This is a genomic window from Alteribacter populi, assembly GCF_002352765.1.
In the GTDB taxonomy this organism is placed as follows: Bacteria; Bacillota; Bacilli; order Bacillales; family Salisediminibacteriaceae; genus Alteribacter; species Alteribacter populi.
In genome coordinates, this window is the sequence record NZ_KZ293963.1 from 1 (window position 1) to 115,343 (window position 115,343).

Genomic DNA, 115,343 nt, shown 5'->3' on the forward strand with positions numbered 1-115,343 from the left:
ATGAAGGGTTCCTCCTTTGTGATTGCTGGTTTGTTTTTGCACCTTGCATCATATCGGAGGATCCTTTTTTTATCAATAGGGGTAAAACCTATCCGACAGGAATGCTCCTGCAGGAAAAGCAACAATGGTCTTCTTGCGACGAGGAACCGCAGGAGCAGCAGAAGACCCCGCAGTGAGCACGCCTTTCGCGAATGAGGAGGCTGATGCGTTGCCTGCGGAAAGCGAAGCCATGGAAGCGGCACCCTTTGTATTTGAGTTCTAGATTTATTCAGCAATCCCTAAATAGACCGAAATGATATAATAACCATAAAAGTGGGAGGAGGGGTCATTGTTCGACAGACAAAACGTCCATTCGTATTAGCTGCTGTGATGCTTGGCATGTTTATGGCTGCTGTTGAAGCGACCATTGTCTCAACGGCAATGCCAAGTATTGTCGCTGACTTAGGTGGTTTTTCATTATTTAGTTGGATTTTTTCTACATATTTATTAATGCAAGTCGTCACTATTCCGATTTATGGTAAGCTTTCAGATATGTTTGGACGAAAGCTTGTGTTCACATTTGGAGTGAGTGTCTTCTTAATAGGCTCGATTATGTGTGGCTTTGCCCCTTCAATTGAGTGGCTGATTGCTAGTCGGGTCATTCAAGGATTAGGAGCAGGTGCTGTGCAACCCATTGCTACGACGATCGTAGGAGACATGTATACAAAGGAAGAACGGGCCAAAATTCAAGGGTATTTGGCAAGCGTGTGGGGCATTTCCGCAGTTCTTGGGCCGGTACTCGGTGGTTTAATCTTGCAGTTTGCTCACTGGCAATGGGTGTTTTGGATTAACATTCCGGTTGGCATTCTAGCAGTTGCCGGGGTGTTCGTATTTTTAAAAGAAGATGTTGAAAAACAATCGAAGCCTATTGACTATGGGGGCACAGCCATTTTACTTCTTGGGGTCACGTCCCTTATGCTCGTATTTATTCAGGGAGGGACGGTTTGGCCGTGGACATCGACACCCATTCTTAGCTTACTTTTTTTATTTGCAGCTAGTTTAATGCTGTTTATTTGGCAAGAACGACGAGCTGAGGATCCTGTGATGTCTTTAACGATATGGAAGGATAAACTTATTGCTACAGCGAATCTTGCTTCATTAACATTAGGAGCTGTCCTCATCGGTGTCTCGAGTTACCTTCCAACATATGTTCAAATTGTATTGGGAGAATCTGCGATGGTCGCTGGATTCACCTTAACAATGATGAGTGTAGGCTGGCCGATTTCTTCCACATTAGCAGGAAGGTGGCTCGTTCCACTAGGTTCTCGAAAAACCGCGATGATTGGGGCTGCTAGTTTAATGATCGGGGCCAGTATGTTCGTAGCCTTATCTTACCTACAACACCCTGTTTGGGCAGGTGTTGCGAGTTTCTTTATCGGAGGCGGAATGGGATTTACAACAACGACATTTATCGTTTCGATACAAAGTCAGGTTTCGTGGCGGTTAAGGGGTGTCGCGACAGCCTCAAATATGTTTATGCGCTTATTAGGAAGCGCTCTTGGTGTAGCCTTCCTCGGTGGTGTTTTGAACAACCGATTAGCTACTTATATGGAGGAAGTAGGAACCGCTGTTGATTTACCGCAAACGTTAGATGTAGCCAATTTGCTTTTGGATCCTGTACAGCGGAACCGTTTTACATCAGAGGAGGTTGACGTGTTGTCAGGAGGGATTGCCTTTGCCCTTAATAGTGTATATATCGGTGTATTTGCGATGGCATTACTAAGTATTTTTCTGATAGTGTCATTGCCAAAGAGTGAAACAAATGAATCAAATTAAGGAAGCAAGTAAAGGACATGTTTCAAAATACGGGCAGTTAATCCCCAGATGACTCGACCATTATATTCATAAAAATGTTCGTGAACAACACCGGTACGCCAGTTATACTCTTCTCCGTTGGGGATTAAATGATAGGGAAAGGCGTCTTCAGGCTGTACTTCTAAATAAATATTATACGTTTTAGGTTCCATATTTTTTAAAACCTTTATAGGAACTGTGAAAACTTCCTGAACTTCATCAGGGTTTAAGTTAAATGTAGCATTAGCTGCGATTTCTCCGATAAATGGGTATAGAGTGAAGCGGTAGGGTGTGATCATATAGTCTAACGGACCGTAACAAGTCACTTCGGAATGCGAAACGCCTATTTCTTCGATGAGCTCTCTTATAGCTGCAGCTTTGGGTGAAGCATCTTCTTGGTCGACTTTCCCGCCAGGAAAGCAGATTTCTCCAGGCTGTTTAATATTTTCACCACGTACTTGAAAAAGAAGATGAGGTTCGTTTTGTTTGTAGATGATTGGTACAAAAATGGCAAAAGATCGATAGTGTTCGCGGTCTAGCAGGCCAGCTTCACGATTAAGAAAAAAATCGTATACAGAGTGGTTTGTTGGTTTCATTGAATAGTCCCCTTTTTTAACATCGCTCAATTTACGTTTAGTGTACCAGATAAAAGGCAAAACAGAGAAGGACGAAAGCACTCAGTTAGAATAATCAATATTGTTATCTGTTAAAAGTATGATTATAATAATTATACGCGAAATGAGGAAGGGGATGGAAAGTATGAAACTCTTAGTAAAGAAGCCAATCTTTGCAGAGTCAGCTAGTGTCCTTGTAAATACGGCCTCAAAGTATCCAGCCACAATCTTGCTTAAGAAAGACCACTGGGTTGTTGATGCAAAAAGTTTGTTAGGAGTTCTAGCTTTATCACTACAGCCGGAGCAAGAAGTTGAAGTGACTTTTGAAGGGGAAACGGAAGAAAATTTCATTGAAGAAATCGTTCAAACAGATTTATTCACGAAAGCATAAACAACTCAAAGGAGCATCACAATAGCGTGATGCTCCTTTGAGTTTTCGTTATTTCAAATAAGAATCAAACCAAGCTTGCAGCTCCTCTAATCTTGCAAAACGTAGTTTAGGCGGACCGCTTCTGGATAGCTCATGGTTTGCATTCGGAAAGCGGACAAACCTCGTTTCTTTCTTTTGATGTTTAAGTGCAATGTATAATTGTTCTGCTTGTTCTACAGGGCATCTGAAATCCTTTTCCCCGTGTAAAATTAACAGAGGTGTCTCAATGTTCTTGACGTACTTCAATGGCGAGTGCTCCCACATTTTATTCGGATCACTCAAAAGGTCTGCCCCAATCTCCCAGTCGGTAAAGAAGTAGCCAATATCACTCACACCGTAGAAGCTGATCCAGTTTGAAATGGAACGAAGGGTAGCCGCAGCCTTAAAGCGATCGGTATGGGAGACGATCCAGTTCGTCATGAAGCCGCCGTAGCTTCCTCCTGTAACCCCAAGGCGCTCAGCATCAATGTAGTCAAATTGTTCAACCGCTTGATCGGTTGCACTCATCAAATCTTCATAGTCTTTCCCGCCGTAATCTCCTCGGCAAGCGTCGACAAAAGTTTGTCCGTACCCATGGCCACCTCTCGGGTTTGTATAAAGGACGACATAGCCATTGGCAGCTAGTAGTTGCAGCTCATGGAAAAACGTGTTTGCGTACATCGCGTGAGGCCCGCCGTGAATTTCAAGGATTGTCGGATACTTTTTCCCCTGTTCAAATCCATATGGTTTTAAAATCCACCCATGGATGTTCCCGCCATCAGCGGCTTTAAAATTTACTTCTTCAGGCTCTTGAATGTGAACCTCTTTAGAAAAACGTTCGTTCACATGAGTAACCTGCTTTTGTTCGCCAGATGTCAGATCTACTAGTACCACGTCACCGGGGTTAGTAGGAGTACTGATCGCTATAAGAGCTTGTTGTTTATCTGGTGAAAAATGGTATCCGTAGATTTGATGCTGGCCTGTGACGATTTCTTCGACTTTATGATCAAGGCTGACACGGTATAAGTTTGTATTACCGTAGACACTTGCAGTGACATAAATATTTTGATTGTCGTGATCCCACACAGGTCCCGGAATTGGATGACCGGAACGAACATCACCAATCGCGGAGTCACTAAGGTGCACATCCCAGTTTTCTGTCAAACAAGTAGCTTCCTTTGAATCAATATCAATGGTCCAAAGCTTCAAATGTGTGGCTCCGGAAAACTCTTTCCGGTGTCCGTAACAGGCTAATTTTGTACCATCATCGTTAAAAACGGGATAAGCGTATATGCCATTACCCTCTGTGAGACAAGTTTCTTCTTTTGTAACTACATTTACTACATAAACATCTGAAATAAGGTGATAATCTTGATCTTCCTTTTTATTGGAAACAAAACTTACGGAATGACTGTCAGGGGACCATTCACCAGGCTCATGATGAAACTCACCAGATGTGATTTGCGTGATCTCTTCACTTTCGATGTCATAAAAGGCTAGTTGTTTGTATTTATCATCTAAAAAACCAGTAGCGTCAGATTTATATTTTAGCCTCGTAACGACCAATGGCTCATCCTTTTTTTCATCTGACGTTTTCTCGTCGTCTTCTTTGCTGTGAATATTTTCGTCTTTGGCTAATGAGGTCGTAAACAAAAGCTTTTTACTATCCGGTGACCAGACAGGTTGACTAGCTCCATTTTTTAGCGTAGTAATTTGTTTTGCTTCTCCACCTGAAGTAGAGAACAGAAAGAGCTGAGACTTTTCTTTACGATTTGAAACGAAAACAAGCCATTTTCCATTTGGTGAAAAGCGGGGAGAACTGACTCTTTCATGTCCAAAGGTCCATTGTACAGCCTCTGTATCTTGAATCCCTTGCACATACAAATGAGAAACGTATTCATCCTCGTCGTTTATCGTTTGTTTTATGTAGGAGAACGATTCTCCATTTGGTGCAAACTGAGGTTCATTTAAAACATTGATTTCTTTGAGATCTTTTACTTTGATTGGACGTTTAGTTGTCATAATGGACTCCTTTCAAATCTATCTTTCTAAAGTATAAAGTACGATATAGGAATATTCAAACGATTTAAAATAAAGCGTTTTCATAAAAATATTGATTTTAATTATTAGTCGTGATAGATTTTAAACAACGTAAGCGTTTACGTTTGCAAAGGAGACCGATTTATGAAGCCAACAATAAAAGATGTCGCGAATGCCGCGAATGTTTCAATTGCGACTGTGTCGAGGATATTAAATAAACAAGCAGGTTATTCCCAAACTACTAAAGAGCATGTCATGGGAGTCATTGCTGAATTAGGTTACCATCCTAATGCGATTGCCCGAGGGCTTGTAAGCAAAAAGACAAAAACGCTCGGTGTTTTACTGCCGAATGTCTCAAATATGTTCTCTTCAGAAGTATTGGATGGCATTGAGCAAGCTGCCCATGAAAACGAATATAGTGTGATCATCTGTAATACAGACCGTAATGGCAGGCGCACATTAGATTATTTGAAAGTACTCGGGGAGAAAAAAGTAGACGGGTTAATTTTTATAAGTGAAGCATTAACATCTGAATATTATCAAGCCATTCAACATCTAAATATTCCATTTGTTCTCGTTTCTAGTATGTCTTATAAATATCAAGTACCTTACATTAAAGTCGATGATAAGCATGCTTCCTATCAAGCTGTTACATATTTAATTGAAAAGGGGCATAAAGATATTGCTTTAATTAGCGGGGATATTGATGATGTACTAGCTGGTATTCCGAGGGTAGAGGGTTATTGTCAGGCCTTACGGGATCATAGAATCGAAGTAAGGCAGGAGCTAATCACTTATGGGGACTTTGGCTTTGAGTCAGGTAAGGAGTGCATGACTAGACTGATACAAACAGATCAACCATTTTCAGCCGTATTCTCAACAAGTGAAGAAATGGCATTAGGTGCAATGTCTGTAGCTCATCAAAATAAGATAAATATCCCAGAAGACATTTCATTTGTTGGATATGATAATACACGATACGCAGAAATGAGTATTCCCCCACTGACTACAGTTGCCCAACCTTTAAAACAAATGGGGAACAAGGCAGTAGAGATGATTCTTACAATGCTGGAAACTGGCAAAAAAGCTCAAAGCAACATTATGCCTCATTCAATTGTAGAAAGAGAGTCAGTAAAATCACGGACTAAATGAAAAAATACCAAGATAAACAAGGTATTTTTTTCTTTCAGCTTTTAAGTAAACGTTTACTCAAATACTTGACAGTTATTATATTCATTACGACTAAAACTATTTAACTATAATAGGTTAAACGTTTACTATATGTAGGAGGTGCGAGTGACTGCCAAAATAAAAATAAAGTTTCATCTAATATTTTTCCATTATGCAATACTAATATTTCAAATTTTGGGAGGGGATTGTAATGAGAAAAAAGTTATCAACAGCGATTGCTACTACCGTTTTAGTTGGTGTACTTACGGGTTGCGGAGGATCGGATGACGGGAAAATAGAATTTTTTCAAAATAAGTCTGAAGCTGTAGACACTTTTGACGCTCTTATTGAAAAGTTTCATGAAGAAAATCCGGATCTTGAATTTCAAATCGAACAAAACCATGTTCCAGAAGCAGATACAGCGCTTCGTTCAAGATTAACTCAAGATGATGTTCCAGACATTATGGGAATTAACGGTGACGCTACTTATGGGGACCTTGCAGATTCAGGAACTCTTCACGATTTCTCTGAAGATGATTTAATAACTAATGTTCAAGACTCTTACGTGGACATGATTAATCAGTTGGCCGGAAAAGACACTCCAAATGGTGTGCCATATGCTACAAACGCTAATACGGTTTTATATAACAAGGACAAGTTTGCTGAGATGAATTTAGAAATCCCTCGTACATGGGATGAATTCCTCGATGTTGTAGAGACCATTGAAGAACATGATGAAACACCTTTCTTCCATACTTATGGAGATGCTTGGACAGCAATGGTTGCCTTTAATGCATTAGCAGCTAATATCGAAGGAGACGATTTTGCAGAGGAGAGGCTAGCAGAAGACACAACGTTTGCGGAACGTCACCCGGAAGTCGCTGAAAAAATGATAGAGCTTCGCGATATGGCTGATAATGATGTCTTTGGCACTGATTATGACCGAGGAAATGCAGCTTTTGCCGAGGGTGGTTCTGTTATGTATATTCAAGGTAACTGGGCAATTGGTCAGATTACAGAAGCCAACCCTGATATCAATGTTGGAGCCTTTGCGCTTCCTGCTACAAATGACGTTGATCAAAACCGTTTAGTATCAGGTGTCGACACTGTACTAACGATTTCAGGTAGTTCAGAACACAAAGAAGAAGCGCTAATGTTTATTGAATTTTTACTTGAGGAAGAAAACGCACAATACTACATTGACGCTGAAAAGCAGTTTTCAGCTGTAGAAGGTGTTCTTCAAGAAGATCCAACTGTTGAAGACTTGAGTGTTCACTTTGAAGAAGGTTCGATTACAAGTTTCCCTGATCACTACTATCCGTCTGGAATGCAAATTGAAAACCTAGTACAAGAATTCTTAATTAATGGTGACGTAGATGAATTCTTACAGGTGCTTGATGAAGAATGGGATAAAGTGACGTCAAGATAATAATGTACGGGCTTGCCTGTGAATTGCAGGCAGCCCTCCATTATTACTTTTGCAGCTAAAGGAGAGAAGAAAATGAGTAAGAAAATCAATCCTTATGTACTCATGGTATTACCCGCTTTTATTATCTTTTTTTCATTTCACACATATCCCATGCTGCAAGGTGTTTTTTATAGCTTTACAAACTGGCGCGGGTATGGCGATTGGGATTTTGTCGGCTTTAGTAATTATATAAGCGTATTTCAAGACGGAAGAGCGCGTGACGCTTACTTTTTCACTTTTCAATTCGCAATTATTTCAACGATTCTTGTAAATATCATAAGTTTAATTATTGCATTAGGCCTGAATGCAAAAATTAAATTTATGAAGACATTACGCGCGGTATATTTTATGCCAAATATTTTAAGTATTTTAATTGTTGGTTTTATCTTTAACTATATCTTTGCTATTTTTGTACCATTGATTGCTGAAAGCCTAGGATTAACGACGTTGGCAACAAACATTTTAGGAAATCCTGATCTTGCTTGGATTGGGATTGTCATCGTTGCTGTCTGGCAGGCGGCCGCTTTTAATACAATCTTATATTTGGCAGGGTTAGCAACGATTTCACAGGATTTATATGAAGCATCTAGTTTAGATGGGGCGAACAAATGGCAGGAATTCTGGAAGATTACCTTCCCGTTAATAGCACCTTTCTTTACGATTAATATGGTTTTGGCGATGAAAAACTTCCTGATGGTATTTGACCACATTATGGCATTAACTGGTGGGGGACCTGGACGAGCGACCGAATCTATATCCTTATTAATCTACCGTGGAGGTTTCCAAGGAGGCGAGTTTGCATATCAATCGGCCAATGCTGTGATTTATTTTATTATCATTGTGACGATTTCCGTGATACAAATTCGCTACTTACAGAAACGAGAGGTTGATATGTAATGAGAAATAATAAACACAATTGGACGATCACTCTATTATTAATATTAGGATCCGTTGTTATCCTATTTCCATTATATTTAACAGTCGTCAATGCCTTTAAAACGCCTCAGGAAACAGCGGAATCTATTTTGGCTTTACCTTCCAGCTTTCGGTTCGATAACTTTATACAAGCAATTGAAATGACCAACTTCTTTAATGCTTTTGGGAATAGCTTCTATATTACAGTGCTGACAGTTGTATTTACGCTACTGACAAATTCAATGGTCGCTTATGCCATTGCCCGAAATCTTCATAAACGTTCCTTTAAAATCTTATTTTATTATTTTGTAAGTGCAATGTTCGTGCCGTTTCCAATCATTATGCTTCCTTTAGTAAAGCAGATGAGTGGTCTTGGTTTAATGAATCCAACAGGGCTTGTCATGCTTTATATTGTTTATGGTTTAGCGTTTAATGTCTTTCTCTACGTTGGTTATATTAAGTCTATTCCAAAAGAGCTTGAGGAGGCAGCAATTGTTGATGGGTGTAGTAGGTGGGGTGTTTTCTGGCGTATTATTTTCCCGCTGCTTGCACCAATGAATGCAACAGTCGGAATTTTAACAGCACTATGGGCTTGGAATGACTTCTTACTACCGCTTGTAATATTAAGTGACCGAAGTGATATGACACTACCTCTAGTACAGTTTGTGTTCCAGTCTCAGTTTTCAACCAACTACAACTTAGCTTTTGCTTCATACTTGATGGCGTTATTGCCGATGATCATTGTTTATGTCATTGCACAACGCTGGATTATCAGTGGTGTGACGAAAGGTGCTATCAAGTAAAAATAAAAGATGAAACGAACTAGATAAGTAACGATATTGGAGGAATTTTCAAATGAGTAAGCAATGGTGGAAAGAAAGTATTGTCTATCAAATATATCCTCGTAGCTTTAATGATAGTAACGGAGACGGGATTGGTGACTTAAAAGGGATTACTGAAAAATTAGACTACTTAAAGGAATTAGGTATCGATGTGATCTGGCTTTCTCCTGTCTACGATTCGCCAAACGATGATAACGGCTACGATATTCGAGATTATCAAGGTATTATGAACGAATTTGGAACGATGGATGATTGGGAAGAACTTTTAGCTGAAACGCATAAACAAGGAATGCGTTTGATTATGGATCTTGTCGTAAATCACTCGTCAGACGAGCACCAGTGGTTCGTTGAATCGCGCAAATCAAAGGATAATCCATACCGCAACTACTATATTTGGCGATCTGGAAGAGCAGACGGGTCTGAGCCAAACAATTGGGAATCGGCTTTTAGTGGATCTGCCTGGCAGTATGATGAACAAACAGGTGAATACTTTCTGCATCTTTTCTCAAAAAAACAGCCAGATTTAAATTGGGAAAACCCTACTTTACGAGAAGAAGTGTACAAAATGATGCGCTGGTGGCTTGATAAAGGTATCGACGGTTTTCGGATGGATGTTGTTAACTTTATTTCGAAAGTACCAGATCTTCCAGATGGCGAGGTTGAGAAAGGAAAACAATATGCACCTGGTGGAAAGTATTTTGCAAATGGACCACGGATTCATGAATTTTTACATGAAATGAATCAACAAGCCATTAAAGGCTATGATGCGATGACGGTTGGGGAAATGCCAGGTGTAAGACCGGAGATTGCTCAGAAATATACAGATGAAGAACGTGAAGAAGTGAATATGGTGTTCCAATTTGAACACGTGGATCTCGATTCAGGGCCAGGAGGCAAATGGGATCTTCGTCCTTTAAAGCTTCAAGATTTAAAAGACAACCTGACAAAATGGCAAAAAGCCTTGGAGTATAAAGGTTGGAACAGTTTATATATGAACAATCACGACCAGCCACGGATGGTCTCTCGTTTTGGTGATGATAGTAAGTACCGCGTAGAATCAGCGAAAATGCTCGCGACACTTCTTCATATGATGAAAGGTACGCCTTACATTTACCAAGGTGAAGAAATCGGCATGACGAATGTGCGCTTTGACTCAATCGATGACTATGAAGATATTGAAACACTAAACATGTACAAAGAAAAGCGTGAACAAGGCGTTCCGCACGAAGAGGTTATGCAAGGAATTTACGTTAAAGGTAGAGACAATGCTCGTACGCCTGTTCAATGGAATGATGAAGCACACGGCGGTTTTACGACAGGAACCCCATGGCTTCAAGTAAATCCTAATTACACGGAAATCAATGCTGAACAAGCGGTTCAAGATCCGAACTCTATTTTCCATTACTATAAAAAACTCATTGATTTACGTCATAACCACGATGTCATTGTGTACGGTAATTATGATTTGTTAGCTGAAAACGACGAGGAGATTTTTGCTTATCAAAGAGTACTTGAAAACGAGACCCTTCTTGTCATTTGTAACTTCTATGAAAATGAAACAAGGTTTGAATTTCCTGATCGTTATCAAGGGAAAAAGGCAGACATTCTGATCGGAAACTACAAAACCGGCGAAAAAACTGTCGAGCTTAGTGAAAGCTTCGACCTAAAGCCATACGAAGCGATTGTTTATAAAATAAAAGAATAGGACATCACAGTTGAATAAATTTCATAATTCTGCGCCCAGGCAGCTCAACGGTTCTAAGACATGAAAAAAGGAGTACCTCCCCAAATGTCGAATTAAGTAAGTGACCATACAAACGAAATGAAATGGGAGGAAACCCCTCATGTCTAAAGTACGACAAGAGAGTCTTTTTAGCCCCCTACGGAGCTACATAAAGTTACTCTAATTTTAACACCAAGAAAATTGGAGACCGTAGCCAAGCTGAATCGTGTTTAAAAGGTCTCTTAATAAAAAAAGATCTTCTGCGTAGTAGGCCGGAATCTGTGAGACTCCCTCAGGAAAAGTTGATATGGCGGGGGTCCGCCCGGATTTTGAGGCCCTAAAAAATTTTTTTGTACTCGCCTCCGACTGCCAAGGTCCACATAATTCTTGTAAATACATTTACTGTATTTAGAGATTACGCGTTGCGTTGGGAATGTGGGATACATTTCCATATATAGGTGTAATTCACACGAGAAAAACTCTGCTACAATCAGGTGACTTACCCTCCCATGTCTCCTGGCATCAAGTGCCTACATTCCTTCGTTGGGTCTTGCCTGACGCAGATCTCGGACTCTTACTCCTGCATGGACTGCCCTTTACTGGGCGTCTAAAGTCTCCGTCTTGCCGAATCTCTGTGCCTGTGTTGTCAAAGGTACATTAAAGCACTGTGAAGCCTTACGCTGCCTTGTTCTGAGGATAGTTGGAAGAGTCTATCAACATTCTCTCAGGGTCAAACATTGCCTGTTTCTTGCTAAGTCCATGGAACACCTGAAGCAGCTTTCTGCATAGCACAACCATTGCTTCTTTCTTGGTCAGTGGATTTTGTTCCCGTGAGTGATAATGCATGTACAGTTGACGAAAGCTTGCATTGTTCTGAATGAGCGGAAGGATCGCTTTATAAAGTAAGGCTCGTAGTCGTTTTCTTCCGCGTTTAGAGATCTTCTTTGTGCCTTTATGCTGACCTGAACTGTTCTCACGCAACGTAAGTCCCGCTAGCTTAATGAGTTGGCGTGGATGCCTGTAATTGCGCATAGAGCCTGTTTCAGCCAATAACTCGCTTACAGTGTTCTCGCTGATTCCCGGAATGGAGACGAGGTACTGAAACTCTTCTAATGACTGGGCCTGCTCAACCATCTGGGAAGTCACCTCTTCAAGTTGTGATTCCAATAGTTCCAGCTGTTGAACAAGGCTGCGAATCTCCAGCCGTGACATTTCCTGACTGCGTGTTACGCCAATAGAGTGACGAGCCACTTCAATCAGGGTCACCATTTTGGGTTTCCCAGCATACTTGGCGCCAGCTTTCTTCTGTTGCCTGACCATCTCTTCGACAGACAAATGTGGAACATCCTGGGGAAGAGGTGTCAGCTTTAAAACGGCAAGAGCTTGTTGGCCCAATTCACTGAAGACTTGATTGAATTCCGGAAAGTAAAGATCCTTCCATCGCTGTATCCTGTTTTTTACGGAAGAGATATCTTTTCGTAATCGTTCCCGGATTGCGGATCCATGCCTCATGTGATGTTCAGCGGTTGTCATCTTCCGCGGTATACTAAAATAGCCGTTAGGAAGAAGTTTCGCTATAACGCGTGCATCTTTAGCGTCGTTCTTCGTTTGAGAATTATCGTCCATTTCCTTGGATTGTTTTACATGCATTGGATTGACGATGACAAAAGGGAATTCGAAAGCCTCCAGCATAGCCGCAAGGTTCATCCAGTAGTGGCCGGTTGCTTCAAAACCGATGAGCACATTTGATTTGTTGTGTGTCTCCATCAGTTGTCTAACAGCCTGCTCAAAATGGATGAAACCATCTTTTGACTGGTGGATGCGCCATACTTTCGTTAATTCGCGTCCGCGCAAATCGACGGCACAGGCATAGTGATTCTTTTTTGCAATATCGATTCCAATAACTAGAGTGTTTTCGTTGACTTGATTAATTCGTTCATTTCTACTACGATTCATGAAGGGTTCCTCCTTTGTGATTGCTGGTTTGTTTTTGCACCTTGCATCATATCGGAGGATCCTTTTTTTATCAATAGGGGTAAAACCTATCCGACAGGAATGCTCCTGCGGAAAAACGGACCAGTCGAGACCCCGCAGGGCGCTTTTCCCGAGGAGGCTTGGCGGTTCGTCCGCGGAAAGCGAGCAGATGCAGGCCAACGGAGCTACATAAAGCTACTCGTAATTAACACCAAGCAAGTTGGAGAACGTAGCCAAGCTGAATTGTGTTTAAAAGGTCTCTTAATAAAAAAGATCTTCTGCGTAGTTGACCGGAATCTGCGAGACTCCTGCGGAAAAACGGACCAGCCGAGACCCCGCAGGGCGCATTTCCCGAGGAGGCTTGGCGGTTCGTCCGCGGAAAGCGAGCAGATGGAGGCCAACGGAGCTACATAAAGTCATCCCTTAATTTAACACCAAGCAAGTTGGATACCGTAGCCAAGTTGAATTGTGTTTAAAAGGTCTCTAAATAAAAAAAGATCTTCTGCGTAGTAGGCCGGAATCTGCGAGACTCCCGCGGAAAAACGGACCAGCCAAGACCCCACAGGGCGCATTTCCCGAGGAGGCTTGGCGGTTCGTCCGCGGAAAGCGAGCAGATGCAGGCCAACGGAGCTACATAAAGATACGCTTTTTACAATAAGTAGTATCATGATTTCTTTATTGTTTATTACAATCTTAACGAGGGAAAACAGTACTTAACTCATTTAGAAAGGATGATAACATGATCTTTTCTTATAAAAGGATGCTCAAGCCATTTACCGTGTTTGGACAAGATGGAGAGCTTGGTACTGTAGACGACCTATACTTTGATGATGAAAAGTGGACGGGTCGTTATGTAGTGGTGAACTCCAATCGCTGGTTACCTGGGAAAAAGCTCTTTGTTTCACCCGCATCGATTTCAGAGTTTACGCTAGAAAATGAGAGTTTGTACGCCAACATTAATAAAGAGGAAGCAAAAAAAGTCCTTCCCCAGAAGAGGAGCCAGTTACAAGGAAGTTCGAAAGCCAGTTTTCACAGTATTACGGACTCAATCCTTACTGGATGGGGCCGGGATTATGGGGATCGGGTATGATTGCAAGGGACCTTGCGCAAGAAAAAATAGATGGTTCGGTGGTTGATTATCAGGAAGAGGAAAGCCATGCGATGAGTGTAAACGTTGTGATCGGATATGAAATTGCTACGCGTGACGAAAGCTTCGGAAAAGTAAAGGACGTTCTTGTTGAAGAAGACTCTTTTAAAATTCGCTATTTCATCGTTGATACAAATCACTGGCTTCCTGGTGGAAAAGAGGTTCTTATCTCAACGGATTGGATAGATGACGTTAATTGGCACCAGTCAATTTTAAGTGTGAATCTGACAAAGGATCAGGTGGAAAACGCTCCAGAACTTATTGATGATGAGCCAATCAACCGTGAGATGGAAGAAAGAGTGTTTAAGCATTACGGAAAACCTAAATATTGGGACTAATTCATGATACGGTTGGATTCTTACATCCAGCCGTATTTTTTTGCGAGAAAAAATATAGAGCGATAGTACCTTACGCCCCCGGTAGTATGCGCCTGTAGCAAAATTTGGGCGACAGTCTTAACTTCTCCAAAAACAACAATCTTTTAGAAAAGAGCCTTAAAATAAAACAAAAGGGTAGACAGACATGCTTCGTTACAATTATAATAATGTTAACACTCAAAAAGTTTCCTTAGGTAAACTTTTATAGATTGAGGTAAAATAATAACATGCGGGAAAATTAGTTTTAATAGTGCACCTTTTCAAATGCACCTACATATAGTGTTTTTGTGAAAATGAAGGGAGAGGGAAAGATGTTTAAAAAGAAAATAACCGCGTCATTAATCCTTTTTTTAAGCTTTATCTTAACGGCCTGCGGAACAGAGAATTCAGAAGGAGAAAGCAATGAAGACAATGGTGCTCAAGGTGACGGATTATCCATTACGACAAGCTTCTCTGTCCTTGGAGACATGATTGGCGAAGTCATCGGTGACAGAGGAGAGGTCAATTACATCGTGCCAATCGGCGAAGAGCCTCACGAATATGAACCTGTTCCGAGTAATTTTAAAGAGGTAAGCGATTCGGATGTGTTTTACGTCAATGGTCTTGATCTGGAAGAGTGGCTTGAACGTATCGTTTCTAACGCAACAGAAACTGAAATCGTTGAACTCTCCACGGGTGTAGACATCATTAATCTAGAAGACAGCGAAGACGCCGACCCACACGGATGGTTAAGCCCGAGAAATGGGATTATTTATGTTGAGAATCTGGTGGAAGACCTAATCGAACGAGACCCTGAAGGTGAGGACGTTTACCGTGAAAATGCAGAAGCGTACATTGAGGAGTTAGAAGCATTAGATAAATGGATTGAAGAAGCAGTTACTGATATTCCGGATGAAAAGCGTGTGATCGTTGTCAGTGAAAATGCCTTTAAATACTTCGGTGCCGATTATGGCTTTGAAACAGAAGGGATTTGGGAAATGAACTCTCACGAAGAAGGAACGACACAACAAATGAACCGTGTTATTGATATCGTCCAGGAAAGAAAAGTCCCAGCTGTCTTTGTTGAAAGTACAGTAGACAAACGATACATGGAAACCGTTTCTGACAACTCTGGAGTGCCAATTGCAGGTGAAGTATATACAGACGCGATCGGTGATGAAGGATCAGGCGCCAACTCTTACATTGATATGATTCGACATAATGCAGAACTGTTTGTGGAAGGGTTAAAGGAATAGTTAGGTATCGTGTTATTTTAATACGCACCAAAAATTGCAGTTATATCTTATCCGAATAAAAAGCCAGAGAAAGTAAAGATGCCTGGCTCTTTTATAAAAACGCCCTCATAGTGATTGGCGGGTTTCATTTATTAAAAGTTAATAAATGAAAAAACTCTACGTTTCTGTGTCGAGCTCAAGGCGCCTTAAACTTAAATAAAGCAGATGAGTAATATAGTAGACTCATCTGCTTTATTTCATTACGACGATTTTATTTCCCTTTTTTTTTCGCTTTTATCTACGACAGATGTTCCGACCAAGTCACCAGTGACGTTACAAGCTGTTGCTGCCATTCCTAGTAAGGCATCCACTGAAGCGACTAACGCGACGACTTCAATTGGAAGACCTGCCTGCGTCAAAACAACAGACAATGTGATCAACCCAGCACCGGGTACACCAGCTGTTCCGACAGAAGCGAGTGTCCCTGCTAGAATGATGCCGATAATCGTTGCCAATCCTAAATCTTCTCCAATAATGTTAGCAGCAAAAATAACCGAAGCTCCGACACGAATGGCGGCCCCGTCCATGTTCATTGTTGCTCCTAATGGAAGTGAAAAGCCGTACAGTTTTTCCCGTAAGTTTAACCGCTTAGCAACACCCATTGTCACCGGAAGAGTTCCCATTGAACTTTGTGTAGTGAAAGCCGTAGCAGTTGCATCTCTTGCCTCTTTAAAGAAACGCAGAGGGGATTGGCCAATCAACTTAATAAGCAACGCATATACAAGGAATTGAATCAAAATACTCACATAGACTGTTCCTACAAGAGAACCTAGCGATGTCAGTGTGTTCCATCCTTGTTGTCCGATCGTTGAAGCAACAATAGCAAAAATACCGATTGGTGCATACTGCAAAATCCACCCCATAATCTTAAACGAAACTTCAGATCCAGCACGAGATAATTCAACAAGGTGATCTCCCCACTTTTCGTGCTGCTCATTCCCAGAGCGACGCATAATAGAAATAGCAAGACCAATTACAATCGCAATAAATATCATACTGAGGATGTCTAGTTCTAATAAGGCTTCTACGATGTTAGACGGGAAAATGTCGACGATGACATCCATGAAACCAGGAGCTTCGGGTACGTTTACCTCCGCATTTCCTGGTAAACTTAACCCTTCACCAGGTCGAATGAGTAATGCTATAATCAGCCCGACCGTTAATGCAAAGGCAGAGGTTACAAAATAATAACCAATCATTTTTCCACCCATGCGGCCAAGCCCTTCTGCCGGACCTTGGTTGATCCCGACAATTAATGTAAGCATTAACAGCGGAATGATCAAAGCCATTAATAAATTTAAGAGAATATCGCCTAAGGGTGCAATAACCGCAGCATTTTCACCAAAAGTAAAACCAACGATAACACCGAGAATTAAAGCAATCGAGATTTTCCAAATGAGAGGCGTTTCTAGATATTTTCCCGATAATAATTTCAAATGATTCACTCCTTTTACTGTTCAATCCTTTAATCCGAGTATTGCAATATGAATTATACTGTTACTAGTATAGGGGAATTCTTTGTTTAGTCAAGGATTGTGCTTTTAATCTATTATTACTTTAAAATGCTTGAAAAAGGCGTATTGTGAAGCTGCTATATCTTAAGGAATTTATAAACATAAAGGTGTTCAAAAAGCCAGTGAACATAGCTGTCTCCCGGCATTTAGCTGATCACGCGTTTTCTCCACTCTTTTTTCCTCTATTTTGAACACTAGATTATTGAATAATATATTTCAGCAATACGTTTTTACCCAGGTGAAAAGGCCTGTATTGTATCTTTTAATAATTTCATCATTATTCTTATAAATTAATAGAAAAGTGTATTAGCTATATTTTTTTGGTTATATGTAATCGATCATTCTCCATAAGAGGGTGTTCAAAAACTCGGCTAAAATATCTGTTGAATGTTCTTCGCTATTAGGAGCTTCAACCTTCTCGACCACTCGACTCTACTATGTACCCTTCTTGAATACGCATTAAATACTTCTTATAAACCAAGTCCTTCCCATAAATATACTATAGTAATAAAAATTTAAGAATTACAGTATTTGATTGTTGTTTAAAACCAATGACTATTTACTTAATTTGTGTTTTAACATGTAGAAAAATCAGAATATTATGATACATTTATTACGAGAATAGAAATAATTACATAGAGAGGTGATAAAATTTTCTCTTATCACTTGGTGATAAGGAGGAGATGTAAATATCTTATGGTCGAAAAGATGGGGAAGGATTTCATAACAATGTATACGTATATGTTATGACCAATAATTTGAGACTATTTTAACAAAAAATGGAGGTTAATCTATGAAACTCAGAAAAAAATTGATGATTTTATTCCTGTGCTTTTTCGTTTCACTTTCATCTACAACAGCTTTAGCAGGCCCTCCAGGATTATCTGATTTTCCAGATCCAATTGACGAAGAGTCATGGGTCCTTCCGAGAGATATGACTTGGGACGATTACCGGTCTGTTCCTGGTATCGATTGGAATGATGCCGACCATATCGAGGCTGAACTAGATATTAAGGGTGCCATTATTCTCGTGGATTTTCCTGATCAAGAGTTTATCTTAAGCCAGCCGGAGGGATCAGACCCGGCAGGCAATCCGGTAGGGATCGGTGACATTCCCCGGGATGAACTTCCACAGTGGTGGCTGGATTACTTAAACGCGCCGTCAGAGCTGAACAATTACCGGACAATTGATGAGTTTTGGAGAGAGAACTCCTTCGGAAAATGGTCAGTTGATCTTGATGCGTACGGCGTTTATGAAATGGAACATAATATGTTTCAATACGGTATGGGAGAATGGGGCCAACAAGCGGACATGCCACCAGGATACGAAACATACAACGTGATGACAGATGCTTTAGCTGCAGCTGAAGCAGACATAGAGGCGTCTGGTGTTGACTACGACTTCACGTTTATTGTCCATGCCGGTTACAATGAATCTGATGTTTGGCAGCAGTTTGGTGAAATGATGTTTGAAAGCCCTGAAGATGTAACCGATGAATTCGGGCCCCCAGAGGAATACAGAGATATAGTAGACAACTGGGCGAATACTCGTTATGTACCTTGGACATCCTGGCTAGCTGCGTCAAGTCTTTGGGCGAGAGCGAACATTAGTCAAGGGATTTCGATCCAAGGAGAAAGTAGTGGAATGGCTGTTTTCGCCCATGAATTCGGCCATATTATGGAACTGCTCGATAACTACAACAATCCATATGCAAATCCTGTTTCCAGAACATACTCGGGACCTTGGGAATTGATGAGCCGTGGTGCATTCAACGGACCAGGCGGCAACCATACTCGTTGGACAATTCCATCCTATGAAGGTGCATCTACACCTTCTCACCATATGTTACGTAATAAAATTAAGCAAGGTTATCTGTCGGAAGACCAATATATTAATGTAGACCGAGAAGAACTCGAAGAAACTGGACCGGTGTTTGCAGATGTATTAACCCGGGCCGTCCCGTCTGGAGAAGAATTTGGACGTGAAGGTATTTATGGAATTAATGTTGAAATGGTGGATCACACTCCACGAAATAGTTTAGAGGATGACTGGCGCGCGGATATGCAACGAGGAGAAGAATGGTATAACAACTATACGCTAGAGGTAGTTGACCGCGTCGGCTTTGACTCTTTCCAAATGGATGCCGGGGTATTACTTGCTAAAACAAGAAATTCTGAGGCGTGGCCAAACATCTGGGTTATTGATTCTCACCCCGAAGACATTAGTGAAGTAGACTTCGTTCGACCAGATGGTACAGAAGAAATGCTTTCACTAGGTGACTATCAGCAATTAGCTGACGCCCTATTTAAAGCAGGTACAGCAGAAGGGGTTGTCAATGAATACGTGGACGAGCATAACCGCCTCCACTTTTATATTCTTGATAAATTAGTTGCCGAAGACGAAGCACTTTCCTACCGAGTTGCCGTTCGTCACATGGATGGTGCCGGACCGTATGAGCGAGGCGTCGATGTTGACAATAGCTCTGTGGAGCACGCTGCACCAGGCAGAATAGCTGAATACAACTTTAGTGTTACAAATACAGGAGAAGAAACAGACATTTTCCGACTTGATGCTTCCACTGAATCTGAATGGGAATACATGCTACCGAACAATATTGTGGAAGTAGAAGCTGGTGAAACCGTGGATGTCCCAGTTTACGTTGAGATTCCTGAAGCAGGAAGAGGTCAAAATCCTATTCCGAACGACCTAACCTTTACTGCAACATCGGAAACGGACTCCGAGCAAACAGCTACAACGGTTCGTCGAGTCGGTCCTGGAAATGGGAATGGTAGATAAAATAATTTTCGCTATTCGGAGAGCGGACCTGTCGGTTCGTTCTCCTTCCTTTACTATAGATGATACTTAGATTAGGAGTGTTGATAAATTGAAAAGACAAGTCTTGTTTGTTTTAATCATCATTGGTGTACTAGGATTGACAGCTTGTAGTTCCAGCAATGTTAATTCGGAAGCAGTAGATTCTGAAATAGTCGTAGAAACAATGGCAGGCAGTATAACAAAAGAAGATTTTTACGAAGAATTAAAGGGACGGTACGGAAAAGCTGTACTACAGGAAATGGTGACGATCGAAGTTTTACAGGATAAATATGACGTAAGCGAAGAAGCCATAGATCATGAAGTGCAAATCCTTAAAGACGAATTAGGTGATCAATTTGAAATGTGGCTGCAGCACCAGAATCTTGGAGACGAAGAATCATTTCGTAAAAGAGTATACCTTAGTCTTTTACAAGAAGAAGCAAAGGCCGATGGGTTAAATATAAGTGAAGAAGAAATGAAACAAAAGTACGACCAATTAAGAACCGAAATTAGCGCACAACACATATTAGTGGAAGAGGAAGAAACAGCCTTAGAAGTAAAACAGAAACTTGATGATGGTACTGATTTTGCTGAACTGGCAAAAGGCTACTCAATAGATAGTTCGAATGCGGAGGATGGTGGTGAACTAGGTTATTTCTCCGTTGGGACGATGGTGCCTGAATTTGAAAGTGCTGCATATGATTTGGAAGTAGGAGAAACTAGTGAACCCGTTGCTACCCAATTTGGTTATCATATTATAAAATTATTAGACAAGCAAGAAACAAATGTGGACATTGAGCCATTTGAGAATATGAAAGGAGAAATTCGTCAAACCCTCATAGACGAAAGAATTGAAGTGAATGAAGCACAAGAAAAAATCGCGAAATTAATTGAAGATGCAAATATTGATATAAAGATCGAAGAGTTTGAAGAATTGTTTAATGTAGATACGATAAATTAGCAGTAGTATAAGGGATACCACAACACTATTAGTTGAAAGTTTTTCTTAGGCTCTAGTCTGTGACTAGGGCTTTTTTGAAAGTTATAAGAGGACAGCTACCTTCACGCCACTCGTCTCAAAAAACAAATAGAAACTACCTTTTAGAAAACATCTAACTAAAAAGAACAAATACTGCGACACTGGAACATTCGAGGCAGATTGTAAGAAATAAGATGATTTTTACATTTGTAGTCAAGAATTTCGATGTACAGACACAGACATTCTCTCTTGGGCATATAAGTAAGAACAAGATGCCCATAAGGAGGTTAATCGATGTCCGGATTTTTAGCAGCCATCACATACCTCATCAAAGAACTGTTCGTCTTTGTTTCTTTTGTAAAAAACAATGCCTTCCCGCAACCATTAAAAGAAGAAGAAGAACGGAAATACTTAAATCTCATGAAAGAAGGAGACGCAGACGCGCGAAACCGGCTTATTGAACACAACCTGCGCCTAGTGGCTCACATTGTTAAAAAGTTTGAAAATACCCGTGAAGACACCGAAGACTTGATCTCCATCGGAACCATTGGGCTTATTAAAGCCATCGAAAGCTACTCAGCTGGAAAGGGAACAAAATTGGCTACGTACGCAGCACGGTGTATTGAAAATGAAGTTCTAATGTCAAAAGAGCGCATGGGACAATTCCCTCACTACATAGGTTAGTGCGAGGAGGGAAAAGTCCGTGAACATACGCATCATAGAAGGGGATCTTTCGAAAAAAGCTCGTTCAAATGTTTACCACTATTTGAAAGAACTTTACAGGAAGGAGCAACCAGAACATCATGACAATCGGAATTTACGCTCGAGTATCGACGGAGGAACAGGTGAGAAGCGGGTACAGCCTGGAGCAACAGCTGAGGGCCTGCAGGGAGAAAGCACAGACTAGTGAGGTAATAGAATACGTGGATCGGGGGCTCTCAGGAGAGTTCCTCGATCGTCCTGCGTTAAACAAGCTCCGCCAGGATTTACGGGAAGGGATTTTAAGCAAAGTTGTTTGTCTGGATCCTGACCGGCTTTCCAGAAAGCTCATGAATCAGCTTATAGTATCCGAAGAAATTGAAAAGAAAGTGGAACTGGTATTTGTTAACGGTGAATACCAAAGGACTCCAGAAGGGATGCTTTTTTATCAGCTTCGAGGGGCTATAGCGGAATTTGAAAAGAAAAAAATTACGGAACGTATGAGTCGTGGACGTATCCAGAAGGCTAGACAAGGAAAAGTAATACGTGATTATCAAATCTACGGTTATGACTACGACAAGGAAAAAGAGCAGCTAGTTATTAATAGTTATGAAGCGAGTGTTGTTCGTACGATCTTTGAACTGTTTACATCTCCTAAAAGTGATGTTCAAGGAATTAATGGGATAGCTAGATACTTAACTAATCAGGGGATTCCAACTAAGAGGAATGCGAAGCAGTGGCATAGGCAGGTTGTCAGGCAAATTTTAATGAATAAAGCATATGTAGGGGAATTTTTCCAGAATCGCTGGAATACCGAGGGAATGCTTGCTAATAAGTATGGATCTAGTGACAAAGTAAAAATGACAGCAAGACCTCAAGAGGATTGGATTCAGGTTCCCTGCCCTAAAATAATTGAAATAGAACAGTATGAACATACTCAAGCAATATTAAAAGAATCTAGAAGACGCTGGAGAGGGACCAGCAAGCACGAATACTTATTAAGCGGCCTGGTTAGATGCGAAGAATGCGGAAATACCATGACAGGCAGAAGAGCAAAAAACTGGGGATCCTATCATAGAGAATACACGGATGTGAAAAATACAGCAGGAGCTAAAAATAAAGGCTGTGGAAATAGGGTTAATTGTGAAAAGTTGGATGATGAAGTGTGGAATGAGTTAATTAGATGGTTAAATAATCCAGAGGAACTAATAGAATCACTAAATGATTTTAAAGACAGTCAACATTCTTATGAAAAGATGGTTCTAGAACGAATAGGGATAGAATTAAATAGAATTAAAACTGGACGAAACAGGTTGATAAATTTATTAACAAGTGATGAATTTTTTCAAGAAGTTGATGTACGTGACAAATTAAAAGAGTTGAAAGAAAAAGAAGTTAACTTATTAAAAGATAAAAAAGAAATAGAAACAAAGTTAAAAGAAGAACAAGGAAAAGGCATAATTAATACGAAACTCTTAGAAAAAGCAACCACTTATTATTTATCACATGGTACTGATAGATTAAATATTGTAAATAAGAGGGATATTATTAGAAGTATAGTTAAAGAAATAAGAGTAGATTGCAATTACAATGTTGAAATAATAACATTGTAATATTTTCAGTACAATAAATCTTAGAAGTTTTAAAGAAAGTGCTTAATACAATAAAGCAAACCAGCTACAAAGAACTTGTAGCTGGTTTTACTTATTAAATTGGTCTTTGAGAAATTAATGATGGTTAGCTGAAAACAACTAATAACCTGAACTTTGCACTAATGAATTAGTAAAGAATTCTCTTGCGATTGTTTTTTCATCTGCATTCCATCTCATAAATGGTTCAGGATGCTCTTTAATAAAATCTAAGAAGAAATTATACAATCCATTTTCTTCAAAATTAATGTGGGCTGCGTTTATTTGATCTTGAATTTCTTTAAGCTTTTCCTTCGTTTCTTTAAATAATAATGTTGAAGAGGCAAAATCGTGGACAAAGTAAAAGTCTTTACTAAGTAAAAAATCCTTTAGACTATTATGTTTAATAAATTCTTCAATTTCATTAAGTTTCTTTAATAAAATTTTATTTATTTGTTTTTTTAAATTTTTGTATTTATATTTTCTGTTATTTGAGCTCATGTAATAAGAGATCGTCGCTAGTGTGAAATAATCAGAGCTTTCATCTAAAATACTTATTAAAATATCTTCTGGAAGATTTTTTGGGAACATTTTCATGCAGATAACCAGGTTAAGGATTTTGTATAGAAGATTACTATCTTTTGTACTTTAAGTATCAGACTAACTTTTAAACAAAAACAACCTTTTGTCTCTCTTATTATCGATCAGCTACAGCTGATGCCGTTAGTGAACGTGATAACATTTAAACACTACTCAGCAAAATATGGCTTAGATTTACATTTCGGGATAACCAAATTAAAAACAGGCCGTCATGGGCCTGTTTTTGTTTATGTCGCTTTTTCATCTGTGGTTTCCCTTGGCCTGTCATCTTTAAGCGCTTAATGACCATTATAAAGCTCGACCCAACCCATTAGAACGTTTCTGGTTAAGATCCTATATTTCCTTGTAACTTCACTTTCTGAAAATCTTGAAGATAGATGTTGGAGTGAGTTAGTTTAATAATTTAACAATTTAAATAAATTGATTGTTATTTATAAATATTTGTTTCAAAATATACCACCTCTTTGCTAAGATAACGATATGATGAGTTAATAAGGGTAGAGGGGGTGTACTCTTTGAATTATTTGGTATTTATTGTTGGCCAGGTAATTTTGCCAATTTTTGTGTTAATTGGTGTTGGGTTTATATTCCAGCGAAAGGTTTACTCGGATGTCAGGGTGTTAACGAAATTGAACGTGTATGTCTTTGTCCCAGCGTTTATTTTTGTAACAATATATTCAACAGCGTTTTCTTCAGAAATCGTTATCTCAATTGTAGTATTCTTTTTGAGTTATGCAGTTGCAATTTTCCTTTTTGTAAGACTATTCTCGAAAGCGCTTTCTATACCAGCAGGAAAAAAAACAGCTATAACTAATGGAGCACTTTTTTACAACGCAGGTAACTATGGGATCCCAGTCAATGACTTAGTGTTTAAAGGGGACGGAATGGCAATGTCAATTCAGGTAGTGTTTGTTGCACTCCAGAATATGCTGATGTTCACCTATGGAATTGTTACATTAAAGTCAGCTGAAAACAATATAAAAGAGGCACTATATGGTTTTTTGAAAATGCCGATTCTGTATGCACTAATTTTGGGCGCTTTATTTAATATATATTCTTTTAGCTTGCCAGATGTAATATTAGTTCCCTCCACCTACATTGCAAATGGGATGGTAACAATTGCGCTCTTGACTTTAGGGGCACAAGTTGGTTCACTCGCCCGGACTAGTTGGAATCTCATTCTCTTGATGAGTGTGGCTATTCGGCTGCTCGTTGGACCGATGTTGGCGTTGATTATCATATTTGTCTTTGGCTTTGATGGCGTGATAGCTAAAGTAATGCTTATTGCTGCTTCCATGCCTACGTCTGTCAATAGTGCAGTCCTGGCACAAGAATATCAAAGTGAGGCAGCATTTTCGTCAGAGACTGTATTATACACAACTGTTTTTAGTTCCCTTACGGTAACAGGAACAATTTATCTCGCAAACTACTTGTTTTCTTAATATATCAGAAGGAGGTAAATAGAAGTATGGCAATAAACGTGTTAGTAGTTGCCCCATATCGAGGGTTAGCAATTCTTACAAAAGAAATTAAAAAGGAGCTTGTTCCTTTTAAGGTTACAGTACATCAGGCCGATTTAAAGGAAAGCTTGGCTATTATTGATGAATATGAACGAAAAGGAGTTAACTTTGATTATATTGTAAGTAGAGGTGGTACCGCTAAGTTGCTTAGAAAGTATGTTGATTCACCAGTAATTGAAATAAATATCTCAGGGTATGATATTTTAAGGATCTTAGCCTTACTAAAAAGTTATAATACAAAAATCGGCATGGTAGGCTTCGAGAGTATAATTAATAGCTTTGAAACTGTTGCATCTGTAATCCAGGTAGAAATGAGCTATCACACAATCGAAAAGGAAGAGGAGGTGGAGCGGACGCTAGTACGCCTCTCAGAAGAAGGAATACGTATTGTAGTAGGAGACGCTGTCACCGTCCGGCTTGCAAACAGCATGGGGATGCAGGGGGTATTAATAACTTCAGGAAGGGAATCTGTTCTCGAAGCATTTGAAAAGATTGAAAGTATGAATAAGGAAATTATGATGTTTCGATCGAAAAATATTCTGTTTGAGCACCTTTTAAACCGCGTAAAGGCAGGGGTTTGCCTTATAGAGGAAGATGGAACGCTAGTCTTTAATAATAGTATGTTTAGTAAGATGAGTAAGCTTACAATGAAGCAAGGGAGTAATACGTATCAACAAGTTCCGTATTTAAAAACAGTTGTTGAAGAATTGGAGTCGAATAGCCCTTTGCACTTTCAGTTAGGAATAACACAATTTGATGAAGTTCTTTCTCTGGATACGGGAAGGATCAGTACAGAAAATAGCCATCCACTTATTTATGTCGAGGTGGGTAAAGAGCGGAAGTTCAACGATAATGGTATCGTTTGTACGTATTCACGTGGACTAATGGATTCAACTCCATATTACTTGTTAGAAGATGAAGTGTTTAGGAAAGGTCGTGACGTTGCAACCTCCCTCCTTAAAGAGAAGAAGCCGATTTTGTTAATTGGGGAGGAAGGAACTGGAAAACGAATGTTTGTACATTATTTATTTCATGGTTTTGAGGATATGGAAAAGGATGGTACTATTCTGGAAGTGGAATTATCTCGCCCATCAATAGCCACATTTAATCGTCTTATAGAACTAATAAAAAAAGAGTCGGCTCATTCGTTTATCCATTTAAAAGGGATTCAAACAATCACAAATAGTCAGCAGAAAAAACTAAAAACAGTTATGAAGGAATTAAAGGCCCAACTATTCATTTCATTTCCTGGCGACTCAAGCTACAAGTTAAAGAATGATAATTTTATCGATCCAAGCCTTGCGAGTGCTTTAACATCACCGCAGATTATTTTTGATCCGTTAAGGGATCGCCCGGTTTCTTTAGAGAAGGCGATTAATACCTTTATTTTGTATTATAATGAAAAATATGGAAAACAAATTGTGGGTGTTAAAGAGCAGGCATTAAAAAAGCTGTGTCATCATCCGTGGGAGAGAAATTTTATTGAGCTAAGAGAAACGGTTAAAGAATTGGTTCATCGGACAGAAGGGCAATTTATCGAAGAAGTTGATGGGTGTCTTCAGTGTAAAACACTTGATAACGCATCAATCCATTTAAATCAGCCATTAGCTCAAATAGAAATTGATATTATTAAAATGGTGTTAGAACAAGAGAATGGAAATCAAACAAGAACGGCAAATCGATTGGGTATTACTCGTTCTACACTTTGGCGAAAACTTAACCAAGTTTAGAGCTTATACCGAGGGTGTTCCAAAGTGGGACACCCTTTAAATTATATACAGGTGCTTAGGTTTGTTGAGTAAAAAAGCTTAGTTATAATAAAAGTAAAAACAGTATGTTTAATAATTAAACACAAATTTTTAAATATAAATTATTTTCTAAAAAATAGTTGTAAATTGAATCTATCCTCCCTATAATTACAATCAACAAAGAAAATGTAAACGCTTAAGGGGTGACACTATGCTAAGTGGAATTGTACCAGCATTATTAACTCCACTAACTGAAAAGCACGAAATTAACGAAAATGTTACTCGCCAACTCGTTCGACGACTCATCGACAGGGGAGTGCACGGATTATTTACTCTTGGTACCAACGGAGAGTTTTTTACTCTACAACAAGATGAAAAGGTCAGGTTAGCCTCAATTATTGTAGAAGAAGTAAACGGGCAAATTCCAGTTGCAGTAGGAACGGGAGGAAATAGCACAAAGGAGGTTGTTGAGCTTTCTAAACGGATGGAGGATGTAGGTGCGGATGTACTTTCAATTATTACACCATATTTTGATCCACCCTCGCAGAATGAGCTCATTGCTCACTTTGAAAACATTGCTAATGCAACAACACTGCCAATTATTTTGTATAACATGCCTTCCCGTACAGGAGTATCGCTCTCACCAGATACGGTTGAACAATTGTCCAAGGTACCAACCATAAAAGGGATTAAAGATAGTAGCGGAAATTTTGATAACATCCTCCAATATATCGAAAGGACAGATGAAGATTTTACTGTTTTATCTGGAACAGATTCGTTAATTTATTGGACTCTGCTTGCGGGGGGAGACGGTGCAGTTGCTGCAACTGCAAACATATTCCCTGATATAGCATTATCGATTTATAACAATTGGAAGAACGGAGATTATGTAAAGGCCCAGGAGGCGCAGGAGGCGTTGCGTGATATAAGAGCGCTTTCAGCAAAAGCCACAGTCCCTGCTGCTTATAAAAAAATGTTAGAATACCGTGGCATTCCGGCAGGACCACCAAGAGCACCTGTTATGGAGGCTGACGAATTATTGACAAGGGAGATCGAAGAATTGTTAAAACAATACGAGAAGAGAGGTTGGGGAGTATGAGTGCATTGTATCATTTTCAGACAGCGGACTATTTAGTAGCGGGAGACAAATCGCTAGATAGTGTTCTGGACATGTTAAAAAACAGAACAGAGAATCTTTCTTCTGTTCTAATTGTGACCCAAGAAGGGCTCATTAAGCTAGGATTAATTGACTCTGTCTACGCACAGTTCGAGAGGGAGGAAATCCGTACAACAACGATTTCGTCTATAACACCTGAACCTACAGTAGAAAGTATTCAAACATTGGCAAATGAGTATGCATCCGAAAAATTTGATTATATTGTTGCAGTAGGTGGGGGAAGTGTTCTTGATGCAGCTAAGCTCCTATCGGTACTTCATACAAACGAAGTTACCGTCCAAGAACTTTTAAATGGAGAACAAGTAAAAAAGGAAGGTATACCAACCGCAATGGTTCCTACAACTGCAGGAACAGGATCCGAAGTAACTCCAAATGCAATTGTAACAATTCCGGAGCAGGAGCTTAAAGTTGGTATAGTGAGCAGATTTTTCTTACCATCTCTTGTCATAATAGACCCTTCGCTGACAACCGGGCTGCCCAAGCCATATACAGCTGCTACGGGAATGGACGCCTTTACTCATGCCTTTGAGTCGTACATTTCAAATAAAGCTAATATGTTTAGTGACGTGTTTGCGTTAGAATCAATTCGATTAATAAGTGAGAGTATTGTTGAATCGTATGAGAATGGAACTTCCATTGAAGCACGGGAAAAAATGCTCATGGGCTCTATGTATGGAGGTATGGCTCTAACTAGTGCAGGTACAGCAGCGGTACATGCCTTGGCATACCCTCTTGGAGGAAAGTTTAATATACCTCATGGTGTAGCTAATTCAATGTTGTTGCCTCATGTAACTTCCTTTAATCTTGATTCAATGAAGGAGAGACTGCCGGCAGTAGCAAAAGCAATGTCGATTTATCGGGAGGGAGACACTCTTGACCAGACAGCGGATAAAGTAATCGCACAAATTGAGGAATGGATACATCTCTTAAATATTCCCCAGGATTTGAAGGAATTTGGTGTGTCGCGTGAGGATATTAGACATTTAGCGGAAGCTGCGAGCAAGGTTACAAGGCTTTTAAATAATAATCCTAAACAATTATCTGTAGAAGAAATCGAATCTTTATATAAAAAATTACTTTGAGGCAGGTTGGTCAACATGAATTTCACAATCATAGCAGATGACTTAACAGGAGCCTGTGATACAGGGTTCCAACTCGTGCCATACGCAATGCAACCCTCTGTTATGATGGAGCCTATATCCACCATATCCGCTCAGGAAAATGTTGTTATTAACACTGATACACGTTTATTAGATTCGGAAATTGCGTATCAACAATTATCGGACTTTCTGAGATCTAGTAAGTTAATGGAGCGCAACACTCTCATTTACAAAAAAATAGATTCTACAATGCGTGGAAACATAGGGACCGAAATTGATGCAATTTATGATTATATCATTCCTGATTTCGTATTTATCGTCCCTGGGCACCCGGCAAATGGTCGGCAAATCATTAACGGTTACCATATGCTTAATCGGAGGATTTTACAGGATACTGAACTATCGGAAGATCCAACTCATCCAATTAGAACCTCGAATATAAAAGAGCTAATATCATCCCAATCTCAACAGACTATCCATCATTTTTATGCAGAAGACCTGGATATTGGAGACGCCGAGTTTATTGCGAAACTGAAGGAGTTAAAAAGAGATAGAATCGCCTATGTAACCTTTGACTGTGTTTGTGAGAATGATTTAGAAAAAATCGCAAGACTGATCAAGAAACAGCCTTATACTTATTTTTGCGTAGGGTCTGCGGGCTTACTCGGTCATCTGCCTAAAGAATTTGGATATAACAAGCAGCCACAGCTTCCAAAGCTTAAAAAAACAAACATACCAAAGCTTTTTGTCATTGGAAGTATGAGTCAGCTAGGTCGCAGGCAACTTGATAAACTTGTTCAAGAAGCCGGCGTGAAAGCAATCGAAATTGACTTTTTTTCGAAGGAACAGGCTGAGGAAGACTGGATTGTATCGGAAGTTTCAGAGGGGCTTGCAAAAGAAAAACATATTGTTCTATATTCATCTGCGGATCGGCAAAAAAGTAAAACGTTTAGTGAAGAACATGGGAGAACGATGGCGGAGGTAGGAGAACTTATTGCAGAAAATTTAGGCACACATACACATCGTATTTTGAACAAATTCTCTATTGAAACATTGTTTCTCACAGGTGGGGAAACCGCACAAAAAGTATTGAAGAAAATTGGCATCAATCGGTTACTCCTCCTGGATGAACTGGAGAAAGGTGTCCCTGTTTGCGGTATAGAGTCTAATGAAGATATGAGGGTTGTTACAAAGGCGGGAAACTTTGGGTCAGAGGAAATAATGGTGAAAGTTCTTAACAACTTATAGGCAGGTGGGGTGACATTTGAATGTAAAAGGGACGATAGACGGTCTTTTAACTCATCAAACAGCGTTTATTACTGGAGCCTCTCGAGGGATTGGAGAACAAACCGCCTACACATTGGCTGGTGCAGGAGCTTCCGTTGTATTAAGCGGAAGGGATGAAGAGCGTTTACTGGCAGTAAAGGAATTAATTAACGAAGAATTTGGAGTCAGGGCGATAGTAGTGACAGGAGATGCTTCAGATCCAGCTACTGCTAAAGGTGTGGTCCAGGCGGCGATAAAATCCTTCGGACGGATTGATATTCTAGTAAATAATGCTGGTATGAACAGCCGTAGCTTAACGCACGAGACATCTTTAGAGGATTGGAAGCAGGTAGTGGATGTGAATTTGAATGGAGTGTTTTCCTTTTGCAAAGAGGTTCTTCCTTACATGGTTGCACAAGAAAAAGGCAAGATCGTAAACGTAAGCTCCAAAGCATCAAAAACACCGCACAAAAACGCTGCTCCATCGTATGGAGCAGCGAAAGCGGGAGTAAATTATTTAACAATGCATTTGGCAGCTGAATATGCAAAATACAATATTTATGTAAATGCCGTTTGTCCAGGGCCTGTAGAAACAGATATGACTAAGCAATGGAGTGAGGGATACCGAGAGAATGTTTTGGCTGGTATGCCATTAAAGAGAATCGGAACACCACAAGAAATTGCAAGTACCATCTTATTTTTCTCATCGTCATTATCAGACTATGTAACTGGAGAAACACTTAATGTCAACGGCGGGACATATATGAATTAACTAAATGAAGTGTAGAGAGGTGGCCAATAATGACTGTAACACAGGTATCATCGACAAAAATACCAACCCCGTTTTCTCATAATCACGCATCAAATTTAATTCAGTTAAACAATGGAGATTTATTGTGTTGCTGGTTTGGTGGAAGCAGGGAGGGAAAAGCAGATATTTCCATCTTATGTTCAAGATTACCAAAAGGTAAGCAGGAGTGGGAGGATCCTATTGTATTTAAAGGGGATTCTACACGTTCCGAACAAAATCCAATTCTTTTTGTTTCACCCAAAAACGAGCTATGGCTAATTTATACAGCACAAAATGACATTCATCAAGATTCTGCTATAGTTTACGTTCGTAAGTCAACTGATAACGGGGCAACTTGGAGTGAACCCTCTGTTTTATTTGATACTCCAGGATCATTTGTACGAAACCCTCCACTGGTTCTAAATGATGGAGCTCTCATTCTGCCTGCATACTATAGCAAGAAGTCATCAAATGGCTTTTTAGGGGACGATTATAGTGTAGTTAAGGTAAGTGAAGATAATGGCGAAACTTGGTTAGAGTATGAGGTTCCAGAAAGCAAAGGACTTGTGCATATGTCGATTGTAAGCGGTAACAACGAGCTTGTTGCATTTTTCCGAAGCAGAAAAGCGGATGCAGTATATAAATCAACATCATCTAATCAAGGAAAAACATGGACCAATCCCGAAAGAATCGACTTACCGAACAACAACGCCTCGATTCAAGCAGTTTCATCAGGGGATGGGAATATATTCCTCATTTACAACCATGTAAATGCAGAGATTGCACCTCCAAAGGAGAATAGACCGCCCTGGTTTGAAAAAGAGGATATGGATAGTTTGAACCTTGATGAGGCGATGCTTAAAAGTGCAATATGGGGGGTGGTAAGAAGCCCGCTTAAAATTGCAAAATCTACAGATGGTGGAACTTCCTGGGAGGAAATAGCGCTTGTGGCGGACGAGAATTCCGTTTCATCCAATATTGATTACCCGGAATTTTCTTATCCATCAATTCTTGAGAGTGAGGATAAGCTTTTGCATACAACCTTTACTTTTTTACGCCAACACATTCAACATACAGTTTGGAAGCTAAAGTAATCCAAAAGAAAAAGGAGGAATTATGATGAGTAAGAAGCTATATTCTATAGCAACAACTATAGGTTTGGCAGGGGTGTTAGTCGCTTGTAATGGTAACGAGGATGCAGGAGCGGATGTTGATAACAATTCAAATGCAAATGATAATGAAGGACAAGTTGAATTGGTGGCTGCTACAATTAATCCATCTGAAACTCTAATAGGAGAAGCCTTTATAGCGTTTGCGGAAGCTGTGGAGGAAGAGAGTAACGGAGAAATATCCGTCACAGCTCATACAGGAGGGCAAGTAGGAGATGCCTCTAGTATCTATCAATCTGTTATCTCTGGAGACATCGATATTATTTACTCAGATACAGGATGGTTTTCTGAGCATGAGCCAGCTTTTGATATATTGGCAAGTAATTATCTGTTCCGAGATCAGGAGCATTTTAATGACATCGTTAATGAGAGTGATAGATTAGACTATTTTGAAGGCCTAATTCGTGATAATCCAGGTTTGGAAACTGTAATGTACATCGGAGGATTGGAGAGAAATATTTTGAGCACCTTCCCAATTGAATCTATAGAAGATTTAAATGGAAAAAGTATGAGAAGTGGCGGCTCTGCAGTGGAGATGGAATGGTGGCAGCTATTGGGAGCAAGCCCTCAAAATATTGACTTCAGTGAGGTATACTCTGCACTCCAAACAGGAGTCGTAGAAGGGACGCAAAATAGTTTAGATTCTATGATTGAGAATCGGTTCGCTGAAGTTGGCGATTATGTCGCAAGAACACAACATATTTTAACGTTGGGTTTCGTTGTCATGAATGGAGAGAAATTTGATAGTTTATCAGACGAGCATAAAGAGGCTATCGCAGCAGCTTCAGAGCGTATACAACCTGAGTATACAGAGCTTGCGTTTGAAGAAGCAGAACAATATGCAGAGACATTAGAGACAGAATTTGGTGTCACGTTTACAGAACCAGACAAAGAAGAATTTATCAGAATATCTAGAGATCAAATGATGGAAACAGCAGAGGAACTTGGAATTGAAGATATTGTCGTAGATATTTTTGATTAAGTAAGAAGTCTCCTGAAAACATATTATATACAGTTTGTAGAGTGGGGGATGTATCCCTCTTATGTTCCGGGTTGATTATAACACTGTTATTTTAAACGATGAATGGATGAGAGAATCATGCTAATAAAACGGTTGAATAAAAGCTTGGTAACAATAGCGGAGATTACTAGTGTAATTGCGATTCTTTTATTGTCTATTGCTCTCTTTGTTGGAGTACTGGCAAGGTATATATTTTTTGCTTCAATACCCGAGATAGAGGCTATACGAAAATTCTGTATTATGTGGCTAGTTTTTATGGGCTCTGCTCTGGCAATCAAGGATAAACAACATTTAGAGATTGATATTTTCACAGAGTATTTAAGTCAACGGTTAGCAAAGATCAAAGAGATTATCGTCTATATACTGACATTAGCAGCAGTAGTCATTTTATTGTTTATTGGCATTGCGGCATTCGAGGCAGGCATGAACAGGACAGAACTAGTTCCAATTCGGTTTTTACCATTTCGACCATCGTTAACTTACTATTACTCCGCCTTTCTAGTAGGAACAATTTTTATGCTTTATTTTCATGTATTTAATGTTAAACAGTTATTTAATAAAGGCACATTCGAGGTGAACAACAAATGATTCTACTCACAATTGTATCAATCTTCCTTATCTGCTTATTTCTCGGTGTGCCTGTCGTTTTTAGTATTATCATTGCCTCTTCTATTCCATTATTATTAGAGCCATTAGTAAGTTTAACACAGGCTAGCTCGATTATGATTCAATCTTTCTCGAGTTTTACTTTACTTGCCATTCCACTATTTATATTATGTGGAGCTCTAATGAACTTAACTGGTGTAACGGACGACTTGATTTACATTTCAAAAGCACTTGTTGGGAAAGTTAAAGGAAGTCTTGCCCATATGAATATTACAACAAGTATATTTTTTGGTGCAATATCCGGTTCTTCAGTAGCAGATGTTGCGTCAATGGGTAGGCTCCTTATTCCCGCTATGGTTAAAGCGGGGTACAGCAGGGAGTTTGCAGCTACGGTTACAGCGGCTTCCTCTACGATAGGCTCGATTATCCCTCCTAGTATTCTGCTGATCGTATATGGAGCGTTAGCTCAAACATCAGTGGCTGCACTCTTTATGGCAGGGATTATTCCAGGCATCCTCATTGGACTGACTCAAATGGTGTACGCATATTTTTATGCGGCAAAAAATAAAGTAGGCGAAATTGATAACAAACTAATAGGTTTAGAGGAAGGGGAGGAATTATCTAAAACTGTTGCTCTTCAGAAAAGTATTTTTCCTATCAGCTTGTTTATGGTTGTTATCGGAGGAATTATGGGTGGGATTTTTACTGCGACTGAAGCAGCAGCTATTGCAGTTATATACGTTCTCTTTGTTGCATTTTTTATTAAAAAACAGCGTAATTGGAAGAAATATTATGATGTTACAAAGCGTGCAACTATAGATTCAGCGACCATCTATATTTTGATTGCAGCAGCAGCTTTGCTTTCCTGGGTACTTTCTTACTACCAGGCAATGGATCCTGTAATTCAAGTATTGTTGGAAAATGACTTTTCTCCTACCGTATTTTTGCTTATATTGACTCTGTTATATGTTATTTTAGGTACATTTATGGAACCTAACTCGGCTATGCTGATTTTTGTTCCGCTCTTGCTTCCAGTTATGAATGCCCTGGGAGTAGACCCTGTCGTCGCGGGGATAGTAACAGTTATGGCTATTCGTTTGGGTACAGTGACACCACCTTATGGATTGTCCAGTTTATTGGCTTCCAAGATTGCAGGAACTAATGTAATAAAGATGATGAAGCATATTTTAATTTTTGTCTTTATCTATCTTATCTCCATTTTGGTAATTATTTTCTTCCCAGGTATTGTAACGTTTTTACCCAACTTATTAATGAATTAATTTGTTTTTGAAAGAAAAGGAGACATAAATCATGAAAAAGCCTGTTATTGCAATTACAATGGGAGATCCTTCTGGGATAGGGCCTGAAATCATTGTAAAGAGTCTGTCAGATCCAAAATTATACGAAATGTGCCACCCAATCGTTGTTGGAGACAAGCAGGTACTAGAAAAAGCGAAACATGTGACGAACTCCGAAGTCGATATTCGAGTAATAGATTCAATTAATGAAACAACTGTTGAACATGGAACGCTCTCTATTTTGGATTTGAATAATGTCCCCGATTCGGTTGAATGGGGGAAGGTAACTGCTGAAGCGGGGAGAGCAGCGTTTGACTATCTAAAGGCAGCAATCGAACTTGCAAATAACAACGAAATACAAGGGATTTGTACTGCACCCTTAAACAAAGAAGCCCTGCATAAGGCTGGTCATATCTATCCAGGCCATACAGAAATATTAGCAAAGCTCACCGATACGACTAATTATGCGATGATGCTGACAGCTCCAGGGTTAAGAGTGATCCATGTTACAACACATGTTGGTCTAATTGATGCAATTGAAAAAATAAATCCTGCACGGCAGGAGACAGTGATCGGTCTGGCTCATGATACTTTAAAGAGGGCTGGTATTGAGAATCCGCGTATTGGGGTGTGTGGAATCAACCCTCATGCGGGAGAAAATGGACTATTCGGATCTGGAGAAGAGGAAGAAAAGATAATTCCAGCCATAGAAAAAGCAAAACAGGCAGGCATTAACGTGGAGGGGCCTTTACCCGCAGATACCTTGTTTTTCCGGGCTCGCCGCGGGGATTTTGATATAGTTGTTGCCCAATATCACGATCAAGGTCACGGACCAATTAAAGTATTAGGGATAGAAGATGGGGTAAACATTACTGTAGGGCTTCCAATAATTCGTACCAGTGTAGACCACGGCACAGCTTTTGATATTGCAGGAAAAAATATAGCTAAAGAAGATTCTCTTAAGTCGGCCCTTTATTCAGCAGTGAACTATACAACATTAGTGTAAAGTGAATTTGCTTTTTTAGGAAGTGCAATGAATTATATCCAAGATAAAGATATACATCTTTAAGAGGTTTTAGTAAAATATCTGGACTAGACAGGATTTTGATCTCGGCCTTTCACACTGGTTATTATAGGAATAAGGCAAAACTTTGGAAAAAATGAAGTACTTATAACGCTGATAGAAAAGACAATTTGCCGGAGGGCGGATTGTCTTTTTTACGGATGTGCCCGGAATGTCTGGCAGCTAGGTGGAGAAAGTCCACTACGTGGTTGGCATTGGGAACAGGTAGTGAATGGATAACCCATTTTAATTAGGGAGTTAGGTGATTGATTAAACCTGCATCATTAAGTAATATTAGGATGAACAAGCTTTTTCACGCCCCACCTTTGACTTTAGAATAGAAATCCTCATGCACCTGCGCGCACTAAAAAAAGTGAAAAAAGATGTATCGCTTCACGATCCGATTGGAACTGATAAAGAAGGTAACGAAATTACCCTTATTGACGTGTTGCAAGCAGAAACAGTTGACGTAGTGGATGCTATCCAGCTTAATATGGAAAAGAAACAAATTTATCAGTTCATCCATGTATTAGATGGAAGGGAAAAAGAAGTGATTGTTGGCCGCTTTGGTCTTGATTTAAAGAAGGAAAAAACACAGCGTGAAATTGCAAAAGAGCTTGGGATATCGAGAAGCTATGTCTCGCGCATTGAAAAACGAGCGCTCATGAAGCTGTTTCATGAGTTTTACCGTCACCAGAAGAATGCGATGAAGCAGGATCCGGAAAATAGTGGGTAAAATAAAACATTTGCCACTCAGACTAATGTCTGGGTGGCATTTTTATAATGCATTTCAAGCCGATTTGAACGTTTGATATTTGAACTATTGGATTAATAATAATTCATTGTAGGGTAATTGGAAACAGGAAAAGCATTTCTAAGTAACGGCACCCGATATTTGAGCCAGCTCGTTATACTATTCCATTAACAATGTATACTGGGAAAAGTGAAAAATTGTTTTGTAATCTCATGCTTTCCATTATTTCTGATGAAACTGTAAATTGTTGATACAACATTTAATAATCTAGCTTTTCCTTGATCCTAACTCACCATTTGATAAAGTAACTAAAATAGTATTTTTTTGTGCGACGATTAGTATTTTACTCCCATTGTAACTTTGATTTTTTTTTATAACCTCTGTCATTATACGTTTATTTAAAAAACTCTAACTTCTAGATTTGGCTATTTTTTATCTGGGAATGTAGATGTTCTTTCCTGTCTACGGGTGGATGAGTCGGAGAGCGGGAATCTTCCGTCATGCATGATCCTGACTATTCGAGGAACGATATACACAAATATAATTTTATGATAGATAGGGAAGGTGGATGACGTTGAAAAAGATCCTAATCTTAGCTCTTGTAATTGCCATAACCGCCTGTTCTCCCGAGGGAGAGGTGCAACCCTTTAAAGAGCAAGTGGACAGTTCTTTTACAGATAAAAAGGTAGTCATGATCATTCTGGATTCCATGATGGGGTCCTCCTTGGACAAGAGTTTGGAAGAAGGAGATGTTCCTGCTCTCCAGTTCCTCATTGACCACGGCCATTATGATCAACAAGTTGTCTCTCCTTTTCCCAGTATGTCGGTGACGATTAAAAGTACATTGCTCACAGGGAAAATGGCAGACGAGCACCGGATTCCGGGTTTATCCTGGTATGACCCGCAGGAAGATCGGATTGTTAATTATGGATCTACCTTTAAAATGTGGATGAAAAACGGCTTCTCCCAAGGGGTTTATGATACGTTATTTCAATTGAACAATGAACATTTGAGCCCCGATGTGCGTACGATTTTTGAAGATTTAGATGAACAAGGGCTTACATCCGGGTCGGTGAATGCACTGGTTTATCGTGGAAATCAAGATCATCAACTGTCCTTACCCGAGTTGACAGATGAACTAACCGATCTACCAGAAACAATTAAGACCAAAGGGCCTAATGTATTGGCTTTTGGGCGGTTGGCCAAGCCAGCAATCATTCAAGATGCCAACTTTACCGATGGTGTGTTTAACCGCTTAGGGTTGCAAGACCAATATTCCATGGAAGTGACACAAAAATTAATTGAACAAGACCATCAACCGGATTTTCTAATGGTTTTTTTACCGGAAAATGATAAAGAAACTCATGATCATAGCCCTCATTACCGGAAAGGGTTGGAACAGGCGGACCAATATATCCAGGGAATTCTCAGTGCCTACGACAGTTGGGAAGCGGCTTTGGAGGAAAATATCTTTATTGTATTGGGAGATCATGGACAGGATAAGTTGGTCGAAGGTGAGGATCATTTAGCCATCGACTTAAACGAATTGTATGCGGACTTTGCCATTCCGGACTTGGCCGAACCGGTTAGCCATGGAGAGGTTGCCTTTGGGGTCAGCCAGCGAATGGCCTATATATACGATGTTCATGAGGCCGACATACTTTCGGTTTTGGCTGAACGAGCCATGCAAGACGAGCGTATCGACCTGGCGGCATGGCGTGAGGACGATTGGGTACATGTGGTTAGCCCCGATCACGAGGGATATGTACGATTTCAATCCGATGTCGACGGAGAATGGACCGATCGATATGACCAAACTTGGTCGATCGAGGGAAACAAGGACATTTTAACGCTTGATCCCGATTCAGATCAGCAACATATTTCGTATGTGGATTATCCGGATGTCCTCCATCAATTGGAGACGGCAATACAAAGCCATGATGTTGATAACCTCATTCTAGAAGCCAAACCGGGACATTCCTTTAAAGCGGAAAGCATTGCGATTCACCCGGACGGGGGAGAACATGGTGGGTTGCACAAAAACGACACCCTTGTAGCCATGGTCATTGCCGGAACGGACCAAAAACCGATGAATAGCAGAATAGTGGATTTGAAAGAATATGTGCTGCGATTACTAACTACTTCGCCGGAACCAATCAACAAAGGGGGAGGAGTAAAGGACCAATCCCAAGGGCAGAAAGGCCGGTCTCAGAACCAGTCCAAGTCTCAAGCTCAGTCGCAGGCATCTCCTAGACTACATCCTACAGTAGCAAAAAACGCTAAACAAATGGCGACATCAATGGATGGGGTGACGGGAGCGGAGGCAGTGGCGATTGACCAGGATCTATTTGTTACCTTGGAAGCGGAGCATTGGCACCGATTTCGTTTAAAATCCTTGCGTCAACAAACGTTTGACAGCTTAAGCGGACGGTTTCCCAATTATACGATACGCGTTTCAACGGATTGGAAAATTCACCGGGAATTAACACACCTGTCGGATGACATTCAACAACAGAAAGTAAAACCGCAGCAGGTTCAAAAACGGGTACAAAAGCTCGATAAGGACATGAAGGGGTAATAATGAAAAAGAATACCATACAAAAGAGCAAGAACATGCGTATCCAACGATTACAATGTTCTGAGCGAAGTTCAATTAATGTGCTGAATGATATGGAAAAAGGCAGCGGATTCCAGAGGGGTATGCAAATGAATAATGAGTATCAAAACTTCCTAAAACAAATATTAAGTATTGAGAAAAGAACAAAGAGAGGGTATTTAAAATTAACGAGTAATTTAACTTAACGGAAGTCCGTTGGGGAAACAACAACAACAATAACTTTAAAGCTTGAGGGTAGTCTATATCCTCAAGCTTTTTTCTGTACTAATTGCTATGTGATGTCCATATGCCAGTTATGGTATTAATTGGTTTGTTTCTTAGGTTTTCTTTACAAAAGTGGAACTACTTACATTAATAGTGTTCGCTTATTTTTTGCGCACTCTCCACTAATAGTCTTAGAAAACTTCAAACTGTGTTGTGATGAAGAGACCTTAACAAGGATTACTCTTTTACTTAAGGAGGTTTTAACATGATAAAAGGATTATACGAAGCACATTTACCGGTGAGTGATTTAGAGGAGGCTATTGCATTTTATATAGGATTGGGATTGGAGTTTGACCACAAGGTTGAAGATCGTTTGGCTTTTATATGGATTGAAAGAGGTTAGAGCTGGCTCGGTCTTTGGAAAACGAAAGAAGGATTGGTGGGGACTACAAAAGCTGATATACCATTATATTACAATCGCTTAATCAATTTAGACATAAATAACCAATTGACATGTTAAAATGAATGGAGGAATGATAATATAATGCCATATATATGTTTAGAAAAATAGAATACATGAAGCTAGGAACTGAAGAGGTGATTAAAATGGGTTATAGAAAAGCACTTCAAGATTACATCGATGCTACAAATACACATAATTTTAACAATGTTAAAAGTGTGATCGAGCCAGGTGCTGTGTATTGGTTTACAGATAAAACATGCACATCACTAGCAGAAATAAAACACTACTTTGAAACTGCTTGGGATACTATTCATGAGGAAGTTTATACTGCTAGTGATGTGAGATGGGTGACAATTGATGATCATTCTGCGACTTGTACATACACTTATAAATATGAGGGGTTTTATAAAGGAGAATTTGTTACAGGAAGCGGCAGAGCAACTAATGTTTTCAAAACAAATGAAAATGGAGAATGGAAATTGATTCATGAGCATTTGAGTAACAATTCAGTAAAAAAATAGTTTACTAGGAAATGCGAACACACAAAAAATAATTGGAGGAAAGGATAGCTTTGAGAAATAAGAATCGCTTTTTTATTATCTTTGGGATTGTTATAATGGTTAGTATTTTTACAACTATTTTCCTTCTTAGTGAGAATGTAGCTGTAAATACTAGCAAAAACACAAAAGACGGGAACGTTCAGCTCTCGATTGGATCTTTAAAAGGGGAATACGATGTTAAAACGTTAACACTCGACCAAGAACCTGAAGGGAAAGTAGCCATCCCTTATGAAGCAACCGTTGAAGAAGGTACTCTTGTATTAACTGTTGACGATTCAGATGGCATTGTCTGGGAGAAGGAAGTATCTCCATCAACAGTAGGGAGTATTGAATTCGAAGGAAGTAAAGGAACTTATGATATTAGTATTTATACAGAAGAAGCTAAGAACGTAAAATTAAATCTTTCACCAGAGGTGAGCCGGAGAGCAACAGAAAGGGACTGGTCTTCGATTAGCTTATTTGATTGGGAAGAAAAACAAATCAGGTTAACGAAGGACGAATTTCATCAATACATAAATTGGTTCACTGAAAATGATATTTACGATATTGACCACATTCGGATGATAGATCATGAAGTGGTAGAAGCGACATTGAAAGATTTAGGAGAGTATGCAGATTTCGAGGACTCTGCTGCAAGAATAGCGGATTCCCACATCCGTGAAGCTTACAAAGCGTCTACTTATTATCAAAATCAGACAGAGCCAACTATGCGTTTTCTAAATTCAGAGGACGAATTAATTGTTGAGTATGATCAATCATCAGAACAGAGAAGAGTAGAAAGGGAAAAAGAAGAGGAAGAAAAACGCGATGATCTAGGGACATTTACGATGAGGGATCCTATTACAGTGGGGAACGATGTTATAACTATTACAGGAGGAACAACCGTTACTCGAAGATTAAATGATGAAGTGTATTCACCGAATATTGTTGTAAGGCTTGGCATATTATTTGAAAATACGGGAACGAATGGTACCTATGCTTCGACTCGACTTTTTTCTGTAAAAGACTCATGGGGAAATGAGTTGGATCTTTATCCTTTTGATGATCGTCTTAGTGAAACCGTGGAGGCAGGAGAAGAAACACATGGACCTCTTTATTTTGTAGCTACTGGAAAGGGTCCTTATGAAATCACATATACAACATCAAATTACAAAGCTGTGTGGATTATAAGTGACGAAGAATTAGAAATCTGGTCAATTCAATAAAAAGTGGTTAAGGACTTCCGACTATCCGAAGTCCTTAATCATTTTACGCTCCCTTTTATCATTAAATCGGTATTCTTTTAATTTGCATTTTATATAGGGAATGAGCTATATGCGACTTCAAGTGGGAATGAAAAAAGCGTATCTTTTTGCAGCTTCGTCGGCCTGCATCTGCTCGCTTTCCGTGGACGAACCGCCAATCCTCCTTGGGAAAAGCGCCCTGCGGGGTCTCGGCTGGCCCGTTTTTCCTCAGGAGTCTCGCTGATTACGGCCAACTGCGCAGAAGGTCTTTTTTTTAGAGATCTTTTAAACACAATTCAGCTTGGCTACGGTCTCAAACTCGTTTTATTGCGAATGAATCGTTCCCTTGCTAGTTTCTGGCTTTTGTCGTAGTTTTTGTGTTGTTGCTTGGTGTTAAAATTAGAGTAACTGTATGTAGCTACGTAGGGGCCTAAAAAGGCTCTCTTGTCGTACAATAGACATAGGAGTCTTCCCTCCTTCGAATTTGTTTGGTCACTTACTAATTTCGGCATTTGGGGAGGTACTCCTTTTTTTTATGCCTTGAAACCCTTGGTCCATAGGGGCCGATACTTATGAAATTCATTCATGTATGTAATTTTTCATTTTTTTTTGAATAGGTTCAATATTAACATGGGAATTTTTAGCATATATATAAACTGGGATATGAATACAAAAAAAAGGGTGGCATGCATGAGAGGGAGAAAAAAGAGGATTGTATCTCAAAAAAATGCTGACAGACCCTCAATTGATGAACAGATAGACATTTTAAAGGAAGGCCTGCCAAAGCCGGCCGCTCCTAAAAGAATCCTAATATTAGGTGCAGGGATGGCAGGGCTTGTCGCGGCGTATTTACTAAAACAAGCAGGTCATACTGTAGTCATTATTGAAGGGAATAATAGGGTCGGTGGACGTATATATACGATTCGTGATCGATTTACGAAAGGGAATTATTTTGATGCAGGAGCCATGCGTATTCCAAACTACCACCTTTTAACTTTGGAACTTGCTCAGAAGTTTGGCTTGTCATTAAATCCATTTATTAGTAGTACGGACAATGACTTGATTTATGTAAACGGCCAACTTGTTAGAAGATATCAATATGAAAATAACCCAAGTCTTTTAAGGTATCCCTTAGCCGGATATGAAATCGGAAAAACAGAGATCGAACTGCTTGAGTCTGCCCTACAACCGTTTATCGACCTGTACGAAAATGCTTCAATAGAAGAGCAGGAGCGGCTTGTTGAACAATTTGATAGGTATTCTATGGGTACATTTCTTAGAGAAAATCCACTAGGTCGTCCATTATCCGCTGAAGCGATTCATATGATCCAAGTTTTGTTAGGTATTGAAGGATTTCCTGAAGGTTCGTTTATTGATACTTATCTAAACATCATTAGTACCATTTTTGAAGAAGATGTGGAATTCCTTGAAATAGAAGGTGGGAATGATCAATTGCCCAAGTCTTTTTTGTCCCTGTTGGATGAAGATATCTACCTTGACCAAACGGTGGAGCGAATCATCCAATACCCTGATCATGTCGATGTCGTTACAAAAAGTGGAGATGGTAAAGAGTACGAGTTTTCGGGAGATATGGTCATTACGACAATTCCATTTACGGCTTTTCAATTTATCGAAGTGGAGCCTCGTGACTCTTTATCTTATTTAAAATGGAAAGTGATTCAAACCCTCCACTATGTCCCTTCAGTAAAGATTGGACTTGAGTTTAAGGAGAAGTTTTGGGAGAAGGATGGGATGCGTGGAGGAAACCTGACGACCGATCTTCCCATTCAGTTTCTTTACTATCCTAGTCATGATATTGGTAAACCAGGACCAGGAGTTCTCCATGCCAGCTACAGTTGGGGAGATAACGCCAGACTGTGGGAATCTCGAACAGAAGAAGAGAGGATTAGGCAGACACTGAACTATTTATCCGCTATTCATGGAGAAGAAGTATTAGACCTCTATTTGGGCGGTGCAACGTTTAGTTGGGACCATAACCCCTTTTCTGCAGGGTGCTTTGCAATGTATGTTCCTTATCAGGCAGCTAATTATCCTGAAATTATAAAGAGGCCTGAGGGATTAATGCATTTTGCCGGGGAACACACATCAGAACTTCATGGCTGGATTGAAGGAGCTGTAGAGTCAGGAATCCGAGCAGCTTTGGAAGTGAATGAGAGAGTCTTATAATATACTTTAAAAACAACAGTTTACACTTGGTCTGAGCCCAGGCAGTTCAACGGTTCTAAGACATGAAAAAGAAGCACATTCCATCTCTCGTAACAATTGAGGAAAGTGATAACGATCTACTACTTGAATTGTTAGGAGTTATTAAGAAGGTGGCTGCCAACGTAAATTCAGACAACGGAGCCTGCAGGGTGATTACTAATTTAGGTGAATATCAAGATTCCAAACATTTTCATTGGCATATCGTGTCTGGGGTTCCAATAAAATAAAGTTTGTAAGGAATCAGCCCTTGAAGAAGCCTAACTTTGAAGACATCCAGATAAAGCTCAATAGAATCCAACCTCTGAAACTAAGACTTTAATCTGATTTTTTTCCAGACCTCAGTTCATTCTCTGATCGTATTGTATATGGTTAAATTTAGGTAGTAATGAAAATGGAGGTTGTTAAGATGATTAAAGGCTTGTTTGAAGCACATTTACCAGTGAAAGATTTAGAAAATTCCATTCATTTTTACGAAAAGGTAGGCTTGAAATTTGCTTTGAGGAGCGGGAATACTGCTTTTTTCTGGATCAAAGAAGGTGAAAGCTGGCTGGGACTTTGGGAAGGAAAAGAATATGAGACCCCTTATCATCCGTCGCTAAAGCACATCGCTTTCCATGTATCCTATGAGGATTTAAAAAAGTCCGTATCGTGGTTAGAGGCAAGAGGAGTGCCGGTTGTTTCATTTGGTAGCCGAACATCGGTTGCACCGTTTGTCAGACCGTACCAAGGAAATGCATCAGTGTATTTCGAAGATCCAGATGGCAATAGCTTGGAGTTGATGTGTCATGTGGAGGTTCCAGAAAAATTAAAAACGATCACGGATAAACTGAGTTTAAAGGATTGGGAGAAGCTCTTAATGAAGAATGAATAAGGATCAAAAGGAGAGCACCTCTATCAAAGCAGGTGCTCTACTGTCATTATTAGCGTTCTCGCTCATTTATTTGTTGGACAATTTTCCTTTTAAACTCTTCGATAGGCATGCGCTCAGATTTTTTAGCCCCATATTGGCGAACATTGACACTGCTTTCATTTATTTCGTTGTCACCTAGGACCAAAATGTAAGGAACTTTTTGCATTTGAGATTCTCTTATTTTATAGCCCAACTTTTCATTTCTATCATCAACTTTTACTCGAATGCCGTGCGTCATTAACTCTGACTGTACCTTTAATGCATAATCTAAATGAACACTTGCAACAGGAATAATCTCTACATGTACCGGAGCTAACCATACTGGAAAAGCACCAGCAAAGTGTTCGATAAGAATTCCGAAGAAGCGATCAATGGATCCGAAGATGGCGCGATGGATGACAACGGGCCGTACTTTTTCGTTGTTTTCATTTACATATGTTAAATCAAATTTCTCAGGCATTTGAAAATCGAGTTGAATAGTTGCGCATTGATGATTTCGGTTTAGCGCGTCTTTAATATGAAAATCAATCTTCGGGCCATAAAATGCACCATCGCCTTCGTTTAACTGATAATTTATTTCTAAATCTTCCAGTACGTTTTGTAGGGCTTTTTCTGAAACGTTCCACATCTCGTCATTACCTAATGAATCTTCAGGACGTGTGGAAAGCTCCACTGTGTAGTCAAAGTTAAACGTACGATAAACTCTATCTATAAGTTTAAACACATGTATAATTTCACTTTCGATTTGATCTTCTCGTACGAAAATGTGGGCATCATCTTGACAAAACGTACGAACACGGACCATTCCGTTTAACGCACCGCTGAATTCATGGCGATGAACCTGGCCAAATTCTGCCATACGGATAGGGAGGTCGCGATATGAGTGTAGATAGTCCTTATATATAAGCATGTGTCCCGGGCAGTTCATAGGTTTCAACGCGAAATTTGTTTTGTCAACTTCGGAAAAGTACATGTTTTCCTTATAATAGTCCCAATGGCCTGATTGCTCCCACATCCGTTGATTCATCAGCAGCGGTGTACGAACCTCTGTGTAATCGGCTAAGTTTTGAAGCTCACGCAAGAAGTTTTCTAATTCCGTTCTGACAATCTGTCCTTTAGGTAAATAAAAAGGCATTCCTGGTGCTTCTTCCGAGAACATAAACAATCCTAACTCTTTACCTAATTTACGATGATCTCGTTTTGCGGCTTTCTCTAAAAATTCAAGATGTTCGTTCAGCTCTTTTTCCTTCTTAAATGCATAACCATATACTCGTTGAAGGACTTGGTTCTCACTGTCACCGCGCCAATAAGCGCCTGATACACGAGACAGCTTGAACGATTTTATCAAACCAGTTGATGGGAGATGCGGACCGCGGCAAAGATCAATGAACTCTCCTTGCTCATAAAGAGTGATTTTTTTATCTTTAGAGATGTCTTTTAATAATTCAAGCTTTAAGGGCTCATTTCTTTTCTCAAAAAGTACAGCAGCCTCTTCATAAGTCGTCTCGATTCTCTTGATGGCTAAATTTTCTTTGATGATGTTTGCCATTTCTTTTTCGATATCATGTAATTCCTCAACATTAAGGTTGTCGGGAAGTTTGATGTCATAATAAAATCCGTTTTCAATTCCCGGACCAATCCCCAATTGGACATTTTTGTACAATCGTTTAACCGCTTGCGCCAAAATATGAGCTGTGGAGTGTCTGAGGATCTCTAGACCCTCCTCAGAATCTAGCGTTAAAATTGTGAGGTCGCAATCTTGACATAAAGGTTGACGTAAATCCACTAGGTCTCCGTTTATTTTTCCTGCAACTGCACTCTTTTTCAAACTTGAACTAATCGATGCAGCGATTTCTTCTATTGTAATGCCTTTTGGATAATCCTTCTTTTGACCATCCGGAAATTGAACGTTCATTCGTTTTTCATTCATACTATCAACTCCATTGGTTATTTTTAGATGATGCTGTTTGTAGAATTAATGAATTTTTTGTTGAAAAGAATCAATTTTGGATGGAGTAAATTTACTGATGTGTAGAAAAAAGTCTGTTTTGTTTAGAAAAAGCATTCAATTAAAAAAAACACATCCATCCCGGTAAAAAGGGACGAATGCGTTGTTATCCGTGGTTCCACCCAAGTTCCCACAAGACTATAAAGCCCGTGGCTCAAGGAGCTGGTAACGTAGCTTAAACGGTATCGGATACTTTGGTTCACCGATACAACTCGAAGGTGGTAAATCATTTTTCTGCGTTAGGAAGATCACAGCAAATTCTTCCCTCTCTGAAAACCGTTAAAAATGATTCATGTCCTCGTCATCGTTTTACTCTTTATAAACAAAAAAACACTCATCCCTCGCAAAGGGACGAGTGTTGATACCCGTGGTTCCACCCAAGTTCCCACGGATTAAAAATACCGTGGCTCAAGAAGCTGTAACGTAGCTTAAACGGTATTGGTTACTTAAGTTCCCCAATACAGCTCAGAGGTGGTAAATTATTTCTTGCGTTAGGAAGGTTACAGCAAATCCTTCCCTCTCTGGAAACGGTGAAAATAATCTGTGTCCTCTTCGTAGCTGATTTTCGTTAGTAAAAGACCGCTTTACGACTTTTCTTATTGTTAAGGTTATGTGTTATCATACACCAGGCAAATCGAATATACAACGCTTTTGAAAAAATATTTGAAATTTTAAATTTCCACTCCATTTAGAATAAGCTCACTGGAGTAAATTATTGTTTCTCTTGATTGAGCGCTCACTTATAGCATAGAAAAAGCAATATGGAGCACATTAATGGTAGGTCTTTAAAATACACAAATAATGTTATTGGAGGATTTGATTTATGGAACAGCATAACCAACAGAAGGAACAAGCTAAACAAAAGAACCATACTATACAAGAAGAAAAACAAGCAATCCAACAAGGAGAACAAGCTATCCAGCAAGGGGAGCAGGCGATCCAACAAGTAGAACAGGCAAAACGTAGTGAAATGGCCAAGCAAAAAGAACAGGATGTGCGATATGCTGTGCAGCAAGCTGAACAAGACCAGGCTGTAGGACAAGAGGGACAAGCAATCCAACAGGCGGAACAAGCGATTCAAAATGAACAGGCTGTGGTAGAAGAACAAGCAATCCAACAGGCGGAACAAGCGATTCAAAATGAACAGGCTGTGGTAGAAGAACAAGCAATTCAACAGGCGGACCAAGCGATTCAAAACGAAAAGGCTGTGGTAGAAGAACAAGCAATCCAACAAGCCCAACAAGCAATTCAGAACGGACAGGCAATCCAACAGGAACAGGCAATTCAACAAGCTGAACAAGCTGTTCAACATGTTCAGCAAGTTATTCAGCAGGCCGGAACTCCAATACCTAACCAAAAGGCACAACAAGCATATCAAGCTGTACATCAAGCACAGGCAAAGTTACAAACGGAAAACTTCCATTTACAACAATCACAACAGCGATTACAGGATGCACAAATGCAGCTTTATCAGGCACAACAACAAGTTAAACAAGAACAGAAACAGGTTAGTCAAGAGCAACAACAAGTAAAACAGGCACAACATCAAGTACAGCAAGCCCAGGAAAGTGCAAGGACAGAACAAGACAATCTTCAATAAATGTGAAGCAATCGAGAAGGTTCAAGATATGGTTGAATCTAGTAAGAGTAGAGAGGGCAACTATCATTTATACAGATATTTTGTACAGTAAATAGAAAAAAATTTGAGAACCCCATTTAATTGTCGAGTAGGGTTCTCTTTTAGTTTGTGGGTAACATTGTTTTCGCGAATATTTTTTGCTAATACCATTATTAGGTAATAAGAACTAACTTTTACTTTATGTAATAAAAATATTGAATAATTAGAATTCAGTTGATATACTTACACAAATAATAAATGGCTCTAACAACTTCATATTGATAACTTTTTATCCAGAGAGGTGGAGGGATATGGCCCTGTGAAACCTCAACAACCGCAATCATTTGATTGAAAGGTGTTAATTCCATCAGAGCACAAAGGTGCTTTGAAAGATAAGAAGGGGATCTAAACTTTATGTATTTGTATACCCTCTTCTTTTCTGAAGGGGGTTATTTTAATTGCGAAAGTTAGAAAGATGATTGTTATCTTTCAGGTTTCACTGAAGGTTTTCACATTTTAAACCAATTGTTCAGATGCGAATTATTACTTTTAGGTTGTATGGGTTGAAGCTATTTATATGAGGAAGGGTCGGTAGCTACAAAAACTATCCGCAGAAAAGGGGAACGAGTATGCCAAAACAAATCATTTTAAATGCATTCGAGATGACAAGCGCGATGCACAATTCTCATGGTTTATGGAAGCATCGAAAAAGTAAAAGACACCGTCAGTATAAAGACATTCATTATTGGATCGAATTGGCTAGGTTATTGGAAAAAGGGAAGTTTGATGCGGTCTTTTTTGCAGAAGTATTAGGAATTTATGATACGTATCGGCAAAGTCAGGAGCCTTCGATTAAAGATGGTTTACAGGTACCTGCCAATGATGCTTCTTATATAGTTCCAGCAATGGCAAGTGTGACCGAGCATTTATCGTTTGCAATTACAGTTAGTACGACATATGAACAGCCATTTGGGAATGCGAGGCGTTTTTCCACATTAGATCATTTAACGAACGGACGCATCGGCTGGAATGTTGTGACATCCTATTTACCAAACGCTGCGAGAAACTACGGGTTAACGGATATGATTAAGCATGATCAGCGCTACAATATCGCAGATGAGTTTTTAGATGTCTCTTATAAATTATGGGAATCAAGTTGGGAGGACGGCGCAGTCGTTGAAGATGTTGAAAATAAAACGTTGGTTGAGCCATCTAAAGTCCATGAAATCAACCACGAAGGAGAATTCTTTAACGTAACCGGCCCGCATTTAAGTGAACCTTCTGTGCAGCGAACACCTGTTATTTATCAAGCTGGAACGTCTGAAAAAGGAAGAGAATTTGCAGCTAAGCATGCTGAGTGTGTATTTGTCGGTGGACCGACTGCTGAAAAAATAAGGTATTACGCGGAAGATATTAAACAGCGTGCTCGGGCTCACGGACGTAATCCAGACCACATTAAAATCTTTTCGTTTTTAAATGTGGTGGTGGCGAAAACATCAGAAGAAGCCGAGAAGAAATTTAAAGAGTACGCCGACCTTTGGAGTGAGGACGCAGCCAAAGCGCAGTTCGCGGGTGCAAGTGGGTATGACTTGGAAGAATATGAAAAACTGAACGCGGAGCTTCCTTTTGATTTTAAGAAGACCGAACATGCCCATTATAAGGCGGCGACTGTTGACAGAGATGCGCAAAACAAACCTAATATTGGTGAGGTGTTAGGCCGCTTTACTAGCATCGATCGAGAAACTTATATAGTCGGGAATCCGGCGGAAGTTGCTGATGGGATACAGTACCAGTTTGAAGCTTCAGGAGTTGATGGATTCAACCTTAATCACCTAGTCACACCCGCTGACTTAGAGGATTTCATTGACTTGGTGATCCCGGAGCTTCAGGCGAGAGGCCTTTATAAAAAAGAATATAAACAAGGAACGCTCAGGAAAAAACTGTTTGATCAAGGAAGTCTACTTCCCGAAGATCATCCTGGATATTTATATAAAAAGCCGGAACGCCATCTTCTAAAAAAATAAAAAAATTATCGGAAAGGGAGTTGAGTATGGAAAAAAGACAAGGTTTATTGTCTGTGATAACTTTGTTGTTCATTTTATTGACTGCTTGTAATGAAAGTAGTTCTGCAGGGGATGCACCTGAGGAAAAAGAAATTGTCTTTGGAGCAACCGTTCCGTATACTGAGATGCTGGAATGGGCGGTGAAGCCATCTCTTGAGGAAAAAGGATACGATGTCACTGTTATGGAATTTAGTGATTACGTCCAACCGAACAATGCCTTAGATGAAGGCTCACTAGATGCAAATCTCTTTCAACATGAAGTATACTTAACGGCTTTTTCTGAAGAAGCGAATCTTGATTTATCATTAGTAATTCCAGTGCCTACTGCTCCCATTGGTATTTATTCAAATAAATATGAATCATTAACTGATATTGAAGACGGCAGTTCAGTTGGGATTGCAAATGATCCAACGAATCTTTCACGTGGTTTAACGGTTTTGAGGGACGCGGGTTTAATTGAAATTAGTGATGATGCCGATCCTATACGAGCTTCTACTGCTGATATTACCGATAATCCAAAAAATCTTCAATTCCATGAAATTGAGGCAGGGCAGTTACCACGTTCCCTTGAATCTTTGGACTTGGCAGCAGTAAATGGAAATTTTGCGATTGCTGCTGGTATGGATTTGACTAAGGCTCTTGCATTAGATAATTTGCCCCCTGAAATTCAAAATCAGGTTGTCGTAAATACAGAAGATCTAGACGAACAATTTGTAAACGATATTAAAGAAGTAATCCGGTCAGGAGAATTTGAGAAAGTGATCGATAATGACTTTCAAGGTTTCAAAAAGCCAGGCTGGATGGCTGAAGAGTAATGAAGATAGTCAGGAAGGAGATACCAACCAGTGACAGTGTCATATAAAAGGCGCTATTTAGAAAAGGCAGAGAGATTAACTGAAAATTTTCGCCTGAGAGCGGATGAATATGACCAAAGAGGCATGTTTCCTTTTGAAAATTTTGAGGAGCTCAAAGAAGAAGACTTCCTTTCGCTTACGATTCCTAAAAAATTTGGTGGAGCAGGACTTAACTTAGTTGAATTTCTTGAGATTCAAGTAAAGCTATCTCAAGGAGATGCCCCAACCGCTTTATCTCTCGGCTGGCACTTAGGTGTTATTTTAGAAGCAGCAGAAAAAGAAAATTGGCAGGGAGATTCTTTTTTTACGTTATGCAAAAAGATCGTGAATCAACAAGTTTTAATTAACCAGGCAGCAACAGAACGAGCGACAGGCAGCCCTTCCCGAGGAGGGCTGCCAACAACGGTAGCAGTTAAGGAGAGGAACTGCTGGATCATTAATGGTACTAAATCCTTTACTTCCATGGCTGTCGCTCTTGACTATTCTGTGGTAACTGCTCGAATTGAAGGGACAGAAAAAAAGGGAACGTTCTTAATCGACCATTCACTTCCTGGGGTTGAAGTAGAAGAAACATGGGATAGTATCGCGATGCGAGGAACGAAGAGTGACGATTTAGTTTTAAATGATGTTTTCATTGATGAGCAAGCACTGTTGTTTGAACATAAAGCAAACCCGTTACCCGAAGCATGGTATTTACAAATACCAGCGGTGTATCTTGGTATTGCGACTTCGGCTAGAGATTATGCTATTGAGTTTGCGGGTGAATTTACGCCAACAACACTTCCAAGTCCTATCAAAGATACTCCGGAAATCCAAAGAAAAGTAGGTGAAATCGAGTTGGAGCTGTTTAAGGCAAGGGAGTTACTGTTTGGAGTGGCAAGAAAGTGGATGGATCAACCTGAACAAAGAAAAAATATGCGCTCAGATCTAGCAGCAGTTAAACATATCGTCACGAATAGTGCAAATAACGTCGTTGACTTGGCGATGCGAATTGTAGGCGCAAGGAGTTTGTCCCAAACGAATCCTCTACAACGACATTTTAGAGATGTAAGAGCGGGATTACATAACCCTCCCTCAGATGACATCATCATTTCTTCGCTTGGCAAACAAGCGTTTAAAGCAAGATAAGGTTTTGACTGGTTGTTTACATCATGTAGAAAAAAATAGTACACAAAATCACCACTAGGTTATTCCGGGTGGTGATTTTTACTTTGTACTATATTCTTGAAACATAGGCTCTACGAATCTCCGGTGTATTTTATTGATTATTTTTGAATAGTATGAACGCAGACAGGGTGTTTTTTATGAACCTTTGAAACTGTGATAATATTATAATCAAAAACAATGTTATTTATATGTTAGTGAGGTGGGAAAATTCCTTCCCGCATAACCGGAATCACATGCAAAATTTAGGAAGAGGGGGAAGGGAAAGATGGTACTATCGATCACATTACTTCCGTATTCGCCACCAGTGGTATTGCTTTATGTCGTGAATCCATTCTTCGCAATTCTATTAGGAATAGTCTCTGGGATATTTGGAAAAAAAGTCAATGCAAACGCGGTGGTGACCTTTTTAGCGGTCTACGTATTTAGTATGGTAATTATGGTTACTGTACAAAGGATGAGTTTTGAACCTTCCCTATTCGGGTACGCTCTTTTTAATTCTGTTCTTAGCTTAATGGGATTCTGGCTTGGATCGGTCGCAAAAAAACTCGTGTTAGATGAGGAGTAAGATTTCAAAAAATGCAGTGTCTTCGTTCATTGCTTCGAGGATAAATCAAAGGTTAAAAACCAACCTTTGATTTATCCTCTTTAGTTAATAATCCCGTGATGGATGATTTCAACGTTTACATCTGAGGTAAAGGTGATGTTTGGGTATTCATCTTGCCAATTAACTTCTTCCCAATAAGGGTGGTGAAAGCCGAATAATTTTCGGCCAATTCCTAATGCGTCACAGTTGGTTTCCTGAAGTTTAGAAAAAATAGTCTCTGCCTTGTTTGTCAATTGCTTGCTTAATTTTTCGTTTAAATCGACAATGACCTCCTCACTTTGCATTTGATCATGGGGAAATTCTATAACTTCAACTTTTAACACATGATTGAATTTGGCATTTACACTTTTGGAACTTGATTTAACCTCTAAGTCTAGGGTAGGGACCGATTCTTTAACTTTGATTGTTACATAATTTTGTACATCCATGTCTTGGTTGTCATATACTTGTTCTGTTAATAATACATTAGGACCCATTTCCCCTTTCATGAGCATCAACATTGTGGAATCAGAGGTATCAAGCGTTCCTGCCATTGTTTCACCATTAAATAACGCTGTCCCTTTTAAATAAGGTTGATCATCTTCACCCATAGACAAGTAGGGTAGGACAATGTCTTCACCTGGGTCAAATAAGATTGGGCAGATGAGTTGAACATTCAGTGTTTCTACAATACTGCTATTTTCTGCTGTTTCTAAAAGGTCGGCGAGAAAATCACTTTTTCTTGGTTTGTCCTCTAGCCTCCTTGAAATTAACTCCCCAGCTTTACCATCAAAAACAGCAACCTTAGACCCCAACGAAGACCGAGGATCACGGAATATAATATCAAGTGCGGGATAAATACGTTTTCGAACTAACTCTTCTCCTAGTATTAAAACATGGAGTTTTGCGATATCGACTCTTTCAGCTGTTTGGTTGTCAATCGACATCCGGGCGTCAAGAATAGTATTGCCAGTACCTGTGATGATCTGGGTTCTTTCGTCTGCTTCATGTACATCAGGAATGGGAGATGCAACCGTCGATTGGAAGGTACCATCTTCTAAAAGGTCGATGCCTGCAGATTTTACAATGGTAATATCTCGAAGGAGTCTGCTATCCCAACAGCCTGTGAGAATGATTAATAAGATTAAACTAAGAAGAACGGACCTTTTCATTTGAGACTGCTCCTTTGTTCGGTTTACCCCTAAATATTGCAATCAAATAGAGAATGAACGGAATTAATATTGTAGCGATAAGATTTGCGTTATCCACTCCATCTGCAAGGTTTTGAATCGTTAAGTCATTTTCAGGACCAAGTGCAATAAAATAGACGAAAAAAGCGAGAAACGTTACAAGTTTTTTTCTGGGCACGCCTTTCAGTAATTGGGCTGACGATAAAGATGCTAAATATAAATAGGTCATAAGAGAGGTGGTTACACTTACAATCCAGATCGCTAAAAACAACAAGTCCAGCCTGTCCACAATAGGGGAAGTGAAGGTTTTTAACATATATAAAAGCGGTTGCGGTACGAGCTTTATTTCCTGTGGACTAAAAAACATAAAGGTAATCGCTACTGTGAATGTGTAAATGCCCGTTACAAGGATATTGGCATAAGTTACGGTCAGTAACACTTCGGTTTTCTTTTTGAATGCTACATAAGGAAAGATATAGAGAAATACACCATATCCAATCATAGCTTGCATCGCGGCCAGCACCCCTTTTAGGATGGCGGGTATACCATTATAACCAATCGGTAAAATATACAACGGATTAATAGTGGTTAATGAAATAAGCAGGATGATTATGACGAGTACTAAGAGAATACTCACGAAAACATAAAAGCGAGTGATAATGTGTAACTTTTCACGAGTTAGGTATAGTGCCGCGGTAATGAGTAAAAGCATAATCACCCAGTTAGGAGTATTTGGAAAAAGCCAGATGTCTATCATTTGGTCGTAAAGAACTAAAATCAGTATACAAACAGCTGTAAAATAAAAAGTGTAAATGAGTGTAATGACTTTTCCGAAGAAACGTCCAACTAATTTATGGATATATTGAAAGAACAATTCATCAGGAAAACGAGATGCTAACCCATAGGTGATAAAGATGACAACTTGAATGGCTAAGCCGGAGATTAAAACACTCATCCAGCCGTCCCACTGGGCTTCTTCAAATACATTAAAGGGAAGACCGAGTATACCTATCCCAATTTGTGTTTGAACGATAAAAAAGAAAAGCTGGCCTTTCGTAATTTTTAAGTTGTCATTCATGTCAAAATACTCCTTTAACTCGATGAACTTTTCTTGTTTTGATTATCCTTTTCGGAATCTTTAATCTCAATGGTATGTGGAATACGGATAAACCGATTTAAAAGCCCTTTAAAACTAAATGGGGCAAATGGATAAAAATAAGGTTGTCCAATGCTTGTTAATTTACATAGGTGGATCAAGTAGATCGTTAAGCAAAAAACGATGCCGACAAAACCAAGGAGTGCGGCCATGATCATAACTGGAAAACGAAGAATCCGAATCGCCACGCTCATTTCATGAATTGGAACGACAAAAGATGCTATGGCTGTTAAGGCGACGACAATGATCATAATGCTCGAGACGAATCCCGCATTCACCACAGCATCCCCAATGACAAGTCCCCCTACGATACCGATTGTTTGCCCTATAGGAGCAGGCAAACGAATCCCTGCTTCACGAATCAACTCAAGTGTAAGTTCCATGAAAAATGCTTCTAACAAGGGGGGATAAGGGATGTGTTCTACTGCATCTTTTATGACAAAAGTCATTCCAAAAGGAATAATTTCATAGTGAAAGGTAATCACCGAAATATAGACTCCTGGTAAGGTTACCGCTAATAGGAAGCTAATCACCCTGATCATCCTATAAAAGTTTCCTGCGAGCCAGCGGGTGTTATAGTCATCACCGGACTGAAAAAAAGAGAAAAAGGTAATAGGTAACAAAAGTGCCGTAGGATCTCCGTCTACCAGTACAATAATACGGCCGTCGATTAAGTTAATTGCTGAACGATCGGCTCGCTCTGTGCTAATAAATTGAGGAAACATAGAGTAGATATTGTCTTCGAGATATTCTTCTATAATGCCAGGGGTTATCATTTTATCTACTTTAATCTTTGATAACCTTCTTTGAACTTCTTCAATAACTTGAGGATCACAACGTCCTTCCATATAAAGAATCGCCGTTTTTGTTTTTGTAACTTCACCTATTGTGTTGTATCTAACGACAAGAGAAGGGTGATTGATAATCTCTCGGACGAGTTGAATATTCGTTGATAAATGCTCTATGAACCCGTCATGATTACCACGAATAACTTTCTCGTTCTCTGGCTCTGAAATTTCCCTTTGGATGAGTTCAGTAGTACCTACGGCATAGCAATAACCTGTATCTTGAATAAGGAGCAGACTTTTCCCAGCCAGAAGTTCATCAATTCCATCTGAAAGTACAAATAGTTTTACTGAATCGAGCTCTTCAAAGGCGCGATCTAGACTTTGGTCTTTCTTTAATTCATATATTCGGTTGAATACGCTGCTCTCTAGTTTCTTTTTATCTGTTGACGAATCAAAATAAATTAAATAAAGAGTTTTGCCTGATTGGGTGGTTAGTTTTTTCTCTATAAGATCTTCTGTATAATGAAAGGTTTCTTTTATATATTTTCGGTTTTCCTCCATGTTAATGGATACCGGAAAGGTAGGAATATCAGGAGGTTCGATCATTTGTTGGTTTTGTTCTTTTCGTTTGTTATTTTTATTAAATATATTAAAGAGACTCACACAAATACCTCCATCCTCATTTATACCTTTAATGTCTCTCGATCTGGGGGTAAAATATACATGGACAGTTAGAATGGGGGAAGTTGAGCTTCTATTTATAAGGAGAGATGAAGGTGTGGTAAACTACTCTTAGAAATATAGACTTTAGGAGGGTAACATCATGCGATTTATTAATAATGAAAACATGACCGATCCGAGTATTAACTTAGCGATTGAAGAGTATGCACTTAAGCACTTGGATCAAGAAAATACATACCTTTTGTTTTATGTGAATGAGCCTTCTATTATTATTGGGAAAAACCAAAATACTGTTGAAGAAATCAATAAGGATTACGTGGAATCCAAAGGAATCCATGTCGTACGTCGGCTTTCAGGTGGAGGGGCTGTCTATCATGATACCGGAAACTTGAATTTCAGTTTTATTACTAAAGATGATGGAGAGAGCTTTCACAACTTCCAAAAGTTTACCCAACCTGTCGTTGATGCCTTGCAAAAATTAGGTGTAAATGCAAAATTGACCGGAAGAAATGACCTGCAAGTAGGAAAAAGGAAAATTTCTGGAAATGCGCAGTACACGACCAAGGGGCGTATGTTTAGCCACGGCACATTACTGCTTGAATCAGAAATGGAGAATGTAGTAGATGCCTTAAATGTTAATGAAGAAAAAATCCGCTCGAAAGGGATTAAGTCGATTCGTAGTCGTGTAGCAAACATTAATGAGTTTTTGGACAGTCGTTTGTCAATGGAGGAATTTAAGGCTCTATTATTACGCTATATATTTGATGGGCAAGAAGTACCAACCTATGATTTGAGTGAAGACGACTGGAAAGGAATCCACCGCATTTCTGAAGAGAGATATCAAAATTGGGACTGGAATTATGGGCGTTCACCAAAGTTTGATTTAATACAATCAAAGCGATTTGATGCAGGAACGGTAGATGTTCGCTTGAATGTAAGCAAAGGGACGATTTTAGACTGCAAGATCTTTGGAGATTTCTTCGGTGTTGGCGATATCGTTGATGTAGAGGAAGCGTTAATTGGAACGAAATATGAACGTGAAGCCATTGGTAAAACTTTAAGTGAGCTTACCATTAAACATTACTTCGGACCGATTACGAAAGAAGAGATTGTCGAGCTTGTATACTAATGAACGAAAGAAGGCGCCTGGTAGGGCGTCTTTTTGTATTAAGAAAACTAGTGTGAAATTGCGGTTTTTGTCGAATTCTCGATATATATCTTATTTTCGCTGATATGTCTTTAGGTTCCGCCGATATATGCCCCAATTCCGCTGATATGTCTTTCAATTCCGCTGATATCTAAAAAAATTCAGAGGACATCACAAAGAAAACGTCGATCATTTAACAAATACAGCCTATATGACAACGAAAGTAGCCCAAATTGCTACTTTCGTGAAAAAAATCGCCAAAAAATCAATTCACTCAAAAAACCTTTCCACATTCACCCATATTGATTTACTTCATAGACTAAATCTTGGGAAGGTGAAAATAGTATGGATACTTATTATCATCTGTATAGTGGAGAAGACCGGGAAACACCGAGTATGGTTACAGTGGTGGATCCTTATATATATGAGAAATTACAGGAACTTGTTGGCGGAAAAGCGGTCGTACAAACGGTTAAGGATAGTGTTACCGGAGTTATTAGTAGCGTAATGCCCGATCATGTCGTTGTTGATGTTAGTGGTAGTTCATTCTTTGTACGTATGCAACAAATGATTTGGATAAAGCCTTACTAAAAAATCATACCTGGTATGAAACAAACTTTTCCTTTTATAAACCTTAATAGTTAACCAACTTAACCGGTTCTATGAAAGGTGGATTAACTTTGTTTAAACGTATCGATAAGTTGCTAATTGATCTTCCGAGACCCAAGCATCCGGATGCAAATGCTGCTGCGGCTGTTCAAGAATTATTGGGCGGAAAATTTGGAGAAATGTCCACGTTAAATAACTATATGTTTCAATCATTTGGATTTCGAAACAAAAAGAAACTTAAACCTTTTTATTCACTGGTAGCAAGTATTACTGCTGAGAATTCGGTCATGTAGAATTAGTTACTAATACCATTAATTTAATGGTTCAAGGTACGACTTTCTCTAGAGACCCAGATATTCAACCCCTTAGAAACGGTAAGGATAAACGAAATTCATACCATTATATTGATACGGCTCAAACGGCAAAACCATTTGATTCAATGGGGTCAGGGTGGAATGGTGCTGACTATGTGTTTAATAGTGGCAACCTTATTCTTGATTTGCTTCATAACTTCTTTCTGGAATGCGGTGCGCGTACACACAAAATGCGGGTGTATCAAATGACCGATAACCCAGTTGCAAGAGAGATGATCGGATATCTTCTTGTTCGTGGTGGTGTACACGTAGTTGCTTATGCCAAAGCACTTGAAATTGCAACAGGTGTAGATGTAACGAAAATGTTACCCATACCAAACTTGGATAATAGTGCATTTGAGACAACAAGAAAATTTGAGGAACAGGGGATACATCGAAAACTCTATACGTGGAGTGAGCCAGAATACAGAGATGTTGCACAAATTTGGAAAGGAACTCATCCCGATGATGGAAGTCGGGTTGAAGTAGTAGACGGCGTACCTGCAGGAGGAGCTATCCCAGACCTTGATGATTTACCCGAAGAATTTGCTCCAGGAATTTCAAAAGAAGATTTCATGGAAATTGCAAAACGACTTCAACGTTCGGCCGGCCTCTAAGTAATGAGTAGAGTATCACTATCTACAAGAAAAGCAGGCTCACCATTATCAATGGTGAGCCTGCTTTTCTTTGTGTGCTAAAATTACTCGGCTTTCACTGCAGCCGTCAGAGCCACTTCTACCATCTCATTAAACGTTTCTTGACGCTCTTGAGAGCTTGTTTCTTCTCCTGTAATCAGGTGGTCACTTACCGTTAATACGCTAAGAGCATTCACACCAAAACGTGCTGCGATTGTGTAAAGAGCTGAAGATTCCATTTCAACAGCAAGAACTTGGTGGTCGGCTAAGAGCTGAACAGTTTCCTTGTCATCATTATAAAACACATCACTCGTATATACGTTTCCAACGCGAACATTCAATCCACTGGAAACAGCACCGTCATATGCACTTTTCAACAGACCAAAATCAGCTGTTGGAGCGAAGTCGATGTGATTAAAATGACGGCGATTTACACCGGAATCAGAGGAGGCACTCATAGCAAGAATGACATCTCTTACTTTTACGTCCTTCTGGAATGCACCGCATGTTCCAACGCGGATTAAGTTTTTAACACCATATTCATTGATTAATTCGTGGGTGTAAATTGAAATGGATGGTACACCCATGCCTGTTCCTTGTACAGAAATACGTTTGCCTTTATATGTGCCTGTGTAGCCTAACATTCCACGGACTTCGTTGTAACAAGTTACGTCTTCTAAGAACGTATCAGCAATATACTTCGCTCTTAGCGGATCTCCTGGTAATAGAATGGATTCAGCAATTTCTCCTTGTTTTGCACCAATATGTACACTCATTGTACTCCTCCTATATGTAAAGTGTCCTTTTCTTAAAGGCTCTTTTATAAAATGCCACTACGCGGATTTTATTAAGCGATACTTATTTTACCATTAGCATATCGAAAGGGAAAGGACAAAGTCAACTTCCATCCAAAGAGAAGTCATTTGTTGTTAAATCGTGGAAATGTAATGGTGAATAACATACATTAATTTTTTGTGAATACTATCTTATAGATGGAGTTCAAATATTTGGAATATGGGATGCGACTTACCTTAAGCAAGTGGTTGTCACTGACAAGTCCTTTTAATTAATTAACCTACAAAAAGGGGCGATATCGTGAACAAAAAGCGGCCGAATACTGTAAGTCCAGATCCGGATTTGCCACCTCCTATTGACCCTGACAGAATGATCGCTATGATTCGTTATGGACTTCCACCAAGGTTAACAAAAAAAAGAGTTACAATTTTAGGAGCAGGAATGGCAGGTCTAGTTGCAGGATCTTTGTTAAAAGAGGCAGGTCACCAGGTTACCATTCTTGAAGCTAATACAAGGGTCGGGGGGAGAGTGCATACCATTCGTGAGCCGTTTACACAAGGTAACTATTTTGACGCTGGCGCTATGCGAATTCCAATTCAGCATCGATTAGCTTTTGAATATATTAATAAGTTTAAGCTTCGGACTCAACCCTTTATAGGAAGTACCATAAATGACCTGATTTACGTCAATGGTATTTTAACAAGGCGCTATATTTATGAAGAGGATCCAGCGATATTAGACTTTCCTTTATATGGTGATGAGGTGAATTTGACCGCTCTAGAACTTCTTCAGTCAGCTATTCGTCCCTTTGCTATGCTCTTTGAATACGCAACAGAACAAGAAAAGGAAGATTTAATACAGCACTTTGACCGTTATTCAATCGGGAGTTATTTGCGGGAAAATCCTATTGGAAGATCGCTCTCACCTGCAGCTATTCATAAAATTAGGGTGTTACTTGGTATAGAAGGGTTTCCGGAATTATCGTTTATTGATTTGTACCTAAATATAGTGGGAGTTTTATTTGATGTAAATACTAGGTATTACGAGATTGTAGGTGGCAATGATCGGCTTCCGAAAGCCTTTCTTCCGCAATTGGATGATGAAATTTTGTATGGACAAAAAGTAAGAAGGATTGTTCAAAACGATAATGGGATAGATGTTGTAACTACTGACGACATGAATGGACAAGTGCAGACTTTCTCCTCTGATGTGGTTATAACAACTATACCTTTTTCGATGTTTAGGTTTATAGATGTGGATCCTTATCATTCATTTTCATACTTAAAGTGGAAAACAATACGTGATTTGCATTATGTAACCTCAGTTAAAGTCGGCATCGAATTTTCGAATAAGTTTTGGGAAGAGGCTGGATTATTAGGAGGCAGTTTAGTGACAGACTACCCTAATCAGTTTACCTATTATCCGAGCCGAGACATAGGAGAGCCCGGACCTGGGGTTGTAAAAGCAAGCTATAGCTGGGGGGATGCTGCTTCCATTTGGGAAGCAATGTCTGAAGAAGAAAGAATACAACAAGCGTTAAAGTATTTAGCACACGTCCATGGCGATCAGGTGTATGAAACGTTTATGGTAGGTCAGTCTTTTAGCTGGGGGGAAAACCCTTTTTCAGGAGGGTGTTTTGCGATGTATAAACCGTTCCAAGCATCTGAGTTTCCGAGTGTCATTCAAAGACCTGAACAAAGAGTGCACTTTGCTGGGGAACACACATCATTGCATCATGCCTGGATTGAAGGCGCGATCGAATCAGGTATACGATCGGCTATGGAAGTGAATGATTTAGACTGGGAATAACTATAGTGGGAGTTCAAAAAAGAGTATAAAAAGAGCGGATTAGGTCGAGGTGGCAAAGCCTTCGAGCACTGACTCTGAAGTTGTTGAATTGGGAAAGGTTGGCTTCATTCATGACATAGGGAAGATGAAAGTTCACAATATATCTTAAATAAAAACGAGTCCTTAACCGGAGAAAAATTTCGAGAAGTCCAGAAACATCCCATTTATCGCAAGGAAATATTAGAGCAGGTGGAGGGTGTCAGTGAGAACATTATTAATGGAGCCCATCTCTATCATGAAAGACTGGACGGGACTGGGTGGTACCCATTTGGACAAACGGAAGAGGCGACTTCTTTTCAAGCACAAATCTTAGCCGTCGCCGATACATACGATGCTATTTCATCAGATCGGGTTTACCGCGAGAAGTTTTCTCCTTTTGAAGCTATAAAAGAGCTCGTGAATGAAGTTTATGCTGGCAAATTACATGGTAGAATTGTTTTTCCCTTTGTTCAACAAATCATCAATGGCTATATGAACCGACAAGTTAGAATGACGAATGGAGCAGTAGGAACGCTCTCTGCAAATTGAAGAGGTTTTGTTAGATGAACAAACAAAAGTAGGCAACATAAAAACAGACTAGGGAGTAGTTTCCTAGTCTGTTTGTTTCTTACCGGATAAAAGTATAGAGTGACAGCTACTGTCAAATCGCTCGTCCAAGGGAAAACATTCTTGAGACTTATAAACATGCGGTGGAAGATAACCCTTTATTATTATTTATTTTTCTTCGTTACCTAGAACACGGTTAACACGCTTTCGCAGCATTTTCATACCGCCACCGCCAGCTTGGAAGTGACGGAGCTTACCTTCCGCATCAAATACGTAATAGGCGGGTACGTATTGATTTTCGAAAGCATCAGTAAGTTTATGATCATTGTCGACAAAGATCGGCTGTGTTATATCATGGCTCATCGCCATTGCTTTAATCACACTCATATCCAAGTCTTTTTCAGAACGAGGCATGTGAACTGCAACAACGTTCAATTCGTCTTCGAATTCATCACGAAATTCGTTAACGTCCGGCATAGCCTCTTTACATAGTCCGCAACTTACTGACCAAAAGTGAAATAAAGTCGGTTTGTCTCCTACTAGTTCATTCTTTGTTAGTTCATCGTTTAACCATTCTGTGGCACCTGTTAATTCAGGCATTTCAGCTCTTAGTTTCATTATACAATCACTCCTTGAATGTGTTTAGTTACGTCATTAATTTTTAATTACTTTCCATATACCACCAACTTGGGATGGCGTAATCCTTAAAGTGTTGTTTGACCTGGTTTCCAGTTAGCCGGGCAAAGTCCACCTGTTTGAAGTGCTTGAAGGACGCGTAATGTTTCGTCTACGTCACGACCGACGTTGTTATGATTTACTACTGAATACATAAGTTCACCTTCAGGGCTTATGATAAATAGTCCGCGAAGGGCAATACCTTCATCTTCAACTAAGACACCGTAGTCACGAGCCACGTTATGGTTTGTATCGGCAGCCAATGAGTAGTTTAAGTCACCTAGTCCATTATCATCACGATCGGTATTGATCCATGCTAGGTGAGTGTGGATCGTATCTGTTGAGACACCAATTACCTCAGTATCAAGGTCTTCGAATTCTTCATAACGATCACTTAACGATGTGATTTCTGTTGGACATACGAAGGTGAAGTCCATTGGATAAAAATAAAGAACCGTCCATTTATCGTTTTTCATATTTTCTTCTAAAGAAACTTTCCCGAATTCTTTATTTGCAAGTACAGCCTCCATTTCAAATCGTGGTGCTTGTTTTGCTACCATGCGCTTGTCGCTCACAATAACCTCTCCCTTTTTTATAACTATTATTATTTAATACAAATTATATTCTAACAAAAAAACAAAGATTGTCAACACTTATTTATAATGATTTTAATTAAATCATTACTATATATAAAAGTGCTGTTTTTATTATACCCTATAGGTTAGGGAATTCAAGAAAAATGCTCACCGCTTATAATTATAGCAGTGAGCATGACAGGTGTTGATTAGCTTTGGGTATATAATATTCTCAATTCATGATCGATATTCTCATTCGTGTGATAGAGTAATTCGACTTGAAAGCTCGTTTAATACAGTGTTTTTGGAAAGAGAAGGGTTGTCGATCATGATCGCCTCTGCTTCTATAAGCCAATCGCGATACTTAGGTCCAGGTGTTAACCCTAACTGTTTCAAATCGTTTCCTGAGAAAATTGACGCTACTTTTTTCCTTCTTATTAGATAAGTAAGTCCATGTTCTTTAACGGAAGGGGAATTCTCTCCACAGCTTGATAAAATCACAGTCAATGCTTCATTACTCCACGTTGAGCAAAGAGTATGCCATTTTGAGAAGGGGCTATGAACAAGTTTTTTAAAGGCATGTACTTTTTGGTCAATATCTTTTATTTCTTTTAACAAATGCATGTCTTGTTTATTTAGGGTAAAAGCTGCGCATTCATTAAAAGCCAGATCCGTCATTTTAGTCATTAAATAAAGAATACCAATCCAATGAAAAGGTAAGAGTTTAATTTTCTCTTCAGATAGAGCATGTTCAAGTTCTTCGAATTGTGCAAATCTACCCATGATGGTGATGGTATCTTCTCTTTCCTCTAATAGAAAGGGTAGAAGATTAAGTTCACTGCTTCTTTTGGCAAAATACATTGGTGTTTCTTCAATCAACATTCGCATCAGCTCATTGGCGATCCTCGGCTTTGAAACTGAATTCAAGTTGTGGACGTGTTGTTTTGCAAAGCTTTCAGTTTCATTATTCATAGAAAAACCAAACCGATTTTCAAAGCGAATTGCTCTTAAAATTCGTGTCGGGTCTTCTACAAAACTTAAGTTGTAAAGGACACGTATCGTTCCATTTTTTAGATCGTCAAAACTGTGAAAGAAGTCGAGTGATTGCCCAAAGTTATTGGGGGCAAGAGAAATTCCCATTGCGTTAATTGTAAAGTCACGACGATACAGGTCTTCTTTAATGTTAGACATCTCTACGATAGGAAGAGCAGCTGGAAAATCGTAATATTCTGTTCGTGCACTTGTTAAATCGATTTTAAGGCCACTAGTATGTGTCCAGGTGGCAGTCTTGAAGATTTCGTGTGTACGAATTGACCCTCCAATTTCTCCCGTGAGAGCTTCTCCGAGTACGATAGCATTTCCTTCGACAACGATATCAATATCTTCATTCTTTCTTTTTAGGAGGATGTCCCTTACGATCCCGCCAACTAGGTAAGCATGCATGTTTAACGCATTCGCTTTTTCACCAATTTTACCGATGAGCCGGTAAACCTCAGGGGTGAGCTGTTTACTCAACTCGTAATCTAGGCGACCGGTAGGAAGAGGGTCTGGTGTTGGTTTGCTCGTTTTTGACAGAATAGCTTCTTCTCCGTGCATCTCTTGGATGAGATCGGTACGAGATACGATACCAATCACTTTTTTATTATCCAGAACCGGCAGTCTGCCAATGTCTTTTTCGATCATGAGAGACTGAATATCTTGCAATGTCATGTCTTTATCAATGAAAATAGGCTCTTGACTCATATATCCTTTCACTGGTGCGTGTCCAAGGTCATGATGGAGAGCTTTGTCAATATCTCTTCGTGAGATAATCCCAACAAGTCGTTCTTTTTCTATTACAGGAAATCCAGTATGACCGTAGCGGTAAAGCATCTTGGAAACGTCGGCAACCGTTGTATCCGGAGCGACGACTCGTACAGGAGAGCTCATCATATGCTCAGCTGTTTGCTCTGAAACAATGAGAGCAGGAAGCTGTAATAATAATTCATCGGCAAGAATAGTAGCGTTTAAATCCTTCCTCATTGCAGAAGCCGCTTTACGATGACCACCGCCTCCTAAAGGTTGAATAGCCGGGAGAACGTTTACACGATCAGAATTGGATCTGGCTGTTACAAAAGTTTTTTCACCCATTGTGACGATGGAGAAAAAGGCATCAGCTCCAGTCAAATCGAGAAGCCGGCTCGTAATAGAAGCGAGTTTTCCTGTATAGTGTTCTTGATGATAAGAGGTTATCCCAACTTCGATGCCTAGGTTATGAGTAAAAGTGCTCTGATCGAGCAAAGATTGGAATAGTTGCTGCTCGTTTGAAGTAAGAGGTGTTCCGCGAAATTGGTTCACGATGTCCAGACTGGCTCCAGAGGATATAAGTTCATAGCCAGCAAGAAGGTCTTCTGCTGTCGTTGTGTCATGTGTGAAATTACCAGTATCCGTATATAACCCTAATGCAAATACCGTTGCTTCAAGTGGAGAGAAAGGAATGCCTCTTTCTTTTAACATACGAATGAAAATCGTAACACAAGCACCATAACGGTGGTGTATGACTGTCTCCTCTATGGAATTTTTTTGACTGAGTGGGTGGTGGTCATATATTGTAAAATGTATGTCTTTATGTAAGTTTGAAGCAATTTTACCGATACGATCCGTTGAGGCTGTATCGACTAGGATCGCATGGTCGACTTTGTTCCAATCAATATGTTTTTTTGGTGTAAAGGCGAAGGTGTCTTTATATAAGGAAATAAAATGTTTTACAGCCGGCTGAAGATTTTCTGGAAGAACTACTTTCGCAGAGGAATGAATTTTCTTCGCTGCGATCATAGAAGCAAGTCCGTCGAAATCTAAATTTGTGTGTGACAAGATCACGTCCATCAAAAAACCACCCTTTCTCATTAGTTCCACCAATTGGTCTTTATTGTTTCCGTTTTATCGCTTTCATGCTAAAAAAAAGAAAGAATCATTAGAAAAACGCCCCCCAAGAGAGAGCGCTTTTCTAATTCACATCTTCCGAACTCGGAAATTACTTATCATCAATAGCGACAATGTAAGAATGATTAACATAAAAATAGCGGAGGTTATGGTATCTTTTAATAAAAAGCTAACTGTCAGAATACATCCAGCTGCAGTAATTGGTAATCCGACAAAAAAGCCTTCCTGCTCTGTTACATTGAATCTTGCAAGGCGAATAGCTCCACAAGCAATAAAGAGAATAGTTAGGAACATACCCGCTGCGGAAAATTGATGCAAAACAGATTGATAAACTAATAACGCAGGAGCAACACCAAATGATATAATATCACATAATGAATCCAATTGTTTTCCCATATCAGAAGTAATGTTTAATTTTCTGGCTACTTTACCATCCAAGCGGTCAAAAATAGCAGCTAAACAGATAAACGCGACACTCATGCCATATTGTCCTTGCAGTACAGCTAACATTGCAAAGCCACCTAGACCTAAATTTAAGATCGTTAAAAAATTGGCAGTATGACTGCGGAATTTTCGAAAGGTATTGTCGACGAAATACTGTAATAACGTCAACGACATCACTCCTCTAAACTGTTGGCTAACTTTTAGAGTGTGTTCAAAAAAGGAGGGCATTGATTGTGTGCTACGACGAGTATAAAAAAAGTGAAGAAGGAGCATCTTCTTTTCCGTTGCAACACTATGATTCTAAGATTTTTTGAACATCTTCTTTAAGAGCCAACTCTAATTAAATATTAATTTTATCATAAATCAAACTTGGAAACTACTAATTATTGTCATGAACTGATAAAAATAACGATTGATGAACTTATGGAGGAATCAACTTGAAGAAACAACTATATCGCACATTAATGGAACTTACGAAAAATCCTCTTCAATCTTGGGGAATTAAAACATTTGCGAGATCGAGGGCGAGTAAGCCTCTTGTTCGTTCTTTTACGAAAGTATATAACATCAACTTAGATGAATCGGCTAGAAACCTAGAAGATTTTGAAAACCTACAATCACTGTTTATTCGGAAACTAGACCCTTCAGCCCGGACGGTGGATCCTGCTACGAAATCTATTGTTAGCCCCGTAGATGGAACTCTTTCTGAAGTGGGAGAAATTCAATCGGATGCTACATTTACGATAAAAGGACAAACCTATGATGTAAGTGAGTTAGTTGGTTTAGAAAAGACAAGCGCCCGATATCTCGGAGGGACGTATATGCTCTTTTATTTAAGCCCAACTGATTACCATAGAATTCACAGTCCCGTTAACGGGAGGATCAGGAAGACATGGGCCCTGGGGAAGCACTCTTCTCCCGTGAATCCATTAGGACTAGCATTAGGTGACCGTGTGCTTGCAAAAAATTACCGGTTGCTAACAGAGATGAAAACAAAACAAGACAAGTGTGTTTGTATTGTAAAAATCGGAGCATTGAACGTTAACAGTATCCATACCAGTACGGCGCTGGAAAATGAGCATTTAGATAAAGGGGAAGAGTTGGCTTATTTTTCTTTTGGATCAAGTGTTATCTTACTATTTGAAAAAGGCTCTATTGAGCTGAATAGCTCATCTCGTGCTGATGGTAAAGTTCAACATGGCTCTCCTATTGGAAAAATACCTGAATCATTAATGAAAAATTAAGGCTGTTTTATAACGGTTGTTGTATTGTTTTTTTGAGTGATAGGCAAGGGGTGCTGCTGCAATGGCGGAGACTCCCTCAGGAAAAGTTGATATGGCGGGGGTCCGCCCGGATTTTGAGGCCCTAAAAAAATTTTTTGTACTCGCCTCCGACTGCCAAGGTCCACATAATTCTTGTAAATACATTTACTGTATTTAGAGATTACGCGTTGCGTTGGGAATGTGGGATACATTTCCATATATAGGTGTAATTCACACGAGAAAAACTCTGCTACAATCAGGTGACTTACCCTCCCATGTCTCCTGGCATCAAGTGCCTACATTCCTTCGTTGGGTCTTGCCTGACGCAGATCTCGGACTCTTACTCCTGCATGGACTGCCCTTTACTGGGCGTCTAAAGTCTCCGTCTTGCCGAATCTCTGTGCCTGTGTTGTCAAAGGTACATTAAAGCACTGTGAAGCCTTACGCTGCCTTGTTCTGAGGATAGTTGGAAGAGTCTATCAACATTCTCTCAGGGTCAAACATTGCCTGTTTCTTGCTAAGTCCATGGAACACCTGAAGCAGCTTTCTGCATAGCACAACCATTGCTTCTTTCTTGGTCAGTGGATTTTGTTCCCGTGAGTGATAATGCATGTACAGTTGACGAAAGCTTGCATTGTTCTGAATGAGCGGAAGGATCGCTTTATAAAGTAAGGCTCGTAGTCGTTTTCTTCCGCGTTTAGAGATCTTCTTTGTGCCTTTATGCTGACCTGAACTGTTCTCACGCAACGTAAGTCCCGCTAGCTTAATGAGTTGGCGTGGATGCCTGTAATTGCGCATAGAGCCTGTTTCAGCCAATAACTCGCTTACAGTGTTCTCGCTGATTCCCGGAATGGAGACGAGGTACTGAAACTCTTCTAATGACTGGGCCTGCTCAACCATCTGGGAAGTCACCTCTTCAAGTTGTGATTCCAATAGTTCCAGCTGTTGAACAAGGCTGCGAATCTCCAGCCGTGACATTTCCTGACTGCGTGTTACGCCAATAGAGTGACGAGCCACTTCAATCAGGGTCACCATTTTGGGTTTCCCAGCATACTTGGCGCCAGCTTTCTTCTGTTGCCTGACCATCTCTTCGACAGACAAATGTGGAACATCCTGGGGAAGAGGTGTCAGCTTTAAAACGGCAAGAGCTTGTTGGCCCAATTCACTGAAGACTTGATTGAATTCCGGAAAGTAAAGATCCTTCCATCGCTGTATCCTGTTTTTTACGGAAGAGATATCTTTTCGTAATCGTTCCCGGATTGCGGATCCATGCCTCATGTGATGTTCAGCGGTTGTCATCTTCCGCGGTATACTAAAATAGCCGTTAGGAAGAAGTTTCGCTATAACGCGTGCATCTTTAGCGTCGTTCTTCGTTTGAGAATTATCGTCCATTTCCTTGGATTGTTTTACATGCATTGGATTGACGATGACAAAAGGGAATTCGAAAGCCTCCAGCATAGCCGCAAGGTTCATCCAGTAGTGGCCGGTTGCTTCAAAACCGATGAGCACATTTGATTTGTTGTGTGTCTCCATCAGTTGTCTAACAGCCTGCTCAAAATGGATGAAACCATCTTTTGACTGGTGGATGCGCCATACTTTCGTTAATTCGCGTCCGCGCAAATCGACGGCACAGGCATAGTGATTCTTTTTTGCAATATCGATTCCAATAACTAGAGTGTTTTCGTTGACTTGATTAATTCGTTCATTTCTACTACGATTCATGAAGGGTTCCTCCTTTGTGATTGCTGGTTTGTTTTTGCACCTTGCATCATATCGGAGGATCCTTTTTTTATCAATAGGGGTAAAACCTATCCGACAGGAATGCTCCAGCAGGAAAAGCAACAACGGTCTTCTTGCGACGAGGAACCGCAGGAGCAGCAGAGTCGCAGGAGCAGCAGAGTCGCAGTAAGCACGCCTTTCGCGAATGAGGACCTTTGTATTTGAGCTCTTGAGTTATTCAGCAATCCCTAAATAGCAACGAAAACAGAACAGCCAAAATTAAAACTGCTTAATTAGGCGAGCAAAGAATTCTTTGGATACCTCCTTTTGAAGGCAGTGTGGTTTGTTATTTTATTATATGAATGATACAGAAGAAATAGGTGAGGAAAATAAAATGAATGAATAGACGGAAAAGACAGACTCTCCGTCTATATTTGAAAACCCCTGGCTATGTCAGGGGTTTTCAAATACATAAAAAAATACCGCTTAAACGATGATTTAACATCAGAATTTAAGCGGTAAATTGAGTTACAAGTTTTGTGCATCTAAGGCTTCCACGATTTCTAATAAAAGACTATATGCAGTTTTTATTATTGGTTTTGTCCTTTTTGCTTATACTTCTTGATATCTTTTCCTAAATCGTCTTGAATACTTTTATCCCAGAGCTCAACGCCGACATTATAAGCGGATTTAGAGATCATAAATCCAGCTACGGGGGCGGTTAGGAAGACAAAGAGAATCGTAAGTAAGAACTTCCCAACAAACATTCCTTGAACGACAAGAAAATAGATGAACACTCCAATCATGATACTAATGACTCCCAAAGTCGCACTTTTTGTCGCTGCATGAAGGCGTCCATAGACATCAGGAAATCTTAGAATTCCAATGGAACCGATCGCTGTCAATGCTGCACCGAGAAGGAGGAAAATACTAATCACTACTTCGATCAAAGACGACACCTCCTTCAATAAATTTGGCCAAGGCGATGGAGCCGATGAATGCCAAAATCGCGATCACGAGAATAACTTCAGAATACGCAAGCGTATTTTGGATGAGCATGATAATGCCAATGAATCCAATGAGGTTAATTCCGATTGTATCTAAGGCGGCAACCCGGTCTGAAAGTGTTGGTCCAATTACGACTCTAATAAACAAGACAGAGATTGATATAGCCATTAAAACGAGACAAATGTTAGCTATCGTATAAACCATTTAGTGGGTCACCTCCATGATTGCTTTTTCAAACGATGAATGAATCTCTTCAATGGCTTTCTCTTTGTCCGGAACATGGATCGAGTGAACATAAATCGTTCTCCCATCCGGGGAGAAATTCATTGAAAGTGTACCTGGTGTAAGGGAGATTAATGTAGCTAGTAATGTTACTTCCCAATCAGTTTTAAGCTTTGTTGGAACCGCTATGATTCCCGGTTCGACATCTAATTTCGGGCTTAAGATAATTCGAACAACATCGATATTTGACAAAATCAATTTGTAGATGAACAGTAAGATTAATTTCACAGTGGCTATGACGCGTGTGAAATAAAATCTGAACTGTAGAAAGCGTCTTAAGAAAAATAAGATTAACAGCCCGACAATATATCCTATTCCGAATTCCACGAGCGAGGTTTCATTTCTTAAGAGCATCCAAATAAACGCAAGTGCAACATTAATCAGTATTTGAAAAGCCATTTTACCTACTCCTTAAGAACAGAATTTATATATATCGATGGGTCTAATAACTGTTCAGCAACCTCCATTGAGAATGAAAAGATCGGTTCAGCTGCAATCCCCAGAATAACTGTCAATGCTACTAAAGGTAGAATTGGCAGTAAAAGTGGAAGAATCGGTTTTTTCTTTTCTTCACCTTTTAATGTTTCTTCTCCCCAGAACACATAGATGAAGATTTTCATCATGGAAAAGAGGGTGAGTAGGCCTACGATTAAGCTGATAAAGATAATAAAGTAACGTTCTTCCTGAATCCCGGAAAGGATTAATGCAAACTTACTGAAAAATCCACTTAATGGCGGAATACCGGCTAATGAGATAGCTGAGACTAAGAAAAGCCAGCCGAGAGCCGGATACGATTTTAGCAATCCACTCATTTTCTTTAAATCTGTCGTTCCGGTAATTTTCTCTGTCGCGCCGCAAAATAAGAATAGCGCTGCTTTTACGATAATGTGGTGAGCGATATAATAAATCGCACCAGCAAGTGCAAGTGGTGTAAACAGCCCGAGACCTAAAGCCATATAACCTACCTGACTTATAATGTGATAGGAGAGAATTCGTTTGAAATCAAACTGGGAAACGGCTCCTAAAACACCAAAGAACATTGTTCCGCCAGCTAAAAATAAAATAATGTTATGCGTAAAACCAGGGTCATGCACAAAGATTAGAGTGAACGTCCGGATAATCGCATAAATGCCGACTTTTGTTAAGAGGCCACCAAAAAGTGCTGCAATGGCAGACGGTGGTCCATAATAAGAATTTGGTAACCAGAAATAAAGAGGGAAAAGTGCCCCTTTCATTCCAAAAACGATTAAAAATAAGATGGCGATAGCATTTAATACACCGGTTTGTTCAAGTTCAGCCACTTTTACAGCAATATCAGCCATATTCAGTGTGCCAGTTATCCCGTAAATATAAGCAATACCTACGATAAAGAACATAGAAGCAAACACATTAATAACAACGTATTTAAACGATTCTCGAAGCTGGTACTTTGTTCCTCCGTGAACAATAAGGACATAAGAAGCGATTAACATAACTTCAAAGAATACGAATAAGTTAAACAAGTCACCTGTTAAAAAAGCTCCGTGAACCCCTGTTAGTAGAAACAAGTAAAGAGGATAGAAGTAAAACTTTTCTCGTTCTTGACTGATAGTTTGAAAGGCGAAGAATAAACAAACAACGCCGACAATACTTGATAAAATGACCATCAGACTTGAAAAAAGGTCCCCAACAAGTACGATACCAAACGGAGGAACCCAGCCGCTTAATTCAATTGTTTGAATGCCGTCGGTATAGATGATGTAAGTGATATAAAAGGAAACAACGAGCATTACCAGAGTAGTTAAAGCACTGATCCAACGTTGTACTCGTGGGTACGCTTTAAAAAAGATGAGTATGGTACCTACGATGAATGGAAGTAGAATTGGAACAAGTAATAAATTATTCATCTGCATGACCCCTCAATTTATCCAGTTTATCTGTCTGGTGTGATTTGTACGTTCGGTACGCAAGCACAAGTAAGAAAGCAGTCACACCAAAGCTAATGACAATTGCCGTTAAAATTAATGCTTGTGGCAGGGGATCTGCATAAAGTCCGGCGTCTTCCCCTAATAAAGGAGGAGCCCCTTCTTTAAGACCGGACAGCGTTAAGAGGAGTAAATGAGCACCATGGGAAAGCATGATGATGCCCAAAATAACTCTCAATAAGCTATTGGTAAGAATTAAATAGGTGCTTACAGAAAAGATGATGCCTATTAGAAGGATCATTAAGATTTCCATTATGCTTCATCCCCCGCAATCGTCAGTATAATAAGTAATGCGACAGCTACTACAACGAGATATATTCCTAAATCAAATGGTAGTGCTGTTGTTAATTCGATTTCTCCCAATATTGGTACAGTGTAGTATTCGAAGTATTGTGTGAGAAACGGATCACCAAAAAACATACTGTTAATACCAGTCGCAATACCAATCAAAAGTCCAATCGCAATAAACTTTTCATAGTCGATTGGGAGGACTTTTTTAATTCGATCTAAGTCGAAGCTTAAATAAAGGAGGAGGAGGGCAGATGCTGTCATCAGACCTCCGATGAAGCCTCCTCCTGGATTGTTATGTCCTGCAAAGAACAAATAGATCGAAAACGAAAGGATAATCAAGGCTACGATTCGTGATATAGTATGGAGCATCACATTGTTTGTCTTCACACGTCTTCGCCTCCTTTGAGTCTAAGTTTAATTAAGGCAACGACTCCAAGTGCAGCAATTCCAAGAACGAGGACTTCAAGGAGTGTATCAAGTGCCCGGAAGTCTACAAGGATGACGTTAACCATATTGTTACCGCCAGCAAGTTCATAGGCATTTTCTTTAAAGAATTCAGAAATACCTTCAAATTGAGCTGAATTTGAAAGAGCTAATGTACTTAAACCAATGAGAGATACGATTAAACCTACTGAGATTGAAATGACGAGGTTTAACCACTTAAATACAGGTTTGAAGCCCTCTTTTTTAAGCTCAGGAAGATGATAAAAGCTGAGCAGGAGTAGAACAACCATTACAGTTTCTACAAGGAGCTGTGTTAAAGCCAAGTCAGGTGCTCGGAAGACAACAAATAGCAAGGCAATTAAGAAGCCGACAACACCGAGAACGATTATGGCTGTAATTCTGTGTTTAATAAATGGCAAGATTAAGGAAACTCCTGCGGTAAGTGCAATTAAAATTGCAATATAAGGCGAGATTGGAGCTACATTGTTCATGTCGATTGAAAATGTAAAGGCATCAAACCAAAACATTGTCATCGTCAGAGCTCCTACCATGAATATTGTCATGTAGACGAAATAATCACGCAAAAGTCCTGTCATTTGAATATCCGTAATAGCTTGAGAACCGGTAACCAGCTTCTCTAACCCCGTGTCATAGACTCGGTTAAGTGGATCTCTTTCGCGCAAGAAGAAGTATGTTTCTTGCCACTTATTTAAGTTCATAAAGATGAGAGAACCAAATACAATTACACCGATGGTCATGAAAAGTTCTGTATTTAAACCGTGCCAGTGATAAATGTTAGGAGCGAATTCAAATCCAGGTAAAATCGAATTCATGACGGGTTCAATGATTGTATAAGATAAAATATTTGGGAAAAGCCCGATAATAACAACCATAGAGATGAGAATAATTGGAGAAATAAGCAAGCCAATTGGTGCCTCGTGAGCTTCTTTTTCCAATTTTTCAGGCTGGTGTTTCCCTAAGAACGTTCTAAAGAACATAATCAGGCAGTACAAGAACGTAAAAATACTTGCGATCCATGCTAAGACCGGGAAAAGTAACCCGAAATTCTCAACCTGGAAAATTTGAAGTGTGGATGCTTCTAACACACCTGTAAAAAACATCTCTTTACTTAAGAAACCATTAAATGGCGGTAAACCGGCCATAGATGCTAAACCAATTAAACTGATCGTAAATGTTATTGGCATAATTGTCATCAAGCCACCGAGACGCCTAATGTCCCTTGTCCCTGTTTCGTGGTCGATGATACCGACAGCCATGAATAATCCGCCTTTAAAGGTTGCGTGATTAATAAGGTGGAAAACAGCTGCCATAATCGCTACTGTATAAACCATCCCCTCTTCTGCAACTTCAAAGTAGAGAGCTGCTGAGCCAAGCCCAAGTAATGACATGATTAACCCTAACTGACTGACTGTTGAAAAAGCTAATATCCCTTTTAAATCTTTTTGTCTAATAGCGGAAATGGAACCCCAGGTCAAGGTAATAATCCCTGCAATGGAAATAATCCAGAACCAGACACTTGTACCACCGAATACGGGTGTAAGTCTGGCAACAAGGTAGATTCCTGCTTTAACCATTGTTGCTGAGTGTAGGTACGCACTGACAGGTGTCGGTGCTTCCATTGCATCTGGTAACCAGATATGAAAAGGAAATTGTGCTGACTTTGTAAATGCTCCAAGTAATACAAGCACAACCGTTGGGACTAACAATGGACTGTTAATGACAACATCACTTTGCGCAATGATTTCTTGAATACTAAAGGTACCTGTTATTACATAAAGCAGTGAGAAACCAGCGAGCATTGCAAAACCGCCCGTTACTGTAATCAACATTGATTTCTGTGCACCGTATCGAGACTTTTCTTTATGGAACCAATAGGCAATGAGCAAAGATGAAGCTAAACTTGTTAATTCCCAGAAAACATAGATCACAATTAGGTTATCAGATAAAACGACACCAAGCATAGCTCCCATAAACATAAGCAAATAAACATAGAAGTTATTTAAAGGTTCGTCCTTTTTGTTTGCAATATAGAAGATGGAGTATAGAACGACTAATGCTCCAATTCCAGTTATGAGCAAGGCAAAAAGGAGACTCAATCCATCCAGGTGAATGGTGAAGTTAATATCTAATGACGGAACCCACGGGACAGAGTGAGTAACCGGTTCGAATCCAGGACCTACCGTTACGAATTGGATCAAGTATGCAAATAAAATGATCGGTAAAGGTAGGATAAACCACCCTGTATGTATGTTCCGAAACCATTTATAAAGAAAAGGAATAAAGATTGCTAATATAAATGGTGATAAAACAAGCCAATGCAATAAAGACAAGTGAGAGACCTCCTCTTTCATATTTTTTTGTTACACTTTTAGTGCAGGTTAACTTTGTAAAGAATAAAAGTGTACTTCCAACTAAAACTTCCACCATTAGGGCTAGGCGGACAGTAAAGTTTCAATTTAGGACAAGGGATTTTTTTGGTGTGCTATTTAAACGCAAGTAAAATTATAATATAAATCAAGTTGCCTTGCATCCTTCGTACACCCGGGATAATCGTGAATTTTTGGTTTTCTTAAATAAGAAGAAACACATCATCTCACAGAAAAATTCTTATTTTTTTGACAAGAATAAACGAACGATAGTGAAAGTTAATTTTGTTGATTTGACGGACTTCAGTTTAGTTTGTACTAGTAACACTGCTTATATGAATAAAAAAAGAATAAAAAAACAATTAGCAAAAAGCAGCATAGACGACAACCACCTATACCAATTCGTTTTTTTTAAGCATTTAAGGTATATTAGGCACAAAAAAATACCACTCTAAAAGTAAGGAATAGGAGTGGTATTGATGAAAAAGAAAATTTATATTTCGTTTGGTGTATTTTTTGCGCTATGTGTCGCCTCGATACCGTTGCATTTGGAAGTGACAAAAAATATTGTAGGTCGTCAAATAAACGCATTTGACGAAGAGCGTCTAGAAGGATATCAAGTAGATGGGCAGCTTTTGATCGATGACTTGAAGTTTCATCCGAGAGAATATATCCAGATCGAGCGCCGATGAAGGGAAGTCGGTGGTGTTCGTTAATGGTGAATCTTATGTGTAGATTCTAGCTGATCAATGATTGAACGGCGCTCCAGTTCTTGTGAAATGAGAAAAATAAAATCATCATTCAATTTCAGTTCGCGTGCTTTCTGGTAGGTTTCTAGTAAAAGGTCGTCAGAGAGATGTCGCATTGCCCCATGCCGCCTCATGGCAGCTTCACCTCCTCATAATAAGTTCACTCCGAGCTTGTCCATGTATAAAAATTTCCGCATCTAATTATTGATAAAATCTGAATCTGATTTGATACTATCAGATAATGTTTACTAGAACAACCGTTCGTCTTATCCACAATTGTCCGTGGATAAGTTGTGGATAATCTGTTCATAACAATTGGCGACTCTTGTAATACATCATGGAAAATGTGTATATCGTTTTCCACAGTTACGTCTATCTGTGAAATATGTCGAAATGTTTTTGTTCAATTTAGGAAAGATAAAAGAATATCATGGTTGATTGGAGATTTTTTAAGGTAACGATTGAAATCATGTTGTTAAAAGGGGTATTATGAAGGGTAGCTAAAATACGCCTTGTAGAGGATGTTCAAAAAGTCTGTGAACTAACTTTGAGCATTCACTTATTATAAGAGGTAAGGATTATGGAGGGCTCTGATTGTTAAATCAATTTGTACCTGACCAATACGTACCTTCAATTTACGATATTTCCATTGAGGAATTAAAAGAGCGAGGTATTAAAGGCATTATTACCGACCTTGACAACACTCTTGTGGAATGGGATCGTCCAAATGCAACGGAAGAGTTAATTGAATGGTTTAAAAAAGTAAAATCATATGGCATCGATATTGTCGTTGTCTCGAATAACAATGAGAAAAGGGTGAAACACTTTTCCGATCCCCATGAACTCACGTTCATTCATAGTGCAAAAAAACCGATGACGAAGGCATTTAACACGGCATGCAGGCTTATGAAAATTAACAAGCATGAAGCTGTAGTTATAGGTGACCAGTTATTAACGGATATTCTGGGGGGAAACCGAGGTAGCTTTCATACTATTCTCGTTGTACCTGTAGCCAAGTCTGATGGAGTATTTACAAAATTTAACCGAAGAATGGAACGAGTTGTGTTTAGGTGGATGGAACGAAAGGGGTTAATAGAATGGGAGAACGAGAAGAAGAACGCAGAATGATGTGTGCCGGCTGTGGAATTTCGATTCAAACGACAGATAAAAATGCCCTTGGCTATACCCCGTCTCAAGCTCTTGAGCGAGATGTGGTTATTTGTCAACGTTGCTTTCGTTTGAAGCATTATAACGAAGTACAAGATGTACCTCTTAATGATGATGATTTCTTAAAAATACTCAATGAGATTGGATCAAAAGATGCGCTCATCGTCAAAATTGTTGATATTTTTGATTTTCATGGGAGTTGGTTACCGGGACTTCACCGCTTTGTAAATAATAGCCCTGTCTTATTAGTGGGAAATAAAGCGGATGTTCTTCCAAGGTCGATCAAGCATCCTAAAATTATACAGTGGATGAAGCAATCTGCAAAAGAGAACGGTTTGAAGCCGGTAGATGTTCATTTGATGAGTGCTTCAACAGGTGAAGGTGTCATGGAGACAGCTGACCTCATTGAGCAATATCGTGATGGTAAAGACGTATATATTGTCGGTTGTACGAACGTAGGGAAGTCGACGTTTATTAACAGATTGATAAAAGAGTTCGGAGGAGAAGAAGACTTTTTAATTACTACCTCCAATGTGCCTGGAACAACGTTAGACATGATCGACATACCTTTGGATGATGGGAGTTCGCTATTTGATACACCGGGGATTATCAACCATCATCAAATGGCTCATTTAGTTGTTAAAGATGACTTAAAGGTGATTACACCGCGTAAAGAAATTAAAACAAAGGTCTTCCAATTAGATGAGGGACAAACATTGTTTTTCGGGGGCCTTGCACGATTGGATTTTGCAAAAGGAGACAGTCAATCATTTGTGGTCCATATGTCAAATGAGTTACATATTCACCGGACGAAAACTGAAAAAGCCGACGAACTTTATGCTAATCATTTAGGGGAGCTCTTGAGCCCACCGAAATTGAAAGATGTTGACAAATTCCCTTCCCTCGTGAAGCATGAGTTTAAACTGACTAACGATAAAACGGATATTGTCTTTTCTGGTCTTGGCTGGGTAACAGTCCATGGAAAAGGAACGATTATCCGTGCCTATGTGCCAAAAGGAGTTCAAGCAGGTACGAGACCTTCCTTTTATTAGGCTATAATTTTAAGAAATGTTGCTTATGTTTATTGAGTATATGGAAAGTGAATGCTCAAAGCTCAATGCTCACTTTGAAACATGTAGTATAGGAGGGATATTGTGCAATTACATATGGGAGTGTTTGGACACCCAGTTTCTCACTCTATGTCGCCTTGTATGCATAAAGCGGCATATGCACATTTAAACATTAAGGCAACTTATGAAGCTTTTGAGATTGCACCTAATGATCTGGAACTGGCTGTCAAAAGTATCCGCACCGAACAGCTTACCGGAGTTAATATAACACTCCCTCATAAAGTCGCGGTAATCGACTATTTAGATGAAATTTCAGAAGAAGCCAAAGCGATTGCAGCTGTCAATACGGTCGTTCACCGGGACGGAAGATTGGTTGGTTATAATACAGATGGTCAAGGTTTTTTAGATTCACTCATACAAGAATCTGATGAAAGTATTCAGAATAAAAAAGTATTGCTAGTAGGTGCTGGCGGAGCTGCCCGAAGTGTTGCAGTGTCATTAGCCCGCTATGGTGTAGAAGAATTGGCTATTACGAATCGGACGCTTGGGAAAGCAGCTGAGATTGCGAAGATTTGTGAACCGTTTCAATCCATAAATGTTTATCCTCGGGGGTTAGCTCAAGCAGGTTTAACTGGGTTTGATATCATTATTAATACTACATCAATCGGGATGCACCCTGATATGGATCGGATGCCTTTTTCACTTGAAACCCTAAAGCGGGGCGCGGTTGTTTGTGACTTAATTTATACTCCATTAAAGACACGCTGGTTGCAAGAAGCAGAGAAAAAAGGAGCAAAAACAATTAATGGACTGGGTATGTTTGTTAATCAAGGAGCTCTTGCTTTTGAGCTTTGGACAGGTCAGTCTGCACCAAGAGATATTATGAGGAAAGCTGTAGTGGAAGAATTAATGAAGGAAAGAGGAGATTGATCAATATGGAATTAACTGGAAGTCAGAAGCGTTTTTTGCGATCAAAGGCGCATAACATTAAACCGATCTTTCAAGTAGGTAAAGGTGGGGTCAACGAAAACTTAATTACCCAGGTAGGCGAGGCTCTGGAAGTGCGTGAACTAATTAAGGTAAGTATCCTTCAAAACTGTGATGAAGATAAACATGACGTAGCAGAAGCCCTTTCTAATGGAGCAGGGGCTTACGTTGTGCAAGTTATTGGAAGTACGATTATTTTATACAAAGAATCTGAGAACCAGAAAACAATCGACTTACCATAAGGAGTGCGCTATGAACAAACGAATTGGCATCCTCGGCGGAACGTTCGATCCCCCGCATATAGGACACGCCATTCTCGCTGAGGAAGCAAGGATTAACCTTGGGCTTGACCTTATTTGGTGGATTCCAAACCGGATTCCGCCCCACAAAAAGAAAATGAGCCAAACTACAAATACGGATCGATGGGAAATGGTACGAAGGCTTTGTCAAGGACACCCGAATTTTGAGCTAAATACGATAGAGCTGGAACGAGAAGGTCCTTCTTATACAGTGGATACTATTAAGAAATTGAAACATAACCACCCAGAGACTTCGTTGTTTTTTATCCTTGGTGGTGACAGCATTGATACGTTAGCAGAGTGGAAAAACATTGAGGAGATTTCGGAGATGGTGACGTTTGTCGGAATGAAACGTCCGGGTTATCAAGCGAAAACTGAGCTGGATATTATGATCCATTTACTGGATAGTCCGAAGATTAATGTTTCATCTACGTTAATTCGAGAAAAAATAAAAACGAGGACCCTTAACTCATTTTTATTACCCAAAGAAGTCGCATCCTACATCAAGGAGCGGCACTTATATGAATGAAGCAGTTGCATTTGAAGCTGTGAAGAAGGAACTAAAACCTGCACGGTTTGATCATACTGTCAGAGTAGTTGACACTGCACAGAAATTAGCTGAACAGTACCACGCTCCAGTGAAACAAGTGAGATTGGCTGCTATTTTACACGACATCGCTAAATACCATCCTTCTGAAGGCATGAAGACAACGATTCGTAATACGGACTGGATCACAGATGAATGGACGGAATTTGGAGAAGCGGTTTTACATGCTCCAGCAGGGGCGATTTATGTAAAAAATGAATTAGGTATAGATGACGAGGAGATTTTGCTTGCGATTTTATATCATACGACAGGTCGTGCAAAAATGAAGCTAATCGAAAAAATCATTTTTTTAGCCGACTACATTGAACCGGGAAGACGTTTCTCAGGTATCGAAGAAGTAAGAAAAAGAGCTGAAGTTTCGTTAGATGATGCTTGCTTTTTAGCTTTATCTAATACGGTTCATTTTCTTGCAAAAAAGCATCAGCCAATTTTTCCGGATACTCTGTACGCCTACAATGATCTTGTTCCAATAAATAAGAGGAGGAATTAACACCTTTATGAAGCCAAATGAATTGTTAGACTTAGCGGTCCAAGCCGTAGATGATAAACGAGCAGAAAATATTGTTGCCCTTGATATGGAAGGGGTATCTCTTATGGCAGATTTCTTTGTCATTTGTCACGGAAATTCAGAAAAACAAGTAGAAGCAATTGCTCACGAAGTAAGGGATAAAGCCCAAGAGGCTGGTCTTGAAGTAAAGCGAATGGAAGGGACAGACCAGTCCCGTTGGGTACTTATCGATTTAGATGATGTAATCGTCCACGTTTTCCATAAAGAAGACCGACATTATTATAACCTTGAAAAACTTTGGGCTGATGCACGAGATATTAATCTGGATGCGGTTTTGAAGCTATAGTAAGGAGATTAGGATGACGTATCAACACTTTGCTTATATTTACGACCGGTTAATGACCGATGCTCCATATGAATCATGGGTGAGTTATGCCCAAGAACGTTTACCTAAAGGAACGACAATCGTTGACGTTGCTTGTGGGACTGGGACATTTACTTTAAAAATGGCACAAGAAGGCTATAACATATCGGGGGTCGACCTTTCAGAGGAAATGCTTTCGGTTGCAAAACATAAGGCCGATGAGGCGAAAGAAAATATTACGTTTGTCAGACAAGATATGCAGCAATTATCCGGATTTCAAAATATCGATGCTGTTACTGTATTTTGTGACGGGATGAATTATTTAATGGAAGAAGACCAAGTACGTTTAACATTTGAAGCAATTGCAGCTATATTATCTGATGATGGTGTTTTACTTTTTGACGTTCACTCACCTTATAAAATGGATACGGATTTTGACTATAAAGTTTACGCGGAAAATGATGAAGATGTATCCTATATTTGGTTCGCTCAGCCCGGGGAATTGGAAAACAGTGTTGAACACGAGCTAACGTTCTTTATAAAAAATGAAGTCGGAATATATGAGAGAGTAGACGAAGCTCATTCACAGCGGACATTTGATTCATCGGTCTATGCCTCGATTTTAGATGATTGTGGGTTTGAAATCGTAGAAATATCTGCAGCTTTTGGTGAAAAAGCTCCTATCCATCAGACTGACCGAATTTTCTTTTATGCAAAAAAAAGAAGGAAATAATAAATTATTGTCGAAAATAAAAGGAGCAAGGGTTATGTTTCCCGTTGCTCCTTTTCCATTTGTTTTTGGATAAAGTATTTGTCTTCATCAAATTTTTCGTGCGTACGAACAAACAACTTATGAAACATATCACCTGTTTCATTCTGGAGTATCTTCAACCCTTCTCCGGTCACTCCTCCTGGAACCGTCACTCTTTTTTGCAGTGAAGTAAGATCAAATAGTTTCTCCTGTAACAATGCCCCATAACCAATTAGCATATGCTCTGCTAAATGCCTAGCTTCTTCCTTTGTGATTTCAGTTTCGGCGACTGCCGCATCAATCATCTTTTCAACAAGAAAACTTATAAAAGCCGGGCCGCAACTGGCGATATCCGAAGACACCCGAGTAATCGCTTCATCAATTTCTAAAGGGCTTGAAAAACCTGAGAAAAATTCGCGGAAGGTTGATTTTTCCAAATAGGTAAGGGAAGAGCCGTAAGTGAGCAACGACGCTCCTCTATTCGCACGGTTAACAATGCTAGGTACAAATCGAACGACTTTACATTTTACGATCTTCTCTAATTGTTCAATAGAGATTGGACTTGTAATGGAGATGAGGGTTTTTTCATGGTGCAATTCATCTTTATACTCTTCAAGGATCGGAATCATTTGTAAAGGCTTTACGCATAAAAAAATCCAATCACACTTTTTGATTACTGACCCTATGCCAGGTGTAACGGTTACCCCTTTATGATGAGCTGCTATTTCGCAGGCTTTTTCCATTGTGCGATTATGAATGGTCAATTGAGTAGGCAGCGCTGTTTCAGATTCTAACATTGACTCAATGAGAATTCGCCCCATGCTCCCGGTTCCAATAAACCCAATCTTCCTCAATCGAAGCCCCTCCTTTTCACACGTCTTTTCCATTCATTGTATGAGAAGGCCTACTATGTTATGAACAATTCTTTTGAAAATAATATTGTGAAGGAGGTTGACATGATGAACCTTATGAAGCTTAAACCTTTCCTCCCTTATATTATAGGAGGAAGTATTCTTGCGTTTTTTATCTTGTTTCGATTGTACCCTTCCTCTTCAACATTAGATTGGGAAGAAGAGGCTAATCTAGATACACCGGCAGCTTCCCAAAGTTTCATGGAAGACGCGGACCAAGAAATCTTGGAATCCGTAGACATTTTTGTGGACGTAAAGGGAGCTGTGAGCCGACCGGGCGTTTATGAAATGGAAGAAGGAATGAGGGTAAAAGATGCATTAGCTTTAGCAAACGGTATAACAGAAGAAGCCAATGAAGCCGCTGTGAATTTGGCTTTACGTGTTCATGACGAAATGGTCATTTACGTCCCTTTCATCGGTGAGGAAGAGGCAATGATTACAGGTGTTGGTGAGAATGATAGCGCTGGAGGAGGTGATCAATTAAACATTAACGGCGCGGATCAAGGTGAAATTGAGACCTTACCGGGAATCGGTCCTTCAAAGGCTGCTGCCATCATTCTTTATCGTGAAGAACAAGGGCCTTTTTCACAAATAGAGGAGATAAAAAATGTTCCGGGGATTGGAGATAAAACGTTTGAGCAACTTGAAGCGCTCATTCGAACAAGGTAAGAAGTGAAGGAAGGTTAAAGATTGACGAAATGAAAGTGTCTTGTCTACACTAAAGTAGATAAGAAACGATCAAGATCAACATTAGAGGAGGTACCTACCTTGGAAAGGATATCATGGCATCAATACTTTATGGCTCAAAGCCATTTACTTGCTCTTAGATCCACTTGTACGAGGTTAATGGTGGGAGCAACCATTGTTCGAGATAAACGAATTATCGCCGGAGGTTATAATGGCTCGATTTCTGGAGGGAAGCACTGTATTGACGAAGGGTGTTACGTCATTGATAATCACTGTGTCAGAACAATACATGCAGAGATGAATGCCTTGTTGCAATGTGCCAAATTTGGCGTTCCTACCGCTGGGTCTGAAATGTATGTGACTCATTTTCCTTGTTTAAACTGCTGTAAAGCAATTATTCAAGCAGGAATTAAAAAAATGTATTTTGCAACTGAATATAAAAATAATCCATACGCTATTGAACTTTTTGAACAAGCTGGTATTGAAGTCGAGCAAGTTGAATTAGAAGAAATGATTTTAGATACTCAAAATCAAGAAAAACTTACGTTTACTGCAAACCTCCTTAGTCAATTAGAAAAGTTAGGTTTAGAAGAAAAAGAGCTGCAAACACTCAAAGAAAAAGCGAATAAGCTGTATACCTCTTCTTAAAGAGTTGTATCAAAAGGTTGGTTTTGGCCTTTTGATACATACTTTCCCCCCCCAACTATATTTCATCAACTAAAGACTTTATCGTATCCATCAATACACACAAGGTAACTGGTTTTATGAAAGCAAAGAAATGGAAAAAGAAAGAAGGTACTAGAACGTGCATCCTCCTTATTTATTTGCAATTGCAGCACTAAGTGCTTTGCTATGGTCTATGGAAGGAGCTTCTTTTTGGTCCATAGCTTTCACTGTCCTTTGTTGTGTTATTTTTTTTGCTCACAGAAAAGCGATTACACTTTCAACAGGTATAAAGCTAGTTATTTGTATTGGGTTCTTCTTAAGTTGGGGTTATGTTACGATAATGAATAACCAGTCACAAATATCGGGTGAAGCAACAGTCGCGACAGGAAAAATTATAGAAACGCCCACGTTTGCTGACAATCGCTACCGCTTTGTCACGAGGCTTGGTAATGGTGAAAAGGTACAGATGTTTCTCGAATCAAGCGATTTTCTTCCAAAATTAACTTATGGAAGTGAATGTAATTTTGAAGGTGAATATGAGTTACCATCATCTATGCAGAACCATTATGGCTTTGATTATCGAAGATTTTTGAGAGAGCAATCGATTCACTGGGTTTTCCGAGTAAATCCTGCGAGTAGCTTTCAATGCAACCCTCCTGGCTTTTCGTTACGAAGAACGCTGTTGTCTTTTCGAGAGTCGGGGATCAAACAATTAGATCAGCTTTACCAACAAGAAAGAGATGCGCAGTCCATTGCAGTTATTCGTGCTTTAGTATTTGGTGATCGATCGAGCATAACAGAAGAACATCGAGTGGCATACCAAACGATTGGTGTGAGTCATTTGCTTGCTGTTTCTGGTTTACACGTGGGGCTCATTAGCTTTTTAATTATAGTTGCTCTACAAAGGTTTGGGATGACAAAAGAGTCTTCTCGACTTAGTTTGTTTCTTTTTTTACCTGTCTATATTATTCTTGCCGGTGGTGCTCCCTCTGTCATAAGAGCGTCCTCCATGGTAATGGTCGTTATTGGTGCTTCTTTCTTTAATACGAAAGTAAAACCGGTCAATGGTATTTGTATGGTATTCATGTTGTTGCTTATATGGGATCCGTATTTTATCTATCATCTTGGGTTTCAGCTTTCATTTTTAACGAGTTTTGTTCTTCTAACGTCAGGTCGAATTCTCACAAGAACGGATCGGACGCTTTCAACGATCTTCCGAGTTACTTGCCTCGCTCAGCTTGCCTCTTTTCCTATTGTTATCTACCACTTTTACGAAATTTCTTTACTAAGTTTGCCATTCAATATTCTGTTCATCCCAATGATTTCTTTCTGGGTATTACCTTTATCACTAATTATTGTTTTAATACTACCGGCTTTTCCTCTTTTAGCCGAGTGGCTTTTCCAGGGGGTTTCTTTGCCGCTATACTACACACACGAATTAATGCTTTTTTTAAACGGTTTTTCGTCAGTCCGTCTTAGCTTTGGTCAGCCGTCATTCCTTATGATTCTTTTATTGTTTGGGAGCATTTTCGTTTTCATATTTGTATGGGAATCAAAAGGGATTCAGTACCAGTTTTTAGCGTTCATGTCGGTCGTTGTGTTGATGGTCAGTCAAATGGTATATCCCTATTTAAGCGGGTATGGAGCGGTAACGATGTTAAATGTAGGGCAGGGAGATGCGACATTAATTGAACTTCCATACCGAGATCGTGTTTACTTGATTGATACTGGAGGGCTTGTTTTCTGGGGGGAGGATGTGACACTTAGCGGACCAGGTGAACGAGTTATCTTGCCTCATCTCGCCGCTAAAGGCATTCAGACAATCGATAAGTTAATCATAACTCACGGTCACGCTGATCATTTTGGAGAAACATGTATGCTCATTGAGCAAGTGACAGTAAAAAAAGTATTATATCCAATTGGCGGGATGGAGTCAGAGCTTGAAAAGGAGGTACGAGGTTGTTTAAATGATCAGGAGATTCCAATTATAGAGGTCAGTGAAGGAATGAAATGGAACGTAGGAGCGATTCCATTTAAAATTTTGTCGCCAAATGGGACGGAAACATCAGAAAACGATCGCTCTATCGTCTTGCAAACAGTTCTCGGTGAGCGAAGCTGGCTTTTTACTGGAGATATCGAAGAAGAGGCGGAAAAAAGAATTGTTAAAGATCATCCTACATTACAAGCCGACGTTTTGAAAGTTCCCCACCATGGGAGCCGAACGTCATCAAGAGAGGAGTTCCTCGCTTTAGTCGATCCTAAAATTGCGCTTATCTCAGTGGGAAGAAATAACCGATTCGGACACCCAAATGAAGAAGTACTCGACCGGTTAAAATATACGGACGTATTTCGGACAGATCTACATGGAGATATCACTATTCGATTTCATGATAAAAAAAGGATTTGGGAGTTGATGATGACGGAAGAAAATTAACGTATTAAAAAGTCTGACTCCCCCTTTAATGAGGTTCAATATTTCTTGAGCCGCTTTTTATAAAAGGTTGTGGCTATTTGTTTTTTAGCGTTAGGCAAGTGGATGCGTGCCTGACGCTAAAAAAGGTACAGACTTTACAATAACAGCATTTTTTAAAGCATAACAAAAACACAACGCTTGAAAGGCGCTGTGTGGGGGTTAAATAATATGTACTGTTTTTACCAAATTAAATCAATCGCTTGAGCAATAATAAAAATCGTTGCAAAAAAACCAAAAACGACAACAAATGCTACAGCACTATCGATAAAGTCATTTCGTTTCGTTTGTACATTTTTTTCAAATTCGTTCATGATTATCCCTCCTGTTTCATCCTTAGTATACGTGATATGTATAAAAAAATCCAGAGAAAATACACCGGTGAGCAGGTGTTCTGTTGCGAATTTGTATTAAGCGTATTCTTTTCTTTTTTTGCTAAGAGTTGTCACCTATAGAGTCTCCAAGCATAGGATATCATAATTAATACTTAAGAGAAAGAGCAAAAAGAAAAGAGGATTATCGTCACTGTTCTTCATCCGCGGTGGAGGTTAGTGGCGTTTATCATAAATGGGGAATGAACTCACGGATTCATTCCCCTCTTACTATTGTCTTTAAATTTACCGTCAAAATAAAACGTATGCTAAACTAAGGTGGAGACGTGTTTGTTTAGAAAGAGGTGTCAGCTAGGTGTCTTATTTTGACATGATAAAACATATAAACCGCCAAGAGCTTAGTGGCCTATATTTATTGTATGGGAGCGAATCTTTTTTAGTGGTGGATACATTGCAGCGTTTGATAAAAGCTGCGTTACAAGAAGAGGAGCTTGAATTTAATTTATCCCAATATGATATGAAGGAAGCTTCAGTTGAGTTAGCGGTAGAAGAAGCATATACATTTCCTTTTATGGGAAGTAAACGGGTTGTCATATTAAAAGAAGCTTATTTTTTTACGGGAAGTAAAGTAAATTCAAAAGTAGAGCATGATTTAAAAAAGCTAGAGGCATACATACAACAGCCTGCTCCAGAAACGGTATTCATTGCTGTCGTTCCTCATGAAAAACTAGATGAACGCAAAAAAGTGACGAAGCTGTTTAAAAAGCATGGCCGGACAATGGAAGGAAAGCCTTTAGAAATAAAGGAAATGCTCGCCTGGCTTGATGAAAAGGCAAAGGAGAATAATGTAACAATTGAAGCCGATGCAAAAGAACAGTTAATTGCATTGACTGGGTCTGAACTTATGCTTATGACATCAGAATTACAAAAAATGGCGATCTATACAGGTGAAGGCGGAATCATTACAAAACAAGTTGTGGAAGAACTAGTGGCAAGATCATTAGAGCAAAACATTTTTGCTCTTGTAGATGGTGTCGTGAAACGAAAGCTAGATGTCGCTTGGCAGATTTTTGATGATTTGTTAAAGCAAAAAGAAGAGCCGATCAAAATATTGAGTCTTTTGGCAAGGCAATTTCGCATTATTTACCAAGTAAAACAACTAGGTCAACAAGGATACTCTCAAAAGCAAATGGCCTCGCAATTGAAGCTTCACCCTTATGCAGTTAAGCTTGCTGGGCAACAAGGGCAGCATTTTAATGATCTTGAACTGCTAACGATTCTTGATCAGTTAGCTGAGACTGATTATAAAATTAAGACAGGCCAGCTTGAAAAAGTATTAGCTGTTGAATTATTTTTAGCAAAACAAAAAGTCCATTAAAAAAACTCGAGGGCGCAGGCTGCCTTCGAGTTTTTATGTACGATTGCGGTTTATCCATAAATAAAATGGCAGTCGTCAGAGACGAGCATGCCAAGTTATTGGATCATTACGCAGTAACACCGTTAAGTTGTTGTTGTAAACGAGACTTTTGACGGTTAGCTGCATTTTTATGAAGAAGACCTTTATTAGAAGCTTTATCTAACTTTTTGGTTGCCACCAAGAATGATTGTTTTGCAGCTTCTACATCTTTCGCTTCGATTTGTTTTTCAAATGATTTGATAGATGAACGTAGATCAGATTTGAATGCAGCGTTTTGCGCACGACGCTTTTCGCTTGTCTTTCCGCGCTTAAGAGCTGATTTGATATTTGCCATGCCTTTCACCTCCTTGATGCAACCGTAATACGTTCCGGTTTGTGTGCAACACTAAGGATTGTACCAAAAGGGAATTTAAAAATCAACAAAAGAATGAAAGGAAGAAGTTATGTTTATGCTAAACATAACCAAAAATGTGAGAGGTGACCGAGATGGAACAAAATGAATTGGATTTAAGTAATTATACGATTAGAACGGACCTGGCTGTGGAAGCCCATGAAATCGTACGCGAGGAAGAGCAGGAGGGTCAGCCACCTGGTCAGGAAACCCAGCATTTAGAAGGAGTGGTCATTAAAGAGCGAGAAGAAGGAGATATATCAATCACTCATGTGGATATTGACAACTCTGGTGCTGAAAAGCTCGGAAAGAAGGCCGGAAAATATTTGACGCTGCAAGTACAAGGGATTCGCCGAAAAGATAGTGAGCTTCAAGATCAAGTGGAGGAAGTTTTTGCTAAAGAATTCAGTAACTTTCTTAATGAATTAGGGATTGATAAGAATGCGAGCTGCCTTGTTGTTGGCTTGGGGAACTGGAATGTGACACCCGATGCTTTGGGGCCGATCGTAGTAGAAAACCTGCTCATTACCAATCATTTGTTTGAGCTGCAACCAGAACATGTAGAAGATGGTTTTCGTCCAGTGAGTGCGATTACTCCCGGGGTAATGGGGCTTACCGGGTTGGAAACAAGTGATATTATATTCGGCGTAATAGACAAAGCGAAACCTGACTTCGTGATTGCTATTGACGCCCTTGCTTCACGATCTATTGAACGTGTCAACACGACGATTCAGATTTCTGATTCGGGCATCCACCCGGGTTCTGGTGTTGGCAACAAGCGAAAAGAGCTCTCTTACGATACGTTAGGAATACCAGTGATTGCTGTTGGAATTCCGACAGTGGTAGACGCGGTATCAATTACAAGTGACACTATAGATTATGTGCTTAAACATTTTGGTAAAGAGATGAGAGAAAAAGATGACCCGAAACGCTCCTTAGCTCCAGCAGGCATGTCGTTTGGAGAAAAACGTGTATTAACAGAGGATGATCTTCCTGGCGAAAATGAGCGAAAACAATACATGGGGATTGTTGGGAGTCTTGAAGAAAATGAAAAACGAAAACTTATCCAGGAAGTACTTGCACCTCTTGGGCATAATCTTATGGTAACCCCAAAAGAAGTTGATGAATTCATAGATGATATGGGTAATGTGTTAGCGCTAGGATTAAATGCTGCTCTCCACGGTAATGTAGATCAAGGAAATGTGGGGGCTTATACAAAATAATGGTTCTACTCTTATCCTGTCCGGCATAAAGTTGAAATAGGAACTCGGACAGGAAAGGGTGGTTTTGTTTGAAACGTCCATACAGGAAACCGAAAAATGCGTTGTGGAATCGGACAAGCAGTTTAAGACAGTATTTTTTCACCTCCGTTTTGGGGGTGTTATCCATTTTTCTTATTACGGCAATTATGACCGCTTTTGGTCCAGGATACAGTTTGACATCTGCACAGTTAAAAGGTTTTAGTGAACATTTAACAGATGAAGTGTTCATTTATTTAATGGGTACAGAAAATCCTTACTTTACGCAAGAATTACCGGAAGGCAGTGAACCACCACAAGTTTCTTCGCTTGTATTTGAATTGGCTACAAGCTTGGACCCTGACGATCCGAGAAGCTTGTTAGGACAAGAGTTGCCGGGAATTGGCCATTTTGGTGGAGATATTATCGTTGCGGGTGAAGGGTTGGATTTTACAACAATGCCGGTTGAATCAGCACCACCAATGGAAGTAATGATGGAGGAGCGGGAAGCAGCTACCGAGCGTCTTGATGAAATGGACGAAATGAGAGAAGCGATTGCCGAACTTACTGATGGGGAAGAGCCAGATAAAATGGTTCACATTATTCATTCGCACAACCGGGAATCGTTTTTACCAGAGTTAAAAGGGGACAGCGACAATCCTGACGATGCCTTTCACGACAGTGTAAATATTACACTTGCTGGTGAACGCTTAGGACAAGAATTGGCTAAGCGAGGAATTGGAGCGGATGTCGATACATCTGACATATCTTCGAGCTTATCCGAACGCGGATGGCAGTATGGTCAATCATATGATGTCTCGCGTGAAATTGTTGAAGAAGCGATGACAGAAAATGATGAGCTAACGTTTTTCTTTGATGTGCATCGTGATTCTATCCGACGAGAAAATACAACAGCAAATATTAATGGTGAAGATTACGCACAAACGATTTTCGTCATTGGCACTAACAATGAAAACTTTGAAAGAAATACATTGTTTGCAGAAGAGTTGCACGAACGGCTGCAGGATCAATACTATGGGTTGAGCAGAGGAGTTTACGCACCGGAAAGCGCAGGTACAAATGGACTCTACAATCAAGACTTATCTGAAAATTCGATCATCATTGAATTTGGCGGTGTCGATAATACACTTGATGAAGTCTACCGATCAGTTGAAGCTTTTGCCGAGGTATTTGCGGAATTCTATTTCGAAACACAAGAAGAGGAGTAGAAGCGAGTAGGGATGAATAATAAATTCAGTTGAGGAGGAGAGAAAATGGCCCCATTCTTTTTGAGATGTTTCTTTATAACGACTGTCTTTTTCTTCGGATTTATTTTTGGCATTGTGTATGTAAATCACTTGAGTGGGGCTTTTGAGTTTTCAACAGAAGAATCTTCTCCTCTTCAAATTCCCCAGTTGGGCTCTCCAGACCAGAACATAGTAGAAATTGAAGATGGTGACCATCTCGTTATCTATGGTGAGGATGATGAAGAAATCAAAAAAGAGTTGCTTACTTCTGCTGATGTACAACGAGATTTAGCGGAAAAACAAACAGAGGCCACGGAAACCGGTACGAGTAACTTGTTCTCCCAAGTTGGAATGCGGTTAGCAGATACGTTTGAAGCGATTTTTAAAGGGATTTATTCTGGACTTGGTTAAAGACTAAAGCCGTTCACAAAAGGAGTGGAACTTTTTGTGAATGGCTTTTTAATAGTTTGAGGAGATCATTAAAGACTCCTGACTTTTATGTGTTTACTCCTATTTCTTTCGAAAACTTCCAACAATAAAGATTCCCCTCAAATGATTACATTACCTCTATGAATTAATGTTTGTTCCCCCGTCGTATTATTGCTATAATAAACGATAGTCTATTTATTGCTTGACCGGTAGGAGTGAATACGTGATGACGAATGAAGAACGAATTCAACGAAGAGAGAAGATTCGTAACTTCTCTATTATTGCACATATTGATCACGGTAAATCCACATTGGCGGATCGGATTCTTGAACAAACGAGTGCGTTGACACAGCGCGAAATGAAGGATCAGATGTTGGACGCTATGGATTTGGAACGTGAGCGTGGCATTACAATTAAATTAAATGCGGTACAACTAAGGTACAAAGCGAATGACGGGGAAGATTATATTTTTCATCTCATTGATACACCAGGACACGTCGATTTTACATATGAAGTCTCACGGAGCCTCGCTGCTTGTGAAGGAGCGTTACTTATTGTCGATGCGGCTCAAGGGATTGAAGCGCAAACGCTCGCGAACGTATACTTGGCCTTGGATAATGACTTGGAAATCATACCTGTTGTGAACAAAATTGACCTTCCGAGTGCTGAACCAGATCGCGTAATGCAGGAAGTTGAAGATATTATCGGCCTTCCAAAAGACGATGCGATAATGGCTTCTGCTAAGAATGGCATTGGGATCGATGAAATTCTTGAGTCGATCGTTGACAAAGTACCCGCACCTTCTGGAGACCCGCAGGCACCATTAAAAGCAATGATTTTTGACTCTTTATACGATCCGTACCGTGGAGTTATTGTCTACATTCGAATTGTTGAGGGTACGGTTAAACCAGGGGATAAAATAAAAATGATGGCAACGGGTAAAGAGTTTGAGGTTCAAGAGTTAGGTGTTTTTACACCGAAACCAGACATCCAAAAAGAGCTTACTGTTGGTGACGTAGGATTTTTGATTGCTTCTATTAAAAACGTAAGTGATAGTCGCGTAGGAGATACGATTACGGGTGCGGAGCATCCTGCTGATAACATGCTACCAGGATATCGTAAATTAAATCCAATGGTGTTCTGTGGTCTTTATCCGATTGACACAAATAATTATAACGATTTGCGAGATGCTCTTGAAAAGCTTGAACTAAATGATGCGTCCTTACAATACGAAGCAGAGACTTCCCAAGCATTAGGCTTTGGTTTCCGCTGCGGGTTCCTTGGGCTTTTGCATATGGAAATTATCCAGGAACGTATTGAACGAGAATTTAATATAGATCTCATTACGACTGCACCGAGTGTGATTTATAAAGTGCATACAACAGACGGAGAATTGGTTCAAATTGATAACCCGTCTAAAATGCCGGATTCTCAAAAAGTAGAACATGTAGAAGAGCCTTACGTAAAAGCTGAAGTAATGGTACCCAACGATTTTGTCGGACCTGTTATGGAACTTTGTCAGAAAAAACGCGGTGACTACATGGATATGAAGTATCTGGATGAAAACCGAGTTGTGATTACCTACGAGATTCCATTATCAGAGATCGTTTATGATTTCTTTGATACGTTAAAATCGAGCACGAAAGGCTATGCTTCCTTTGACTACGAGCTCATTGGTTATAAAGAAAGCCGGTTAGTTAAAATGGACATCCTCTTAAATGGCGAACAAATCGATGCTTTATCAATCATTGTGCACCGTGATAGTGCATATCAGCGCGGAAAAGCGATTGTGGAAAAACTCAAAGAGCTTATTCCAAGACAGCAATTCGAAGTACCGGTTCAAGCTAGTATCGGTCAAAAGGTCATTGCCCGCTCTACAATTAAGGCGATGCGTAAAAACGTTCTCGCTAAATGTTACGGTGGAGACATCTCCCGTAAGCGTAAGCTTCTTGAAAAGCAAAAAGAGGGGAAAAGTCGCATGAAGAGTGTAGGTAGTGTGGAAGTTCCTCAAGAAGCATTTATGTCTGTTCTGAGTATGGATGAGGGCGATAAGAAGTAGAGATGAAGTTTCGAACACCAAAAAGCAGAGGCCGGCTCAAAAGGTCATTGATTGACGATTGCTTATTAGGCAAGAGCTACGCCTATTGCTTCGAGGGTGTCTCAAAAGGTCCAAAATCAACCTTTTGGGACGCCCTCTTTCTACGAATGTGAGGTGAAACCTATGACTCCAAAAGCCGTATATGTTCATGTTCCCTTTTGCGAACAGATTTGTCATTATTGCGACTTTAATAAATTCTTTTTGAAAAATCAGCCGATCGATGATTATTTAGACGACTGTGAGACGGAAATGAAATGGACCGCTCAAAGATTTCCATCAACAACGGTGAATAGCGTCTACGTGGGCGGTGGTACCCCTACTTCTTTATCAACGGAACAACTTCGGAAGCTTCTTGTCTCGATTCGCGAGCACTTTTCTCTTGCGAAAAGGGATTCTCTTGAGTTTACGGTAGAAGTGAACCCAGGAAGTGCAGATCAGGATAAGCTCAACATGTTAAAAGAGGTAGGTGTAAATCGGTTAAGTATCGGTGTGCAAACTTTTGAACCGGACCTCTTAAATCGAATCGGTCGTGACCATCAACCGGAAGATGTGAAAGACACGGTTAAAAAAAGCCGTAATGCAGGTATTGATAATCTTTCTATTGACCTTATGTTTGGTTTGCCTCAGCAAACGATAAGGCAATTTGAAGACACGATCGACCAAGCCATGAAACTGAACATTGATCATGTAAGTGCCTATTCGTTGAAGGTTGAGGCTAAAACGGTCTTTTATCAATTGCAGCGAAAAGGTAAACTTTCGCTACCTTCTCAAGATACTGAAGCAGACATGTATGAAATGCTCATTCGAAAATTATCAGAATCTGGTTTTTCGATGTATGAAATTAGTAACTTTGCAAAACCAGGGCGAGAAAGTGTTCATAATTTAACGTATTGGGATAATGAAGAATACTATGGTATTGGTGCAGGAGCTCATAGCTATATGAGTGGCGTCCGCAGACAAAATCATGGTCCGTTGCCAAAGTACATGAAAGCGATTAAGCAAGGAAAGCTTCCTTATTTGGAGGAGCATCCGGTTCCTTTAAAAGAAAAAATGGAAGAAGAAATGTTTATGGGATTACGGAAACGTTCAGGTGTATCTGTGAGCAGGTTTGCAAGAAGGTATGGGCAGCCTGTGGTGAATGTCTTTGGGGATAAAATCAAGAGGTTAAAAGAAAACTGTCTTTTACAGGAGCGAAACGATCGAATTTTTCTCACAGAGAAAGGACGTCTGCTTGGAAATGAAGTTTTTGAGCAGTTTTTACTTGATGATTAACACACAATTTCTTCGGGATGGATGAACCTGTGCATGCTTTTCTGGTTGACAACAAGAATCGATCTTTGGTACTTTATATAATAGATTTAGCACTCGTTGAAGTAGAGTGCTAACAGGGAGGGATGTTCATGCTCACAGAACGACAACTGCTTATCTTAAAAGTAATCATCGATGATTATGTTTGTTATGCAGAACCGGTGGGGTCCCGTAGTTTATCAAAACGGGAAGATATGAACTTTAGCCCTGCAACAATTCGTAATGAAATGGCGGACTTAGAAGAACTTGGATTTTTAGAGAAGCCTCATAGTTCTGCCGGTCGAATTCCTTCGCAAAAAGGATACCGTTATTTTGTTGATCACATGTTGTCGCCAACGATGCTTTCCAAGAATGAAGTTGCTGACATTCGGTTTATGTATGAGGAAAAGTTTGTTGAATTTGAAAAGCTCATCCAGCATTCAGCCAAAATCCTTTCGAGTTTAACAAGTTATACATCTATTGTTCTTGGACCTGAAGTTTTTGAATCGACGTTGAAGCAAATTCAGCTCGTTCCAATTTCAAAAGATAGCGCTGTAGCGATAATCGTTACGGACACAGGACACGTTGAAAATCAAGCAGTCTCGATTCCAGAAGGATTGGACATTACCGAGATCGAAAAAATCGTAAATATTTTAAATGAACGATTAAAAGGGGTCCCTCTTATCCATCTGCGTCATAAACTGACAACGGAGATACGTAATGTGTTGGCTAAGTACGTTGATCGTTATGATAAAGCAATGGAAATGCTTAATGAAACTTTTAAGCAGACAAATAATGAGAAAGTGTTTTACGCTGGAAAAACAAACATTCTTTCCCAGCCAGAATTTAATGATGTCGACCGTGTCAGAGACTTGTTTAATATTTTTGAAGAAGATGCTCTTGTATCTAAATTGTTCCGTTCTGATGAACATGGGATCAAAATTAAAATTGGTGAGGAAAATCGCTTCGCTCCGTTTGATGAGTGTTCGGTTATTACCGCTACGTATTCGATTGATGGCAAGCATATGGGAACGGTTGGGATTCTCGGTCCGACTAGGATGGAATATCAACGTGTTGTCGGCGTGCTGGACTTCTTTTCAAAAGATTTGACTCAACTGCTGACACAACGGTATCAAAAGAATCAATAACGGAAATATTGACAAATATATGATTTGGTATTATTCTCCCATATTGGAAGAGAACCAAAGTCTCTTTTACAACTGAACGATGTAAAAGAGACTATTCTATGATATGAAGAGGCATAATGAAGCGCTTAGCAAGACGTATATGCTTTTCTATTTAGAGGAGGTGAAACAAGTGGCACAAGAAAAGAAGACCCACACAATTGACGAAGAGGAGCTTCATCAAGTTGATCAAGAGGAAAAAGAAGAGGTTGATCAAAATGAGGAGGAAGCAGAATTAGAGCTTGTCGATGAAGAAGGAAATGAAGACGACAAGGTCAAAGAACTTGAAGCAAAAAATGAGGATCTTAATAGTCGACTGCTTAGAGTTCAAGCGGATTATGATAACTTTCGTCGCCGGACTCGTAAGGAGAAAGAGGCGGACGCTCAATATAAATCCCAGTCGTTAGCCGAACAACTTTTACCTGCTCTTGATAATTTTGAAAGAGCGATGATGGTACAAGTCGATTCTGAAGATGGGAAAGGCTTGTTACAAGGTATGGAAATGGTTTACAAGCAGTTGAAGGACGCATTAGAATCAGAAGGCATCATAGCTATTGAGGCTGTTGGTCGAACGTTTGACCCTCTTTACCATCAAGCTGTCATGCAAGTTGAATCGGACGATTATGAGTCCAATGTTGTGGTTGAAGAAATGCAAAAAGGGTATATGTTGAAAGACCGCGTTATTCGGCCAGCAATGGTAAAAGTGAATGCGTAGTTAAGAACTACATAGATAAAATAGGAGGAATTGCAATGAGTAAAGTAATCGGAATTGACTTAGGTACAACAAACTCTTGTGTTGCTGTTATGGAAGGTGGAGAAGCCACTGTTATTCCAAACGCAGAAGGGAGTCGTACAACACCATCTGTTGTTTCTTTTAAAGACGGCGAGCGCCAGGTAGGGGAAGTGGCGAAGCGTCAAATGATCACTAACCCTAATACAATCATATCTGTTAAGCGTCATATGGGAACAGAATACAAAGTTGAAGCTGAAGGAAAAGAGTATTCACCACAAGAAATCTCTGCAATCATTCTACAGAAGCTTAAAGAAGATGCAGAAGCTTATCTTGGGGAAAAAGTAACAAAAGCTGTTATTACAGTTCCTGCTTACTTTAATGACTCTCAACGTCAAGCGACAAAAGACGCGGGTAAAATCGCAGGTCTTGAAGTTGAACGTATTGTAAACGAACCAACAGCTGCAGCATTAGCTTATGGCTTTGAAAAAGAAGAAGATCAAACCATTCTTGTTTATGACTTAGGTGGCGGGACATTTGATGTATCCATCCTTGAATTAGGAGACGGATTCTTTGAAGTCCGTGCAACATCTGGTGACAACAAGCTTGGTGGGGATGACTTTGACCAAGCCATCATTGATTATCTTGTTGAAGAGTTTAAAAAGGAAAATGGTATTGACTTATCTCAAGATAAAATGGCTCTTCAACGTTTGAAAGACGCTGCTGAAAAAGCGAAGAAAGACTTGTCTGGTGTATCTCAAACACAAATTTCTCTACCGTTTATTACAGCAGACGCATCTGGTCCTAAACACTTAGAACTTTCCTTATCACGTGCGAAATTTGAAGATATGAGTGCGAATCTTGTTGAAAGAACAATGGGACCTACTCGTCAAGCGATGAGCGATGCAGGCCTAGGGGCGAATGAAATCGACAAAATCGTCTTAGTTGGAGGATCTACACGTATTCCAGCCGTACAAGAGGCAATTAAAAAAGTAACAGGAAAAGACCCTCATAAAGGTGTTAACCCTGATGAAGTTGTAGCGTTGGGAGCTGCGGTTCAAGCTGGCGTTTTAACAGGAGACGTAAAAGATGTTGTTCTTCTTGACGTAACTCCGCTTTCCCTTGGTATCGAAACGATGGGGGGCGTGTTTACAAAGCTGATTGACCGTAACACAACGATCCCAACAAGTAAGTCCCAAACATTCTCAACAGCAGCTGATAACCAGCCTTCTGTAGACATTCACGTGCTGCAAGGTGAAAGAGAAATGGCTGCAGATAACAAAACACTTGGACGCTTCCAATTGACGGATATCCCTCCGGCACCCCGCGGCGTTCCACAAATCGAAGTGTCCTTTGACCTTGACGCCAACGGTATCGTAAACGTTCGTGCGAAAGATCTCGGTACAAATAAAGAACAATCGATTACAATCACGTCTTCTTCAGGCCTATCTGACGATGAAATCGACCGTATGGTAAAAGAGGCAGAGGAAAATGCAGAAGCAGACAAAAAGCGTCGTGAAGAAGTAGATCTTCGTAACGAAGCAGATCAGCTTGTCTTCACTACAGAAAAAACGCTTAAAGACTTAGGTGAAAATGTAGAGCAGGAAGATAAAGATAAAGCAGATGCTGGCAAAGAAAAGCTTCAAGAAGCCTTAAAAGGGGAAGATATTGAAGCGATCCGTACAGCAAAAGACGAGTTACAAGAAGTCGTTCAACAACTTACCACTAAGCTTTACGAGCAAGCAGCACAACAAGCTCAAGAAGCACAGGAAGCACAAGGCGGCGAAGGCGCTGAAGATGCACAAGAAGGCGAAAATGTTGTCGACGCTGAATACGAAGAAGTGAACAACGAAGAGAAGAAGTAATCTTTTCACTCCGTGTTGATAGAAAGTCAAAGTCAAGATTTCCTTGGCTTTGACTTTTTACACGTCACGGTAACTTTTCATATTACTATGTAGTCACAAGCAGGGCGTAAAGAGCCGAGAAGTTGAAAGAAAATTGTGTTTGCGCTGAATTGCAAGCTTTTTTCTGAGACCTTTTGAATGTCCTGGATAATGTTAAGAAAGTCAGAGGAAGATCACTGATAAAGTTGAAAGACAATAGAGTCAGTGATAAGATATTCGTTATGGATTAGCAGTCGGGAGTGGATACGATGAGCAAAAAAGATTTTTATGACGTGTTGGGTGTTTCTCAAGATGCATCAGAAGCTGACGTGAAAAAAGCATACCGGAAACTCGCACGTCAATACCATCCAGACGTCAATAAAGAAGTAAACGCAGAAGAAAAGTTCAAAGAAGTAAAAGAAGCCTACGACACGCTCAGTGACTCGCAAAAACGTGCACACTATGATCGTTTTGGTCATACAGATCCGAACCAATTCGGTGGCGGCGGTGCTGGAGCCGGGGACTTCGGCGGCTTTGGTGATATTTTTGATATGTTCTTTGGAGGAGGCGGCAGACGTGACCCTAATGCCCCTCGTCAAGGAGCTGATCTGCAATATACGATGACTCTGGAGTTTAAAGAAGCTGTATTCGGAAAAGAAATGGACATTGAAATCCCTCGTGAAGAAACATGTGACACTTGTCACGGTTCAGGTGCAAAACCTGGAACAAGTCCGGAAACGTGTAAACATTGTGGTGGTGCAGGGCAGCTTAATGTGGAGCAAAATACGCCATTTGGTCGGGTCGTAAACCGACGTGTATGTAATCACTGTAGCGGTACCGGGCAGATGATTAAAGATAAATGCCGTACATGCGGCGGCCAAGGAAAAGTTAAAAAACGCAAAACCATTCATATTAAAATTCCTGCTGGTGTCGATACTGGACAGCAAATTCGCGTAGCAGGACAAGGGGAGCCAGGCGTTAACGGAGGGCCTCCTGGTGATTTGTTTGTTGTCTTTAATGTAAAACCTCATGAGTTCTTTAAGCGTGACGGAGACGATCTATATTGTGAAATGCCACTAACATTTGTTCAGGCAGCACTTGGAGATGAAATCGAAGTCCCAACATTAAACGGGAAGGTAAAACTGAAAATTCCTGCCGGTACACAGACGGGAACGAATTTCCGCCTAAAAGCTAAAGGGGTTCCCAACGTTCGTGGTACAGGTCAAGGAGATCAGCATATTCAAGTTCGCGTAATTACACCGAAGAACTTATCAGAAAAGCAAAAAGGACTCCTCAGAGAATTTGCTGAAATTAGCGGCACTGAGGTTCCAGATGAACAAAACGATAATTTCTTTGCAAAAGCGAAGCGTGCATTTAAAAATTTCGGTGAATAAATGAAGTGGGGAGAGTTGGTAGCATGAAGTGGTCAGAGATTAGTATTCATACAACACAAGAGGCAGTTGAACCGGTGAGCAATATTTTGCATGAAGCCGGTGCGAGCGGTGTGGTGATTGAAGACCCGGATGACCTTACAAGGTCATGGGATACAACTCTAGGCGAAGTCTACCAGCTGTCCCCTGATGATTATCCTAATGAAGGTGTCATTTTAAAAGCCTACTTGCCTGTGAACAGTTTTCTTGGAGAAACTGTCGATGAAATTAAAGAGGCAATCAACAATCTTCTTGTGTATGATATTGACCTTGGGCATAATACTGTCAGCCTGAGTGAAGTAAATGAAGAAGAGTGGGCAACAGCGTGGAAGAAGTATTACAAGCCCGTGAAAGTATCTGAACATATTACGATCACACCTACATGGGAAGAATATGAAAAAGTAGCCGAAAATGAACTTGTAATTGAACTTGATCCAGGCATGGCTTTTGGAACGGGAACTCACCCGACAACTGTCCTTTGTATCCAGGCTTTAGACAAGTATATTCGTCAAGGTGATTCTGTTCTGGATGTAGGGACAGGTTCGGGTGTTTTAAGCATTGCTAGTGCAAAATTAGGGGCATCAGAGGTTTTGGCTTTAGATTTAGATGAAGTAGCCGTGAATTCTGCAAAACTTAATGTGAAGCTCAACAAAGTTCAAGACCATATCCAAGTGAAGCAGAACAACTTGCTTGAGCATGTTGAAGAAAAGCCAGACCTTATTGTTGCCAACATTTTAGCTGAAGTTATTGTTAGGATGACAGATGATGCTTATGAAACGTTAAAACCAGGAGGAACAATTATTACGTCTGGGATAATTAAAGGAAAAAAAGAGCTTGTGAAAAAGTCACTTATTGAAAGTGGTTTTGTCATTGCAGAGACGATTGAAATGGAAGATTGGATTTCAATCATTGCAAAAAAAGTAGAATAAGGTGATGGATGTGCAACGGTATTTTTTGGAGGAGACTCTTTTTCAAGACAAATATGTTATCATAACTGGGGACGATGCCAAACACATTCAAAAAGTGATGCGAATGGAGTCAGGTGATAATGTCATTTGCTGTAACCAATCCGGTGAATGTTACACTGCTGAGCTTACAGAAATTTCGACTGAAAGAGTCGAAGCAACCCTTATGGAAAAAGAGGAAGCCGCCAAAGAAATGCCGGTGCACGTGACCATTGCTGCCGGGTTGCCAAAGGCTGACAAGCTTGAATGGGTGATCCAAAAAGGGACCGAATTGGGCGCAAATGGCTTTATTCCATTTGAAGCTGAGCGTTCGATTGTAAAATGGGACCAAAAAAAAGCAAAGAAAAAAGTTGATAGATGGAGTAAAATTGCCAAAGAAGCCGCAGAACAAGCTCACCGGCAGCAAATTCCGTCTATAGAAGGAGTGGCGTCTCTTAAAGACCTTCTCCTGCAATTTGTAAATTATAATCACGTTTTGGTTGCTTATGAAGAAGAAGCCAGAAACGATGAGAAAAGCCGCTTAGTAAACACGCTCAAAGCCACAAAAGATGGGGAAAATATCCTTCTTATTGTCGGTCCAGAAGGCGGTTTTTCTGATCGGGAAATTGAAGATTTTTCTAACCAAGGTGCGGTTTCCTGTGCACTTGGACCTCGAATTTTACGTGCTGAAACTGCTCCTTTATACGCTCTTTCAGCAATTTCTTACCATTTTGAATTATTGGAGTGATGACCCATGTCTTCCGTTGCGTTTCATACATTAGGCTGTAAAGTGAACCACTATGAAACAGAAGCTATTTGGCAGTTATTTAAAAAAGATGGCTATGAAAAAGTTGAGTTTGATCAAGCCTCAGACGTTTACGTAATCAATACGTGTACAGTTACGAATACAGGTGACAAAAAAAGTAGGCAGGTTATTAGACGTGCGATCCGAAAAAATCCTGACGCTGTTATTTGTGTAACGGGCTGTTACGCACAAACGTCTCCGGCAGAAATTATGGCGATCCCAGGTGTTGACATTGTTGTCGGTACACAAGACCGGCACAAAATGCTCGGCTACATTGAACAGTACCGTAAAGAACGCGAACCTATTAATGGTGTTGGTAACATTATGAAAACTCGTGTCTACGAAGAGCTTGATGTACCAGCCTTCACTGATCGTACCCGGGCTTCCTTGAAGATTCAAGAAGGATGTAACAACTTCTGCACTTTTTGTATTATCCCTTGGGCTCGAGGTTTAATGCGATCGAGAAAATCTGAAGATGTGTTGCAGCAGGCGAACCAGTTGGTTGAAGCAGGCTACAAAGAAATCGTTCTAACAGGGATTCATACAGGCGGATACGGAGAGGATATGAAAGACTATAGCCTCGCTGACCTTCTTTTAGAGTTGGAAAAAGTTGATGGCTTAAAACGAATTCGTATTTCGTCTATTGAAGCAAGTCAGATTACCGATCGCGTCATTGAAGTGATTGACCGTTCTGAAAAAATCGTCCGTCACTTACACGTACCTTTACAGTCTGGGTCGAATACCGTGTTGAAGCGTATGCGACGAAAATATACGACACAGTTTTTCGCGGAACGTGTTGAACGTCTTCACAAAGCACTTCCTGGCCTAGCCGTTACGACTGACGTAATTGTTGGTTTCCCTGGAGAAACGGATGAAGAGTTTCAGGAAACCTTTGACTTTATCCGTGATTTGAAGTTTTCCGAACTTCACGTTTTTCCTTATTCTAAACGTACGGGAACGCCAGCGGCTCGAATGGATGATCAAGTAGAGGATAAAATAAAGAACGACCGTGTTCACCGCTTGATTGAATTGTCTAATCAACTGGCTAAAGAGTATGCTTCACAGTTTGAGGATGAAGTGTTAGAAATTATTCCTGAAGAAAAAGCGAGTGAAGGAAACATTCTCATCGGGTATAGTGACAATTACATGAAGGTAAAAGTTGAAGGTGATGAAAGTTTAATTGGTGAAATCGTTAAAGTGAAAATTACGAAAGCAGGCTACCCGTATAACGAAGGGCGATTTGTTCGAGTCGTATCAGACGAAGCTAAAAAAGCCATCGTTTAACAGGAAAGAGGTTGTTCAATTGTGAACGACCTCTTTTCGTTAGAAAAAGATTAAAAAGTCTGCGGATGTATGAATCCATACTCTCGTCAAACACTAATAAACGTGCTATGATGTCTATGGAGAAAATGATAGATGTACGTACATCTAAGATAACATAGAAAGAGAGTGTGAGTGTGAACATGAGTCAACAATTAGCGTCTTATATTGACCACACATTACTTAAACCAGAAGCGACGAAAGATCAAATTATTAAGCTTTCAAAAGAAGCGAAGGAATACGAATTTGCATCTGTTTGTGTAAATCCCACATGGGTCAGTACGGCTTATGAAATTTTAATGGATAAGCCAACTGTAAAAGTTTGTACCGTGATCGGCTTCCCTCTCGGCGCTTCTACACCTGAAACTAAGGCGTTTGAGACAAAGGACGCTATTGAAAAGGGTGCAACTGAAGTGGACATGGTTATTAATGTCGGAGCCCTTAAATCAGGCGATTTGGACCTTGTGAAGCGTGATATTCAAGCTGTTGTGGAGGCTGCAAAAGGAAAAGCTCTAACGAAAGTCATCATTGAAACGTCTCTTTTAACAGACGAAGAAAAAGTAACAGCGTGCGAACTTTCAGTTGAAGCAAGAGCAGACTTTGTTAAAACGTCCACTGGCTTTTCTACAGGTGGGGCAACGATCGAAGATATCGCACTCATGAGAAAAACGGTGGGTCCTGACATCGGTGTAAAAGCATCTGGGGGGGTTCGTGATACACAAACCTCCCTTGCGATGGTAGAAGCAGGAGCCACGCGGATCGGCGCAAGTGCAGGGATCGCGATTGTAAAAGGCGAAAAGTCAGACTCTGATTACTAAGGAATGGTAGGATGGAAACCCGGCAGGCGCCGGGTTTTTTGTTTTAAATATAAGAAAGTAGACCACGCTTTGCGGTTTTCCTTGGAATTTGTACGACTCGAAAAAAACTCTAAATTAGTTCGTAACATCGAAATAATACTTAAACCTATATCCTAGGATCGTGTATGCGGTGAATCCAAATAAGAAATCGGGCAAATCGATCAGTGAAAGGTAAAATAATAAGAGACGATAAAATATTAAAAACAGTTGCCGCATGAGCGAGTTGAACGGCGGGTGTACTGGCAGTTAACTGAATGATATCAGAAAATAGATGAATAAACGGGAAGAAAATCAACACGCCAAGGATATTAATCCATATATGTGCATAGGCTGCGAGTCTCGATTCAACGCTCCCGCCGATACTTGCGAGCCAGGCGGTAACACAAGTGCCGATGTTTGCACCCAGCATAATTGTAATTCCTGTTGGTAAAGATAGAATGTTCTCGTTCATAAATGACATTGTAATCGCAGAAACAGCTGAGCTTGATTGGATTACGCCACTCATAACAACACCTGCAAATAAAGCAATCAACTCTTTTTCATCAGTAGATGTTAACCAATCATAAACGTATGCTAAGGAAGAAAGGGGATATGCTAATGTTTCAAATCCATGCATAGCAACGAATATACTTCCCAAACCAAACGAAAAGCATCCGATACAAAACAACGTATGATTTCGTGTCGTTAGCAGTGGAACACCTAACACAAGGAGTGGAAGAATAAACCAAGTCACATCTAAAGCAACGATCTCCAACGTTAAGCACGTGCCGATATTCGCTCCTAGCATTAATCCGATTGAGTGGCGAAACGAAATGACCTTTGCTGCAACGAGTCCTACTGTCATCACCATCACAGCAGAACTGCTCTGTAATAGCCCTGTGACTACTGTTCCAATTATTAAACCTTTGTATGGCCGATCAATAACCTTGACCATCCACTCGGAAATTTTTCTTTTTTGAAGATTAAATAAACCTTGTCTCATTACTGTCATGCCGAAAAGAAATAAGGCAATATAAATAGCAAATAGACTCAGTAGTTCATTCATTGGACAACACCTCTATTAAGATGTTTATGGAGAAAAAAGACAAGCATGACAAGGAAATATGTGTTTTGAAGTTGACCATAAATTTTCTTTCGTATATAATCAACAAAGACATGCAATTTTCGTATGTCTTTGATTGGTTGTTTGGAGGGAGGGAAATAGAATGGCAGAAACACGAGTGCGAAAAAATGAATCCATCGATGCTGCCCTTCGTCGCTTCAAAAGAACGATGTCTAAAGAGGGTACTATGCAAGAGGTTCGTAAACGTAAGCATTATGAAAAACCTAGTATTAAGCGTAAGAAAAAATCAGAAGCAGCACGCAAACGTAAGTTCTAAGGAGAGGGTGTTTTTTCTTGGATCTTCAAAAGCAATTAACTGAAGATATGAAGAAAGCGATGAAGAATAAAGAGAAGCAGCGTCTCTTAGTCATCCGTTCTGTGAAGTCTGCAATTCAAAATGAACAGATCAAACAGGGCAAAGAACTTACTGAAGATGAAGCACTTACAGTTCTTAATCGCGAAATGAAACAGCGAAAAGAATCCCTCCAAGAATTTGAAAATGCCAATCGTGAGGATTTGGTATCAAAAGTGAAGGCGGAAATGGATGTGCTACAATCCTATTTACCCGAACAGCTGTCAGACGAAGCGCTTCAGCAAATAGTGGATGAAACGATCCAGGAAGTAGGAGCCAAGACAAAAGCAGATATGGGTAAAGTAATGGGTGCCATAATGCCAAAAGTCAAAGGAAAAGCCGACGGTTCTCAAGTTAACCGAGCTGTGCTCAATTCCTTGTCATAATACAAACAAGCGAGAGGATGTGCTTATTGCGCATCCTCTTTTTGTCATTAATTAATAAACTGCATTTCCTAAGTTTTTGGATAACGTTTTGATTTTTTTTGCGGAGAAAATTCGAATTTCTATTAAAAAATGTGAAACTTTCTTATAATAATAATCGTAGGCACTAGTAATCGCATTTTCATCATAAGAATTTCATACATGAAAGGGGGGATGAACGGATGATAGGGAAGTCTGTTCGCATATCGTTCTATTCGATTTTTATATTCGCGTCATTTCTTACCCTTCTTTTTCCGCCTCCAGCCCAAAGTGACGGTGAAGGAAAAGTCGTTTATTATATTCCGGTAGAGCAGACTGTAGAGAGAGGTTTGTTAGCATTTCTCGAACGCTCTTTTGAATCTGCAGCTGAAGATGGTGCAGATCATATCGTCCTTGAAGTGAATACGCCAGGTGGATTTGTCGACGCTGCAGGGGATATTGCAGGATTACTTAGGAATACCGAAATTCCGATTACAGCCTTTGTTGTTGGTGAAGCCTTAAGTGCAGGAGCATACATTTCTTTAAATGCAGACAACATCGTAATGAGGCCGGGAACGGACATGGGATCTGCAGCTGTTGTGGATGGATCAGGTAGTGCAGCAGATGATAAAGCACAATCTGTGTGGCTCGCTCGTATGGAAAGTGCTGCTGAGTTAAATGATCGGGATCCCAAGTATGCACTGGCTATGGCAGATAATCGAGTGGATGTACCAGAGTACCGTGCACCTGAGGGAGAGCTACTCACGTTTAAAGCATCCGAAGCTCTTGAAGCAGGCTATGCTGAAGCGATCGTCAACAATCGGGAAGAGCTACTTTCTTTTCTTGAATTAGAAGAGGCTATTGAGCAGGAAACGGAAGTAAGTTTCGCAGAGCAGATTGCTCGTATTGTCACTCATCCGATTGTTATTCCGATCCTGCTTTCGATTGGAAGTTTGGGGTTAGTGTTAGAGTTATATTCACCTGGATTTGGGATACCGGGGATTATGGGATTGTCGGCTTTACTCCTTTACTTTTTTGGTCATACAGTTGCTGGATTTGCCGGTTGGGAAACGTACATTTTGTTTGGAATAGGAATACTGCTGATTGTGATCGAGATCTTTGCCCCCGGGTTTGGAATTTTTGGAGTTTTAGGGATCGGTGCGATCATTGGAAGCTTAGTTCTCGCTTCCTTTAGCACTGTGAATATTCTCGTTTCGATTCTTGTGGCAGCTGTTGTCACATTAATTGCTTCTGTACTGCTATTCAAATACGTTGGGTACCGGGGACCAATGAAGCGTGTAGTATTAACTGAATCAACCAATACAGAAGAAGGGTACATTTCAAATGAAACCCGAAAAGAATTATTGGGAACCGTAGGCGAGGCATTGACAGTATTAAGACCATCAGGAACTGCGTTAGTTAACGAAGAACGACTTGACGTGGTTTCTGAGGGAGGATATATTGAACAAGGTAGGAAAGTAAAAATAATCTCTACTGCCGGCTCAAGAATTGTGGTTCGTGAACATATAGAAAACGATTCGTAATCAGTGAGACGGTAACCTTTAAAAAAGGAAAAGAAACAGGGAGGAAAAAACATGCCAACAGATCAGTTAATGATCCTTATCGGATTAGGACTTGTCATCATCTTTTTTGCGGTACTATTTACATTTGTACCGGTTATGCTCTGGATTTCTGCTTGGGCAGCCGGAGTCAAATTAGGGATCTGGCAACTTGTGGGAATGCGATTACGTCGTGTTATTCCACATCGTGTTGTAAACCCGCTTATCAAAGCTGTAAAAGCTGGTTTGGATTTAAGCACGAACAAGTTAGAAGGTCACTATTTAGCGGGAGGTAACGTTGACCGTGTTGTTAACGCACTTATCGCTGCTCAACGAGCTAATATTGAACTAAGTTTTGAGCGGTGCGCCGCAATTGACTTAGCAGGCCGTGACGTACTTGAAGCGGTTCAAATGAGTGTTAACCCGAAAGTTATTGAAACACCGTTCATTGCTGGTGTTGCAATGGATGGTATTGAAGTGAAAGCAAAAGCTCGTATTACAGTTCGTGCTAACATTGACCGTCTTGTCGGGGGTGCTGGTGAAGACACTGTTATCGCTCGTGTCGGGGAAGGGATTGTTTCAACAATCGGTTCTTCTGAAAGCCATAAAGGTGTGCTTGAAAATCCGGATCTTATTTCCCAAACAGTCCTTAAGAAAGGCTTGGATTCCGGAACGGCTTTCGAAATTCTCTCAATCGATATCGCAGACATTGATATCGGTAAAAACATCGGTGCAGGTCTACAAACTGATCAAGCAGAAGCTGATAAGAAAATTGCACAAGCTAAAGCCGAAGAACGTCGTGCGATGGCCGTAGCCCAAGAACAAGAGATGAAAGCCAGAGTCGAAGAAATGCGTGCGAAAGTTGTGGAAGCAGAGGCAGAAGTTCCACTTGCCATGTCTGAAGCATTCCGTTCTGGAAACCTTGGAGTAATGGACTACATGAACTTTAACAACGTAAAAGCCGATACTGATATGCGTGACTCAATCGGAAGAGCGACCGATGATGGTGAAGAAGACGATGACAAAGGGCAAACGCGTCTTTAATGAATGACCTTAAGCCTTGTCGCTTTCATGAAGGGAGCGCTGACTGATGGAAGGGTTAATTGAATTAATTACTGGAAACCCGCTATTGCTGCTGATGATTCTCTTTGGACTGATTAGTCTTTTCGGCAGAATGGGCGGTGGAAACAACCAGCAAGAGCAAAGGCAACCTCAGCCTCGTCGGCAGCAAAGCGAAACGCATTCGGACGGTCGTGGGGAAGTGGATTGGAAGGAGATCTTCCGACAAGAGGAAGCTCCTCCAATCGAGCGTCAGCCCCAAGCGGAAGCGCAGAGATATGAAGCGCCAAGTTCAGCACCGTCCCATAGCCAATATTCTGCTGATGAACAAAGTGCGGAAGCCTCAAGTAAGATGAATGACGTATTACATGAACGCTATGAACAATTGAGAAAGCGTAAAAAAGAAGCAAACAAAAAAGCCGCAAAACTTGACGCGGACTCCCCATTATTGAAAAATGAAATTTCTCCGGAACAAGAGAAAGTTTCCTTAGATTTCAGCTCGGTATCTCGGGAAGATATAGTCAAGGGGGTTGTATGGTCTGAAATTCTTGGACCACCTAAATCTCGTAAAAATCGCCAGTCTGGCGGCTATACAAGAAGACAAGGGTAATGTGCCCTTGTCTTTTTTTGTGGATTTAAAGACCGCTATGTGGTATGTGAGTTTCTTATATATTCGGTCTGCTTAGAACAAAACAATTCTCCGTAAAACATACTTTATTCTACACAAATGTGAATTTATTCTACATAAACTCATTAATTCTGCGAAAAGCAATCAGCACGCCTCTTCATACACATTAAAAAACGTAGTGTTCGCACCTAAAACAGGCTTTGCCTTTTCTCAACTAATCCTTAAAACAAGTGATACCAAGAGCCATTTCGTCATAGATATTAATGGAAAGGGGGGTCATCATGAAGAAAATGAGACGATGGGTCAAACAGTGGATGACGGAAAGAATGGAATTACCTGCTGATGTCATGATGGACCTCCCCCGCATTACGATGGTTGGACATTTACACATTTACATAGAGAATCACCGTGGTGTCCTTCGCTTTTCGAAGGAGGAAATGCGTCTGCGTCTAGATGAGGGACAGCTGCTAATTCGTGGTCATGATTTTGTAATCAAAACGATATTACCGGAAGAAATTTTGCTTGAAGGGAAAATCTTGAGTGTGCAATATGTGTTTGAAACTTAGACAGGCAGGTGGAAAAATAAATGAAAAATATGTGGATCAATATTTTTTCCGGATATGTAAGAGTGAAGTTCGAAGGAACCTACCCCGAACTTTTTGTTAATCGATGTATTGAAAAGAAACTAATGATTTGGGATATTAAGCAATCAGGCGAAAAAACGTACATTTGCTCTATTCTCTTAGAAGATGCCAAACGGTTGAGATCTGTTTGCCGCGAATCGGGTTGTAAAATTACATTTCTTGAGCGGAAGGGTGCGCCGTTTATTTTTCGTAAGATGCTTATACGAAATGGCTTTGTTATAGGAACTGCTATTTTTGTGGCGGTTTTATTTATTTTAGCAAATATGGTATGGAATATTGAAATCGAAGGCGCTTCAGCATCGATGGAGCATGAAATTCTCCAAAAAGTAGATGAACTCGGAATTAAACGAGGAAAACTTCAATTTCAGTTACCTCCTCCTGAAGTTATTCAAGAAAAGATTAGCGATCAAGTACCGGATGCAACGTGGATCGGTGTAACATTAAGAGGCACAACTTATCATTTTCAAGTGGTGGAAAAAGAACTGGCGGAACGAGAGCCTGCTGAAGCGCCGGGTCATCTTGTTGCTTCACGAAAAGCGGTTATTCATCATCTCTTCGTTGAAAACGGAAATGCAGTGGTGGAAGAAAATCAGGTGGTTGAAAAAGGTGACCGCCTTGTTACAGGTCTCATTGGTAAAGAAGGGAAAGAAGAGCGTGTTGCAGCAAAAGGAGAAGTTTTTGGTGAAATTTGGTACAAGTCTCACGTCACGATGCCGTTAGAACGGGATTTTGAAGTATTAACAGGAGAGTACGATCAACATCATATCCTTACTTTAGGAGGCTGGGATCTTCCGGTTTGGGGTTGGTCTGATTCTGAGTTCTCAACATCAAAACAGGAAGCATATACACGTCCATTTAGGATCTTTAATTATACTTTACCGATTGCTTATAAAAATGTAACGAATTATGAAACGAATGTAGGTACGAAGACGTATACAGAAGAGGAAGGGGTAGCCGCAGCTATCGAAAAAGGAAGAGCAGAAATATTGGAACGATTCAGCAACAAAGCGGAAATTATTGGGGAAAAAGTTTTGCACCAACAAGTACAGAATGGTAAAGTAAATGTATCCATACACTATCGTATAATCGATGATATTTCTAGAAAACAACCGATCATTCAAGGAGATTGAGACTATTGACAGAGATTAAACAACCGATTGATTTACGGGTGCAAGATGGAAATGAAGTTCAGGCATTATTTGGTCCTAATGACCGTCACCTGACCCGTTTGGAAGAAAAATTAAATGTAACGATATTAACAAGAGGCGAGCAAGTCACTGCTGTAGGGGATAAACAAGCAGTGGTGCTCGTCCAAAATGTATTACAAATGCTTTTACAACTCATACGCAAGGGTACCACAGTGCAAGAACGTGACGTCGTTTATGCTGCTCAATTGGCACAACGCGGGCAGCTCGATCAGCTTTTAGACTTATTTGATGAAAAGATTACCGTAAATGCGAAAGGGAAACCGATACTGGCGAAAACGATCGGTCAACGTCACTATGTAGCTTCCATTCGCAAACGTGATGTTGTATTTGGGATTGGACCTGCAGGAACAGGTAAGACCTATTTAGCTGTTGTCATGGCTGTACATGCATTAAAAGAAGGCAATGTGAAACGAATCGTTTTAACTCGTCCTGCCGTTGAAGCTGGTGAAAACTTAGGTTTTTTGCCAGGGGACTTAAAAGAAAAAGTTGACCCCTATTTGCGACCATTGTATGATGCGCTCCACGATGTTTTAGGGTTGGAGCAAACAGAGAGATTAATGGAACGCGGAACAATTGAAATAGCTCCTCTCGCTTACATGAGAGGGCGTACATTGGATGATTCTTTTGTTATTTTAGACGAGGCGCAAAATACGACAAAAGAACAAATAAAAATGTTTTTAACACGTCTAGGGTTTGGGTCTAGAATGGTTATTACTGGAGACTTAACACAAATTGATTTGCCAAAAGGGAAACAATCGGGGTTAAAAGCAGCTATCGGGATTTTGTCACATGTTGAAGCAATTGATTTTCACTATTTAGAAGCATCCGATGTAGTGCGTCACACCCTTGTCCAAAAAATTATTGACGCTTATGATAAAGGAGAAAAAGAATAGAGGATCTGTAATCCTGAGCGATTGCGATTGAAGACATGAGGTGAAAACAGTGGGGAAACGTTCGTCACCCATAGATCAACAACAATGGTGGAAAAAGCTTAAGGACCATCGTTATATTCGTCTTAGTTTATTTGTATTATTAGCTGTCGTTTTATATGCCTCAATGGTATCAAATGTCATACCTGAAACGTTAAATATTAATACTGGAACTATTGCAGATCAAGATATTCGCTCACCTATTTCGGTGGAAGACCGCGATGAAACTGAGCAAAAAAGACAGGAAGCAGCAGAAGAGGTTCAGTCTGTTTATACTTCTGAGACACGGTACGCCCAAAGCCGTGTAGACAAAGTAGATGAAATTTTTGACCTTACGGAGCAAGTGATAGAAGATGCAGAATTGAGAGAGCAAGAGCTTGAGGAGTTTGAGGAGGAACAACTTGAAGGTGAGGGTTCTGAAGAGGAAGTCCCTGAGCCTCTGGATGATGATGAGCAGCTTGACCAGTTAAGGACACTTATTTCTTCAAGAACGAGTGAAGAATTAAGTGACGATACCCTGGTTGCCTTATTAAATGCGGAACAAGAACAACTTGAACAGGCAAAGGAAATAATAACAAACGTTATTTACGAGGTAATGGATCAAGAAATTAAACTCGATGAGATCGATGAAGCAAGGGAGCAGGCTGAACGAAAAATTTCAATCTCAACGGTGGATCAGAACTTATACAGAGGAATGGTAGAACTTGTTAGGTTTGGGATTACAGCGAACCATTTATATGATCAAACTGCCACTGAAGAAGCCCGACAGATGGCGATCGAATCTGTCGAGCCTGTGATGATCCGCGAAGGACAGCTCATTGTAGAAGAGGGACAATTAGTGACAAGCGAAATGTATCATCAACTAGCTTTAGCAGGGTTGTTA

General features: G+C 39.9%; 104 protein-coding genes, 4 pseudogenes, 1 riboswitch and 2 other annotated features (1 of these 111 running past the window's edge). Of the genes and pseudogenes, 81 read left to right on the forward strand and 27 right to left on the reverse strand.

The annotated features are described in order from the left end of the window. The first annotated feature begins 124 nt into the window (after nt 1-124). Both CDZ94_RS21100 and CDZ94_RS00005 read left to right on the forward strand, forming a co-directional pair. Entirely contained in the window at nt 125-262 is a 138-nt protein-coding gene (locus tag CDZ94_RS21100) for a hypothetical protein (RefSeq protein ID WP_157812083.1), read from the forward strand. Nucleotides 263-312: 50 nt separating this feature from the next. Further along, nucleotides 313-1,815, forward strand: a complete 1,503-nt coding sequence (locus CDZ94_RS00005; RefSeq protein ID WP_342587603.1) for an MDR family MFS transporter — start codon at nt 313-315, stop codon at nt 1,813-1,815. On the opposite strand, the gene CDZ94_RS00010 is transcribed toward CDZ94_RS00005, so the two are convergent. Further along, nucleotides 1,812-2,429 (reverse strand): NUDIX hydrolase, encoded by a 618-nt coding sequence (locus CDZ94_RS00010; protein WP_096434433.1) that lies wholly within the window; start codon nt 2,427-2,429, stop codon nt 1,812-1,814. The genes CDZ94_RS00005 and CDZ94_RS00010 overlap by 4 nt on opposite strands. A gap of 163 nt (nt 2,430-2,592) precedes the next feature. On the opposite strand from CDZ94_RS00010, the gene CDZ94_RS00015 reads away from it, so the two are divergent. Continuing rightward, nucleotides 2,593-2,838, forward strand: coding sequence for an HPr family phosphocarrier protein (locus CDZ94_RS00015; RefSeq protein ID WP_096434435.1), 246 nt, complete (start codon nt 2,593-2,595; stop codon nt 2,836-2,838). Nucleotides 2,839-2,886: 48 nt separating this feature from the next. Here the strand turns inward: CDZ94_RS00015 and CDZ94_RS00020 are convergent, their stop codons facing one another. Continuing rightward, nucleotides 2,887-4,878, reverse strand: coding sequence for a S9 family peptidase (locus CDZ94_RS00020; protein WP_096434437.1), 1,992 nt, complete (start codon nt 4,876-4,878; stop codon nt 2,887-2,889). A gap of 162 nt (nt 4,879-5,040) precedes the next feature. Between CDZ94_RS00020 and CDZ94_RS00025 the strand changes: the two genes are divergently transcribed. From CDZ94_RS00025 to CDZ94_RS00045, 5 genes are all read left to right on the forward strand, one after another. Then, nucleotides 5,041-6,048: a LacI family DNA-binding transcriptional regulator gene (locus CDZ94_RS00025; RefSeq protein ID WP_096434439.1), complete on the forward strand. Its 1,008-nt coding sequence runs from the start codon at nt 5,041-5,043 to the stop codon at nt 6,046-6,048. A gap of 229 nt (nt 6,049-6,277) precedes the next feature. Next, entirely contained in the window at nt 6,278-7,495 is a 1,218-nt protein-coding gene (locus CDZ94_RS00030) for an ABC transporter substrate-binding protein (RefSeq protein ID WP_096434441.1), read from the forward strand. Nucleotides 7,496-7,567: 72 nt separating this feature from the next. Further along, nucleotides 7,568-8,431, forward strand: coding sequence for a carbohydrate ABC transporter permease (locus tag CDZ94_RS00035; RefSeq protein ID WP_096434443.1), 864 nt, complete (start codon nt 7,568-7,570; stop codon nt 8,429-8,431). Further along, nucleotides 8,431-9,252, forward strand: a complete 822-nt coding sequence (locus CDZ94_RS00040) for a carbohydrate ABC transporter permease (RefSeq protein WP_096434445.1) — start codon at nt 8,431-8,433, stop codon at nt 9,250-9,252. The genes CDZ94_RS00035 and CDZ94_RS00040 overlap by 1 nt, the downstream gene beginning before the upstream one ends. Before the next feature lie 52 nt (nt 9,253-9,304). Then, the gene (locus CDZ94_RS00045; protein ID WP_096434447.1) at nt 9,305-10,996 is read left to right on the forward strand and encodes a glycoside hydrolase family 13 protein; all 1,692 of its coding nucleotides are present in this window, start codon (nt 9,305-9,307) and stop codon (nt 10,994-10,996) included. 693 nt (nt 10,997-11,689) lie between these two features. Here the strand turns inward: CDZ94_RS00045 and CDZ94_RS00050 are convergent. After that, nucleotides 11,690-12,970 (reverse strand): IS110 family RNA-guided transposase, encoded by a 1,281-nt coding sequence (locus CDZ94_RS00050; protein WP_096434449.1) that lies wholly within the window; start codon nt 12,968-12,970, stop codon nt 11,690-11,692. A gap of 757 nt (nt 12,971-13,727) precedes the next feature. On the opposite strand from CDZ94_RS00050, the gene CDZ94_RS00060 reads away from it, so the two are divergent. The 3 genes from CDZ94_RS00060 (at nt 13,728) to CDZ94_RS00070 (ending at nt 15,747) form a co-directional block, all read left to right on the forward strand. Next, entirely contained in the window at nt 13,728-14,078 is a 351-nt protein-coding gene (locus tag CDZ94_RS00060; RefSeq protein WP_096434453.1) for a PRC-barrel domain-containing protein, read from the forward strand. Further along, on the forward strand, nt 14,075-14,473 hold the full coding sequence (locus CDZ94_RS00065; RefSeq protein ID WP_157911681.1) for a PRC-barrel domain-containing protein: 399 nt from the start codon (nt 14,075-14,077) through the stop codon (nt 14,471-14,473). Before CDZ94_RS00060 ends, CDZ94_RS00065 begins: the two co-directional genes overlap by 4 nt. Before the next feature lie 350 nt (nt 14,474-14,823). Then, entirely contained in the window at nt 14,824-15,747 is a 924-nt protein-coding gene (locus tag CDZ94_RS00070; RefSeq protein ID WP_096434457.1) for a metal ABC transporter substrate-binding protein, read from the forward strand. A 239-nt stretch (nt 15,748-15,986) separates the two neighbouring features. On the opposite strand, the gene CDZ94_RS00075 is transcribed toward CDZ94_RS00070, so the two are convergent. Next, nucleotides 15,987-17,231: a dicarboxylate/amino acid:cation symporter gene (locus tag CDZ94_RS00075; RefSeq protein WP_342587604.1), complete on the reverse strand. Its 1,245-nt coding sequence runs from the start codon at nt 17,229-17,231 to the stop codon at nt 15,987-15,989. Between the two features lie 862 nt (nt 17,232-18,093). Between CDZ94_RS00075 and CDZ94_RS00080 the strand changes: the two genes are divergently transcribed. The 5 genes and pseudogenes from CDZ94_RS00080 to CDZ94_RS00095 all read left to right on the forward strand — a co-directional run bounded on the left by CDZ94_RS00080 (nt 18,094) and on the right by CDZ94_RS00095 (nt 23,406). Next, nucleotides 18,094-20,097, forward strand: coding sequence for a M6 family metalloprotease domain-containing protein (locus CDZ94_RS00080; RefSeq protein ID WP_096434461.1), 2,004 nt, complete (start codon nt 18,094-18,096; stop codon nt 20,095-20,097). 88 nt (nt 20,098-20,185) lie between these two features. Beyond that, on the forward strand, nt 20,186-21,076 hold the full coding sequence (locus tag CDZ94_RS00085) for a peptidylprolyl isomerase (RefSeq protein ID WP_096434463.1): 891 nt from the start codon (nt 20,186-20,188) through the stop codon (nt 21,074-21,076). Between the two features lie 312 nt (nt 21,077-21,388). Beyond that, nucleotides 21,389-21,736: pseudogene (locus CDZ94_RS00090) on the forward strand (sigma-70 family RNA polymerase sigma factor); the annotation flags it as partial. 61 nt (nt 21,737-21,797) lie between these two features. Continuing rightward, the gene (locus CDZ94_RS21615; RefSeq protein WP_230895030.1) at nt 21,798-22,001 is read left to right on the forward strand and encodes a hypothetical protein; all 204 of its coding nucleotides are present in this window, start codon (nt 21,798-21,800) and stop codon (nt 21,999-22,001) included. Next, a complete protein-coding gene (locus CDZ94_RS00095; protein WP_245415687.1) occupies nt 21,940-23,406 on the forward strand; it encodes a recombinase family protein in 1,467 nt (488 codons plus the stop codon). Before CDZ94_RS21615 ends, CDZ94_RS00095 begins: the two co-directional genes overlap by 62 nt. A 138-nt stretch (nt 23,407-23,544) precedes the next feature. Here the strand turns inward: CDZ94_RS00095 and CDZ94_RS00100 are convergent, their stop codons facing one another. Next, complete coding sequence (locus CDZ94_RS00100) at nt 23,545-24,018, reverse strand: hypothetical protein (RefSeq protein ID WP_096434469.1); 474 nt, start codon at nt 24,016-24,018, stop codon at nt 23,545-23,547. A 518-nt stretch (nt 24,019-24,536) separates the two neighbouring features. On the opposite strand from CDZ94_RS00100, the gene CDZ94_RS00105 reads away from it, so the two are divergent. The 19 genes and pseudogenes from CDZ94_RS00105 to CDZ94_RS00205 all read left to right on the forward strand — a co-directional run bounded on the left by CDZ94_RS00105 (nt 24,537) and on the right by CDZ94_RS00205 (nt 45,697). After that, a complete protein-coding gene (locus tag CDZ94_RS00105; protein ID WP_096434471.1) occupies nt 24,537-25,463 on the forward strand; it encodes an AEC family transporter in 927 nt (308 codons plus the stop codon). A gap of 26 nt (nt 25,464-25,489) precedes the next feature. Then, nucleotides 25,490-27,271, forward strand: coding sequence for a PrpR N-terminal domain-containing protein (locus tag CDZ94_RS00110; RefSeq protein ID WP_096434473.1), 1,782 nt, complete (start codon nt 25,490-25,492; stop codon nt 27,269-27,271). Between the two features lie 229 nt (nt 27,272-27,500). Further along, nucleotides 27,501-28,388 carry a 4-hydroxy-tetrahydrodipicolinate synthase gene (gene dapA / locus CDZ94_RS00115; protein ID WP_096434475.1) on the forward strand — a complete coding sequence of 296 codons (888 nt, stop codon included), beginning with the start codon at nt 27,501-27,503 and terminating at the stop codon, nt 28,386-28,388. Then, nucleotides 28,385-29,548, forward strand: coding sequence for an iron-containing alcohol dehydrogenase (locus CDZ94_RS00120; RefSeq protein ID WP_096434477.1), 1,164 nt, complete (start codon nt 28,385-28,387; stop codon nt 29,546-29,548). Before dapA ends, CDZ94_RS00120 begins: the two co-directional genes overlap by 4 nt. Before the next feature lie 15 nt (nt 29,549-29,563). Continuing rightward, the gene (locus CDZ94_RS00125; protein ID WP_096434479.1) at nt 29,564-30,814 is read left to right on the forward strand and encodes a four-carbon acid sugar kinase family protein; all 1,251 of its coding nucleotides are present in this window, start codon (nt 29,564-29,566) and stop codon (nt 30,812-30,814) included. Between the two features lie 16 nt (nt 30,815-30,830). Then, nucleotides 30,831-31,604 (forward strand): SDR family NAD(P)-dependent oxidoreductase, encoded by a 774-nt coding sequence (locus CDZ94_RS00130; RefSeq protein WP_245415688.1) that lies wholly within the window; start codon nt 30,831-30,833, stop codon nt 31,602-31,604. Between the two features lie 29 nt (nt 31,605-31,633). Beyond that, a complete protein-coding gene (locus CDZ94_RS00135) occupies nt 31,634-32,716 on the forward strand; it encodes a sialidase family protein (protein ID WP_096434481.1) in 1,083 nt (360 codons plus the stop codon). Nucleotides 32,717-32,741: 25 nt separating this feature from the next. Continuing rightward, the gene (locus CDZ94_RS00140; protein ID WP_157911682.1) at nt 32,742-33,773 is read left to right on the forward strand and encodes a TRAP transporter substrate-binding protein; all 1,032 of its coding nucleotides are present in this window, start codon (nt 32,742-32,744) and stop codon (nt 33,771-33,773) included. A gap of 117 nt (nt 33,774-33,890) precedes the next feature. Then, the gene (locus CDZ94_RS00145; RefSeq protein WP_157911683.1) at nt 33,891-34,400 is read left to right on the forward strand and encodes a TRAP transporter small permease; all 510 of its coding nucleotides are present in this window, start codon (nt 33,891-33,893) and stop codon (nt 34,398-34,400) included. Next, a complete protein-coding gene (locus CDZ94_RS00150; RefSeq protein ID WP_096434487.1) occupies nt 34,397-35,698 on the forward strand; it encodes a TRAP transporter large permease in 1,302 nt (433 codons plus the stop codon). The genes CDZ94_RS00145 and CDZ94_RS00150 overlap by 4 nt, the downstream gene beginning before the upstream one ends. 31 nt (nt 35,699-35,729) lie before the next feature. Continuing rightward, nucleotides 35,730-36,722, forward strand: coding sequence for a 4-hydroxythreonine-4-phosphate dehydrogenase PdxA (gene pdxA / locus CDZ94_RS00155; RefSeq protein WP_096434489.1), 993 nt, complete (start codon nt 35,730-35,732; stop codon nt 36,720-36,722). Nucleotides 36,723-37,119: 397 nt separating this feature from the next. After that, nucleotides 37,120-37,515: pseudogene (locus tag CDZ94_RS00160) on the forward strand (sigma-70 family RNA polymerase sigma factor); the annotation flags it as partial. A 592-nt stretch (nt 37,516-38,107) separates the two neighbouring features. Further along, a complete protein-coding gene (locus CDZ94_RS00165; RefSeq protein WP_245415689.1) occupies nt 38,108-40,111 on the forward strand; it encodes an alkaline phosphatase family protein in 2,004 nt (667 codons plus the stop codon). 508 nt (nt 40,112-40,619) lie between these two features. After that, a complete protein-coding gene (locus tag CDZ94_RS00175; protein ID WP_342587606.1) occupies nt 40,620-40,757 on the forward strand; it encodes a hypothetical protein in 138 nt (45 codons plus the stop codon). 203 nt (nt 40,758-40,960) lie between these two features. After that, complete coding sequence (locus tag CDZ94_RS00180; protein ID WP_096440453.1) at nt 40,961-41,338, forward strand: YybH family protein; 378 nt, start codon at nt 40,961-40,963, stop codon at nt 41,336-41,338. Between the two features lie 50 nt (nt 41,339-41,388). After that, nucleotides 41,389-42,582, forward strand: a complete 1,194-nt coding sequence (locus CDZ94_RS00185) for a hypothetical protein (protein ID WP_096434495.1) — start codon at nt 41,389-41,391, stop codon at nt 42,580-42,582. 708 nt (nt 42,583-43,290) lie between these two features. Beyond that, entirely contained in the window at nt 43,291-44,787 is a 1,497-nt protein-coding gene (locus tag CDZ94_RS00195; protein ID WP_096434499.1) for a flavin monoamine oxidase family protein, read from the forward strand. A gap of 68 nt (nt 44,788-44,855) precedes the next feature. After that, a pseudogene (locus tag CDZ94_RS00200) lies at nt 44,856-45,053 on the forward strand (HIT family protein); the annotation flags it as partial. Between the two features lie 179 nt (nt 45,054-45,232). After that, nucleotides 45,233-45,697, forward strand: coding sequence for a VOC family protein (locus CDZ94_RS00205; RefSeq protein ID WP_096434501.1), 465 nt, complete (start codon nt 45,233-45,235; stop codon nt 45,695-45,697). Between the two features lie 49 nt (nt 45,698-45,746). Here the strand turns inward: CDZ94_RS00205 and thrS are convergent, their stop codons facing one another. Continuing rightward, the gene (gene thrS, locus CDZ94_RS00210) at nt 45,747-47,666 is read right to left on the reverse strand and encodes a threonine--tRNA ligase (protein WP_096434503.1); all 1,920 of its coding nucleotides are present in this window, start codon (nt 47,664-47,666) and stop codon (nt 45,747-45,749) included. 165 nt (nt 47,667-47,831) lie between these two features. Further along, nucleotides 47,832-48,058 (reverse strand) — a binding site (T-box leader). A gap of 30 nt (nt 48,059-48,088) precedes the next feature. After that, nucleotides 48,089-48,309, reverse strand: a binding site (T-box leader). Between the two features lie 258 nt (nt 48,310-48,567). Between thrS and CDZ94_RS00215 the strand changes: the two genes are divergently transcribed. The 5 genes from CDZ94_RS00215 to CDZ94_RS00235 all read left to right on the forward strand — a co-directional run bounded on the left by CDZ94_RS00215 (nt 48,568) and on the right by CDZ94_RS00235 (nt 54,011). Next, nucleotides 48,568-49,344 carry a coiled-coil domain-containing protein gene (locus CDZ94_RS00215; protein WP_096434505.1) on the forward strand — a complete coding sequence of 259 codons (777 nt, stop codon included), beginning with the start codon at nt 48,568-48,570 and terminating at the stop codon, nt 49,342-49,344. A gap of 304 nt (nt 49,345-49,648) precedes the next feature. Next, nucleotides 49,649-49,761: riboswitch (SAM riboswitch) on the forward strand. A 230-nt stretch (nt 49,762-49,991) separates the two neighbouring features. After that, nucleotides 49,992-51,386 carry an LLM class flavin-dependent oxidoreductase gene (locus tag CDZ94_RS00220; protein WP_096434507.1) on the forward strand — a complete coding sequence of 465 codons (1,395 nt, stop codon included), beginning with the start codon at nt 49,992-49,994 and terminating at the stop codon, nt 51,384-51,386. Between the two features lie 26 nt (nt 51,387-51,412). Continuing rightward, nucleotides 51,413-52,240 (forward strand): MetQ/NlpA family ABC transporter substrate-binding protein, encoded by an 828-nt coding sequence (locus CDZ94_RS00225; protein WP_096434509.1) that lies wholly within the window; start codon nt 51,413-51,415, stop codon nt 52,238-52,240. 30 nt (nt 52,241-52,270) lie between these two features. After that, nucleotides 52,271-53,407: an acyl-CoA dehydrogenase family protein gene (locus CDZ94_RS00230; protein ID WP_232735778.1), complete on the forward strand. Its 1,137-nt coding sequence runs from the start codon at nt 52,271-52,273 to the stop codon at nt 53,405-53,407. Nucleotides 53,408-53,711: 304 nt separating this feature from the next. Next, nucleotides 53,712-54,011, forward strand: a complete 300-nt coding sequence (locus CDZ94_RS00235) for a hypothetical protein (protein WP_096434511.1) — start codon at nt 53,712-53,714, stop codon at nt 54,009-54,011. A gap of 80 nt (nt 54,012-54,091) precedes the next feature. On the opposite strand, the gene CDZ94_RS00240 is transcribed toward CDZ94_RS00235, so the two are convergent. The 3 genes from CDZ94_RS00240 to CDZ94_RS00250 are packed head-to-tail and all read right to left on the reverse strand — an operon-like array spanning nt 54,092 to nt 57,826. After that, complete coding sequence (locus CDZ94_RS00240) at nt 54,092-55,201, reverse strand: Ger(x)C family spore germination protein (RefSeq protein WP_096434513.1); 1,110 nt, start codon at nt 55,199-55,201, stop codon at nt 54,092-54,094. Continuing rightward, a complete protein-coding gene (locus CDZ94_RS00245; RefSeq protein ID WP_096434515.1) occupies nt 55,179-56,297 on the reverse strand; it encodes a GerAB/ArcD/ProY family transporter in 1,119 nt (372 codons plus the stop codon). Before CDZ94_RS00245 ends, CDZ94_RS00240 begins: the two co-directional genes overlap by 23 nt. 14 nt (nt 56,298-56,311) lie before the next feature. After that, complete coding sequence (locus CDZ94_RS00250) at nt 56,312-57,826, reverse strand: spore germination protein (RefSeq protein ID WP_096434517.1); 1,515 nt, start codon at nt 57,824-57,826, stop codon at nt 56,312-56,314. A 160-nt stretch (nt 57,827-57,986) separates the two neighbouring features. Between CDZ94_RS00250 and lplA the strand changes: the two genes are divergently transcribed. The 3 genes and pseudogenes from lplA (at nt 57,987) to CDZ94_RS00265 (ending at nt 60,570) form a co-directional block, all read left to right on the forward strand. Further along, nucleotides 57,987-58,973 (forward strand): lipoate--protein ligase, encoded by a 987-nt coding sequence (gene lplA, locus CDZ94_RS00255; protein WP_096434519.1) that lies wholly within the window; start codon nt 57,987-57,989, stop codon nt 58,971-58,973. Between the two features lie 363 nt (nt 58,974-59,336). Further along, nucleotides 59,337-59,582, forward strand: coding sequence for a DUF2642 domain-containing protein (locus CDZ94_RS00260; RefSeq protein WP_232735777.1), 246 nt, complete (start codon nt 59,337-59,339; stop codon nt 59,580-59,582). Between the two features lie 89 nt (nt 59,583-59,671). Further along, nucleotides 59,672-60,570 (forward strand): annotated as a pseudogene (locus CDZ94_RS00265) (manganese catalase family protein). 83 nt (nt 60,571-60,653) lie between these two features. Here the strand turns inward: CDZ94_RS00265 and deoD are convergent. After that, a complete protein-coding gene (deoD, locus tag CDZ94_RS00270) occupies nt 60,654-61,364 on the reverse strand; it encodes a purine-nucleoside phosphorylase (RefSeq protein ID WP_096434521.1) in 711 nt (236 codons plus the stop codon). Nucleotides 61,365-61,683: 319 nt separating this feature from the next. Here deoD and CDZ94_RS00275 point away from each other — a divergent pair, with 319 nt between their 5' ends. Continuing rightward, nucleotides 61,684-63,192 (forward strand): flavin monoamine oxidase family protein, encoded by a 1,509-nt coding sequence (locus tag CDZ94_RS00275; protein ID WP_342587608.1) that lies wholly within the window; start codon nt 61,684-61,686, stop codon nt 63,190-63,192. A 141-nt stretch (nt 63,193-63,333) separates the two neighbouring features. Then, entirely contained in the window at nt 63,334-63,759 is a 426-nt protein-coding gene (locus CDZ94_RS00280) for an HD-GYP domain-containing protein (RefSeq protein ID WP_096434523.1), read from the forward strand. Between the two features lie 186 nt (nt 63,760-63,945). On the opposite strand, the gene CDZ94_RS00285 is transcribed toward CDZ94_RS00280, so the two are convergent. The 4 genes from CDZ94_RS00285 to pssA all read right to left on the reverse strand — a co-directional run bounded on the left by CDZ94_RS00285 (nt 63,946) and on the right by pssA (nt 68,561). Beyond that, on the reverse strand, nt 63,946-64,395 hold the full coding sequence (locus tag CDZ94_RS00285; RefSeq protein WP_096434525.1) for a redoxin domain-containing protein: 450 nt from the start codon (nt 64,393-64,395) through the stop codon (nt 63,946-63,948). Between the two features lie 86 nt (nt 64,396-64,481). Further along, nucleotides 64,482-65,012: a peroxiredoxin gene (locus CDZ94_RS00290; RefSeq protein WP_096440459.1), complete on the reverse strand. Its 531-nt coding sequence runs from the start codon at nt 65,010-65,012 to the stop codon at nt 64,482-64,484. 267 nt (nt 65,013-65,279) lie between these two features. Next, nucleotides 65,280-67,892: a CBS domain-containing protein gene (locus CDZ94_RS00295; protein ID WP_198546688.1), complete on the reverse strand. Its 2,613-nt coding sequence runs from the start codon at nt 67,890-67,892 to the stop codon at nt 65,280-65,282. A 126-nt stretch (nt 67,893-68,018) separates the two neighbouring features. After that, nucleotides 68,019-68,561, reverse strand: a complete 543-nt coding sequence (pssA, locus tag CDZ94_RS00300; protein WP_198520856.1) for a CDP-diacylglycerol--serine O-phosphatidyltransferase — start codon at nt 68,559-68,561, stop codon at nt 68,019-68,021. 269 nt (nt 68,562-68,830) lie between these two features. Between pssA and CDZ94_RS00305 the strand changes: the two genes are divergently transcribed. Then, nucleotides 68,831-69,637 carry a phosphatidylserine decarboxylase gene (locus tag CDZ94_RS00305; RefSeq protein ID WP_096434531.1) on the forward strand — a complete coding sequence of 269 codons (807 nt, stop codon included), beginning with the start codon at nt 68,831-68,833 and terminating at the stop codon, nt 69,635-69,637. A gap of 459 nt (nt 69,638-70,096) precedes the next feature. Here CDZ94_RS00305 and CDZ94_RS00310 read toward each other — a convergent pair whose 3' ends face one another. The 8 genes from CDZ94_RS00310 to CDZ94_RS00345 all read right to left on the reverse strand — a co-directional run bounded on the left by CDZ94_RS00310 (nt 70,097) and on the right by CDZ94_RS00345 (nt 77,714). Further along, nucleotides 70,097-71,377 carry an IS110 family RNA-guided transposase gene (locus tag CDZ94_RS00310; RefSeq protein WP_096434449.1) on the reverse strand — a complete coding sequence of 427 codons (1,281 nt, stop codon included), beginning with the start codon at nt 71,375-71,377 and terminating at the stop codon, nt 70,097-70,099. 587 nt (nt 71,378-71,964) lie between these two features. Then, nucleotides 71,965-72,324 carry a monovalent cation/H(+) antiporter subunit G gene (gene mnhG, locus CDZ94_RS00315; RefSeq protein WP_198520855.1) on the reverse strand — a complete coding sequence of 120 codons (360 nt, stop codon included), beginning with the start codon at nt 72,322-72,324 and terminating at the stop codon, nt 71,965-71,967. Further along, complete coding sequence (locus tag CDZ94_RS00320; protein WP_096434535.1) at nt 72,305-72,586, reverse strand: Na(+)/H(+) antiporter subunit F1; 282 nt, start codon at nt 72,584-72,586, stop codon at nt 72,305-72,307. Before CDZ94_RS00320 ends, mnhG begins: the two co-directional genes overlap by 20 nt. After that, on the reverse strand, nt 72,587-73,063 hold the full coding sequence (locus CDZ94_RS00325; protein ID WP_096434537.1) for a Na+/H+ antiporter subunit E: 477 nt from the start codon (nt 73,061-73,063) through the stop codon (nt 72,587-72,589). A gap of 5 nt (nt 73,064-73,068) precedes the next feature. Beyond that, on the reverse strand, nt 73,069-74,550 hold the full coding sequence (locus CDZ94_RS00330; RefSeq protein ID WP_096434539.1) for a Na+/H+ antiporter subunit D: 1,482 nt from the start codon (nt 74,548-74,550) through the stop codon (nt 73,069-73,071). Continuing rightward, the gene (locus tag CDZ94_RS00335) at nt 74,543-74,881 is read right to left on the reverse strand and encodes a Na(+)/H(+) antiporter subunit C (RefSeq protein WP_096434541.1); all 339 of its coding nucleotides are present in this window, start codon (nt 74,879-74,881) and stop codon (nt 74,543-74,545) included. Before CDZ94_RS00335 ends, CDZ94_RS00330 begins: the two co-directional genes overlap by 8 nt. Further along, complete coding sequence (locus tag CDZ94_RS00340) at nt 74,881-75,306, reverse strand: Na(+)/H(+) antiporter subunit B (protein ID WP_245415690.1); 426 nt, start codon at nt 75,304-75,306, stop codon at nt 74,881-74,883. Before CDZ94_RS00340 ends, CDZ94_RS00335 begins: the two co-directional genes overlap by 1 nt. Next, entirely contained in the window at nt 75,303-77,714 is a 2,412-nt protein-coding gene (locus tag CDZ94_RS00345) for a Na+/H+ antiporter subunit A (protein WP_096434543.1), read from the reverse strand. The genes CDZ94_RS00340 and CDZ94_RS00345 overlap by 4 nt, the downstream gene beginning before the upstream one ends. 515 nt (nt 77,715-78,229) lie before the next feature. On the opposite strand from CDZ94_RS00345, the gene CDZ94_RS00350 reads away from it, so the two are divergent. Next, on the forward strand, nt 78,230-78,442 hold the full coding sequence (locus CDZ94_RS00350) for a hypothetical protein (protein WP_096434545.1): 213 nt from the start codon (nt 78,230-78,232) through the stop codon (nt 78,440-78,442). A 20-nt stretch (nt 78,443-78,462) separates the two neighbouring features. Here the strand turns inward: CDZ94_RS00350 and CDZ94_RS00355 are convergent, their stop codons facing one another. Next, on the reverse strand, nt 78,463-78,633 hold the full coding sequence (locus CDZ94_RS00355; protein WP_425352515.1) for a sporulation histidine kinase inhibitor Sda: 171 nt from the start codon (nt 78,631-78,633) through the stop codon (nt 78,463-78,465). Nucleotides 78,634-79,093: 460 nt separating this feature from the next. Between CDZ94_RS00355 and CDZ94_RS00360 the strand changes: the two genes are divergently transcribed. From CDZ94_RS00360 to CDZ94_RS00395, 8 genes are all read left to right on the forward strand, one after another. Beyond that, nucleotides 79,094-79,627 (forward strand): YqeG family HAD IIIA-type phosphatase, encoded by a 534-nt coding sequence (locus CDZ94_RS00360; RefSeq protein WP_096434547.1) that lies wholly within the window; start codon nt 79,094-79,096, stop codon nt 79,625-79,627. Further along, the gene (gene yqeH / locus CDZ94_RS00365) at nt 79,597-80,718 is read left to right on the forward strand and encodes a ribosome biogenesis GTPase YqeH (RefSeq protein ID WP_096434549.1); all 1,122 of its coding nucleotides are present in this window, start codon (nt 79,597-79,599) and stop codon (nt 80,716-80,718) included. The genes CDZ94_RS00360 and yqeH overlap by 31 nt, the downstream gene beginning before the upstream one ends. 102 nt (nt 80,719-80,820) lie before the next feature. Beyond that, nucleotides 80,821-81,666 (forward strand): shikimate dehydrogenase, encoded by an 846-nt coding sequence (gene aroE, locus CDZ94_RS00370; protein WP_096434551.1) that lies wholly within the window; start codon nt 80,821-80,823, stop codon nt 81,664-81,666. Nucleotides 81,667-81,671: 5 nt separating this feature from the next. Continuing rightward, the gene (gene yhbY / locus CDZ94_RS00375; protein WP_096434553.1) at nt 81,672-81,965 is read left to right on the forward strand and encodes a ribosome assembly RNA-binding protein YhbY; all 294 of its coding nucleotides are present in this window, start codon (nt 81,672-81,674) and stop codon (nt 81,963-81,965) included. A gap of 10 nt (nt 81,966-81,975) precedes the next feature. After that, the gene (locus CDZ94_RS00380; RefSeq protein ID WP_096434555.1) at nt 81,976-82,551 is read left to right on the forward strand and encodes a nicotinate-nucleotide adenylyltransferase; all 576 of its coding nucleotides are present in this window, start codon (nt 81,976-81,978) and stop codon (nt 82,549-82,551) included. Continuing rightward, nucleotides 82,544-83,119 (forward strand): bis(5'-nucleosyl)-tetraphosphatase (symmetrical) YqeK, encoded by a 576-nt coding sequence (gene yqeK, locus CDZ94_RS00385; protein ID WP_096434557.1) that lies wholly within the window; start codon nt 82,544-82,546, stop codon nt 83,117-83,119. The genes CDZ94_RS00380 and yqeK overlap by 8 nt, the downstream gene beginning before the upstream one ends. 7 nt (nt 83,120-83,126) lie before the next feature. Continuing rightward, nucleotides 83,127-83,483: a ribosome silencing factor gene (gene rsfS / locus CDZ94_RS00390; protein WP_096434559.1), complete on the forward strand. Its 357-nt coding sequence runs from the start codon at nt 83,127-83,129 to the stop codon at nt 83,481-83,483. A gap of 13 nt (nt 83,484-83,496) precedes the next feature. Beyond that, nucleotides 83,497-84,234 carry a class I SAM-dependent DNA methyltransferase gene (locus tag CDZ94_RS00395; RefSeq protein WP_096434561.1) on the forward strand — a complete coding sequence of 246 codons (738 nt, stop codon included), beginning with the start codon at nt 83,497-83,499 and terminating at the stop codon, nt 84,232-84,234. A 32-nt stretch (nt 84,235-84,266) separates the two neighbouring features. Here the strand turns inward: CDZ94_RS00395 and comER are convergent, their stop codons facing one another. Then, on the reverse strand, nt 84,267-85,106 hold the full coding sequence (gene comER, locus CDZ94_RS00400) for a late competence protein ComER (protein ID WP_280951810.1): 840 nt from the start codon (nt 85,104-85,106) through the stop codon (nt 84,267-84,269). A 102-nt stretch (nt 85,107-85,208) separates the two neighbouring features. On the opposite strand from comER, the gene CDZ94_RS00405 reads away from it, so the two are divergent. The 3 genes from CDZ94_RS00405 to CDZ94_RS00415 all read left to right on the forward strand — a co-directional run bounded on the left by CDZ94_RS00405 (nt 85,209) and on the right by CDZ94_RS00415 (nt 88,950). Further along, nucleotides 85,209-85,832, forward strand: a complete 624-nt coding sequence (locus CDZ94_RS00405) for a helix-hairpin-helix domain-containing protein (RefSeq protein WP_198520854.1) — start codon at nt 85,209-85,211, stop codon at nt 85,830-85,832. Nucleotides 85,833-85,931: 99 nt separating this feature from the next. Next, nucleotides 85,932-86,498, forward strand: coding sequence for a ComE operon protein 2 (locus tag CDZ94_RS00410; protein ID WP_096434567.1), 567 nt, complete (start codon nt 85,932-85,934; stop codon nt 86,496-86,498). 211 nt (nt 86,499-86,709) lie between these two features. Next, nucleotides 86,710-88,950, forward strand: coding sequence for a DNA internalization-related competence protein ComEC/Rec2 (locus tag CDZ94_RS00415; RefSeq protein ID WP_232735830.1), 2,241 nt, complete (start codon nt 86,710-86,712; stop codon nt 88,948-88,950). A gap of 218 nt (nt 88,951-89,168) precedes the next feature. Here the strand turns inward: CDZ94_RS00415 and CDZ94_RS00420 are convergent, their stop codons facing one another. Continuing rightward, complete coding sequence (locus CDZ94_RS00420) at nt 89,169-89,300, reverse strand: YqzM family protein (protein WP_096434571.1); 132 nt, start codon at nt 89,298-89,300, stop codon at nt 89,169-89,171. 388 nt (nt 89,301-89,688) lie between these two features. Between CDZ94_RS00420 and holA the strand changes: the two genes are divergently transcribed. Beyond that, nucleotides 89,689-90,696 (forward strand): DNA polymerase III subunit delta, encoded by a 1,008-nt coding sequence (gene holA, locus CDZ94_RS00425; RefSeq protein ID WP_096440466.1) that lies wholly within the window; start codon nt 89,689-89,691, stop codon nt 90,694-90,696. A gap of 106 nt (nt 90,697-90,802) precedes the next feature. Here holA and rpsT read toward each other — a convergent pair whose 3' ends face one another. Beyond that, a complete protein-coding gene (gene rpsT, locus CDZ94_RS00430; protein WP_096434573.1) occupies nt 90,803-91,069 on the reverse strand; it encodes a 30S ribosomal protein S20 in 267 nt (88 codons plus the stop codon). A 152-nt stretch (nt 91,070-91,221) separates the two neighbouring features. On the opposite strand from rpsT, the gene gpr reads away from it, so the two are divergent. From gpr to deoC, 13 genes are all read left to right on the forward strand, one after another. Further along, nucleotides 91,222-92,349, forward strand: coding sequence for a GPR endopeptidase (gpr, locus tag CDZ94_RS00435; RefSeq protein ID WP_096434575.1), 1,128 nt, complete (start codon nt 91,222-91,224; stop codon nt 92,347-92,349). A 68-nt stretch (nt 92,350-92,417) separates the two neighbouring features. Then, the gene (locus CDZ94_RS00440; protein ID WP_096434577.1) at nt 92,418-93,593 is read left to right on the forward strand and encodes a stage II sporulation protein P; all 1,176 of its coding nucleotides are present in this window, start codon (nt 92,418-92,420) and stop codon (nt 93,591-93,593) included. A gap of 45 nt (nt 93,594-93,638) precedes the next feature. After that, on the forward strand, nt 93,639-94,022 hold the full coding sequence (locus CDZ94_RS00445; protein ID WP_096434579.1) for a hypothetical protein: 384 nt from the start codon (nt 93,639-93,641) through the stop codon (nt 94,020-94,022). A gap of 244 nt (nt 94,023-94,266) precedes the next feature. Beyond that, on the forward strand, nt 94,267-96,099 hold the full coding sequence (gene lepA, locus CDZ94_RS00450; RefSeq protein WP_096434581.1) for a translation elongation factor 4: 1,833 nt from the start codon (nt 94,267-94,269) through the stop codon (nt 96,097-96,099). A gap of 162 nt (nt 96,100-96,261) precedes the next feature. Continuing rightward, entirely contained in the window at nt 96,262-97,410 is a 1,149-nt protein-coding gene (gene hemW / locus CDZ94_RS00455; protein WP_096434583.1) for a radical SAM family heme chaperone HemW, read from the forward strand. Nucleotides 97,411-97,538: 128 nt separating this feature from the next. Further along, nucleotides 97,539-98,573: a heat-inducible transcriptional repressor HrcA gene (hrcA, locus tag CDZ94_RS00460; RefSeq protein WP_096434585.1), complete on the forward strand. Its 1,035-nt coding sequence runs from the start codon at nt 97,539-97,541 to the stop codon at nt 98,571-98,573. A 169-nt stretch (nt 98,574-98,742) separates the two neighbouring features. Continuing rightward, a complete protein-coding gene (gene grpE / locus CDZ94_RS00465) occupies nt 98,743-99,324 on the forward strand; it encodes a nucleotide exchange factor GrpE (RefSeq protein ID WP_280951811.1) in 582 nt (193 codons plus the stop codon). 35 nt (nt 99,325-99,359) lie between these two features. Then, nucleotides 99,360-101,204, forward strand: coding sequence for a molecular chaperone DnaK (dnaK, locus tag CDZ94_RS00470; protein WP_096434589.1), 1,845 nt, complete (start codon nt 99,360-99,362; stop codon nt 101,202-101,204). A gap of 287 nt (nt 101,205-101,491) precedes the next feature. Then, nucleotides 101,492-102,616, forward strand: a complete 1,125-nt coding sequence (gene dnaJ / locus CDZ94_RS00475; protein WP_096434591.1) for a molecular chaperone DnaJ — start codon at nt 101,492-101,494, stop codon at nt 102,614-102,616. Between the two features lie 23 nt (nt 102,617-102,639). Then, nucleotides 102,640-103,581, forward strand: a complete 942-nt coding sequence (gene prmA / locus CDZ94_RS00480) for a 50S ribosomal protein L11 methyltransferase (RefSeq protein ID WP_096434593.1) — start codon at nt 102,640-102,642, stop codon at nt 103,579-103,581. 10 nt (nt 103,582-103,591) lie between these two features. After that, nucleotides 103,592-104,344 (forward strand): 16S rRNA (uracil(1498)-N(3))-methyltransferase, encoded by a 753-nt coding sequence (locus tag CDZ94_RS00485; RefSeq protein WP_096434595.1) that lies wholly within the window; start codon nt 103,592-103,594, stop codon nt 104,342-104,344. Nucleotides 104,345-104,350: 6 nt separating this feature from the next. Next, entirely contained in the window at nt 104,351-105,685 is a 1,335-nt protein-coding gene (mtaB, locus tag CDZ94_RS00490) for a tRNA (N(6)-L-threonylcarbamoyladenosine(37)-C(2))-methylthiotransferase MtaB (RefSeq protein WP_096434597.1), read from the forward strand. A gap of 179 nt (nt 105,686-105,864) precedes the next feature. Beyond that, entirely contained in the window at nt 105,865-106,539 is a 675-nt protein-coding gene (deoC, locus tag CDZ94_RS00495) for a deoxyribose-phosphate aldolase (RefSeq protein ID WP_096440468.1), read from the forward strand. A gap of 145 nt (nt 106,540-106,684) precedes the next feature. Here deoC and CDZ94_RS00500 read toward each other — a convergent pair whose 3' ends face one another. Then, nucleotides 106,685-107,623, reverse strand: coding sequence for a Na/Pi symporter (locus CDZ94_RS00500; protein ID WP_096434599.1), 939 nt, complete (start codon nt 107,621-107,623; stop codon nt 106,685-106,687). Between the two features lie 160 nt (nt 107,624-107,783). On the opposite strand from CDZ94_RS00500, the gene rpsU reads away from it, so the two are divergent. The 9 genes from rpsU to CDZ94_RS00545 all read left to right on the forward strand — a co-directional run. Further along, complete coding sequence (gene rpsU, locus CDZ94_RS00505) at nt 107,784-107,957, forward strand: 30S ribosomal protein S21 (RefSeq protein ID WP_096434601.1); 174 nt, start codon at nt 107,784-107,786, stop codon at nt 107,955-107,957. 17 nt (nt 107,958-107,974) lie between these two features. Beyond that, nucleotides 107,975-108,418: a GatB/YqeY domain-containing protein gene (locus CDZ94_RS00510; protein ID WP_096434602.1), complete on the forward strand. Its 444-nt coding sequence runs from the start codon at nt 107,975-107,977 to the stop codon at nt 108,416-108,418. A gap of 218 nt (nt 108,419-108,636) precedes the next feature. Beyond that, entirely contained in the window at nt 108,637-109,977 is a 1,341-nt protein-coding gene (locus CDZ94_RS00515) for an NfeD family protein (RefSeq protein ID WP_096434603.1), read from the forward strand. Between the two features lie 51 nt (nt 109,978-110,028). Further along, nucleotides 110,029-111,036 (forward strand): flotillin-like protein FloA, encoded by a 1,008-nt coding sequence (gene floA, locus CDZ94_RS00520; protein WP_096434604.1) that lies wholly within the window; start codon nt 110,029-110,031, stop codon nt 111,034-111,036. 46 nt (nt 111,037-111,082) lie between these two features. Continuing rightward, complete coding sequence (locus CDZ94_RS00525; RefSeq protein WP_096434605.1) at nt 111,083-111,661, forward strand: hypothetical protein; 579 nt, start codon at nt 111,083-111,085, stop codon at nt 111,659-111,661. Nucleotides 111,662-111,960: 299 nt separating this feature from the next. Further along, nucleotides 111,961-112,245: a sporulation protein YqfC gene (gene yqfC, locus CDZ94_RS00530; protein ID WP_198520853.1), complete on the forward strand. Its 285-nt coding sequence runs from the start codon at nt 111,961-111,963 to the stop codon at nt 112,243-112,245. 20 nt (nt 112,246-112,265) lie between these two features. After that, complete coding sequence (yqfD, locus tag CDZ94_RS00535) at nt 112,266-113,453, forward strand: sporulation protein YqfD (RefSeq protein ID WP_096434606.1); 1,188 nt, start codon at nt 112,266-112,268, stop codon at nt 113,451-113,453. Between the two features lie 5 nt (nt 113,454-113,458). After that, nucleotides 113,459-114,424 carry a PhoH family protein gene (locus CDZ94_RS00540; RefSeq protein ID WP_096434607.1) on the forward strand — a complete coding sequence of 322 codons (966 nt, stop codon included), beginning with the start codon at nt 113,459-113,461 and terminating at the stop codon, nt 114,422-114,424. A gap of 49 nt (nt 114,425-114,473) precedes the next feature. Continuing rightward, nucleotides 114,474-115,343, forward strand: partial view of an HD family phosphohydrolase gene (locus tag CDZ94_RS00545; RefSeq protein WP_198546689.1) — the 5' portion only. The gene runs 1,359 nt beyond the window's last position; the window shows 870 of its 2,229 coding nt (coding positions 1-870); the start codon lies at nt 114,474-114,476; its stop codon lies beyond the right edge, outside the window.

Bases quoted from the DNA above. Each gene is read 5' to 3' on its own strand.
- CDZ94_RS21100 (WP_157812083.1), top strand. From the start codon at position 125: ATGGTCTTCTTGCGACGAGGAACCGCAGGAGCAGCAGAAGACCCCGCA.
- CDZ94_RS00010 (WP_096434433.1), bottom strand. From the start codon at position 2,429: ATGAAACCAACAAACCACTCTGTATACGATTTTTTTCTTAATCGTGAA.
- CDZ94_RS00015 (WP_096434435.1), top strand. From the start codon at position 2,593: ATGAAACTCTTAGTAAAGAAGCCAATCTTTGCAGAGTCAGCTAGTGTC.
- CDZ94_RS00020 (WP_096434437.1), bottom strand. From the start codon at position 4,878: ATGACAACTAAACGTCCAATCAAAGTAAAAGATCTCAAAGAAATCAAT.
- CDZ94_RS00025 (WP_096434439.1), top strand. From the start codon at position 5,041: ATGAAGCCAACAATAAAAGATGTCGCGAATGCCGCGAATGTTTCAATT.
- CDZ94_RS00030 (WP_096434441.1), top strand. From the start codon at position 6,278: ATGAGAAAAAAGTTATCAACAGCGATTGCTACTACCGTTTTAGTTGGT.
- CDZ94_RS00035 (WP_096434443.1), top strand. From the start codon at position 7,568: ATGAGTAAGAAAATCAATCCTTATGTACTCATGGTATTACCCGCTTTT.
- CDZ94_RS00040 (WP_096434445.1), top strand. From the start codon at position 8,431: ATGAGAAATAATAAACACAATTGGACGATCACTCTATTATTAATATTA.
- CDZ94_RS00045 (WP_096434447.1), top strand. From the start codon at position 9,305: ATGAGTAAGCAATGGTGGAAAGAAAGTATTGTCTATCAAATATATCCT.
- CDZ94_RS00050 (WP_096434449.1), bottom strand. From the start codon at position 12,970: ATGAATCGTAGTAGAAATGAACGAATTAATCAAGTCAACGAAAACACT.
- CDZ94_RS00060 (WP_096434453.1), top strand. From the start codon at position 13,728: ATGATCTTTTCTTATAAAAGGATGCTCAAGCCATTTACCGTGTTTGGA.
- CDZ94_RS00065 (WP_157911681.1), top strand. From the start codon at position 14,075: ATGATTGCAAGGGACCTTGCGCAAGAAAAAATAGATGGTTCGGTGGTT.
- CDZ94_RS00070 (WP_096434457.1), top strand. From the start codon at position 14,824: ATGTTTAAAAAGAAAATAACCGCGTCATTAATCCTTTTTTTAAGCTTT.
- CDZ94_RS00080 (WP_096434461.1), top strand. From the start codon at position 18,094: ATGAAACTCAGAAAAAAATTGATGATTTTATTCCTGTGCTTTTTCGTT.
- CDZ94_RS00100 (WP_096434469.1), bottom strand. From the start codon at position 24,018: ATGAAAATGTTCCCAAAAAATCTTCCAGAAGATATTTTAATAAGTATT.
- CDZ94_RS00110 (WP_096434473.1), top strand. From the start codon at position 25,490: ATGGCAATAAACGTGTTAGTAGTTGCCCCATATCGAGGGTTAGCAATT.
- dapA (WP_096434475.1), top strand. From the start codon at position 27,501: ATGCTAAGTGGAATTGTACCAGCATTATTAACTCCACTAACTGAAAAG.
- CDZ94_RS00120 (WP_096434477.1), top strand. From the start codon at position 28,385: ATGAGTGCATTGTATCATTTTCAGACAGCGGACTATTTAGTAGCGGGA.
- CDZ94_RS00125 (WP_096434479.1), top strand. From the start codon at position 29,564: ATGAATTTCACAATCATAGCAGATGACTTAACAGGAGCCTGTGATACA.
- CDZ94_RS00135 (WP_096434481.1), top strand. From the start codon at position 31,634: ATGACTGTAACACAGGTATCATCGACAAAAATACCAACCCCGTTTTCT.
- CDZ94_RS00140 (WP_157911682.1), top strand. From the start codon at position 32,742: ATGAGTAAGAAGCTATATTCTATAGCAACAACTATAGGTTTGGCAGGG.
- CDZ94_RS00145 (WP_157911683.1), top strand. From the start codon at position 33,891: ATGCTAATAAAACGGTTGAATAAAAGCTTGGTAACAATAGCGGAGATT.
- CDZ94_RS00150 (WP_096434487.1), top strand. From the start codon at position 34,397: ATGATTCTACTCACAATTGTATCAATCTTCCTTATCTGCTTATTTCTC.
- pdxA (WP_096434489.1), top strand. From the start codon at position 35,730: ATGAAAAAGCCTGTTATTGCAATTACAATGGGAGATCCTTCTGGGATA.
- CDZ94_RS00175 (WP_342587606.1), top strand. From the start codon at position 40,620: ATGATAAAAGGATTATACGAAGCACATTTACCGGTGAGTGATTTAGAG.
- CDZ94_RS00180 (WP_096440453.1), top strand. From the start codon at position 40,961: ATGGGTTATAGAAAAGCACTTCAAGATTACATCGATGCTACAAATACA.
- CDZ94_RS00195 (WP_096434499.1), top strand. From the start codon at position 43,291: ATGAGAGGGAGAAAAAAGAGGATTGTATCTCAAAAAAATGCTGACAGA.
- CDZ94_RS00205 (WP_096434501.1), top strand. From the start codon at position 45,233: ATGATTAAAGGCTTGTTTGAAGCACATTTACCAGTGAAAGATTTAGAA.
- thrS (WP_096434503.1), bottom strand. From the start codon at position 47,666: ATGAATGAAAAACGAATGAACGTTCAATTTCCGGATGGTCAAAAGAAG.
- CDZ94_RS00215 (WP_096434505.1), top strand. From the start codon at position 48,568: ATGGAACAGCATAACCAACAGAAGGAACAAGCTAAACAAAAGAACCAT.
- CDZ94_RS00220 (WP_096434507.1), top strand. From the start codon at position 49,992: ATGCCAAAACAAATCATTTTAAATGCATTCGAGATGACAAGCGCGATG.
- CDZ94_RS00225 (WP_096434509.1), top strand. From the start codon at position 51,413: ATGGAAAAAAGACAAGGTTTATTGTCTGTGATAACTTTGTTGTTCATT.
- CDZ94_RS00235 (WP_096434511.1), top strand. From the start codon at position 53,712: ATGGTACTATCGATCACATTACTTCCGTATTCGCCACCAGTGGTATTG.
- CDZ94_RS00240 (WP_096434513.1), bottom strand. From the start codon at position 55,201: ATGAAAAGGTCCGTTCTTCTTAGTTTAATCTTATTAATCATTCTCACA.
- CDZ94_RS00245 (WP_096434515.1), bottom strand. From the start codon at position 56,297: ATGAATGACAACTTAAAAATTACGAAAGGCCAGCTTTTCTTTTTTATC.
- lplA (WP_096434519.1), top strand. From the start codon at position 57,987: ATGCGATTTATTAATAATGAAAACATGACCGATCCGAGTATTAACTTA.
- CDZ94_RS00260 (WP_232735777.1), top strand. From the start codon at position 59,337: ATGGATACTTATTATCATCTGTATAGTGGAGAAGACCGGGAAACACCG.
- deoD (WP_096434521.1), bottom strand. From the start codon at position 61,364: ATGAGTGTACATATTGGTGCAAAACAAGGAGAAATTGCTGAATCCATT.
- CDZ94_RS00285 (WP_096434525.1), bottom strand. From the start codon at position 64,395: ATGAAACTAAGAGCTGAAATGCCTGAATTAACAGGTGCCACAGAATGG.
- CDZ94_RS00290 (WP_096440459.1), bottom strand. From the start codon at position 65,012: ATGGTAGCAAAACAAGCACCACGATTTGAAATGGAGGCTGTACTTGCA.
- CDZ94_RS00295 (WP_198546688.1), bottom strand. From the start codon at position 67,892: ATGGACGTGATCTTGTCACACACAAATTTAGATTTCGACGGACTTGCT.
- CDZ94_RS00310 (WP_096434449.1), bottom strand. From the start codon at position 71,377: ATGAATCGTAGTAGAAATGAACGAATTAATCAAGTCAACGAAAACACT.
- CDZ94_RS00320 (WP_096434535.1), bottom strand. From the start codon at position 72,586: ATGGTTTATACGATAGCTAACATTTGTCTCGTTTTAATGGCTATATCA.
- CDZ94_RS00325 (WP_096434537.1), bottom strand. From the start codon at position 73,063: ATGGCTTTTCAAATACTGATTAATGTTGCACTTGCGTTTATTTGGATG.
- CDZ94_RS00330 (WP_096434539.1), bottom strand. From the start codon at position 74,550: ATGAATAATTTATTACTTGTTCCAATTCTACTTCCATTCATCGTAGGT.
- CDZ94_RS00335 (WP_096434541.1), bottom strand. From the start codon at position 74,881: ATGGAAATCTTAATGATCCTTCTAATAGGCATCATCTTTTCTGTAAGC.
- CDZ94_RS00350 (WP_096434545.1), top strand. From the start codon at position 78,230: ATGAAAAAGAAAATTTATATTTCGTTTGGTGTATTTTTTGCGCTATGT.
- CDZ94_RS00355 (WP_425352515.1), bottom strand. From the start codon at position 78,633: ATGAGGCGGCATGGGGCAATGCGACATCTCTCTGACGACCTTTTACTA.
- yqeH (WP_096434549.1), top strand. From the start codon at position 79,597: ATGGGAGAACGAGAAGAAGAACGCAGAATGATGTGTGCCGGCTGTGGA.
- yhbY (WP_096434553.1), top strand. From the start codon at position 81,672: ATGGAATTAACTGGAAGTCAGAAGCGTTTTTTGCGATCAAAGGCGCAT.
- CDZ94_RS00380 (WP_096434555.1), top strand. From the start codon at position 81,976: ATGAACAAACGAATTGGCATCCTCGGCGGAACGTTCGATCCCCCGCAT.
- yqeK (WP_096434557.1), top strand. From the start codon at position 82,544: ATGAATGAAGCAGTTGCATTTGAAGCTGTGAAGAAGGAACTAAAACCT.
- rsfS (WP_096434559.1), top strand. From the start codon at position 83,127: ATGAAGCCAAATGAATTGTTAGACTTAGCGGTCCAAGCCGTAGATGAT.
- CDZ94_RS00395 (WP_096434561.1), top strand. From the start codon at position 83,497: ATGACGTATCAACACTTTGCTTATATTTACGACCGGTTAATGACCGAT.
- CDZ94_RS00405 (WP_198520854.1), top strand. From the start codon at position 85,209: ATGATGAACCTTATGAAGCTTAAACCTTTCCTCCCTTATATTATAGGA.
- CDZ94_RS00415 (WP_232735830.1), top strand. From the start codon at position 86,710: ATGGAAGGAGCTTCTTTTTGGTCCATAGCTTTCACTGTCCTTTGTTGT.
- CDZ94_RS00420 (WP_096434571.1), bottom strand. From the start codon at position 89,300: ATGAACGAATTTGAAAAAAATGTACAAACGAAACGAAATGACTTTATC.
- holA (WP_096440466.1), top strand. From the start codon at position 89,689: ATGATAAAACATATAAACCGCCAAGAGCTTAGTGGCCTATATTTATTG.
- rpsT (WP_096434573.1), bottom strand. From the start codon at position 91,069: ATGGCAAATATCAAATCAGCTCTTAAGCGCGGAAAGACAAGCGAAAAG.
- gpr (WP_096434575.1), top strand. From the start codon at position 91,222: ATGGAACAAAATGAATTGGATTTAAGTAATTATACGATTAGAACGGAC.
- CDZ94_RS00445 (WP_096434579.1), top strand. From the start codon at position 93,639: ATGGCCCCATTCTTTTTGAGATGTTTCTTTATAACGACTGTCTTTTTC.
- lepA (WP_096434581.1), top strand. From the start codon at position 94,267: ATGACGAATGAAGAACGAATTCAACGAAGAGAGAAGATTCGTAACTTC.
- hemW (WP_096434583.1), top strand. From the start codon at position 96,262: ATGACTCCAAAAGCCGTATATGTTCATGTTCCCTTTTGCGAACAGATT.
- hrcA (WP_096434585.1), top strand. From the start codon at position 97,539: ATGCTCACAGAACGACAACTGCTTATCTTAAAAGTAATCATCGATGAT.
- dnaK (WP_096434589.1), top strand. From the start codon at position 99,360: ATGAGTAAAGTAATCGGAATTGACTTAGGTACAACAAACTCTTGTGTT.
- dnaJ (WP_096434591.1), top strand. From the start codon at position 101,492: ATGAGCAAAAAAGATTTTTATGACGTGTTGGGTGTTTCTCAAGATGCA.
- prmA (WP_096434593.1), top strand. From the start codon at position 102,640: ATGAAGTGGTCAGAGATTAGTATTCATACAACACAAGAGGCAGTTGAA.
- mtaB (WP_096434597.1), top strand. From the start codon at position 104,351: ATGTCTTCCGTTGCGTTTCATACATTAGGCTGTAAAGTGAACCACTAT.
- deoC (WP_096440468.1), top strand. From the start codon at position 105,865: ATGAGTCAACAATTAGCGTCTTATATTGACCACACATTACTTAAACCA.
- CDZ94_RS00500 (WP_096434599.1), bottom strand. From the start codon at position 107,623: ATGAATGAACTACTGAGTCTATTTGCTATTTATATTGCCTTATTTCTT.
- rpsU (WP_096434601.1), top strand. From the start codon at position 107,784: ATGGCAGAAACACGAGTGCGAAAAAATGAATCCATCGATGCTGCCCTT.
- CDZ94_RS00515 (WP_096434603.1), top strand. From the start codon at position 108,637: ATGATAGGGAAGTCTGTTCGCATATCGTTCTATTCGATTTTTATATTC.
- floA (WP_096434604.1), top strand. From the start codon at position 110,029: ATGCCAACAGATCAGTTAATGATCCTTATCGGATTAGGACTTGTCATC.
- CDZ94_RS00525 (WP_096434605.1), top strand. From the start codon at position 111,083: ATGGAAGGGTTAATTGAATTAATTACTGGAAACCCGCTATTGCTGCTG.
- yqfC (WP_198520853.1), top strand. From the start codon at position 111,961: ATGAAGAAAATGAGACGATGGGTCAAACAGTGGATGACGGAAAGAATG.
- yqfD (WP_096434606.1), top strand. From the start codon at position 112,266: ATGAAAAATATGTGGATCAATATTTTTTCCGGATATGTAAGAGTGAAG.